The sequence below is a fragment of the Ahrensia marina genome (assembly GCF_001293565.1).
Lineage (GTDB): Bacteria > Pseudomonadota > Alphaproteobacteria > Rhizobiales > Rhizobiaceae > Ahrensia > Ahrensia marina.
Map to the genome: position 1 here is coordinate 1 of NZ_JXMU01000010.1, position 115,343 is coordinate 115,343.

The 115,343-nt window shown below is 49.9% G+C and carries 105 protein-coding genes and 5 tRNA genes (1 of these 110 running past the window's edge); 35 read left to right on the forward strand and 75 right to left on the reverse strand.

Annotation, left to right across the window (positions count from 1 at the left end; all coding sequences use genetic code 11):
- Nucleotides 1-233: 233 nt before the first annotated feature.
- From SU32_RS07480 to SU32_RS07490, 3 genes are all read right to left on the reverse strand, one after another.
- On the reverse strand, nt 234-1,232 hold the full coding sequence (locus SU32_RS07480) for a PAS domain-containing protein (protein WP_144421069.1): 999 nt from the start codon (nt 1,230-1,232) through the stop codon (nt 234-236).
- A gap of 235 nt (nt 1,233-1,467) precedes the next feature.
- Nucleotides 1,468-1,541, reverse strand: a tRNA-Gly gene (locus tag SU32_RS07485).
- A gap of 35 nt (nt 1,542-1,576) precedes the next feature.
- Nucleotides 1,577-1,661 (reverse strand) — tRNA-Tyr (locus SU32_RS07490).
- Nucleotides 1,662-1,826: 165 nt separating this feature from the next.
- Here SU32_RS07490 and SU32_RS07495 point away from each other — a divergent pair.
- Complete coding sequence (locus SU32_RS07495) at nt 1,827-2,684, forward strand: TrmH family RNA methyltransferase (protein WP_053998740.1); 858 nt, start codon at nt 1,827-1,829, stop codon at nt 2,682-2,684.
- Between the two features lie 147 nt (nt 2,685-2,831).
- Nucleotides 2,832-3,488: a YiaD family glycine zipper/OmpA-like lipoprotein gene (locus tag SU32_RS07500; protein ID WP_053998741.1), complete on the forward strand. Its 657-nt coding sequence runs from the start codon at nt 2,832-2,834 to the stop codon at nt 3,486-3,488.
- Nucleotides 3,489-3,549: 61 nt separating this feature from the next.
- Here the strand turns inward: SU32_RS07500 and SU32_RS07505 are convergent, their stop codons facing one another.
- The 4 genes from SU32_RS07505 to SU32_RS07520 all read right to left on the reverse strand — a co-directional run bounded on the left by SU32_RS07505 (nt 3,550) and on the right by SU32_RS07520 (nt 8,837).
- Entirely contained in the window at nt 3,550-3,843 is a 294-nt protein-coding gene (locus tag SU32_RS07505) for a hypothetical protein (RefSeq protein ID WP_053998742.1), read from the reverse strand.
- Between the two features lie 199 nt (nt 3,844-4,042).
- On the reverse strand, nt 4,043-5,224 hold the full coding sequence (locus SU32_RS07510) for an OpgC family protein (RefSeq protein WP_160316299.1): 1,182 nt from the start codon (nt 5,222-5,224) through the stop codon (nt 4,043-4,045).
- Nucleotides 5,217-7,028, reverse strand: coding sequence for a glucans biosynthesis glucosyltransferase MdoH (gene mdoH / locus SU32_RS07515; RefSeq protein WP_082376548.1), 1,812 nt, complete (start codon nt 7,026-7,028; stop codon nt 5,217-5,219). The genes SU32_RS07510 and mdoH overlap by 8 nt, the downstream gene beginning before the upstream one ends.
- Before the next feature lie 180 nt (nt 7,029-7,208).
- Nucleotides 7,209-8,837: an OpgD/OpgG family glucan biosynthesis protein gene (locus SU32_RS07520; RefSeq protein WP_053998744.1), complete on the reverse strand. Its 1,629-nt coding sequence runs from the start codon at nt 8,835-8,837 to the stop codon at nt 7,209-7,211.
- 200 nt (nt 8,838-9,037) lie between these two features.
- Here SU32_RS07520 and SU32_RS07525 point away from each other — a divergent pair, with 200 nt between their 5' ends.
- A complete protein-coding gene (locus tag SU32_RS07525) occupies nt 9,038-10,690 on the forward strand; it encodes a thiamine pyrophosphate-dependent enzyme (protein ID WP_053998745.1) in 1,653 nt (550 codons plus the stop codon).
- Nucleotides 10,691-10,694: 4 nt separating this feature from the next.
- Here SU32_RS07525 and SU32_RS07530 read toward each other — a convergent pair whose 3' ends face one another.
- The 5 genes from SU32_RS07530 to SU32_RS07550 are packed head-to-tail and all read right to left on the reverse strand — an operon-like array spanning nt 10,695 to nt 16,758.
- Nucleotides 10,695-11,459 (reverse strand): hydroxypyruvate isomerase family protein, encoded by a 765-nt coding sequence (locus SU32_RS07530; RefSeq protein ID WP_053998746.1) that lies wholly within the window; start codon nt 11,457-11,459, stop codon nt 10,695-10,697.
- A complete protein-coding gene (locus SU32_RS07535; protein WP_053998747.1) occupies nt 11,460-13,283 on the reverse strand; it encodes an ABC transporter ATP-binding protein in 1,824 nt (607 codons plus the stop codon). It lies immediately after the preceding gene.
- A 6-nt stretch (nt 13,284-13,289) separates the two neighbouring features.
- Entirely contained in the window at nt 13,290-14,195 is a 906-nt protein-coding gene (locus SU32_RS07540; protein WP_053998748.1) for an ABC transporter permease subunit, read from the reverse strand.
- Entirely contained in the window at nt 14,192-15,115 is a 924-nt protein-coding gene (gene oppB / locus SU32_RS07545) for an oligopeptide ABC transporter permease OppB (protein ID WP_053998884.1), read from the reverse strand. Before oppB ends, SU32_RS07540 begins: the two co-directional genes overlap by 4 nt.
- 59 nt (nt 15,116-15,174) lie before the next feature.
- Nucleotides 15,175-16,758 carry a peptide ABC transporter substrate-binding protein gene (locus tag SU32_RS07550; protein ID WP_053998749.1) on the reverse strand — a complete coding sequence of 528 codons (1,584 nt, stop codon included), beginning with the start codon at nt 16,756-16,758 and terminating at the stop codon, nt 15,175-15,177.
- 250 nt (nt 16,759-17,008) lie between these two features.
- Between SU32_RS07550 and SU32_RS07555 the strand changes: the two genes are divergently transcribed.
- Nucleotides 17,009-18,262: an Hsp70 family protein gene (locus SU32_RS07555; protein ID WP_053998750.1), complete on the forward strand. Its 1,254-nt coding sequence runs from the start codon at nt 17,009-17,011 to the stop codon at nt 18,260-18,262.
- A gap of 22 nt (nt 18,263-18,284) precedes the next feature.
- Here the strand turns inward: SU32_RS07555 and SU32_RS07560 are convergent, their stop codons facing one another.
- The 7 genes from SU32_RS07560 to SU32_RS07590 form a co-directional block, all read right to left on the reverse strand.
- On the reverse strand, nt 18,285-19,337 hold the full coding sequence (locus tag SU32_RS07560; protein ID WP_160316300.1) for an AbrB family transcriptional regulator: 1,053 nt from the start codon (nt 19,335-19,337) through the stop codon (nt 18,285-18,287).
- Nucleotides 19,338-19,403: 66 nt separating this feature from the next.
- Nucleotides 19,404-20,159, reverse strand: coding sequence for a citryl-CoA lyase (locus SU32_RS07565; protein WP_053998885.1), 756 nt, complete (start codon nt 20,157-20,159; stop codon nt 19,404-19,406).
- Nucleotides 20,160-20,209: 50 nt separating this feature from the next.
- Entirely contained in the window at nt 20,210-21,403 is a 1,194-nt protein-coding gene (locus tag SU32_RS07570) for a CaiB/BaiF CoA transferase family protein (protein WP_053998752.1), read from the reverse strand.
- A 9-nt stretch (nt 21,404-21,412) separates the two neighbouring features.
- The gene (locus SU32_RS07575; RefSeq protein ID WP_053998753.1) at nt 21,413-22,948 is read right to left on the reverse strand and encodes a tripartite tricarboxylate transporter permease; all 1,536 of its coding nucleotides are present in this window, start codon (nt 22,946-22,948) and stop codon (nt 21,413-21,415) included.
- Between the two features lie 3 nt (nt 22,949-22,951).
- Nucleotides 22,952-23,410, reverse strand: a complete 459-nt coding sequence (locus tag SU32_RS07580; RefSeq protein WP_053998754.1) for a tripartite tricarboxylate transporter TctB family protein — start codon at nt 23,408-23,410, stop codon at nt 22,952-22,954.
- Between the two features lie 133 nt (nt 23,411-23,543).
- Complete coding sequence (locus SU32_RS07585; RefSeq protein WP_053998755.1) at nt 23,544-24,518, reverse strand: tripartite tricarboxylate transporter substrate binding protein; 975 nt, start codon at nt 24,516-24,518, stop codon at nt 23,544-23,546.
- A 101-nt stretch (nt 24,519-24,619) separates the two neighbouring features.
- Nucleotides 24,620-25,618 (reverse strand): ABC transporter substrate-binding protein, encoded by a 999-nt coding sequence (locus tag SU32_RS07590; protein WP_053998886.1) that lies wholly within the window; start codon nt 25,616-25,618, stop codon nt 24,620-24,622.
- Between the two features lie 138 nt (nt 25,619-25,756).
- Between SU32_RS07590 and SU32_RS07595 the strand changes: the two genes are divergently transcribed.
- The 3 genes from SU32_RS07595 (at nt 25,757) to SU32_RS07605 (ending at nt 28,668) form a co-directional block, all read left to right on the forward strand.
- Entirely contained in the window at nt 25,757-26,422 is a 666-nt protein-coding gene (locus SU32_RS07595) for a response regulator transcription factor (RefSeq protein ID WP_053998756.1), read from the forward strand.
- Nucleotides 26,419-27,828, forward strand: coding sequence for a sensor histidine kinase (locus SU32_RS07600; RefSeq protein ID WP_053998757.1), 1,410 nt, complete (start codon nt 26,419-26,421; stop codon nt 27,826-27,828). The genes SU32_RS07595 and SU32_RS07600 overlap by 4 nt, the downstream gene beginning before the upstream one ends.
- Nucleotides 27,829-27,921: 93 nt before the next feature.
- Nucleotides 27,922-28,668, forward strand: a complete 747-nt coding sequence (locus tag SU32_RS07605; RefSeq protein ID WP_053998758.1) for a sulfite exporter TauE/SafE family protein — start codon at nt 27,922-27,924, stop codon at nt 28,666-28,668.
- A 243-nt stretch (nt 28,669-28,911) separates the two neighbouring features.
- On the opposite strand, the gene SU32_RS17575 is transcribed toward SU32_RS07605, so the two are convergent.
- From SU32_RS17575 to SU32_RS07620, 3 genes are all read right to left on the reverse strand, one after another.
- Complete coding sequence (locus tag SU32_RS17575; protein ID WP_053998759.1) at nt 28,912-30,477, reverse strand: acyltransferase family protein; 1,566 nt, start codon at nt 30,475-30,477, stop codon at nt 28,912-28,914.
- Entirely contained in the window at nt 30,474-30,893 is a 420-nt protein-coding gene (locus SU32_RS17580) for an acyltransferase family protein (RefSeq protein ID WP_053998760.1), read from the reverse strand. Before SU32_RS17580 ends, SU32_RS17575 begins: the two co-directional genes overlap by 4 nt.
- 368 nt (nt 30,894-31,261) lie before the next feature.
- Nucleotides 31,262-31,337 (reverse strand) — tRNA-Thr (locus SU32_RS07620).
- A gap of 127 nt (nt 31,338-31,464) precedes the next feature.
- Here SU32_RS07620 and SU32_RS07625 point away from each other — a divergent pair.
- Together SU32_RS07625 and SU32_RS07630 are read left to right on the forward strand one after the other, a co-directional pair.
- On the forward strand, nt 31,465-32,253 hold the full coding sequence (locus tag SU32_RS07625) for an NAD kinase (protein ID WP_053998761.1): 789 nt from the start codon (nt 31,465-31,467) through the stop codon (nt 32,251-32,253).
- A 138-nt stretch (nt 32,254-32,391) separates the two neighbouring features.
- Entirely contained in the window at nt 32,392-33,861 is a 1,470-nt protein-coding gene (locus SU32_RS07630; protein ID WP_201454897.1) for a DEAD/DEAH box helicase, read from the forward strand.
- Here the strand turns inward: SU32_RS07630 and SU32_RS07635 are convergent.
- The 10 genes from SU32_RS07635 to SU32_RS07680 all read right to left on the reverse strand — a co-directional run bounded on the left by SU32_RS07635 (nt 33,848) and on the right by SU32_RS07680 (nt 42,283).
- A complete protein-coding gene (locus SU32_RS07635; protein ID WP_053998762.1) occupies nt 33,848-34,198 on the reverse strand; it encodes a TfoX/Sxy family protein in 351 nt (116 codons plus the stop codon). The genes SU32_RS07630 and SU32_RS07635 overlap by 14 nt on opposite strands.
- Before the next feature lie 3 nt (nt 34,199-34,201).
- Nucleotides 34,202-34,585: a Fe-S cluster assembly scaffold SufA gene (sufA, locus tag SU32_RS07640; protein ID WP_053998763.1), complete on the reverse strand. Its 384-nt coding sequence runs from the start codon at nt 34,583-34,585 to the stop codon at nt 34,202-34,204.
- A 66-nt stretch (nt 34,586-34,651) separates the two neighbouring features.
- On the reverse strand, nt 34,652-35,011 hold the full coding sequence (locus tag SU32_RS07645; RefSeq protein WP_053998888.1) for an SUF system Fe-S cluster assembly protein: 360 nt from the start codon (nt 35,009-35,011) through the stop codon (nt 34,652-34,654).
- Between the two features lie 11 nt (nt 35,012-35,022).
- A complete protein-coding gene (locus SU32_RS07650; protein ID WP_053998764.1) occupies nt 35,023-36,243 on the reverse strand; it encodes a cysteine desulfurase in 1,221 nt (406 codons plus the stop codon).
- Nucleotides 36,244-36,250: 7 nt separating this feature from the next.
- Nucleotides 36,251-36,907: a hypothetical protein gene (locus SU32_RS07655; RefSeq protein ID WP_053998765.1), complete on the reverse strand. Its 657-nt coding sequence runs from the start codon at nt 36,905-36,907 to the stop codon at nt 36,251-36,253.
- Nucleotides 36,900-38,105, reverse strand: coding sequence for a Fe-S cluster assembly protein SufD (gene sufD / locus SU32_RS07660; RefSeq protein WP_053998766.1), 1,206 nt, complete (start codon nt 38,103-38,105; stop codon nt 36,900-36,902). Before sufD ends, SU32_RS07655 begins: the two co-directional genes overlap by 8 nt.
- A 71-nt stretch (nt 38,106-38,176) precedes the next feature.
- The gene (gene sufC / locus SU32_RS07665) at nt 38,177-38,935 is read right to left on the reverse strand and encodes a Fe-S cluster assembly ATPase SufC (RefSeq protein WP_053998767.1); all 759 of its coding nucleotides are present in this window, start codon (nt 38,933-38,935) and stop codon (nt 38,177-38,179) included.
- Nucleotides 38,936-39,023: 88 nt separating this feature from the next.
- The gene (locus SU32_RS07670; protein WP_053998889.1) at nt 39,024-39,347 is read right to left on the reverse strand and encodes a GIY-YIG nuclease family protein; all 324 of its coding nucleotides are present in this window, start codon (nt 39,345-39,347) and stop codon (nt 39,024-39,026) included.
- A 138-nt stretch (nt 39,348-39,485) separates the two neighbouring features.
- The gene (gene sufB, locus SU32_RS07675) at nt 39,486-40,955 is read right to left on the reverse strand and encodes a Fe-S cluster assembly protein SufB (RefSeq protein ID WP_053998768.1); all 1,470 of its coding nucleotides are present in this window, start codon (nt 40,953-40,955) and stop codon (nt 39,486-39,488) included.
- A 167-nt stretch (nt 40,956-41,122) separates the two neighbouring features.
- Nucleotides 41,123-42,283: a cysteine desulfurase family protein gene (locus SU32_RS07680; RefSeq protein WP_053998890.1), complete on the reverse strand. Its 1,161-nt coding sequence runs from the start codon at nt 42,281-42,283 to the stop codon at nt 41,123-41,125.
- Nucleotides 42,284-42,451: 168 nt separating this feature from the next.
- Between SU32_RS07680 and SU32_RS07685 the strand changes: the two genes are divergently transcribed.
- On the forward strand, nt 42,452-43,126 hold the full coding sequence (locus SU32_RS07685) for an alpha/beta hydrolase (protein WP_053998769.1): 675 nt from the start codon (nt 42,452-42,454) through the stop codon (nt 43,124-43,126).
- Here the strand turns inward: SU32_RS07685 and SU32_RS07690 are convergent.
- A complete protein-coding gene (locus SU32_RS07690; RefSeq protein ID WP_053998770.1) occupies nt 43,119-44,222 on the reverse strand; it encodes an anhydro-N-acetylmuramic acid kinase in 1,104 nt (367 codons plus the stop codon). The genes SU32_RS07685 and SU32_RS07690 overlap by 8 nt on opposite strands.
- An 83-nt stretch (nt 44,223-44,305) precedes the next feature.
- Between SU32_RS07690 and tyrS the strand changes: the two genes are divergently transcribed.
- Nucleotides 44,306-45,559: a tyrosine--tRNA ligase gene (tyrS, locus tag SU32_RS07695; protein ID WP_053998771.1), complete on the forward strand. Its 1,254-nt coding sequence runs from the start codon at nt 44,306-44,308 to the stop codon at nt 45,557-45,559.
- A gap of 98 nt (nt 45,560-45,657) precedes the next feature.
- Here the strand turns inward: tyrS and SU32_RS07700 are convergent, their stop codons facing one another.
- Nucleotides 45,658-49,083 (reverse strand): YhdP family protein, encoded by a 3,426-nt coding sequence (locus tag SU32_RS07700; protein WP_082376553.1) that lies wholly within the window; start codon nt 49,081-49,083, stop codon nt 45,658-45,660.
- A gap of 111 nt (nt 49,084-49,194) precedes the next feature.
- Here SU32_RS07700 and bcp point away from each other — a divergent pair, with 111 nt between their 5' ends.
- Both bcp and SU32_RS07710 read left to right on the forward strand, forming a co-directional pair.
- On the forward strand, nt 49,195-49,668 hold the full coding sequence (gene bcp, locus SU32_RS07705) for a thioredoxin-dependent thiol peroxidase (protein ID WP_053998773.1): 474 nt from the start codon (nt 49,195-49,197) through the stop codon (nt 49,666-49,668).
- Between the two features lie 130 nt (nt 49,669-49,798).
- Nucleotides 49,799-51,052 carry a M23 family metallopeptidase gene (locus SU32_RS07710; protein WP_053998774.1) on the forward strand — a complete coding sequence of 418 codons (1,254 nt, stop codon included), beginning with the start codon at nt 49,799-49,801 and terminating at the stop codon, nt 51,050-51,052.
- 3 nt (nt 51,053-51,055) lie between these two features.
- Here SU32_RS07710 and recJ read toward each other — a convergent pair whose 3' ends face one another.
- The 5 genes from recJ to SU32_RS07735 form a co-directional block, all read right to left on the reverse strand.
- Nucleotides 51,056-52,834, reverse strand: a complete 1,779-nt coding sequence (recJ, locus tag SU32_RS07715; protein ID WP_053998775.1) for a single-stranded-DNA-specific exonuclease RecJ — start codon at nt 52,832-52,834, stop codon at nt 51,056-51,058.
- 52 nt (nt 52,835-52,886) lie between these two features.
- A complete protein-coding gene (gene glpX, locus SU32_RS07720; protein ID WP_053998891.1) occupies nt 52,887-53,873 on the reverse strand; it encodes a class II fructose-bisphosphatase in 987 nt (328 codons plus the stop codon).
- Nucleotides 53,874-54,008: 135 nt separating this feature from the next.
- Complete coding sequence (locus tag SU32_RS07725; protein WP_053998776.1) at nt 54,009-55,325, reverse strand: homoserine dehydrogenase; 1,317 nt, start codon at nt 55,323-55,325, stop codon at nt 54,009-54,011.
- A 44-nt stretch (nt 55,326-55,369) separates the two neighbouring features.
- A complete protein-coding gene (locus SU32_RS07730) occupies nt 55,370-56,587 on the reverse strand; it encodes an LL-diaminopimelate aminotransferase (protein WP_053998777.1) in 1,218 nt (405 codons plus the stop codon).
- Between the two features lie 48 nt (nt 56,588-56,635).
- Entirely contained in the window at nt 56,636-57,040 is a 405-nt protein-coding gene (locus SU32_RS07735) for a hypothetical protein (RefSeq protein ID WP_053998778.1), read from the reverse strand.
- A 150-nt stretch (nt 57,041-57,190) separates the two neighbouring features.
- On the opposite strand from SU32_RS07735, the gene SU32_RS07740 reads away from it, so the two are divergent.
- Genes SU32_RS07740 through radC form a run of 4 tightly spaced genes read left to right on the forward strand, consistent with a single transcriptional unit; the run spans nt 57,191 to nt 61,433 of the window.
- A complete protein-coding gene (locus SU32_RS07740; protein ID WP_053998779.1) occupies nt 57,191-59,026 on the forward strand; it encodes a PHA/PHB synthase family protein in 1,836 nt (611 codons plus the stop codon).
- A gap of 12 nt (nt 59,027-59,038) precedes the next feature.
- Nucleotides 59,039-59,767 (forward strand): DNA/RNA nuclease SfsA, encoded by a 729-nt coding sequence (gene sfsA / locus SU32_RS07745; RefSeq protein ID WP_053998780.1) that lies wholly within the window; start codon nt 59,039-59,041, stop codon nt 59,765-59,767.
- 16 nt (nt 59,768-59,783) lie between these two features.
- Nucleotides 59,784-60,611: a type I methionyl aminopeptidase gene (map, locus tag SU32_RS07750; RefSeq protein ID WP_053998892.1), complete on the forward strand. Its 828-nt coding sequence runs from the start codon at nt 59,784-59,786 to the stop codon at nt 60,609-60,611.
- Nucleotides 60,612-60,641: 30 nt separating this feature from the next.
- Complete coding sequence (gene radC / locus SU32_RS07755; protein ID WP_144421070.1) at nt 60,642-61,433, forward strand: RadC family protein; 792 nt, start codon at nt 60,642-60,644, stop codon at nt 61,431-61,433.
- 54 nt (nt 61,434-61,487) lie between these two features.
- Here the strand turns inward: radC and SU32_RS07760 are convergent, their stop codons facing one another.
- Nucleotides 61,488-62,276 carry an ATP12 family chaperone protein gene (locus tag SU32_RS07760; RefSeq protein ID WP_053998781.1) on the reverse strand — a complete coding sequence of 263 codons (789 nt, stop codon included), beginning with the start codon at nt 62,274-62,276 and terminating at the stop codon, nt 61,488-61,490.
- Between the two features lie 168 nt (nt 62,277-62,444).
- Between SU32_RS07760 and parE the strand changes: the two genes are divergently transcribed.
- Nucleotides 62,445-64,493: a DNA topoisomerase IV subunit B gene (gene parE, locus SU32_RS07765; protein WP_053998782.1), complete on the forward strand. Its 2,049-nt coding sequence runs from the start codon at nt 62,445-62,447 to the stop codon at nt 64,491-64,493.
- A 3-nt stretch (nt 64,494-64,496) separates the two neighbouring features.
- Here the strand turns inward: parE and SU32_RS07770 are convergent, their stop codons facing one another.
- The 3 genes from SU32_RS07770 to SU32_RS07780 form a co-directional block, all read right to left on the reverse strand.
- On the reverse strand, nt 64,497-65,642 hold the full coding sequence (locus tag SU32_RS07770; protein WP_053998783.1) for a DUF2336 domain-containing protein: 1,146 nt from the start codon (nt 65,640-65,642) through the stop codon (nt 64,497-64,499).
- 85 nt (nt 65,643-65,727) lie between these two features.
- On the reverse strand, nt 65,728-66,330 hold the full coding sequence (locus SU32_RS07775) for a flavin reductase family protein (RefSeq protein ID WP_053998784.1): 603 nt from the start codon (nt 66,328-66,330) through the stop codon (nt 65,728-65,730).
- 9 nt (nt 66,331-66,339) lie between these two features.
- Nucleotides 66,340-66,933, reverse strand: coding sequence for a nitroreductase family protein (locus tag SU32_RS07780; protein WP_053998785.1), 594 nt, complete (start codon nt 66,931-66,933; stop codon nt 66,340-66,342).
- 121 nt (nt 66,934-67,054) lie between these two features.
- On the opposite strand from SU32_RS07780, the gene SU32_RS07785 reads away from it, so the two are divergent.
- A complete protein-coding gene (locus tag SU32_RS07785; protein ID WP_053998786.1) occupies nt 67,055-67,996 on the forward strand; it encodes a hypothetical protein in 942 nt (313 codons plus the stop codon).
- Here the strand turns inward: SU32_RS07785 and SU32_RS07790 are convergent.
- Both SU32_RS07790 and thrS read right to left on the reverse strand, forming a co-directional pair.
- Nucleotides 67,986-68,828 carry a lysophospholipid acyltransferase family protein gene (locus SU32_RS07790; protein ID WP_053998787.1) on the reverse strand — a complete coding sequence of 281 codons (843 nt, stop codon included), beginning with the start codon at nt 68,826-68,828 and terminating at the stop codon, nt 67,986-67,988. The genes SU32_RS07785 and SU32_RS07790 overlap by 11 nt on opposite strands.
- Before the next feature lie 89 nt (nt 68,829-68,917).
- Nucleotides 68,918-70,897 carry a threonine--tRNA ligase gene (gene thrS / locus SU32_RS07795; protein WP_053998788.1) on the reverse strand — a complete coding sequence of 660 codons (1,980 nt, stop codon included), beginning with the start codon at nt 70,895-70,897 and terminating at the stop codon, nt 68,918-68,920.
- Nucleotides 70,898-71,118: 221 nt separating this feature from the next.
- Here thrS and SU32_RS07800 point away from each other — a divergent pair.
- The 4 genes from SU32_RS07800 (at nt 71,119) to lipB (ending at nt 74,133) form a co-directional block, all read left to right on the forward strand.
- Nucleotides 71,119-71,205: transfer RNA gene (locus SU32_RS07800), tRNA-Leu, on the forward strand.
- A gap of 141 nt (nt 71,206-71,346) precedes the next feature.
- A complete protein-coding gene (locus SU32_RS07805) occupies nt 71,347-72,291 on the forward strand; it encodes a hypothetical protein (protein WP_053998789.1) in 945 nt (314 codons plus the stop codon).
- A gap of 20 nt (nt 72,292-72,311) precedes the next feature.
- Nucleotides 72,312-73,340 carry a polysaccharide deacetylase family protein gene (locus SU32_RS07810; protein ID WP_053998790.1) on the forward strand — a complete coding sequence of 343 codons (1,029 nt, stop codon included), beginning with the start codon at nt 72,312-72,314 and terminating at the stop codon, nt 73,338-73,340.
- 55 nt (nt 73,341-73,395) lie between these two features.
- Nucleotides 73,396-74,133: a lipoyl(octanoyl) transferase LipB gene (gene lipB / locus SU32_RS07815; RefSeq protein ID WP_053998791.1), complete on the forward strand. Its 738-nt coding sequence runs from the start codon at nt 73,396-73,398 to the stop codon at nt 74,131-74,133.
- On the opposite strand, the gene SU32_RS07820 is transcribed toward lipB, so the two are convergent.
- Both SU32_RS07820 and SU32_RS07825 read right to left on the reverse strand, forming a co-directional pair.
- On the reverse strand, nt 74,130-75,323 hold the full coding sequence (locus SU32_RS07820; RefSeq protein WP_144421071.1) for a zinc metalloprotease: 1,194 nt from the start codon (nt 75,321-75,323) through the stop codon (nt 74,130-74,132). The genes lipB and SU32_RS07820 overlap by 4 nt on opposite strands.
- Before the next feature lie 104 nt (nt 75,324-75,427).
- Nucleotides 75,428-76,429, reverse strand: coding sequence for a hypothetical protein (locus tag SU32_RS07825; RefSeq protein ID WP_053998793.1), 1,002 nt, complete (start codon nt 76,427-76,429; stop codon nt 75,428-75,430).
- 139 nt (nt 76,430-76,568) lie between these two features.
- Here SU32_RS07825 and SU32_RS07830 point away from each other — a divergent pair, with 139 nt between their 5' ends.
- Entirely contained in the window at nt 76,569-77,399 is an 831-nt protein-coding gene (locus SU32_RS07830; protein ID WP_053998794.1) for a class I SAM-dependent DNA methyltransferase, read from the forward strand.
- On the opposite strand, the gene mnmC2 is transcribed toward SU32_RS07830, so the two are convergent.
- Nucleotides 77,362-78,090, reverse strand: a complete 729-nt coding sequence (gene mnmC2, locus SU32_RS07835) for a tRNA (5-methylaminomethyl-2-thiouridine)(34)-methyltransferase MnmC2 (protein ID WP_053998795.1) — start codon at nt 78,088-78,090, stop codon at nt 77,362-77,364. The two genes, SU32_RS07830 and mnmC2, sit on opposite strands and share 38 nt — an antisense overlap.
- Between mnmC2 and SU32_RS07840 the strand changes: the two genes are divergently transcribed.
- Nucleotides 78,089-79,243 (forward strand): NAD(P)/FAD-dependent oxidoreductase, encoded by a 1,155-nt coding sequence (locus tag SU32_RS07840; RefSeq protein ID WP_053998796.1) that lies wholly within the window; start codon nt 78,089-78,091, stop codon nt 79,241-79,243. The two genes, mnmC2 and SU32_RS07840, sit on opposite strands and share 2 nt — an antisense overlap.
- A 27-nt stretch (nt 79,244-79,270) precedes the next feature.
- On the opposite strand, the gene SU32_RS07845 is transcribed toward SU32_RS07840, so the two are convergent.
- From SU32_RS07845 to SU32_RS07865, 5 genes are all read right to left on the reverse strand, one after another.
- A complete protein-coding gene (locus SU32_RS07845) occupies nt 79,271-80,797 on the reverse strand; it encodes a cryptochrome/photolyase family protein (RefSeq protein ID WP_053998797.1) in 1,527 nt (508 codons plus the stop codon).
- Between the two features lie 257 nt (nt 80,798-81,054).
- A complete protein-coding gene (gene tig / locus SU32_RS07850; RefSeq protein WP_053998894.1) occupies nt 81,055-82,470 on the reverse strand; it encodes a trigger factor in 1,416 nt (471 codons plus the stop codon).
- Nucleotides 82,471-82,581: 111 nt separating this feature from the next.
- Nucleotides 82,582-82,666, reverse strand: a tRNA-Leu gene (locus tag SU32_RS07855).
- Between the two features lie 88 nt (nt 82,667-82,754).
- Nucleotides 82,755-83,348 (reverse strand): GDYXXLXY domain-containing protein, encoded by a 594-nt coding sequence (locus SU32_RS07860; RefSeq protein WP_053998798.1) that lies wholly within the window; start codon nt 83,346-83,348, stop codon nt 82,755-82,757.
- Nucleotides 83,345-84,556 carry a DUF2157 domain-containing protein gene (locus tag SU32_RS07865; protein WP_160316301.1) on the reverse strand — a complete coding sequence of 404 codons (1,212 nt, stop codon included), beginning with the start codon at nt 84,554-84,556 and terminating at the stop codon, nt 83,345-83,347. Before SU32_RS07865 ends, SU32_RS07860 begins: the two co-directional genes overlap by 4 nt.
- 210 nt (nt 84,557-84,766) lie before the next feature.
- Between SU32_RS07865 and SU32_RS17080 the strand changes: the two genes are divergently transcribed.
- The 4 genes from SU32_RS17080 (at nt 84,767) to SU32_RS07880 (ending at nt 87,199) form a co-directional block, all read left to right on the forward strand.
- Nucleotides 84,767-84,919, forward strand: a complete 153-nt coding sequence (locus SU32_RS17080; RefSeq protein ID WP_082376556.1) for a DUF1127 domain-containing protein — start codon at nt 84,767-84,769, stop codon at nt 84,917-84,919.
- Nucleotides 84,920-85,176: 257 nt separating this feature from the next.
- Entirely contained in the window at nt 85,177-85,332 is a 156-nt protein-coding gene (locus SU32_RS07870) for a DUF1127 domain-containing protein (protein WP_082376578.1), read from the forward strand.
- Nucleotides 85,333-85,479: 147 nt separating this feature from the next.
- A complete protein-coding gene (trmFO, locus tag SU32_RS07875; RefSeq protein ID WP_053998801.1) occupies nt 85,480-86,901 on the forward strand; it encodes a methylenetetrahydrofolate--tRNA-(uracil(54)-C(5))-methyltransferase (FADH(2)-oxidizing) TrmFO in 1,422 nt (473 codons plus the stop codon).
- A 4-nt stretch (nt 86,902-86,905) separates the two neighbouring features.
- Entirely contained in the window at nt 86,906-87,199 is a 294-nt protein-coding gene (locus tag SU32_RS07880; protein WP_053998802.1) for a DUF6958 family protein, read from the forward strand.
- Nucleotides 87,200-87,215: 16 nt separating this feature from the next.
- Here SU32_RS07880 and SU32_RS07885 read toward each other — a convergent pair whose 3' ends face one another.
- From SU32_RS07885 to yajC, 4 genes are all read right to left on the reverse strand, one after another.
- Nucleotides 87,216-88,046 carry a phytoene/squalene synthase family protein gene (locus tag SU32_RS07885; protein WP_053998803.1) on the reverse strand — a complete coding sequence of 277 codons (831 nt, stop codon included), beginning with the start codon at nt 88,044-88,046 and terminating at the stop codon, nt 87,216-87,218.
- 19 nt (nt 88,047-88,065) lie between these two features.
- On the reverse strand, nt 88,066-88,461 hold the full coding sequence (locus SU32_RS07890; RefSeq protein ID WP_053998804.1) for an Mth938-like domain-containing protein: 396 nt from the start codon (nt 88,459-88,461) through the stop codon (nt 88,066-88,068).
- Between the two features lie 9 nt (nt 88,462-88,470).
- Nucleotides 88,471-91,044: a protein translocase subunit SecDF gene (secDF, locus tag SU32_RS07895; RefSeq protein ID WP_053998805.1), complete on the reverse strand. Its 2,574-nt coding sequence runs from the start codon at nt 91,042-91,044 to the stop codon at nt 88,471-88,473.
- 62 nt (nt 91,045-91,106) lie between these two features.
- Nucleotides 91,107-91,466, reverse strand: coding sequence for a preprotein translocase subunit YajC (gene yajC, locus SU32_RS07900; RefSeq protein WP_053998806.1), 360 nt, complete (start codon nt 91,464-91,466; stop codon nt 91,107-91,109).
- A gap of 129 nt (nt 91,467-91,595) precedes the next feature.
- Between yajC and SU32_RS07905 the strand changes: the two genes are divergently transcribed.
- The gene (locus SU32_RS07905; RefSeq protein ID WP_053998895.1) at nt 91,596-92,477 is read left to right on the forward strand and encodes an ATP-binding protein; all 882 of its coding nucleotides are present in this window, start codon (nt 91,596-91,598) and stop codon (nt 92,475-92,477) included.
- A 49-nt stretch (nt 92,478-92,526) separates the two neighbouring features.
- On the opposite strand, the gene SU32_RS07910 is transcribed toward SU32_RS07905, so the two are convergent.
- From SU32_RS07910 to SU32_RS07975, 14 genes are all read right to left on the reverse strand, one after another.
- Nucleotides 92,527-93,894, reverse strand: coding sequence for a M23 family metallopeptidase (locus SU32_RS07910; protein ID WP_053998807.1), 1,368 nt, complete (start codon nt 93,892-93,894; stop codon nt 92,527-92,529).
- A 94-nt stretch (nt 93,895-93,988) separates the two neighbouring features.
- Complete coding sequence (locus tag SU32_RS07915; RefSeq protein WP_053998808.1) at nt 93,989-94,639, reverse strand: protein-L-isoaspartate(D-aspartate) O-methyltransferase; 651 nt, start codon at nt 94,637-94,639, stop codon at nt 93,989-93,991.
- A gap of 9 nt (nt 94,640-94,648) precedes the next feature.
- Nucleotides 94,649-95,413 carry a 5'/3'-nucleotidase SurE gene (gene surE / locus SU32_RS07920; protein ID WP_053998809.1) on the reverse strand — a complete coding sequence of 255 codons (765 nt, stop codon included), beginning with the start codon at nt 95,411-95,413 and terminating at the stop codon, nt 94,649-94,651.
- Nucleotides 95,410-96,687 carry a serine--tRNA ligase gene (serS, locus tag SU32_RS07925; protein ID WP_053998810.1) on the reverse strand — a complete coding sequence of 426 codons (1,278 nt, stop codon included), beginning with the start codon at nt 96,685-96,687 and terminating at the stop codon, nt 95,410-95,412. Before serS ends, surE begins: the two co-directional genes overlap by 4 nt.
- A gap of 113 nt (nt 96,688-96,800) precedes the next feature.
- A complete protein-coding gene (tatC, locus tag SU32_RS07930) occupies nt 96,801-97,652 on the reverse strand; it encodes a twin-arginine translocase subunit TatC (protein ID WP_082376559.1) in 852 nt (283 codons plus the stop codon).
- Nucleotides 97,649-98,275: a Sec-independent protein translocase protein TatB gene (gene tatB, locus SU32_RS07935; RefSeq protein WP_082376560.1), complete on the reverse strand. Its 627-nt coding sequence runs from the start codon at nt 98,273-98,275 to the stop codon at nt 97,649-97,651. The genes tatC and tatB overlap by 4 nt, the downstream gene beginning before the upstream one ends.
- 33 nt (nt 98,276-98,308) lie before the next feature.
- On the reverse strand, nt 98,309-98,548 hold the full coding sequence (locus tag SU32_RS07940) for a twin-arginine translocase TatA/TatE family subunit (RefSeq protein WP_053998811.1): 240 nt from the start codon (nt 98,546-98,548) through the stop codon (nt 98,309-98,311).
- 63 nt (nt 98,549-98,611) lie between these two features.
- Nucleotides 98,612-99,718, reverse strand: a complete 1,107-nt coding sequence (locus tag SU32_RS07945; protein WP_053998812.1) for an ABC transporter ATP-binding protein — start codon at nt 99,716-99,718, stop codon at nt 98,612-98,614.
- 92 nt (nt 99,719-99,810) lie between these two features.
- Complete coding sequence (gene scpB / locus SU32_RS07950; RefSeq protein WP_053998813.1) at nt 99,811-100,554, reverse strand: SMC-Scp complex subunit ScpB; 744 nt, start codon at nt 100,552-100,554, stop codon at nt 99,811-99,813.
- Nucleotides 100,551-101,426, reverse strand: a complete 876-nt coding sequence (locus SU32_RS07955) for a segregation and condensation protein A (protein ID WP_144421072.1) — start codon at nt 101,424-101,426, stop codon at nt 100,551-100,553. Before SU32_RS07955 ends, scpB begins: the two co-directional genes overlap by 4 nt.
- A gap of 54 nt (nt 101,427-101,480) precedes the next feature.
- A complete protein-coding gene (gene nagZ / locus SU32_RS07960) occupies nt 101,481-102,506 on the reverse strand; it encodes a beta-N-acetylhexosaminidase (RefSeq protein ID WP_053998814.1) in 1,026 nt (341 codons plus the stop codon).
- Nucleotides 102,507-102,570: 64 nt separating this feature from the next.
- Nucleotides 102,571-104,934 (reverse strand): SPOR domain-containing protein, encoded by a 2,364-nt coding sequence (locus SU32_RS07965; protein ID WP_053998815.1) that lies wholly within the window; start codon nt 104,932-104,934, stop codon nt 102,571-102,573.
- 84 nt (nt 104,935-105,018) lie between these two features.
- A complete protein-coding gene (argS, locus tag SU32_RS07970) occupies nt 105,019-106,764 on the reverse strand; it encodes an arginine--tRNA ligase (RefSeq protein ID WP_053998816.1) in 1,746 nt (581 codons plus the stop codon).
- A gap of 54 nt (nt 106,765-106,818) precedes the next feature.
- On the reverse strand, nt 106,819-108,030 hold the full coding sequence (locus tag SU32_RS07975) for a deoxyguanosinetriphosphate triphosphohydrolase (protein ID WP_201454901.1): 1,212 nt from the start codon (nt 108,028-108,030) through the stop codon (nt 106,819-106,821).
- A 100-nt stretch (nt 108,031-108,130) separates the two neighbouring features.
- Between SU32_RS07975 and erpA the strand changes: the two genes are divergently transcribed.
- The 5 genes from erpA (at nt 108,131) to SU32_RS08000 (ending at nt 111,052) form a co-directional block, all read left to right on the forward strand.
- Nucleotides 108,131-108,475 carry an iron-sulfur cluster insertion protein ErpA gene (erpA, locus tag SU32_RS07980; protein WP_053998818.1) on the forward strand — a complete coding sequence of 115 codons (345 nt, stop codon included), beginning with the start codon at nt 108,131-108,133 and terminating at the stop codon, nt 108,473-108,475.
- Nucleotides 108,475-109,263, forward strand: a complete 789-nt coding sequence (gene xth / locus SU32_RS07985; RefSeq protein WP_053998819.1) for an exodeoxyribonuclease III — start codon at nt 108,475-108,477, stop codon at nt 109,261-109,263. The genes erpA and xth overlap by 1 nt, the downstream gene beginning before the upstream one ends.
- Nucleotides 109,202-109,618, forward strand: a complete 417-nt coding sequence (locus SU32_RS07990) for a DNA cytosine methyltransferase (protein WP_144421073.1) — start codon at nt 109,202-109,204, stop codon at nt 109,616-109,618. Before xth ends, SU32_RS07990 begins: the two co-directional genes overlap by 62 nt.
- A gap of 79 nt (nt 109,619-109,697) precedes the next feature.
- Nucleotides 109,698-110,687 carry an SPFH domain-containing protein gene (locus SU32_RS07995; RefSeq protein ID WP_053998821.1) on the forward strand — a complete coding sequence of 330 codons (990 nt, stop codon included), beginning with the start codon at nt 109,698-109,700 and terminating at the stop codon, nt 110,685-110,687.
- An 86-nt stretch (nt 110,688-110,773) separates the two neighbouring features.
- Nucleotides 110,774-111,052: a hypothetical protein gene (locus SU32_RS08000; RefSeq protein WP_053998822.1), complete on the forward strand. Its 279-nt coding sequence runs from the start codon at nt 110,774-110,776 to the stop codon at nt 111,050-111,052.
- On the opposite strand, the gene SU32_RS08005 is transcribed toward SU32_RS08000, so the two are convergent.
- The 4 genes from SU32_RS08005 to SU32_RS08020 all read right to left on the reverse strand — a co-directional run.
- Nucleotides 111,045-111,509 carry a hypothetical protein gene (locus SU32_RS08005; protein ID WP_144421074.1) on the reverse strand — a complete coding sequence of 155 codons (465 nt, stop codon included), beginning with the start codon at nt 111,507-111,509 and terminating at the stop codon, nt 111,045-111,047. The genes SU32_RS08000 and SU32_RS08005 overlap by 8 nt on opposite strands.
- 37 nt (nt 111,510-111,546) lie before the next feature.
- Entirely contained in the window at nt 111,547-112,308 is a 762-nt protein-coding gene (locus tag SU32_RS08010) for a tetratricopeptide repeat protein (protein WP_211097714.1), read from the reverse strand.
- Between the two features lie 366 nt (nt 112,309-112,674).
- Nucleotides 112,675-113,916, reverse strand: coding sequence for an OmpP1/FadL family transporter (locus SU32_RS08015; RefSeq protein WP_053998825.1), 1,242 nt, complete (start codon nt 113,914-113,916; stop codon nt 112,675-112,677).
- Between the two features lie 348 nt (nt 113,917-114,264).
- Nucleotides 114,265-115,343, reverse strand: partial view of a valine--tRNA ligase gene (locus tag SU32_RS08020; protein ID WP_053998826.1) — the 3' end only. 1,891 nt of this gene lie beyond the right edge of the window; only the last 1,079 of its 2,970 coding nucleotides appear in the window; its start codon lies beyond the right edge, outside the window — the gene reads right to left on this strand; the stop codon is at nt 114,265-114,267.

Consider the following 115,343-nt stretch of genomic DNA (forward strand, 5'->3'; position numbering starts at 1 on the left):
GCTTATTGCGCTCAAACTTTTCCTTGGCCATGTCAAATCCTATTGTTCTTGGCTCAAACTTTGGGGTAAGCCCCGGCTATCGCCGCGATTTAAGGTGTTACCATAACTTTCGCAAGGGGAAAGTTGCGAAAGACACACTATGCTACGCCATTTAATGTACGAAGGAGCATTCAAGCCCGTCTGTCACGCCAGAATTATGTAAGACCTATGAGCCTTGATTGATAAGTTCTTGTCTAAATTGGAAATTCTACTGTGACAATCAGACCAGCGAACTGCCAGTCAAAAGTGATTTGTCCGTCAACGGCTCTGATAAGCTTGAGAATAATGTCAGAACCGCTGGTACGGCTTGGCTTAGTCACCGCAGGGCCACCGGTTTCTGTCCAAACGAATACCAGCTTTTCACCATCAGCATCGCCAACTTTGCGCCACTCCAGTTTCACAGAACCATCAAGATTGCCCAAGGCGCCGTGCTTTACTGAGTTTGTTGCAAGTTCATGCAAAGTCAGCACAGTACATGACACCAGTCCTACCGGAAGCACAATGTCGGTACCGTCTAATTCGAACTGCCTGTCGCCATCGGGCGCATAAGCTGAGAGAATCGAAAGCGCGAGATCTTCAAACGTTGCACTTTCTTCTTCAGAACCGGTGATCGTATCAATATGCGCATCACTTAGCGCGTGCAGCCGCTCAATAACGAGGGCGCTGAAATCTTTAACGCTGAGCTCTTCTTTTCCGGTAAGCCGAATGATCACAGCCATAACATTGATAATATTACGCAGCCGGTGAACAAGCTCACGGTCAGCAAGATTCTTTAACCGCTTTTCCTCAGCCTTTTTCTCCGTGATATCCAACTGAGAACCGAAGAAGAAAGCCAGCTTGCCATCATCATTATAAATTGGACCAATCTGCAACGCGTTGATGAAAGTAGAACCGTCTTTTCTATAATTCAAAATCTCGATTGTGTCTGAACGCTCAGCATCAATAGCATTTCTAATATGCGCCACACTTTCCGGCGTGGTTTCTTCGCCTTGAAGCATACGGCAATTATTACCTATGACATCGCTCTCGCTGTAACCGGTTAAGTCAAAAAAGGCTGTGTTAGCGAAAACGATGGGATTATCCGACTGATTCGGATCTGAAATACAAAGCGGAATTCGCGCATTACGAACAGCGGTCAACATAGCTTCATTGCTGTTAAGCGTGACACCGCTGAAATGTTCAATTATATTCAAGCCGACTCCTTCGGATTATTCACCAAGTAGGAATGTCGGCCTTCTGACACCGAAATTGACACTGGCTAGCGCTGATAAATGTTTTGATCCAGTAATGGATGCCTCAGCTTTATAACTATTTGTTTGGACTATGACATTGTTCGATAAATCAAACAACAAATATAAAGGTACCTACCCGAAGGTGGCAATGTAAACTGGAAAGCAAGACAAGCGGTAAAGTACAAAGGCTCAAGCTTGGAGCGGGTAGCGGGAATCGAACCCGCATATTCAGCTTGGAAGGCTGCTGCTCTACCATTGAGCTATACCCGCGGGAAGCTTAATCAAAAGCCGGACTGACACGCCGATGGTGGAGGAGGCTGGATTCGAACCAGCGTACGCTAAGCGAACGGATTTACAGTCCGTCTCCTTTAACCACTCGGACACTCCTCCATCTGGCGGTGCCAAGTCGTTGCGATATGATGCAACGGCCGCCTTATGAAACCGGTCGCGGTCGCTGTCAACATGGAGTTGCACTCAAAGCAGCGATTTATCATCTTTTTTTGCGAAACAGTGCAATTGTCTGGCGATAAAAAGTAAAGGCACTATAAGGACGCAATGACAAACAGTAAAAAAACAAAAAGTTCAAAAGACAGCCATTACGCAAAACTGCGGCGTCAGTTTCGTGATAAAAAAGCTGGCGTTGACCCGAACGACCCGAAAACCTTTCGCCCGCGCCCGCATCAGGAAGCAGAGCGCGTTCCCGAAGGGCGAATCTATTTATTCGGGTTGCACACCGTGCGCGCAGCATTGGAAAACTCCGAGCGCAAGATTCATACGATGTTTGCAACCGACAATGCGCTCACCCGCCTTGACATCACAAACCCTTCCGATCTGCCTTTTACGGTAGAAATCACGACACCAAAAATATTGGATTCCAAAGTCGGTAGCGATGCCGTGCATCAAGGTGTCGTGCTGGAAGCCGATCCCCTCGCCCCTAAACATCTCAATGACCTCGACCGGTCAGATCTATTGCTTGTATTGGATCAGGTCACAGACCCGCACAATGTTGGCGCGATCATGCGTTCGGCCGTCGCGCTTAATGCTGGCGCACTGATCACAACCAGCAGACACAGCCCGCAAGAATCAGGAACACTGGCAAAGTCGGCCTCCGGCGCTTTGGAACTGATTCCCCATATTGAAGTCCGTAACTTGGCCAATGCGCTTGGTGAACTGAACAAAATGGGGTTTCAAACTGTCGGCCTTGATTCGGAAGGACCGAATATTATTGAAGAATCACTTCAGGGAAAAAAACTGGCTATTGTTTTGGGTGCGGAAGGCAAAGGCCTGCGCCAGAAAACAAGAGAAACAGTCACAACTCTTGCAAGACTCGATATGCCGGGTGCAATAAAATCACTCAACGTTTCAAATGCCGCAGCCTTGGCGCTCTATGTTGCCCGAAAAAAACTCGGTTAGCTGTTAACGTATCACTAACAAGCGTATCGCAAGTTGAACGGATTAGGACTGAACGAAGCAATATTATGCGATGGTTTCGCAATTTTGCCTTTTTTGTTACTATTGCCTAACCTTAGAATTCCTACCTATTGCCACGAGGGGCACATAATGAACAAATCCACTATCTTAACTGCGTCTCTAACGGCATTGCTGTTCACAGCAGCTTGTACAACAGATCCGTTTACTGGCGAGCAGCAGATTTCCCGTACTGCGGGCGGCGCAGGCATTGGCGCAGTCGCCGGCGCGGCACTTGGCACACTGGCAGGCGGTGATGACCGTCGCAACGCATTGATCGGCGCAGGTATTGGCGCTCTGGCTGGCGGCGGCATCGGTGCCTATATGGATCGTCAGCAAGCTGAGCTTCGCGCTCAACTGCAAGGAACAGGCGTTTCCGTTACCCGGGTTGGCAACAATATTGTTTTGAACATGCCATCGAACATTACTTTCGCAACCGATCAGGATTCTATCAGTTCAGGATTCTTCCCGACACTTAACTCTGTTGTTCTCGTGCTGAAAAAATACAATCAGACATTGATCGACGTTTATGGACACACAGATTCAACAGGTGATGACGGTTATAACCTCGGCCTTTCACAGCGCCGCGCGCAATCAGTGGCGAGTTACTTGTCGAGCCAAGGTGTTAACGGTCAGCGTTTCGCCGTTCAAGGCTTTGGTGAAACCCGCCCTATTGCTGACAACAGCACTGACGCAGGCCGTGCACAGAACCGCCGCGTTGAAATTCAGCTGGTTCCATTGTCACAGTAATTAAGACGATAATTCCTATTAGAGCCGCGCTTTTTAAGCGCGGCTTTTTTTGTTCGGGGCTTTAAACTTCTTTGTCGGCTTCCAGCTCACCGGCCTCACGCGCCCGCATTTCTTCAATATCATCAGCAATCAGCGCCAGATGCTGCTCAATCAGCGATAGATTCGCAATCAAGCCGCAGATCAGCGCGGCGGCAATCAATCCTGCAACTACACCCAAACCTGCACCAAATGTGAGATTTTCTCCGGCCCAATAGGCTGTCCGGTATCCGAAATATCCACCTAGAACGACAATAAGAACACCTATTGCAAGATTAAGTGCTTCCAGTGCTTCAGCAAGTACCCGTGAAAACCACATGCTAAAATCTCCAATTATTTTGACTTTTGATAGCGAGAATTCAAATCCGCAACAAGCATGTTTAATTATCGCATTTGGCTGAAGGCATTAAAACGCAATGAAAGCAATTGGTTTTAACTTTAGGATCAAGTACTTGCTGCCATCTTCAACCCGTTAAAGGCCATTACGAGCACCAGCATCAATGTACCTACACGATGCCTTACTTCGGGCGCGCCACTAATGCATTTTTGGTGAAGGCGATCAAATACAAGACAATAAACCCGCCGCCGATCAAAACGGTATCCAGCACAAAGTCCACCTCGCCGCCATTTTTGATAACCTGCAAAGCGATATCAATCACTGTGCCGCTGGCAAAAATAGCAAGCCCATACTGACCAAACAGAACGAGGGGCGCGGCGAACTTTGTTTCACACATCGCCGTAACTTGCGGAATTACTGATATCACATAGGCAAGCGATAATATGTGCAAAAGCCGTGGCATCGAGAGAAATGTCTTATCGAAACTTGTGATCCAGTAAGGCAAGCCCAATTCGTATAAACCCCTGAGCGTACTGTTGCCGAGTTTGGATAGAAAACTCCATTCTTTCCAGACCAGTGAAAAAAGCAGATAGCCGCCGCAGACTATCACCAAGGGCCAGCTAAACGGAATAAACCGCTTGCCTTCACGCAAATGCAATCCGGTCAGAAGGCCCAGCACAAAAAGCAACTGCCAGCAAAACGGATTGAAGAACCAGCCACCCTCATTGGGATAGGCTGGCAAATTGATGCGGAAATGCGCGCTTAAAGCCCAACCAAGAACAGCGAACAAAGCGAGAGCGTAAGGATGCTTTCGCCCCACCAGAATGAAAAACGGTGTCGCCAATAGTAGAACCATATACATCGGCAAAATATTCACGTAGCCCATCTGGTGCCCGAGCGTGACAAATCCCACGATCGTTTTTAGGGGTGTGCCCCACAGCGCTTTCAAATTATTTTTGAATAGCGGATCCACAATCCCGAAAAGAACAGCGCCTGCTGCAACAATACCAATGGCTAAAACCGTAATAACCAGATGCGTTTGGTACAATTGCCACGCCCTGCCCCAAACTTTCGCAACTGCCCGCCAGAGCGAAACCCGCGCAAAGACAGCCCCATAGGCAATGCCTGCCGCCATGCCCGACATAAGCACAAAACCTTCGGCTGAATCAGAGAAACCGAAATTCCGGTTCGTGAAACGCTCATAAAAATTATTGGGCAGATGATTGATAAAAATCATGCAAAGCGCGAGACCCCGAAAAAAATCGAGCCGGAGATCGCGCTTTGATTTTGTTTTAGCCACGATTCCGGCTTCCAAACCGGCTTTAAGCTTTTCGCTTTGCGGCAAATTTGACGGGCTATGCAAATGCGTTACCCTTATCGGCACCATCAGCAGGCAACACTTCGTCTAGACCGGCACCTTCAGACCCTGCTTTCTCCCATGATGACAAAATACGCTTATGCCTGGCAACAACTTCAGGCAATTCTGCCTCGGTGGGAACATGGAAAGTCGATGATTGAAAGCTTTGACCTGTTTTCCAGATCACCAACGGTGCCAGCACGAGCGGAGTTCCTACCGGGCTAAGCCACCAGATCAAAGATGGTGAGAAATAATAAACAGCAACAAATAGTCCGATACCTATGAGTGAAATCCAGTAACTGGCATCGTAAGCTTCACGGAAAGTTATGGCCTCTTGGTCGCGGCTGGTGGCGGGCCAGCCACCATCAATACCGGAGAGAACCTGAAAAACGGAGCGCGTCTGGTAAGCAAGCAAAATAGGCGCGTTGAAGCTTGATGTTAGAAGTTCGACAAATGTCGACCATGTAGCATCAACCCCGCCGCCGAAATATTTCGCCCGTTGTTCGCGCACCGCGCCGACAACAATAAGCACTTTTGGCAGGACAAGAAGTCCCACAATGCCGAATGCCAGAGCGAGTGCATTATTGGTATAGTCGCTCGGAATGACTGGAAAGAACAATGTTTCCGGCGGGAAATAATCAATTTCAGGCTGCGTTGCTGTTGCCTGAATATTCGCGATGAGAAACGCCACCCAAAGCACGGGCGCGATATAACTCATGATACCTTGCAGAAACACAAACCGGCTCCATGCCTTTAATTTTGGTGCGCCAAGAAGGGCCGCATGTTGCAAATTACCCTGACACCAGCGCCGGTCGCGTTTTGCATATTCAATGATATTTTCCGGCCCCTCTTCGAACGACCCTTCAAGATCGCAGTCAAGCCTTACGCGCCATCCGGCACGGGCTAGAAGCGCTGCTTCAACATAGTCATGGCTTAAAATGGTCCCGCCGAACGGTGCTTTTCCCGGTAGCTCTGGCAAGCCGCATGAATTGGCAAAAGCCGATACGCGCACCATTGCATTATGGCCCCAGAATGGCCCTTCATCACCCTGTAAAGTTTCTTGGCCCCGTGCAAAGATCGGCGAAAAAAAACTGGCCGAAAACTGCATTGCGCGGCCGAAAAAAGACTTCGCATTAATGATCTTGGGAAGCGTTTGTAAAAGGCCAAGCTGCGGATCGGCCTCCATGCGGCGCACCATCTCAACGATCGTGCCTGCATCCATCAGACTGTCAGCGTCAAGAATAAGCGCAAAATCATAGGCACCGCCGGAACGCTCGATGAAATCTTTTACATTGCCAGCTTTGCGTCCCTTGTTCTGCAATCGGCGCCGGTAGAAAATACGGCCCGTTGCATCACGTGTTTCAATCAGCTTTGCGAACCAAAGTTTCTCCTGCTCGCCAACATCATCATTGGTTGTGTCGGATAAAATAGCAAAGTGAAACCGGCTTGAAAGCCCTGTCTCGGCAAGCTCTGCATCCATGGCGGCAACCCGCGCAAATGATGTTGCCGGATCTTCATTATAGACCGGCATCAAAATAGCGGTTTTGCTATTGATTGGTGCCGACGAAAAAGGAACGGACTTAACAGTTAAGGCACGAACAAGCCCGACCATGCCAAGCACAGCTCCCCAACAAAGCCACATCGTCGTCAGAAAGACCAGAAAAGAAAGAACCAGATCAATCAGGCGCAAGCCATCAGCCGCACTGAATTGCAACAAAAGAAATGCGGCAATTGCACCTGAAATAACACTGATCAGTGCGGCGACAACACGGAATTTGCGCGTTGTCGCACGCGAATAATGCGCAGCCATTTATTCAGCCATTTGCTGTTTTGCGGCCAACAATTCCGAACCAGTTAAAGCGCGGCAATAGTGAACGTCGACGCTCCAAATTCTGGATTGGCATCATAAGGGGGGCGTCAGGTAGAGCACCTTGGTCAAGAATATCAGAAACTGAATTCATTGTGCTCACGTTACGATTAACTTGGGAGGTCATTGGTCTCGAGTCCATTGGAAATGCCAAACTTCGCTTAGCTTGCTGTCGTAACCTGCAATATGGGCGGTTAGTTCCAGCAGCAACTCACTTTTTGAATCAAGATCAAAGACAAGTCGCCACAAATCTTTACCGGAGACTTTGAACAGCACGACGTTTTTGATCTCACCGGCTGACGACGTTACAATAGGCTTGATAGGCAGCTCTTTGTCGGGGTCATATGGCAGGCTGGCGATGCTGCCACCGGCAAAATCAATGACAAATTTGCGCACATTGGTATCAGGGTCAGACACACCGGAAAAACCGCCGACCCCGCTGCGTGTGGCATCGACAAAGGCCAGCTCTGATGTTGACTTCGGCGGTAATCCGCCCCAATGCAAACGGTATGCAAACGTCAATTCATCACCAGCTTTCGGTGATTTATCGGGCGACCAAAAAGCACCGATATTATCATCGGCTTCAATGTCGGCCGGTATTTCTAACAGCCTGACCGAACCAATTGGCCAGTCGCCGATGAGTTCGACACGTACAGACGGGCGCTCGTGATAGCGCGCACCAACATCTTGGAAATCATCAAATTCGCGGGCTCTTTGATAAAGTCCGAACGCCTTCAAATTGTGTTCAGAAAAATAAGAAAGGCTCAACCGCTTGGGGTTTGAAAGCGCCCGCCATGCTTTATCACCGTTCTTGCGCTCAATAAGCAGGCCGTCACTGTCATGAACCTGCGGACGGTAATCATCAAAGTCCGAACGATTTACATGCGAATACAGGAACATTGAAGTCAGCGGCGCAATACCAAGCTGTTTCACATCTTCTCGGAAGAACAGCTTACATTCGACATCCATAACAGTATCTTCGCCCGGATCGACGACGAACTTGTACGCACCGGTAACCGACGGACTGTCCAAAGCCGCATAAAGTGTGATCACGCCAGAATTCGGCGCCGGACGCTCAACCCAAAAGCCGGTAAAGCGCGGAAATTCTTCTCCGGTCGATAGACCGGTATCAATACTCAAGCCCCGCGCGGACATGCCATAAGCATTTCCGCGGCCAAGCGCTCTGAAATAGCTGGCACCGACAAATGCCATCAGTTCATCGAACTTATCCAAGCGGTTTAGCGGGTTATTGATCCTGAATCCGGCAATGCCGGGCAGCTGCATATGCGGATCAATTTTTGTTTTCATGCCTTCATAATATTTGAAGTCATCGGCGCTGAAACTGATCGGACGGGCAGCCCCTTCATTGACTTCATAAAGCGCTACCGTCTCTCGGTAGAGCCATCCAGGGTGGAAGCCATGCAATTGGAATTGACTATCCTTGTCATTCCAGCGCGCGCGCTGGGGATTAAACTGAATCTTACGATAGTCATCATAATTAAGTTCACTGAAAGGCTCACCTAACTGAGCAGGTTTTACATAGTCCTGCTTTGCCAGCGCCCTCATTTGATCAGTTAAAATCTCAAACGAGAAAGGTTCCTGGGCTGTAATTGAAGCTTCGTTTTCATCATCTTCAGCAATCGCTTTTGATGAAAATGCCAGAGTGGTAGAGGCAGCAAGGGCAGCAATAAAACCGCGCCGCGACAAAGTCGACTGGCGCAAAGAATTACGGTCAAACGTATTAGAATGCATGAGAGTCCTGAAAGTTAGGGCAACCAAATGTGCGAACGCACAATGGGAAGTTTGGTTCCCGCGCCTATCTAATCTTCTATCAACAGTTTGAATAGATAGAATTTGCTAGCCGCGAAACTTTATTCACTATTGTTCTTGTTTCGAATTCGCATCAAACTTTGTAAGAAGTGAGGCAAACGGACATAAAGATTGTGAATTATATGAACGAAACAGCCACAAAGATTCGTGCAGCAGATCATTTAGTTGACCAACTGATTGCGCAGGGAAGCTCACACATCTTCGGCGTCCCCGGTGAAAGCTATCTGCCCGTTCTGGATGCACTGTATGACCGAAGCGATTCGATACATTTTGTCACCTGCCGACAGGAAGGCGGCGCGGCCATGGCGGCCGATGCCCATGGAAAATTAACAGGCCGCCCGGGCATATGTATGGTCACGCGCGGCCCGGGTGCAACAAACGCAAGCGCCGGTATTCATGTCGCCTATCAAGATTCCACACCGATGATTGTTTTTATCGGACAGGTTGCCCGTAATATGCGTGAACGCGAAGCCTTTCAGGAAATCGATTTCCGGCGCATGTTCGGCCAAATGGCAAAGTGGATTGCTGAGATCGATGATGCTTCGCGTATTCAGGAATTTGTCTCACGCGCTTACCGCATAGCGCTTTCGGGCCGCCCTGGCCCTGTGATTTTATCACTACCCGAGGACATGCTCTATGACATGGTTCAAGCGCCAACAGCGCCGAGGCGCGTCGAGACAGCCAGATTCGGGCCAAGCAAAAGTACAATGGGCGAATTAAAAGCACAAATTGCCCAAGCGAACCATCCGCTAATAATGGCTGGCGGTGGCGGCTGGACTTCCGCTGGAATTGCAGCTTTGAGCGAATTTTCTTCTAAACAAAGCCTTCCGGTAGCAGTGTCACTGCGCTGCCAATCGCTTATAAATAGCAATCACGCAAATTATATTGGTCATTACGGTGTCGGCACACCTGCCTATCTGCAGGATGTAATGGCAAAAACCGATCTTCTTATTGCGATTGGCCCGCGCTTGGGAGAAATGACAACCAATGGCTACACCCTGCTGGATAGCCCTGTGCCGCAGCACAAGCTTGCGCATGTGTTCCCGCAGGCCGAAGAAATCGGTAGGGTTTATGAACCTGAGATTTCCATTGTGTCCGACTTGGAAAGTTTTTGTGTTGAAGCCGCTGAATGGTCACCGATAGCGCCTGAAAAATTCGGCAGGCTAGTCGCGGAGCTTCGTTCACAATATGAGGAGTTCAGCAGACTGACCTCTGTTCCCGATGATCCGCTCGCCCCCTATTTCGCGCATATGACCGAGGTCCTACCTGAAGATGCTATTTTATGTAACGGCGCGGGTAATTATGCCGGTTGGCTGCATCGTTTTTACCGCTATCGTGCAAAAGGTTCGCAGCTCGCTCCGACGTCCGGCTCGATGGGCTACGGCCTGCCAGCGGCGGTAGCCGCCGCCATTACAGAACCGGAACGTGAAGTATTTGCCATCGCAGGCGATGGCTGTTTCATGATGACCTGTCAGGAACTGGCAACGGCTGTCCAGCACAATCTAAGGCTTACAATACTGGTTATCGACAATGGCCGTTATGGAACAATTCGCGCACATCAGGAACGCGAATATCCGGGGCGAAAGTCAGGAACCGATCTTACAAATCCCGATTTTTGCGCGTTTGCAAAATCATTCGGAGCAAATGCTGAAAAGGCGTGCAATCTTGATGAATTTGCCGGTGCACTTGCAAAAGCGCGCAGCAGAGGCGGCGTTAATCTGATTGAGATACCGATGGACCGGTCTTATCTGTCACCCGGCAAAAAGCTGGACTGACGCGTTATAAATAGCGTTTTAGCCAATCAAGACTCTGCTCGGTTGAACCATTCGGCTTATACTCGGCACCGAGCGGTCTGTTATAGCCTAGCCCGTCAATCAACTTAAAAAGCGGGTCAAAATCAATATCGCCGCTGTCGGGCGGGCCACGGTCAGGCACACCCGCAAATTGTATATGACCAATGTAAGGCATCAGGTTTCTGATTTTATCCTCGAGCGCACCTTCCATTAACTGGACATGATAAAGATCGAGCATGATTTTGATATTTGCAGCGCTCACCGCTTCGAGAATGCCCACAGCCTGCCCTGTTGTTGAAAGAAAATATCCAGGCGCATCTTTGGTATTGAGCGGTTCGATCAATATAGTGATGTTGTGTTGAGACGCGCGTATGCAAGCATAACGAAGGTTTTCGACAAAGGTTCGCTCTGCCAGCGCCCCGGCTGCACAGCCGGCCATTACATGTACCGTGGGGCAATCAATGGCAGCTGCATAGTCGATCGCCTGGTCGATTACGCTTCTTGCTTCATCAACACGGTCAGGCAACGCACAAAGGCCATTATCGCCATTATCAACGTTCCCTCTGCGTGTGTTGATACCGATCATTTCGATATCATTTTCAGCAAGCGTTCTTTGAACAAGGCTAGTAGGCACATCATACGGAAAGTGACACTCGACCGCATGAAAGCCAGCCAGCTTCGCCGCTCTGATAGCATCAGGCAGCGGAAGCTCGGTCCATAGAAACCCTAAATTTGCAGAAAATCGCGGCACTTACTCATTCACCAGCAAGGTTTCAATCGGATCATGTTCCGCAACGAAATGATTGTCTCCATGATCAATCAAGCGCGGACGGTAATCCGATTTTTGCGCATTGTTCAGGACTTCCGATTTTGACGGCATGAAACGAAGACGCGCCGCTGAATCAAGCGGAGAGGATAATTCACCTTTCAATTTAAGGCGCTTACGTGTTCGCTCCACTTCAGGGTCCGGAATAGGCACAGCCGATATTAGCTGCTTGGTGTAAGGATGCTGCGGATTATCAAACAGCGCGTCACTTGTCGCCAGTTCAACAACATTGCCCAGATACATAACAAGAATACGGTCTGAAATATTGCGCACAACAGATAGGTCATGGCTGATAAAGATCAGCGACAGGCCCATGTCTTTTTGCAGTTCACGAAGCAAATCAATGATCTGGGCCTGAATAGAAACATCGAGCGCCGATACAGCTTCGTCACAGATCACCAGCTTCGGGTTCATGATAACCGCACGCGCAATGCCCACCCGCTGGTTTTGGCCGCCCGACAGTTCATGCGGATAACGGTTGATCATGGATTTAGGCAGACCGACACGGTCCATGATCGCCTCAACCTTTGCACGACGCTCCTCGCGCGATAGTTCGGGGGCAAAAATACGCAGCGGCTCCATGATGGACGAACCGATAGTCATCGACGGGTTAAGGCTTGCCATCGGGTCCTGAAACACAATTTGCAGGTCTTGGCGGGCTTTTTTCATCTGGTCAGCGTTCATACCGATCAGGTCAGAACCAAGCCAGGAAACCTCACCCTCCGAGGTTGACAATAACCGCAAAATCGCCCGCGCCAGCGTTGATTTTCCGGAACCGGATTCACCGACAATTCCGAGTGTTTCGCCTTTTGCCAGATCAAAGCTAACGCCATCGACTGCCTTCAAAACGCTTTTACGCGCAAAAAGGCCGTTGAAGATGTTGAACTCAACTTTCAGATTATCGACATTTAAAAAGTGGTCTTTGGCCGGCTCTTTTACCGGTTTGGTTTCACTGTCTCTGGGTGCGTCAATGCGGGGCATCGCATCCAGCAACATGCGCGTATATTCGGTCTGCGGGTTGGAGAAGATATCGTCCACCGCTCCCTCTTCCACATATTCGCCGTGGCGCATCACCTGAATGCGGTCACACATGCGGGCAACAACACCCATATCATGGGTGATCATCACGATTGCCGTTCCCTGCTCGCGGCGTAGTTCATCCATAATATCCAGAATTTCAGCCTGAATAGTCACGTCCAAAGCAGTTGTCGGTTCATCCGCGATCAATAGATCGGGATTACACAACATCGCCATCGCAATCATGACGCGCTGGCGCATACCGCCCGAAAGTTCAAACGGATACTGCCTCAAGCGACGCTTGGCTTCGGGAATATGGACCCGCTCCAGCCATTCCAAACATTTTTTATCTGCTTCAGTGCCACTCAGCTTCTGGTGAAATTTTAAAACTTCACGCATCTGGTCAACGACCCGCATATGCGGGGTTAGTGACGTCAGCGGATCCTGAAATATCATTGAGATTGAAGAGCCACGGATTTTATTCAACTCTTTCAAGGGCAAATCGAGAAGGTTTTGTCCCTTAAAATTTATTTCTCCGCGCGCCTTACCATTCTTGGAGAGCAGATTCATTGCCGCCAAAAATGTCTGACTTTTTCCTGAACCGGATTCACCGACCACACCAAGACATTCACCCGGATTAATGTGGCAATTAATACCGCGAACCGCGTTCACGGTCCCGTCTTCGGTGGCAAAATCAACATGAAGGTCTTTTACAGATAATAATTTTGTCATGGCTGATTACCGATCTTTAGGGTCAAACGCGTCACGTAACCCATCCCCGATGAACAATAGGCTCATAAGCAATAAAACAAGAAAGGCGGCCGGAAACCAAAGCAACCACGGAAGAACTTCCATTGCGTCACTGCCTTCTGCGATAAGAGTGCCAAGCGAAGTGAGCGGCTCCTGAACGCCAAAGCCCAAATATGAAAGGAAGCTTTCTGTCGCGACAATTTCCGGCACGGTGAGAGCGGCATAAATCACCACAGGGCCAACCAGATTCGGCACAATATGCCGGAAGATAATGGCGGCAGAACTGCGTCCTGACGCACGGGCGGCCTCAATAAACTCGCGATTTTTAATGGCCAGTGTCTGGCCGCGTACAATACGCGCCATCGTCAACCATTCCAGCATACCGATTGCGGCGAATAGTAAATAGACATTCCGGCCGAAAATGACCATGAGTAGGATAACGAACAAAATATAGGGCAGCGCATACATAATATCGACAAAGCGCATCATCGCTTGGTCAATCCGCCCGCCCATATAGCCAGCAATCGCACCATAGGACACGCCGATCACAATCGACACGAAAGTCGCAACCAACGCCACGAGCAGCGACACCCGTGTGCCATAGAGCGTACGCGCCAGCAGATCACGCCCGTTTTGGTCGGTGCCGAAATAATGGCCGGACTCGATTGAAGGCGGCGCGCGAAAAGCGTTCCAGTCCGGATCTTCATAGCCATAGGGCAAGAAGGCCGGTAAAAAAAGCGCCGCGATAATAAGCAAAGCAAGGATTGCAGAAGCGATCATTGCCGCCTTGTTGCGGCGCAGGCGCAGCATCGCCTCCTGCCACAAAGAGCGGCCGGACACTTCACCTTCTGCAACATCGTTGAAGAGATTGCATTTGAAAGATTGTAAAATCATTGCGCCCTCACCCGTGGATCAAGCCACGCATATAAAAGATCGACAATTAGGTTGAGGATTAGGATCACGATCATATAGAAAATAACGGTGCCAAGCACCATGCCATAGTCGCGGTTGAGCGCAGCATTGATGAAATAGCGTCCGATGCCGGGCAGTCCGAAAATTTGCTCCACAACCAGCGATCCGGTTAGCAAATATCCCGCGGCAGGCCCAAGATAGGACATCACCGGCATCAGCGCTGGTCGCAGCGCATGGCGCATAACGATAGGCGTTGAGCTCAATCCTTTTGATCGCGCAGTTCTAATAAAGTTAGAATTTAAAACCTCAATCATGGTACCGCGCATAAGACGCGAAATTCGGGCGATGTGAGGAAAAGATAAAACGGCGACAGGCAAAACAAGATAGCGCAAAGAGCCATCTCCCCATCCACCGACCGGCAGCCAATCCAGCTCAATACCAAATATGAGCTGTAGAATAGGTGCCATTAAGAAATTCGGTATGACCAGCCCCAGCAAAACGAGCGCTGCCAAGGTGTGATCGGACCAAGAATTACGCTTTAACGCGCCAATAATACCTGCAAGCACGCCCAGTAAGATCGATACGACAAAGGCCGCAGCGCCAAGAATGAGCGTGTAAGGCAGGCCGATCGAAATCTGTTCTGCAACAGAGAAGTCTTCAGTTGTAAATGAAGGCCCAAGGTCACCCTTCAACACATTACCGATATATATTGCATATTGCTGAATGAGGGGCTTATCGAGATTGTAGTGGGCATCAAGATTGGCCTTGATACCGGGAGGCATTGGCCGCTCCCCGTCGAAAGGCCCGCCGGGAGCAAGGCGAAGAACAAAGAAACAGACAGTGATCGCAATCCACAATACGGGCAAAGCGGTCAATGTGCGCTTAAAAGCATAAGTGAGCATATATAAAACCATGTCCGGTCATCGAAATGACCGAACATGCCTAAGTTTAAGAATGAAACTTATTCTTCGATTGAAAGCCAACGTGTACGGTGAATATCAAAAGCATTGTCTACAAAGCCTTTGACCTTCGGTGAAACCACGTTACGGGACAGATAGTAATAAATCGGGATCGCCGCTGAATCATCAAGGGCAATCTGCTCTGCCTCTTTAAGAAGTGCAGCGCGTTCTTCCGGATTTGTATTGGCATTTGCTTCTGTCAATAGTTTATCAAACTCAGGGTTTTGGTAACGGCCATAGTTGTAATCAATGCCGCCCTTAAGAAGGTTCAGGAAATTGTCCGCATCATTGTAGTCGGCAAGCCAACCAGCGCGGGCAACGTCAAGTTGACCTTCCTGAAGTTCAGCATAGTGAACTTTTGTCTCAGTGTTAAACAGTTCAACTTCCACACCAATTGCTTTCCACATAGACGCAATTGCGACAGCAATACGCTTGTGGTTTTCATTTGTGTTATAGCGAAGCTGAAGCTTCAGCGGATTATCAGTGCTGTAGCCAGCGCCTTCCAATAGTTTTTTGGCTTCCGCATTTTTCTCTTCCTGAGGCAGGTCTTTCCAGTCAACTGTGGCTGGCTCTGCGTAGTTCGCCATGCCCGGTGGAACCCAAGAATAAGCAGCGATCTCGCCGGTACCCAAAATTTGCGGACCGATTGCTTCACGTACAATGCTCATGGACAGCGCTTTACGCACATCTGCATTGTCGAACGGCTCTTTTGTGTTGTTGATTGCGTAGTAATAAAGACCCGCAAACGGTGCAACGCGTGCTTGACCTGGGAGATTTTCCTGCATCCACTCAAACTGGTCTGTCGGAAACTCTGTCAGAATATCAAACTCACCGGCACGGTAGCGTTTCAACGCAGCCGATTCATCTTCAAGTGTGAAGAATTTAACACCATCAATAGCCAGTTTGTCCGCATCATAATATTTGTCGTTGATTTCTGTGAGAACGTGCGAACCAGGCACCCATTCTACAGGCTTGTAAGGCCCGTTCGTAACGATGTTTTCGATCTGAACCCAATCGCCGGCTTTCTCTTCAACAACATGTTTTGGCACCGGATAAGCTGTATAGTGTGTGAGCGCACCAAGGAAATAAGGTGTTGGCTGCTCAAGCGTGATTTCCAATGTCTTGTCGTCAATCGCCTTTACGCCAAGCTCATCAAAGTCAGTGATTTCACCGCTGTTGATTTTCTCAGAATTTTTGATCGGATACTGAAGATATGCGTAGTTTGCCGCAGTCTCAGGATTCATCAGACGCTGGAAAGAGTATACAAAATCTTCCGCTGTTACCGGCTCGCCATCGGACCACTGAATGCCGTCGCGTAGCTTGAATGTGTATACAAGGCCATCATCCGAGATTTCCCAGCTTTCAGCTTGTCCTGGAATAGGTTCAGCGTTTGCATCCTCGGTTGTCAGACCTTCAAAGATGTCTCCGACAATACGATTCTCCCAATCGCCGGACACTTTTTGTGGATCAAGTGAGCTAGCATCACCGCCATTGTGTACATTCAACGTAGCAGCGAACACGCTACCCGTCATCATGCACCCTAGCGTCATGCCAGTCAGCACCTTTTTGAAATTTAAAATTTGCATAGGGAACTTTCTCAATTTGTTGATCTCAAATGCGAGTTTCGCGACTATTTTGAACTCAAAACATGCCGCAGAAAATTGGAGCATAGACACTTAGTTTCAGGCATATCAAGTGGGTATGTATACATTTACCCAGATGAAGGGCTTTTCTTTATTCGAATGACCTACCCCATTTCTCGGAATTATGGCTTGAGATGCTGGCTCTAAAACGATATCGACCGTGGTTCTTATCGAGCCCACACAAGTGAAATTCATGAACAATCTCAAACATAACACTTCGCTTGGCATAGACTTTGGCACATCGAATTCCGCTGTTGGCGTAGCCGTTAACGGCAAGCCCTTTTTGTTCGATATTGAAGATGGTGAAAAAACGCTGCCGACTTCACTTTTCTTCGATAATAAAAGCAAACAGGCGCTCTATGGCCGCAAGGCGAATAATGCATTGGTCAACCGGGATGAAGGCCGTTATCTGCGCGCTTTGAAAAGTGTGCTTGGCACAAGCCTGATGCATGAGCGCCGCTATCTGATGGGTAAAAGCGTTACATTCGTCGATGTGATCGCTCAATTTCTAACTGAAATAAAAGAGCGTGCTGAAAATGCGGCCGATCGCTCATTTGATCACGCACTTTCCGGACGCCCTGTCTTTTTCCATTCAGATAACGATAAGAAGAACGCTCAGGCACATGCGGATCTGGAAGCTTGCTATCTGAAAGCGGGCTTTAAGAGTGTCAGCTTTATGGCCGAGCCCGAAGCCGCCGCGATAGCCAATGGCGGCATTGAAGTGGGACAGAAAGCACTGATTGTTGACATTGGCGGCGGCACATCGGATTTCTGTCTGTTTGAAGGCACGGCCAATGGCATCAATGTATTAGCCAATAACGGCACGCGCATTGGCGGAACAGATTTCGATAAAACATTAAGTATCGATCATGTGATGCCGCTTATGGGGTTTGGCAGTGACATCAAAAAAGACATGGGTTCAGGCACACTAACGGCCCCCAACCACATATTTCATGACCTAGCGACGTGGGAAAAAATACCAGCCCTTTATAGCAATGATAGCTTACGTTTCGCAGATGGCTTGCGTAATAAAGCCGTCAACAGACAACTCTTTGACCGGCTGATGGACGTGCTTGAACTGGAATACGGCCACGATATTGCCTTTGCTGTCGAGCGTGCAAAAATCAAAACCAATGAAGCGGCAGAAGCAGCGATCGCGCTTGATTTTATCGAGCCGGAATTGGGCGTGCCTTTAAACATCGATAAGCTGGACACTTCACTTTCTGACTATGCTTCAACGATTAGTGCCGCCGCAGCCGAAACCGTAAAATCAGCCGAACTCGGCAGCGCCAATATCGACAAAATTATTTTTGTCGGCGGTTCAAGCCTTATGCGCATTGTCAAAAGCAGTATCGCAAAGCAATTCCCCAATACACCTATTCTCCATGCGGACGCATTTACGGCGATCATAGACGGGCTGGCAATAGCTGCAGAGAGCAGAAACTAACGCCAAGCGACGCGCCTGCCGTTTAATCTCTGATAAAACGCAAAGCGATCGGAATAATTGCGGTCAGAAACATGATGCGCAGAACATGATGCGCGGCAATAAAGGCAGGGTTTGCATCCAGCATAATCCCCATTGCCGCCATGGTCTCCAGTCCGCCAGGCGCAAATGCAATCAGCAAATGCGCTGGCGGCACATCAATAAACATGCCAACGATTAACGCGCTTGCACCCGAAACAATAAGAGCCACACCGGTGACGACAAGTGAAGCAGTCAGCGCACCGCGCAGAAGCGACCATGTGGCCCCGTTAAATCTTGTGCCGATTAAAATACCCATAAGAATAAATGCAGGTGACGTGAGCCATGACGGTATGGTTCCCGGCAGTATTTCCGTCACGTGGAAGAATGCTGAAACAATCAACCCGCCCATCAGAAGCGCCGCAGGCATTTTCAGCTTCATCAAAATCAGCCCGACACAAAGCGCTACAGATGAGACTATAATCAATCCAGACAATGTTATAGACTCGCCTTCGAGCGCGAACCGGGGCTCAAGGTCGGGATAAACCAAAGCAACAATGAACGGCACTGCGAGTGTTAAGGTCAACACCCGCATGGTTTGAACGATCGACAGAACAGGAATATCGGCCTTTGTTTCGGTCGACAGACTAAGCACATAACTTAAATGACCAGGTGTCGCTGATAGTAATGCCGTATATTTGTCGTAGCCGAACATGGTGCGCAAGAATCGCGCACTGACAATCATGATGACAATCAACCCGGCAAAAAGCATCAAAATTGACAACGGCCATTTTGCGGCTGTCGCCACTGTCTCTGGCGTAACACCCGCACCCATCGTCATACCGATCACAACAAAGACGCCATTGCGAAGAAAATTGGGCATAAACAAAGGTACGCCGACGACACCTGCGAGCGAGACAACCAAAGCAGGACCGGTCAAAAATGGTGCCGGAAATCCAATAGCCAAAGCGGCCATTGCCGATCCAAACCCAAGAACCAGCGCATACAGTACCGGCTTTAACTGGGATGGAGGTAATTGTATCCGAAAATACTTAGCCAATGGATTTATCATTTTAGTCAACAAACCGGTCTATTGAGTCAAAATTGGTAGCACCAATGCCCTTTACTACGGATTTTTAGGTCCGGTGTAAGTCCAAAAATAATGTGGTGGCGTTGGCCCCTTATTGCGTCCTCCCTGGTTCATCTGCTCCCACGCATGGGAAAGAATACCAACCGAGCGCGACAAGCAAAAAAGGCCGCGGGCAAGCGGTCCTGCAAAACCAAGTTCAGCATAAATGATAGCGGTCGCACCATCTATGTTCATGGGAACAGGTCTGCCTTTCTCTTCATTCAGATGTTTTTGCACCAAGCGCCCGATGGATGCGTAATCGCCGTCAACAATTCCATCCTTCACGGCTTGATCTACGAGGCTTAAAAGCCGCGGCGCCCGCGGGTCTTCCGGCTTATGGAAACGATGTCCGAATCCGGGAATGAATTTTGAACGCTCCGTGCGCCAGCGCTCAACCGCATCGGCAACAGCTCGTTCTATTGGCACATGGTTTTTCACCGCGTCATATGCCCATCCATAAAGCTCAACCGCCTGCTCACCGGCACCGCCATGAACATCATCCAGCATATTAACGGCAGACGCCATCGCGCCGTTCAATCCCAAGCCACATGTCACAGCCATACGCGCTGTCGCGATCGACGGGGCTTGTGGCCCGTGATCAACAGCGGAAACCAATGCGCACTCGAAAAGTCTGGCCTGTTCGTCGCTTGGCAATTCGCCGCGAGTCATAAGCCAGATCATCTGGGGAAACGTCACATTGCCGATAAGGTCTTGAACTGGGTGACCGCGTAAATTGATTTTACCCGGCTCCATATCAATGATTGATGTCGACCACCAATCAGAAACATCACTATCGATCTTTTTCAAATCACCGCCTCACTTTTGAGTTGGGCCAGCTCATCACGCGATACGCCTATATCAAGCCAGATGGAATCATTATCCTGACCAAGTTGCGGTGGCGGCGCATCCACACTTGGCGCAGAGCCATCAAGTTTAATCCCTGTTGTCACCAATGTAACATCACGTCCGACGCCCGGAACATTCTTATAGTCTTTGCAAAAACCGCGATCCGCAATTTGCGGCATCTGCAAAACTTCCGGCACAGTCAACACGGCCCCTGCGGGTACACCGAGCGCATTAAGCTCTTTTGCCCAATCGCGCGCCGGACGAAGCAGCAGCGCAGTCTCCAGTTCGACTTTCAAGGCAAGCCTGTTTTTCTTGCGTGCTTCGCGCGTTGCATATTCAGGCCGGTCGATAAGTTCCGGCAAGCCCAGATGATTGGCTAGCATGATCCATTGCTCGTCCTTGTTGGCAGCGATATTCAGCAGTCCGCCTTTCGCCTCAAAAGCGCCTGACGGGGCTGACGTCATATTTTCATTACCGTTGGGCGTTGGCTCAACACCTGCAACGAGATAATTGGAAACCGCCCACCCCATTGTCGCCAACACAGATTCGAGCATTGACACATCTATAAAACTGCCGCGCGGCGAAGCATTAAGTGCGGCTGATACCGCAAATGCCGCTGTCATACCGCCAACTGTATCGGCAACCGGATAGCCCACACGCAAGGGCGCGCTGTCGGCATCGCCGGTAATTGACATAATGCCTGACGCACCTTGAATAATCTGGTCGTATGCAGGGCGCCCAACCCATGGACCGTCCTGCCCGAAACCTGATATCGCACAATAAATCAGCGTAGGCTTAATGACTTTAAGCGCTTCATAATCAACGCCCAGACGTTTCATAACGCCGGGACGGAAATTTTCGACAAGCACATCCGCCGTTTCGACAAGCCGCTCAAATAAAGCGCGTCCTTTGTCAGATTTCAGATTGAGCGTAACAGATTTTTTACCCGCATTTTGCGCAAGAAAAGAAACCCCCATATTCTTTTCGTTAAGCAACGGGTCGGCACCCAATTGTCGTGCAAGGTCGCCGCGCCCGATAGCCTCTACTTTAATGACCTCGGCCCCTAAATGTGCCAGTTGATGGCAACAAAAGGGGCCGGCAAGCACATTGGTAAGATCAAGAACGCGAATGCCTGCGAGTGGTTTGTTCATTGTATAGTCCTAGTCCGCACTTGCTGTACCTTTGGTCTTTCTGCGCATCTTTTCAAAAACAGGAGAAAGCATCGGCACGAATAGACAAAGCACGGCAATGATCAAGATTGCCAGTGTCAAAGGGCGTTCCCATAGAAATGCCCAACTATCATTATTGATAAGCAATGCACGGCGCAGATTTTCTTCCATCATGCCGCCAAGGATAAAGCCCAAAATCATTGGTGCGAGCGAGAAGGACAATAAGCGCAATATTGTCGCTACAAGCCCGAACAACACCATCAATTGAATATCGAACGTGTTGAACGATACGAAATAAACGCCGATCAGTGAGAAGAACAAAATCAATGGCAGCAGGAAACGCGCCGGAACAGCAAGCACGCGTGCAATATATGGAATAAGCGGCAGGTTCAAAACAAGTAGAATAATATTACCCAGCCACATGGACACGATCACAGACCAGAACACGTCCGGTTGATCAATATAGAGACGCGGGCCGGGTTGAATACCATAGCCGATAAGCGCGCCGAGCATGATCGCCGTTGTTCCCGAGCCCGGAATACCCAATGTTAAAAGCGGAACAAATGAACCGGTTGCAGCAGCATTGTTTGCTGTTTCAGGTGCAGAAAGTCCACGCACGGAACCTTTGCCAAAGAGCTTACCCTTTTTCGCACCGGCAATGCGCTGTTCTGTACCATAGGCAAGGAAGCTGGCGATTGTCGCCCCTGCTCCGGGCAACACGCCAATGATGAAGCCGAGAATAGACGAACGCCCGATAACCGGAGCCATCTCTTTGACTTCCTCTTTTGTAACCGCCATCGATCCCAGTTCAGCAGCAGCTTTACGTTCTTCTTCACGCTTGCTTTCATCAACCTTTTTCAAGATCGCCATCAACGCTTCAGATAACGCAAATGTCGCCATCACAAGCAGCAGGAATGAAATGCCATCGACAAGATCAATCATGCCGAGCGTGAAGCGCGGCACGCCAATTGTCTGGTCCGTTCCAACTGTTGATAACATAAGACCGAAGACGGTCATAAGCAGCGCTTTGATCACCTCTCCCTTACCGGCAAACGCGGCAACAGCGGAAAGACCAAGCACCATCAGGGCGAAATAGTCAGTTGATTGAAAGGATAAAGAAACAGAAGCCAGATATGGCGCTGTGAGAATGAGCAGGAATGCAGCAACGACTCCGCCCGAAAATGATGAATAGGCTGCGATCGCAAGCGCTTTACCGGCCTTACCGGATTTGGCCATAGGGTAACCGTCAAAAGACGTGGCGACAGTTGAAGCAACCCCCGGTGCATTGATAAGAATTGACGATGTCGAGCCGCCAAAAATCGCGCCGTAATAAACCGCTGCCATCAAAATGATGCCCGCAGACGGATCAAGGCTGGCAGCAATGGGAATCATAAGGGCAATCGCTGACATCGGACCAAGGCCCGGCAACATGCCGATAAATGTACCGACCAGACAGCCCATGATAACAAACATAATGTTTTGCATCGAAAAGGCTGTTGTCAGACCGATGAGAATACCGTCAAGCATGGTCTAGCTCCTCAAAAAAGATGGCAATGGCTGGACGGTAACGTCTAGACCGTAATTCATAAGCGCCCAGAAAAGGACGACCAGAGGCACAGCGACAAGAACAAGCTTGATCGGGCTGCGCTCGCCGAGCATTGCAAATCCTGCAATCAGGAATGCGGATGTTGCCAATAAAAAGCCCAGCGGCCGTACCGTGAAACCATAAAGAGACATCAGCAATAAAAATGCCAATCCCAACGGCCAGTTAAATTCCTTGATCGAAAACCGTTCGCGGTTCGTCGGAAAGATAATCAAAGCCATAGATAAAATTATGCCCATAACCGCCAATGCTTCCGGCATCGTTCGTGCGGTGAAAGCTTGATCTGCCTGAAATGGCAACAGTCTGATATTTCCAATTTTAAGCGCATAAATGCAGCAGAAAATTAGCAGTAGAATACCGCCGATACGGTCTTTGGTAAAAAACATGGCGCCCTCCCCAAGCGTGGTGCCTCTCGTTTCGTTTATGCTCGCCAAGAGCACAACATAGAGTAGTTTGAGGCCGCACTATTGCAGCGCAGCCTCACGGATCATTCAAATGATGATCATTGAAAGCCTTGGCTTACAGGAAGCCGAGCTCTTTCATCAGGCTGCCGATTTGCTCTTCTTGAGCTTCGAGGAACTTCACGAAGTCCGCATCCGGATTGTAAATATCAACCCAACCGTTGCGATCGCGCACAGTGGCCCATTCAGGCGTGTCATACATTTTCTCGAAGGCCTCAATATAGGTAGCCTTTTTCTCTTCAGACATGCCTGGAGCGCCGAAGAAACCGCGCCAGTTAACAAACTCAGTTCCTTTTGATCCGGCCTCATCACATGTCGGCACTTCTGACATTGCATCATTGCGCTCGGTAGATGTTACACAAAGAATGCGCACTTCATCCTGGCGTGCAAGAGCAACCGCTTCACCAAATCCGGTCGCCAGACCTCTGATCTCACCGGAAAGCAAGCCGGCCATCGCCTTACCGCCTGCATCATAAGGAATGTACTTAACTTTCGTTGGATCCGCGCCTGCGTTTTTCATAACCAGAGCAGCAATTAAATGGTCCATACCACCGGCAACAGAACCGCCGCCTACGGCAACTTTTGACGGATCAGCTTCATAAGCAGCAACAAGACCGGCAAGGTCCTGAATGTCTGAGTCTTTATTGACAACAATTGCGCCATAGTCACCAATTGTGCCTGCAATCGGTGTCAAATCACGGAACGATTGCGGGAAAACACCTGTCAACGAACGAATGACGATCGGTGTTGAATTCACCATCAAGGTGCTTTCATCTTTTGTTTCGATAATGTGCGCGATAGCTTTGCCGCCACCGCCGCCGGACATATTTTCATATGATGCTGCGCCAACAAGGCCAGCTTTGGTCAGGGCTTCGCCTGTACCGCGCGCTGTACCGTCCCAGCCGCCGCCAGCACCACCAGGAACAAGAAACTTGATTTCTTCAACAACCTGATGACCAGCAGCTTGAAGCGCAGTATGCGCACCAAAAAGAACAGCACCAGCGGCCAGAGCCACTTTCAACGATTTAATCATTTGATTCCTCCCAAGGATCTGTCATCCGCAAAGTGTTGTGCGGAAGTGGGAGCAATCAAGCAGACAAAGCTGACATGAACCTGACAGATTATGCTTTCGTCTTATTCGCCCAACAGAGCTCTGTTCCATTGCTTGATAAAGCGCGCTCGCTTTACCTGATCCAGATAGGCAACCAATCCCGGCCCAATTGAAATGGGACGAAGCCGTGCACCGTATTTCTTTTTAAAGGCAGAAGCTGTGTTATCGCCCAGAACAAGCGGGTTAATGGATGGCAGCTCCAATTCCTCAGCCATAATCGTTTGCCCTTGTACAGACATGAGAAACTGAAGTGCTTTGCGGCCTAAATCAGGTTGCGCAGCAGCTTCCGGCACCAGTGCAATGCGTGACAAGACAACTGTATAATCCTGTGGGTTTACAATACCTATGCTCGGTGAGTCAGAAGCCCATTGCTGCGCATAAGAGCCCAAAACATTGTATCCGAGAACCAAGCGCCCGTCTTTAACCCGCTCCAGCACAGATGAAGAATTGGAGTATAATTTCACACCCGCAGCCCCCATGGCACGAACAAGTTTCCAGATATCGCGGTCATGTTCACCGTCACGAGCCAAAAACAGATATCCCAGCCCTGAACTCTCGATATCATAGGTACCAATCTTGCCGTGAAGGCTGCCGCTCGGCTGTTCCAACAATGCCCGTAACTCCGCGCGGTTTTGCGGGACAGGCTTATCTTGAAAATAATCTTTATTATAAACGATAACTGACGGCTCGAACGTTATACCAAATGCACTGTTACGCCAGGATGCCCATTTGGGCCAAGGCGTGACGGTATTGTTGATTCGTGCCGCATATCCATCATTTGCCAGCTTCACCTGAAGATCCATGGCCGACGAAATCAATAGGTCCGCGGTCGGCGTTCCTGAATCTGATTCTTCAATCGTACGTGTGTAAATTTCGATTGTTTGCAGATCGAAATAATGGATCTCGACATTTGGCTCCGTTAGTTGAAAAGCGTTCAATAAGGGCCGTGAAACCTCCGCATCTAATGATGAATAGATCGTCAGAATGCGCTTGTTCTGCTCACTCTTCGCTGGAAGAACCATTTGTGCGTGGGCGATCTGGAGCGAAGCGAAAATTATAATGAAAGAAAATATTGATTTTAAAAACATAGCCCATTTTGACGGCAATATTTCAAGTTCACAATCCCCCATCCATGCAATAGATTGCCGGTGGGAGGCGACATGCGCATTTTACTGGTCGAAGACAATGAACAATTGGGCGAAGGCATAAAGACATTGCTTGAGCAGTCCTATGCTGTTGACCACGTACTGAATGGCGAAGACGCAATATTGGCCGTCAAATCCCACACTTATGATCTGGCGATACTCGATTTAAGCCTGCCGGATATGGACGGCCTGGATATATTAAGGGAAATACGCGGCAATAGATTGTCCTTGCCGGTGCTGATTCTAACCGCACGTGGCAAGCTCGATGATCGTATTGCCGGTCTTGATCGCGGCGCCGATGATTATATGGCCAAACCTTTTGAATTCTCGGAATTGGAGGCGCGGATTCGCGCCCTGCTCCGGCGTTTATCCATGGAAAAAACTTCGCAGTTAAAACTCGGCGCCGTACAGTTTGATTTGCGTAACAACCGCGTAACCGCCGCAGATACTGTCATCGAATTATCCGCTCGTGAAACAATGGTATTGCGTGCATTGATGATGGCCAATGGACGCGTTTTGTCGAAACCCCAGCTACTGGACACAATCACAAATCTGGAAGCTGACGTGAGTGAAAACGCTATAGAGCAATATGTATCCCGTTTGCGTAAAAAGCTCCATCAGCATGGCATTGCGATTAATGCGGCAAGAGGTCTTGGCTATCACTTAAGCGAGACATCGTGACCAATCGCCTGAAAACCCTATCGCCGAACTCCATTAAAAGCCAGCTGCTCCTCTGGTTACTCGGCCCGCTCCTCATATTGGGCTTGGTTGCCATTCTCGACGGTTACCGCGCGGCCAGGTCAACCGCCGATGCGGTGTCTGACCGTGTTCTGTCAGGGTCTGCGCTTGCAATTGCCGAACGTGTTTTTGTCAATGGAGAGAACGGTCTGGAAGTTGATATTCCCTATGTTGCGCTTCAAATGCTGACATCGCTTGAAGATGACCGTGTATTCTACAAAATTGAAAATAATGATGGCGGTTTCATTACTGGGTATCGGGATTTGGCGCTGCCTGAAACCACTGCGAGCCTTAATGAAGTAACATTTGCCGACGGCGTGTTTCGCGGTGCAAAAGTGCGTATCGCGACTTTTCACGGCGCAGCCTCTTCCACAACAAGATCATTCAGCTTTCGGGTCGCTGTTGCCGAAACCACGAATGCGCGCGCAGCCGTAGCACGCTCAATCCTCATACGCTCGCTGTTGCGTCAAGGCATTTTACTCGTGAGCGCGGCAATACTCATTTGGCTGGTCGTCAGCCATGCCCTCAAACCGCTGCAACGTCTCGAATTGGCTGTCAGTCGCAGAAGCCCCGATGATGTGCGCCCGATTGAGCACTCTGTGCCGCAAGAAGTTGAAGGCCTGGTTTTTACCATCAACGGGCTTGTCGAGCGTTTTTCTTCAGCGATTAAAGCGCTGCAGAATTTTACGTCCAATGCCAGCCATCAATTTCGAACGCCGCTTTCTCTCATCAAAACCCATTTGGAGGTGGCAATCCGCGAAAACGATCCAGACAAGCAAAAACAAGCCATCACCCGCGCCGGAAAAGCGGTCAATGACGCCGAGCGCCTCATGTATCAAATGTTGTTGCTTGCCCAGCTCGATTCTGCATCAAAGCAGAAATTACAACAGCAGAATTGCGACCTCACATCGGTCACGCGCGATGCCTGCAATGATTTTATCCTGCAATTATCTCACAATAAAAGAAGCGATGTCGACTTGGGTTTTCATGCCAAGGAAGATGTTAACGTGCGCGGTGACAAAACACTTATTCAGGAAATCATACGCAATCTGATTGACAACGCCATCAAACACAGTGGATCACCTACCCAGATTGATGTGGAAATATCCGCAACCGATAAATATGGCGTCTTGAAAGTTCGCGATCAGGGACACGGATTTGACGAAAACCTCATTACAAAAGCAAGACATCGACAAGCTGGAAATTCGACAGGAACCGGCAAGACAAATTACGGATTGGGACTTTCTATCGTGAACGATATTGTCAGCCTTCATAATGGAGAAATCACGGCAAAACGCGTGAGTGATCCGGCCGGCATGGTTGTTATTGTCAAACTGCCTTTGACCTGAACAATAAACAGCGACGAAATGTTCAAACCGTTCTACACAAAGTCACTTCAAACAAACGCACCTTACCCGAATATGACTCTCTGAAAGCGGAACATGGACTTAACAATTATTCTTTTAGCCGCTTTCTTTGCAGGCGTTCTCAACACCATTGCCGGCGGCGGCACGTTTCTCACCTTCCCCGCTTTGGTTTTCATCGGCGTGCCGCCGGTAGTAGCTAATGCGACAAGTGCCGTTGCAGTCTTTCCAGGCTATTTGGGCGGCGCGTTAGGCTTTCGCAACGAGTTGGGACAATTCGAAACAAGGAAGATAATCAGACTGGTACTTATAACACTTGCTGGTGGCTTAATCGGCTCGCTTCTCTTGCTCATCTCTTCCAACAAAGCGTTTTCGCTTATTGTGCCGTTCCTGCTATTCGCGGCAACACTAGCATTTTTGTTTGGTGACAGGATCCGTGACTGGGCAGCCCATAAAAACCGCGCTGTCACACCGTTTGGTGGCATCGGCCTGTTATTGGTCAGCATATATGGCGGTTATTTTAACGGCGGTCTCGGCATCGTATTATTGGCCCTGTTCGCACTGTGGGGAATGACAAATATTCACGAAATGAACGGCTTGAAAAACGGTCTTTCCTTCGTCTTGTCTGCAATCTCTGTCGCCGTATTCGCTATAGGCGGGCTTGTTGAATGGCCTTATGCTCTGGCTATGATGTTTGCTTCCACGCTCGGCGGCTATGTCGGCGCGCCTATTGCACGCGCATTGCCGAAAACTATGGTTCGCTTGATCATAGCATTGGTCGGCTTTTCCATGAGCGCTATATTCTTTGCGCGGTTATTTAACTAGATAACAGACCGGAAGACGCAAGCTCCGCCACCAGAACTCTCAAACGATTGAATTCTGTGCTAACGGCGGCACCCCTTTTGAACCCCCTGATCACAAAGGGCGATCAACCGTTTTGTATCTGTTTCACTCCAGTTTTCTGGCGCTTTAACGGCAACCTATGACCTGACATAATCAGGACCGTAATACGCGTGACCATGGCCTGGTGCCGCAGAATTTGCCAATGCCATATCCACAGCAATATGGTCAGATATCACTTGCAACCTTAATTCGATTTTTAATTGCACGAATGATTGCGATTGACGTATCCACGGTCAAATGGTGCTTATCTCTGAAGAGAGGTCTGCTATTCTTTACCCAGCTACAACTCGTACTTGATTCACCTAAACAAAATTGGGGAATGATATCGATATAAACATCTTGAAATAAAGCGGCTCTTACCGAGTTTAGTTCTACAATCTTATTAAAAGCAGTCTTGTTTCCAGTGCATCGCCGCCTGAGCATCTCATCAGAATATATTGCGGGCACTGTAACACAATCAGCTAACAACCGATCAGGGTACGGAACACCGCCAACCCAAGTTACAGTATGTCCAAACCCTTCAAGAAGATCGACCAACTTTCTTGACGCATCAAGAAAAGTTGCACCATCGTCGTCTTCGTATCCAACATACTGATGTAATATTATTGTTGTTGGCGACATTTTCTCAAACATCACAAGTGCTTCGCGATTTCGCTTAACGCAAGTCTCAGCAAGCGCCTGACGCCCCTCGTAATTATAAACATACTCGCCTATGCCGCTCTGCGGCAGACATGAGGTAAAATATAAAATGTCTATCGTCACAGCAGGGAACGCTTCCGCAATGCCTGGCAATAAATGGCGTGCATGACTGTCCCCCCAAATATAAATATGTTCCTCACCCGCTATTCTCGAACACGTTATAAGGGGCGAATCTGGCGTTGAACCCAATTCAACATCGCCCAATATGTGGGTATCGCCACAATAGGCACTCTCTGCTTCACGCATCTGAATGGATGATAGCGATTGTCGATCCGGCGGTATGCGGAAGGGAGCACCATCTGTTGCCAAAACGAATGTTTGCATGCTGACGCAAGCAAAAACAGCAACACCTAGTGTCGTTACAAATTGCCTTACCTGTTTGGAAGCAAACGGTGTCTTTGTAACAAACCGCTCCAGCGCCCATCCACCCCAGATCGATAGTATGCCAATCGCAAACATATCGAACACCCCTAGTTCGCGAAAAGTCCAATATCGCCAGAACACAATAAGTGGCCAATGCACGAGATAGATTTGAAAACTGATCCTAGCTATCCAACGAACGAAACGAATTTCGCCAACTCTGTCCGTTGCTGAATTTGGAAAGAGCAATCCAGTATAGGGTATCAATATGATAGCTGCCGACCATGCCTCGAGAGAAGAAAAGGCACTTACTGAAAAAAGAGCACCCGCGGTTGAAGTTATTGTTAGTAATGGGAAAATTTTCCATCGCGGCTTCAGATCATGCCACATAGCCCAACCACACACTGCCCCCGCTGCAAAAAGTATAATTCGGTATGGCAATAAGAAGAATATCGCATCATTGGCCTTATCCGTTGAACCAAATGGCATCAGTGGTAGGGATGGCGAGACCATGGTTATATATCCAACCGCCGCGAACAGGACGCCTATACCAAAAAGAACTGCTAACAAAACGCCGAAACGTAAATAGTTACCAAGGAATAATATCAGTCCAAAAAGCAAATAGAACTGTTCTTCGACTGATAAAGACCAAGTATGTAATAGCGCGCTCACCTCACTTTCTGGGGCAAAGTAACCAGCTTGATAGTAGAAAAAATGTTAGAATAAAAAAATAATGCTGCTTGAGCTTGCCGAGCCGTATCGATCAGATGAGCAGGTGACATCATCAAATACGCAATAACGAGCGTCATGAGGATGGTCAGTACTAAAGACGGAACAATTCGCTGGATGCGCCTAGCATAAAATGCCCGTACTCTAAAACGGCCAAATTGGGCTTTATCGCGTAGCATGGTCCACGTCATCAAAAAGCCGCTAAGCATAAAAAATAAATCGACACCAAGATATCCAGCGCTGAAACCGGGTACCTTTAGATGGAATAGTACGACAATCGTTACTGCCAAGGCTCGCAAAGCATCAAGATGGGGCAAGCGCTGTTTTTCGACACGAGTGTCAGTTAGTAAATTGTTCATAAAACTTTAGTGGAAATTATGTTGCTACATGTAAATTTGTGAAAACAGTATTAGCTCCTACTCAGTACCCATAATTGTGTAAAGCGAACATCATTTATGGAAATAATGTCATTAGAGGTCGCGCTGTGATAGACGTTGTATAGTTTTATAAAGCAATGGCCGCTTCTATTGCCGATCAAGCCAAAAGGTATGCATTGGAAAACATATAATCGGCTGGCAAGACAATGGGACAGACATCAATCTCAGGTCGAAAGTAATCTTGCAGGATTGATTCTCAGGCTGGGCGATAAATGGTAGCCAAAAAAGACCGCGCTGCTTACTTCTAATTTCGAAGGAACATTATAAAACAGCTAAGTCATTGAAAAGAATGGTGCCCCCACACGGACTCGAACCGCGGACCTACTGATTACAAATCAGTTGCTCTACCAACTGAGCTATAGGGGCAACGAGATGCGAAATAGCATAATTTCGCCTGCTGTAAAGGCCTTATCTGCACCTTTGCTAAATCATTGTGTTTGAATTACAAAAAACTACATTATTTTTGCAGACTCTGGATAGAAATAGGCACTAAATGCGCGACGAAGACCCGAACCACACCATCCACGCGCTTCATTTTGTCTCTTCAGGCACAGAATCAGCCGATGAAGCCGCCCATTTGCTGGCTTCCATCTATGGACAGAGCAGTTCAGAGGATGCCGACGTTATTGTAGCGCTGGGCGGCGATGGCTTCATGTTGTCCACAATTCACAAATTTATGAATCAGGAAATTCCAATTTACGGCATGAATCGCGGTTCGGTCGGTTTTTTGATGAACGAATACAGTGAGACCAATTTAAGAGAACGCGTCAGCGAAGCGACATCGGAAACAATTTGCCCGCTCCGCATGAAAGCGGAAGACGAAGACGGCAATATTTCGGAAGCATTGGCGATTAATGAGGTCTCTCTGTTTCGCCAGTCGTATCAGGCAGCAAAAATACAAATCACTGTCGACGGCAAAACCCGTCTGGAAGAATTGACCTGTGACGGACTAATGCTGGCCACTCCCGCCGGCTCAACCGCTTATAATCTTTCTGCTCAAGGCCCGATCATACCGATTGATGCGCCCCTTTTGGCGCTCACACCGGTCAGTCCGTTCCGGCCACGGCGCTGGCGCGGCGCATTATTGCCCAATCAGGTCACTGTCCAGTTTGACGTTCTGGAAAGCGAAAAAAGGCCGGTTAACGCGGTTGCCGATCATTGTGAAGTAAAGTCCGTCCGGCGCGTGACCGTGTCCGAAGCACGTGATTTAAGAAGCACAATTCTGTTTGATGCGTCCCATTCCTGGGACGAGCGCATCCTTGCCGAACAATTTAAATATTAATTCAACTTTTATGCATCCCGTTAAATTTGTGCTTTAAATGTCATTCTAGCCGTTCAAATCGCCGGAAGTACCGCAAATTACTATAGTTTCATTGACATTGCAGGCGATACTGCCTATCGGCAAGCATGAGCTGCGCCCATGCGGGGAGTAGCGGTTTTTGTTAAACAAAACGGAATTCCATTGGTCTCATTTGCTGACCTCGGCCTATCACAAAAAGTATTGCAGGCCGTTGAGGATGCTGGTTACAGCCAGCCCACCCCAATTCAAGAAGGTGCGATACCGCACGCGCTTCAAGGCAAAGATGTTTGTGGCATTGCCCAAACCGGAACAGGAAAGACTGCTTCTTTCGTTCTGCCTATGATTACGCGGCTGGAACGCGGCCGCGCACGTGCGCGTATGCCCCGCACATTGATTCTGGAGCCGACACGCGAGCTGGCCGCACAGGTCGGTGAGAACTTTCAAAAATACGGCAAATATCACAAGCTCAATGTTGCCCTGCTCATTGGCGGCGTATCCTTTGGCGATCAGGAAAAAAAGCTGGAGCGCGGTGCTGATGTTTTGATCGCGACGCCGGGCCGCCTGCTCGACCATTCAGAGCGTGGCAAACTGCTTTTGACCGGTGTTGATATTCTTGTGATTGATGAAGCGGACCGGATGCTGGATATGGGATTTATTCCTGATATCGAGCGTATTGTTTCGCTAATTCCGTTTACGCGGCAAACATTGTTTTTCTCCGCGACGATGCCGCCTGAAATTCAGCGCCTAGCTGATAAATTCCTGCAAGGCCCTGTGCGTGTTGAAACAGCCAGACCCTCAACCACCGCAACCACGGTTGAACAACGTCTTATCAAGACCGGCGGAAAAGATTACGAAAAACGCGCAACTTTGCGCGATGCGCTGAAAAGCCAGGATAATATCAAGAACGCTATAATCTTCTGCAATCGCAAGCGTGATGTTTCGACAGTTTGGAAATCACTGGAAAAACACGGCTTTTCCGTTGGCGCTTTGCACGGTGATATGGATCAAAGATCACGGTCGCAAATGCTTCAGGGTTTCAAAGACAATGAAATCCAAATTCTTGTGGCATCTGATGTTGCTGCGCGCGGCCTCGATATTCCGGATGTCAGCCATGTCTTTAACTACGATATTCCAATTCACGCTGAAGATTATGTTCATCGGATTGGCCGCACCGGACGTGCCGGACGTGAAGGACAGGCTTTTTCTCTTGTTGAAAAATCAGCGACGAAATATTTGGACGCTATTGAAAAGCTCATCGAAAAGAAAATCGACTGGATAGAGCTGCCAGGCAGCGCTGCTGATAACAACGATGCCAAGGAAACGGCTGAGCCAAAACGCAAGAAGCGTGGAAATAACCGTAAGCGCGGCGAAAAATCGGATGAAAAAGTCGAACAGTCGGCTTCGGAAAACGTAACAGACAACGCGAAAGACGAGCGCAAAGCGAAAATCAAAGAAAACAATGCCAAGAAGAAATCAGGTAAGGACGATGATCGCCAGCGCAATAAGAAGAAGGTTGATAACGACAACAATCAACCAACGGGCTTTGGCGATGAAGATTCCATACCGGCATTTATGTTTAACGGCCGCTAAGGACGTTAGCGCAGGCCTTTCTTGCACGTAATGCAGCGTTAAATGCCTGTCTGGCAAACGGCGCCATTTCTTCGGCGCTTTCCGTTGCCTGTTCAGGCGCAGACCAGTAAGGCATCAAAACTTTCTTGCCGGACTTGCTGTTATTGTAGGTCCAGCGCGTCATGCCAGCAGCTTCGTAATATTCACTGCAATGCTCATCACCTTTGAGCATTAGTTCGTCTTTGAGAATAACGGCGAAAATCATACCATCAGCATATATGCCCAGGCCGCCAAACATTTTTCGGAAAGAGAGCGAACCGGCCCCTGCAAACAAGTCTCGCAGGAAGTCCTCGTCCAACGCTTAAACCTGCCCGCGCGCTTCTGCGAGTTCTTTTAAATCTGCCGGTTTAAGCTCGACAGATTCACCGCAGCCACAGGCTGATGATTGGTTAGGATTGTTGAACACGAAGCCGGTACGTAGCTTTGTCACTTCAAAGTCCATCTGTGTGCCCAACAGATATAACATTGCAGCCGGATCAACCCAGACATCGGCTCCGTCATGGGAGATGTGGTCGTCTGCACTGTCCGGTTCTGTAACCAGATCAACAGTATATTCCATTCCCGCGCAGCCGCCTTTTTTAATGCCGACACGAACACCTTTGGCGCCCTCGCCAGCTCTATTGGCAACGATCTCGCGAACACGGGTCGCTGCAGCATCAGTCATAGTCATTATGGCAAAAGCCATGGGATTTCTCCATATTCAACTAAACTAAATGTAAGCGCAACCTTTGCAATCTACAAGGCGTAACCGTCAGTACATACCTACGGCGATTTGCGCTTCTTCACTCATACGGTCAGGTGTCCAGGGTGGGTCGAAAACCATTTCGACCTCAACATCCATCACACCTTCAACACCGCGCACGGCATTTTCCACCCATCCCGGCATTTCACCGGCAACAGGGCAGCCCGGCGCGGTCAATGTCATTTCGACTTTAACTGTGCGGTCATCCTCAATATCAACTTTGTAAATCAGACCAAGTTCATAAATGTCAGACGGAATTTCCGGATCATACACGGTTTTGAGCGCCGCAACGATGTCATCCGTCAGGCGCGCCAACTCCTCTTTGGGAATGGCGCTTGTTTCGGCTTCTGTTTTTGCTTCTTCAGTCATAAGCCACAATCCTACTCAAAAAATGTCCGCGCTTTATCCAAAGCGGTCACCAGCGCATCAACTTCTTCGCGCGTGTTATACATACCAAAGGATGCTCTACATGTGGAGGTTACACCGAAGCGTTGCAAGAGCGGCTGTGCACAATGTGTGCCTGCCCGAACAGCGACACCGGATCTGTCTATCAACATGGAAACATCGTGTGCGTGAACACCCTCCATTTCAAATGAAATGATAGCACCTTTATCCGGCGCATTGCCAATAATTCTCAGCGAGTTCAAATGTCCCAATTGTTCGTTGGCATATTTAAGCAAATCATGCTCATGCGCAGCTATCTGCTCCCGCCCGATACTTTCTACATAATCAAGCGCCGCGCCCAGTCCAATGGCCTGCGCAATCGGGGGCGTTCCTGCCTCAAAACGGTGAAATCCGCTGTTATAAGTAACATTGTCTTGTGTCACTTCCGCGATCATGTCCCCGCCCCCCATAAAGGGCTGCATCTCATCTAAAAGCGCGCGTTTGGCATAAAGAACGCCGATGCCGGACGGACCATAAACCTTGTGACCTGTGAATACGAAAAAGTCGCAATCCAGATCCTGCACGTCCACCGGCATGTGCACCGCGCTTTGGCTGCCATCGACAAGCACTTTAATACCGCGCTCATGCGCTAAACGGCATATCTCTTTGATCGGAACAACAGTGCCTAAAACGTTGGACATATGAGTAATGGCGACAAGTTTCGTCTTGTCAGTCAGCCGTTTTTCAAATTCGGTAATATCAAACGCGCCATCATCGTCGACAGGTACCCAAACCAGCTTGGCACCATGGCGCTCCCGCAAGAAATGCCACGGCACAATATTGGAATGATGCTCCATGATTGAAACAATGATTTCATCACCTTCGCCAATGTTGGGAACGCCATAACCATAGGCGACAGTATTGATCGCTTCTGTTGCTGATTTGGTAAAAACAATTTCCTCAACAGAAGGTGCATTCAAAAATCTTCGTACTTTCTCGCGTGCGCCTTCATAGGCGTCCGTGGCCGCATTGGACATAAAATGCAGGCCGCGATGCACATTGGCATATTCATGCTTATAGGTGTGATTGAGCGCGTCAATAACCTGAAGCGGCTTTTGCGCCGATGCACCATTATCCAGATAGACCAGAGGCTTGCCATAAACCTGGCTGGCTAAAATCGGAAAATCTTCGCGAATTTTATTGACGTCATAAGCCATATAAATCTCAAATCTGCAGTGCGGGTTGAATGCCAAGCAAATTACTATCCGGCAAAATCACGCCGTAAGCGGTCGCAATTGCAAGCATTAAAAGGAAATGAACAACGGTGACGACAATTGCTATCGGCCACGATATTTCACCGCCAAAACGGGCAACGATAATCGTATAAAAGGCAGCAATCAGACCGATTGCCATCATGCCAAATTGTTCACCAAGCACGATTATGCCGCCGGCAACACCATCTTGAGCACCCAAGAACAGCAAGCCAATCAGTAATTTGCCAAGCAGGCCAATTACAAAAGCGCCCACAACCGTCGATGCAAGGCTAAGCTTGGCAGCGAACAGACGTGTAAATCGCGCTTTGCCGCCAAAGCTAACAATCAGCCCAAACAAAAGCCCAAGTGCAATTGTAAAAAATATAATATAGGCAATGGTTTGCGAGACAACGTCAACAAAGCTCGCAGGCTCACCAAGCCCGCCCGGCATTTGGCTTAAGATGAGTTGAAGCCCGCCTGCCACAACCGCCAACAAAATCAGTACAATAAAGGCGGAGCCAAACGACAATTGACGTTCAGCCGCATTTCGAATTGTACTTACCGGCAGCAGGAAAACTTTCAAACTGTCGGCAAGGTAATTGCCGAAGGCTGCAATCGGATTAGCCATTGGCTTCTAACCAGGCACCAATCCGTGTTTCAAGCGCTTCAACCAATGGCTCATTGTCGATTTCCTCAATGGCTTCATCAACGAAAGCTTCAACCAGCAGCGCACGTGCCGTACGTTCTGTAATGCCGCGCGCACGCAAGTAGAACAGATGATCTTCATCCAGTTCCGCCACTGTTGCACCATGGGCACAGATCACGTCGTCGGCGAAAATTTCCAGTTCCGGCTTTGCTGAAAAACCGGCATCGTCTGACAAAAGCAAAGTGTTACATGCCATCTGCGCATCGGTCTTCTGCGCAATTTGATGCACTTTGATTTGCCCCTGAAATACGCCCTGACCTTTTCCGGTCGAGATATTGCGGAACAATTGTTCGGAAACCGTATGAGGTACGGTATGGCTTAGAACAGTTGTCACATCGATATGGCTGTCACCGCCGATCAGATTAACGCCCTTAATGTCAAGGTTGGAGCCTTCGCCCTCAACCAGCACAACGACCTCACGGCGGATAAGCTTGCCACCGGCGTTAAATATCACGACATCGAGTTCGGCGTCTTTGCCAAGCACAACACGCAACTGACCAAGCTGTACCGCATCAGGGCCTTTTTCGCATGTAGAGACATAGGTTGCCTTGGCACCTTCAGCCAATGAAATCAGGGTAACGTCGGATGAAAACCCGTCTTTCCCGCACACTGACTCGACAATAGTAGCTGATGCGCCTTCGCCTAAAGAGACAACATTGCGCGCATGGGCACCGCGGTTTTCAATTGATAAAGGCACATCGACCGTTTGGCCCGCCTTAACTGCTGCGATTGAACCGCAGGTGGCCAATGCCGTATTGATCTGGCCAATGGCATCGTCGCTCTCAACCGGAGCGAACTGCGCCTTGTCAGCGCTCCAAGGCGAAATAGTAACGCCGGCGACAGAAGTATCGGCAGATAACACTTTGGAGCCAGCCAGCAAAGGAGCAGGCACACGCGAGTCCGTTGGCGCACTTAGATGCTTCATCGCCGCACGCAAATCCGTATAGTGCCAGCTTTCTATACGGCGCGTTGGAAGACCTTGCGCACGCAATTGTTCAATCGCCGCATCGCGCTGTTCTGACGCGTCTTTAGAACCCGATACCGCGCCACGTGCTGCTTCGCACAACTGGAACAGATCCTCTTCAGCAGCAGTATGTTTTATTGGAGCCTGAATATTCATGGCCTATCCTTTAAAATTCTAATTCACTGTTTCCAGCCCACGCATCGCAAGGCTGGCAAACTGCGCATTCATCAAGCAGCAGCTTCGGCGATGATGTCTGTGTAACCATTGGCTTCCAGCTCTTTGGCCAGTTCTTTATCACCGGTTTTGACAATCTTGCCTTTTGAAAGAACATGCACGCTGTCAGGCACAATATAATCAAGCAGGCGCTGATAGTGCGTAATAACGATGGTTGCACGATCCGGAGAGCGCAATGAATTGACGCCGTCAGAAACAATTTTCAGCGCATCAATATCAAGGCCGGAATCGGTTTCATCGAGAACACAAAGCTGCGGCGCGAGCAGTTTCATCTGCAAGATTTCCGCGCGCTTTTTCTCACCGCCGGAAAAGCCGACATTGAGCGGACGTTTCAGCATATCCATGGAAATATCCAGATCGCCCGCTGCTTCTCTCACCAGCTTGATAAAGTCAGGTGTTTTCAGTTCTTCCTCGCCGCGTGCTTTGCGCTGCTCGTTCATGGCAACTTTCAAAAATTGCATGGTGGCGACACCCGGAATTTCCATCGGGTATTGGAATGCGAGAAACAGACCCGCAGCTGCACGTTCCGACGGGTCCATTTCAAGAATGCTCTCACCATTGAAAAGAATGTCGCCGGAAGTGACTTCGTAATCATCGCGGCCCGCAAGAATATAAGACAAAGTGGACTTGCCGGAACCGTTCGGTCCCATGATCGCAGCAACTTCACCTGCTTTCACAGTCAGGCTCAAACCTTTGATGATCTCTGTGTCCGTATCCGCAATTTTCGCGTGTAAGTCTTTAATTTCTAGCATTTTTTATCCTTTCGTCATTCCCGGGCAAGACAAGCAAAGCGCAGTCGAAGAACCGGGAATCCAGAGCCGCAAGGCCCTGCTATTTAATTTAAACTCTAGCGCGAATTTCATCACTAGGATTATCGCGCACATAACAATTCTCGTACAAATCTTCCCAATCAGGATTAAAACCCTCAATTAATTCCAGTTTCCAGGCCCGTTTGAACTTCTTCAATTTCTTTTCCCGCTCAATTGCTAAGACAATGTTGTCATGCCGCTCGTACCAAACCAGATCTTTGCAATTATACCGCGCTGTAAAACCCTTACTCTGTGCCGTCCGGTGTTCGTGTGCTCGACCTTGCAAGTCGCTTGTAACACCGATGTATATCGTCCCATTCCGTTTAGATGCCATTATGTAAACCCAGCCGGACATCGCATAATTCCCTTTTAGCGCATCGTCCTCGGACACCCACTCCGGGTGTAGAGAACCCAATTAACGGAACCCGCAAAACTGTATCCCCGGTTCTGCGAGTTCGCTATGCTCGTCTTGCCCGGGGATGACGACAAAGGATCATCCCACGCTGCCTTCCAGGCTGATGCCAATCAGTTTTTGGGCTTCAACGGCAAATTCCATCGGCAGTTCCTGAATAACTTCCTTCACAAAGCCGTTGACGATAAGCGCAATGGCTTCTTCTTCCGGAATGCCGCGCTGCATACAATAGAACAGCTGGTCTTCAGAAATTTTCGACGTTGTCGCCTCGTGTTCAAACTGCGCCGTCGCATTATTGGCCTCAATATAAGGCACTGTATGCGCTCCGCACTGATCACCGATCAGCAGCGAGTCACACTGGGTGAAGTTGCGTGCATCAGTTGCTTTGCGGTGAGCCGAAACACGGCCGCGATAGGTGTTTTGCGAACGACCTGCAGAAATACCTTTTGAGATAATACGGCTCTTTGTGCGTTTGCCCAGATGGATCATCTTGGTACCGCTGTCGATTTGCTGCGCACCATTGGAGACCGCGATGGAGTAGAACTCGCCCTGGCTGTCATCACCGCGCAAAATGCACGAAGGATATTTCCATGTAATGGCTGAACCGGTCTCAACCTGCGTCCATGAAATTTTAGAGCGGTCGCCACGGCAATCGCCGCGTTTTGTCACGAAGTTGTAAATGCCGCCCTTGCCTTCAGAATCGCCCGGATACCAGTTCTGCACCGTAGAATATTTGATTTCCGCGTCTTCCAGCGCAACCAGTTCGACAACGGCTGCATGAAGCTGGTTTTCATCGCGCTGCGGTGCTGTACATCCTTCAAGATACGAAACATACGCGCCCTTCTCGGCAACGATCAGCGTGCGCTCGAACTGGCCCGTATTTTCCGCATTGATACGGAAATAGGTGGAAAGCTCCATCGGGCAGCGCACACCTTCCGGCACATAGACAAACGAACCGTCGGTAAATACCGCGCAGTTGAGCGCTGAATAATAATTATCCGATACCGGTACAACAGACGCCAGATATTTCTTGACCAGTTCCGGATGCTCACGAATGGCTTCCGAAATAGACATGAAGATCACGCCGGCCTTTGCCAGCTCTTCCTTAAAGGTTGTGACAACCGATACGGAATCAAAAACCGCATCCACCGCAACGCGGCGTTCCTGCACACCGGCCAGAATTTCCTGTTCAGCTAGCGGAATGCCCAGCTTTTCGTATGTTGCCCGAATTTCAGGATCAACATCATCCAGCGTTTTCGGGCCAGACTGGCCTTTTGGCGCCGCATAATAGTAAATGTCGTTAAAGTCGATTTTTGGATAGCTGACCCGCGCCCAATCCGGCTCTTCCATCGTCAGCCACCGACGATAGGCATCAAGACGCCACTCCAGCATCCACTCCGGCTCTTCCTTCTTGGCCGAGATAAAACGGATGACATCCTCAGAAAGGCCTTTAGGCGCCATATCCATTTCAAGAATGGTCTCGAAGCCATATTTGTACTGGTCTACGTCTATCTGTGCGACCTGATCGATGGTTTCCTGAACCGCTGGCATAAAATGCTCCCTCAAAGAGTATGGGTAAGCGCGCATATGGCATTATCCATCCGCGCAAAAAGTTCCTAACGTTGAAATAGTCATTTTTCTACATTTGAAAAGTTCTAAAGTAGAAAAAGTTGAGTAAAACCGTAAGTTTTTTGTCACCAACACAAAAAAAACTCCGTTTAGCGCTTCATTCGGGCCATAATTTGCGCAAATGCCTCCAAAAAAGCATCAATCTCGTTTTTAGTCGTTTGCAAGCCAAATGAGACTCTAATCGCCCCCTCTTCGCCCTCAACGCCCATCGCTGTCAACACATGACTGCGCCCGACTTTACCTGACGAGCAGGCCGATCCGGCAGAAACTGCGAATCCGGCCAAATCAAAATTGATCTGTAATGTTTCCGCTTTGGCGTTCGGGACGGTGAAAAAACTTGTATTGGGCAAACGGTCGGCAACTTTATTCTCATCCTGACCATGGATGACAATATCGGGAAGTATCTTCCGCAATCCGGTCTCTAAATGGTTTTGCATATCAGCGAGTGTATTAAAGCGGTCACTTGAAAACTGCGCGGCCTCCGCAGCCGCCCCGAAACCGGCAATATTCATAACAGCTTCGGTGCCGCCACGATGGCCACGTTCCTGCCCGCCGCCTCTTATCAGTGGCAACGGCATGACCAGATCGGAAGCGGCAACAACGGCACCTGCGCCCTTGGGACCACCGATCTTGTGCGACGACAAGATGAGATAGTCTGCGCAAGTATCTGTTATATCAAATTTAATACGTCCGACCGCCTGAACGGCATCCAGCACAAACATGCCACCTGCCGCTTTGATGATTTTGCCGATCTCGGCAAATGGCTGGATAACGCCCGTTTCATTATTGGCTGCATGGCACACAACAAGCGGCAAACCGCCCGATTTGTCATGCGCGTTCAGCATTTCTTTCAGCGCATCTATATCCATAACGCCGCTAGCGAGCACCGGAATGAGACTGATACGCTCTTTGTCAAACTGCCCACCGGCAAGCGTACACGGATGATCTGCCGCACAAACGTAAAGATGGCTTATCTTCAAGGGCGACCGTCCCATCGAATAATGGGGGGTAAGAAGCATTTGCGCAGCTTCTGTCGCGCCTGACGTGAAGATGACATGGTCAGGTTTGGCACCCACCAGCGCGGCCACCTGCCTGCGTGCTTTTGCAACAATTGCTTTGGCCGCCCGTCCGCTCGCATGCACAGAAGAGGGATTCGCATTGATGTCCAATGCGTCGATAATGGCCGCACGTGCTTCATCTAAAAGCGGCGCAGCAGCATTATAATCCAGATAAGTGGATGTTTTTGCCATCGTTTGCTTAATCCATGTCGGATTTTCTTGTAATTTGCACCCCAAACCCATTAAGAGTGCGTTCAATTCTTTCTATTTGGAACAATCAACGCGCGCCATCAAGAACAGCTAAAGCAAATAAATGATTTGCCACAGCATGATATGCGTCCGTGACGATGTGGAGACTATATGCCTGAGGTAATTTTCAACGGACCTGCCGGACGTCTGGAAGGCCGTTATCAACCAGCCGCCGATAAACACGCACCGATTGCAATGATTTTGCATCCGCATCCGCAATTTGGCGGAACGATGAACAACAAAATCATCTATGACCTGTTTTACATGTTCCAGCAGCGCGGTTTTACAACACTGCGCTTCAATTTTCGTTCGATAGGCCGAAGCCAGGGTGAATTTGACCACGGTGTCGGTGAACTCTCCGATGCAGCGAGCGCACTGGACTGGGTACAATCGCTACACCCTGAAGCACGTGCGTGCTGGGTTGCAGGCTATTCCTTCGGTGCCTGGATCGGCATGCAACTATTGATGCGCCGCCCGGAGATTGAAGGATTTATGTCAATTGCGCCACAGCCAAACACATATGACTTTGCCTTTTTGGCGCCCTGCCCGTCATCTGGCCTGATTATTCACGGTTCAGAAGACCGTGTTGCGCCGCCAACCGCTGTGCAGGGACTTGTTGAAAAATTGCACCTGCAAAAAGGCATTCTCATCACGCAGAAAACCATGGAAGGTGCAAACCACTTCTTCCAGGGGCAGGAAGACGCTCTGATTGAAAACTGTTCGGAATATCTTGATGCGCGTCTGCGCGGTGAATTGGTACCGGACGTTATCAAAAAGCTTAAATAGCTTTTGCAAAAACACCGCCCGTCACCGGCTTGTCACAGCCGGTGGTGGACGGAAAAGTAAGCGGCAGTCCTTTTAAAGACCGCACAGCGAGATAGGCCCACGCTTCCGCTTCCATCATATCGGCATTAAAGCCATAACTTTCCGATGCAGCGACCGTAACATCATCGCCGGCCACTTCATTTAAATAGCGCATGATAGAGGCATTGCGCGCGCCACCGCCTGAAATAATCAGCATCTTCGGCATACGCGTTAGGTCCGCTGCCGATTTTGCAATGGCGTTCGCTGTCAGCTTTGCAAGCGTCGCCGCGCCGTCAGAAAGCTCCATTCCTTTGACATAGTCTAAAGTGAAATCACCCCGATCAAGTGATTTCGGCCCTTGGCGCTCAAAGAAAGGCAATTGCAAATAGCGCTCAACAATTGTGTTATCAGCGATGCCTTCACCGGCAATGTGGCCGCCATCGTCATATGGAATACCAGCTTCGCTTTGCACCCATTGATCAAGCAGTGCATTACCCGGCCCGCAATCAAGCGCAATCGGATCTTCGCCTTTAAATACAAATGTTGCATTGGAAATGCCGCCAATATTGACAAATCCTACTCCGCCATTTTGTGTGTCTTCATCAAGCTGCGCAGCAAGCGCCTGATGATAGACCGGAACCAAAGGTGCTCCCTGCCCGCCATGGACCATATCATTGGCACGCATATCAAACACAACATCCATACCGCTTTCACGCGCAAGCGCAGCCCCGTCGCCCAGTTGCACGCTATAACCTTCGCCCGGCCGATGAAGCACAGTTTGACCATGAAAACCGACCACATCTGCAATCTCGCCAAGCTGTGCAACAGCATAGATATGCCAAGCGGTAATGGCGCGTTCCACGTCTGCCAAACAGCCCGGCCGCCCCTGCCGGTTAGTCATGCTTTGCGCGTCAACTAACGCTCGTTCAATCTGCTTTTTGAAGTCAGGATTGTAGTCCAGAGCGGTACTTTTCAGCGGCTTAACGTAATCAATGCCATCGGTTTCAATTAGCGCCACATCAATACCATCCATTGATGTTCCGCTCATAAGACCGATGGCACGCATGATTTGTTTCATTGAACTACTTCCAAAGCCGACATAAACGGTGCTAAACGCCCCGCAGAACTAACAAATAACGAAACACTACGGAATACAAAACCATGTCCGCTTACAAGTCCGACTTTCTCAATGTCATGCATGATCGCGGTCTGATCCACCAAATTTCAGATCCTGACGACTTGGATAAACAATTGATGACTGGTGAGCCGCTAACCGCCTATGTGGGCTATGATGCGACGGCAACAAGCCTTCATATCGGCAATCTGATTTCCGTAACAATGCTCTACTGGTTACAGCAAACGGGCCACCGTCCCATCACATTGATGGGAGGCGGAACTTCCATGGTCGGTGATCCGTCTTTCCGTGATGATCAACGTCAATTGCTGACGACCGATAAAATCGAAGAAAACATTGCAGGCATCAAGAAAATCTTCAGCCGTATTTTGAAATATGGTGACGGTCCAACCGATGCGATCATGGTTAACAATGCTGACTGGTTGTTGGAGTTCAAATATGTGGACTTCCTGCGCGATGTAGGCCGCTTCTTTTCGGTCAACCGGATGCTATCCTTTGATTCAGTCAAAACCCGACTTGACCGCGAACAAAGCCTCTCATTCCTGGAATTCAACTACATGATCATGCAGGGCTATGATTTTGTAGAACTCAACCGCCGTTATGGTTGTGTGATGCAGATGGGCGGCTCCGACCAATGGGGCAATATCGTCAATGGTATCGACCTTGGCCACCGCATGGAGCAGAAACAGTTTTATGCGCTAACCACGCCGCTGCTGACAAAATCCTCCGGCGAGAAAATGGGTAAATCCGCCTCCGGCGCAGTTTGGCTGAATGGCGATTTATTTTCGCCTTATGATTTCTGGCAATATTTCAGAAACACTGAAGACGCCGATGTCGCGCGTTTTCTAAAAGTGTTCACACGCCTGCCCCTTGACGAGATCGCGAAAATCGCAGCTCTTGGCGGTGCGGAAATCAATGAAGCCAAGAAAATTCTGGCGACAGAAGCGACAGCCGTTGTGCATGGCCGTGATGAAGCTGACAAAGCGGCGGAAACAGCGCGTTTGACCTTTGAAGAAGGCGCGGCGGCAGCAACATTGCCAACCATTGAAGTCGAAAAAGCCGAACTTCATGACGGCATTGGCGTCCTTTCAGCTTTCGTCAAAGCCGGACTCGCAGGCTCCAACGGTGAGGCACGGCGTAACATCAAAGGCGGCGCGTTCAAAATAAACGACAAGCCGGTCACCGATGACAAAATGACAGTCAATGACAGCCACCTCGTCGATGGTGCGATCAAACTTTCAATGGGTAAAAAACGTCACGTTCTCGTCAAGCCGGTATAATGCTGGCTTAGAGCATGTCAGGAAAAGTGGGAGCCGTTTTTCCGCCCATACTCAAAAGGTTAGAGCGTGGATGCGATTTAGTGAAAAGCAGACACGCTCTAGCGGAACTCGAAAATCGAGCGGAATATACCGGGAGCAATCACCGATAGTGGGTTCACGGTCACTTGAGGACTGTCAAAACTACCAGACAGTTTGAAAGTAACACCGATCAACCCGCGATCGCGTCCATTACCCAAAAACAGACCCAAAATCGGGATTTCACCGAATAGCCGGTTTAAGCCGTAAGCAGGTAGAAACGTACCTGTCAGCCGCGTCTGGTTCTTACTGTCAAAAACCTTCCCGTCGATTACAAAACCGGCCAGCGGGCCGCGTGCAACAGCATCTGAAATATCCAAACTACCAGGGCTGAAAGCCAGATTGCCGGAGGCGCGCTCAAATTTAATTTCCCGCGTATCAATTCTGCGGTTAACCGCCTGTTCCAAGCTCTGCGATCCACTCGATTTGGAGGAAACAAGTTGCGCAAGCTTCGGCTCGTTAAACACGCGAAAATCATACAAATCGGCTTTTCCGCTTAGTATTTGCGGTCCAGCTCCGCTCAACGCCAGATTAAGCGTACCGCCGCGTACATTGGTATAAATATCCGCAAACCGTAAGAACTCACCGGCACCAAGCGCTTCCAATTTTACTTGGCGGTTGGAACCGGTGCCTTCTATGGTCAGAAAAACCGGAAAACCGGATTTGGTGGTACCCTGAATTGATAGTTGTGTCAGTGCGCCGCCACGTAATTGCATCTTTAGTTTAACATTTGTCAGGTGTTCGCCATGGAAGCCGGTAACGCGCCCGATATCGGCTGTGACATCTACAGCTATTGAACCGTCAGTTCCTTCGGTGCGCCGCGCTTCTGCGCGCACATGGCGCATAATACCGCGCGCATCAAAGGACTTGCCATTCATACTGACGCTGTAACCCTTACCGTTACGCTTCACATCAAGCGCAATATTGTCCGCTTTGTTTAAACGCACAAAACCAAACCGCGCCCGCTGCAGTCCATTTTTATCGACATTTATGTCGCCTTCAGCACCAAAGCTATCGCCTTTCAGCTCAAAGTTCTTCAGTGTTGTCGCGCCATTATTCTCGATAAAATCAAAACCGGCATTTGCCTTGATTCCCGCCCCTTTGGCCCAACCGATCCACGGCAATGACAGTTTGGACGATGATAAATCAATGCTTACACGTGAGGCATCGCTGCCGCCGCCGAACTTGACCGGTGTCGTTCCGGTTAAGAGTGTGTCCAACCCCGGCGCAATCTTTTTTCGGTCGGCATCTTTCAGCACTAAAGATATATCGCGCTTGGGTGTTACGCCGGAATTATTGAACGGCAAAACCATGGCAATATCAGCAGGCAGCCCATCAATGTCACCTTTCAGGTCGAAATTCCCTTTTTCCGGATCAAGCTGTATGCGCCCGTTCAGCCCGCGCAGGTTCCGCCCTTCAATTTTTGCTTCACTACCGGCGTTAGCAACTTTTAAATCCACCGCCCAATCAGGCGGCGCCGAGTTAGGGCCGTCGCCAAGCACAAAATCCACAGTCACATTGGCATCAACATCACCTAGCAAATCAACAGGTTCGAATTGATAAAATCGTGTCGCCTCAATGGGTTTGAGCGCAACAAGCTCACCAATAGCGCGCGATTCACCCGTCATATTCATTTTCAAATTCGCATCGATTTTACCGTCCGTGCCATCAGGCAAAATCAGGGTCAGCGTCGCATCTTTTACATTTGTTTTAAGGCCGCTCGGCAAAAGCAGAGAGCCTTGATCAATATTGACGATTGTTACGCCGTTAGCACTGGATAGATGGCCGCTAGCATTTTGAACCGGCGGAATATTGCCAACCACGCTAAACTCAATGTCCTCAACATCCAGTTCGACAGTGGTTTCATCCGAATGTTCGCGCAGAGTGCCGGCAATCCTTCGTTTTAACGGTTCAACGATATCAAAGCGTGCCTTAACAACCCTTCCGCCACCGGCAAGATTTTCCAACGCCCAGCGCCGAGCACCTCTTGCAACAGGGGCTGGCCAAAGCTGCTTAACCCCGGCAACAGACATATCATTGGCAAATACTGTAAAGATCGCCGTCGGATATTCCCCTTTCAGCGCAAGTTCGCCCTCGCCATTCATCGTCCCGCTATCGGAATTGATGTCCAACCGTGTAAAGCTGATAATTTCCTCCGACAAAAGAAACGAGCCTTGCGCTCTGGCGGCAAACTTGACCGGCTCTTCATTGGCGTCACTGGCATAAGCCACGCCATTATTGGCCAGCACTTCAAATTGATAGACATTCTTGTCAGTCACATCAGGCTGGTCACGAAAACGGCCACTTAGATCCAGCGTTGTGCGGCCCACCCGCCACGGCGTTGTATGCAGCGTAATCGCCTCGGTGGCAAAATCAGCACTCAATCTTAAGGCGCCATCAATTGGGACAAAGTCGTCCTGATCCAGCTTGAATGCAATATCTTCGGGATAAGCTTCAATCGTAGCCATATCGGACGCATCTTGATTTGCATTGACGAAATGTAGGGACGCCCTGCCGCGCATCGGTTCATGGCGTTTTTCAGGGTCGCGGTCTTCATCCAATTTGGAAAACATCGTCTGGAACCGGCGCCACGGCAGCGGCATATTGGTTGCCTCCACACTCAGTTCCTGAACATCGCCTGCTTTGGCATCGCCATTGATAATATTAGCAAATTTCGGCAGCACCAGTTTTCCGGTCACAGGCACGTCATAGCCGTCTATGACAAATTGCCCATCGAAATTTGCTTGGCCTTTTTCCGCCCTCATTGCCAAAGTTACAACTTCAATAGCATTGGAATAGACATTGTCGCGCAGAAGCACCTTCACATCTTCTGCATTCAGACGCATACCGCCTTCCTGCGAAACTAGCCCGCCCACACTATTGTCTAAAGTGGCAAAAACAGCCTCGAACCTATCGTGGGCATCACTGATTTTAACGCGCGGCGTTTCACCTAGTTCGGACTTTCGCATATCCAGTGTAGCACCGCGCAGCCGCACCGATGAAAATTCCGGATTTCCGCTTATCAGCGATCGCGTGCGAATACCTACAATCAATTCATCAGCAGAAAGCATTTGTTGCTGGTCGCTCTTCCGCGTCAGCTTGACATCTTTAAAGGTGATGCCCAAACCGCTTGACCAGACAATAGCGACATTAGTGTCACCCACTTCGGCATTCATCGTTGGCGGTACAACACGACGCAATGCATCAGCCGCGGCATTTCCGACAACCGGCATAACCACACCGCTGCGCACAACAAAGAACAAAGTGGCGAGTGCAAAAACAAGAAACAGGCAGATACCGATAATACAACGGCGCAGAACAAGATGTCTGGGCGGTATGAGCGGGGCATGAACCGGCCCTTTACCCCCACGATAAGACGGCAATGTATGCAGAGAACTATGAGCTTTCCTTCTCACTTTCCGCATTTTATCGTCGGTTTTCTGGTTCAAATTGATCCCGAATTGAATTTTGTTTTATAAATTACCGAATCGCCATTAAATTATGGCTTAGTCACCATATATCGAACACACCGAAATTCACGCGAAAATGAAAGAATCCACATGAGCGAACTGACGGAAGGCTCTAGCGCACCGAACATTTCATTGCCAGCAGACAACGGCAATATCGTGTCGATCGATGATTTTAATGGGCAACAGGTCGTGCTTTATTTCTACCCGAAAGATGATACGCCCGGATGCACCAAGGAAGCCATTGCCTTTACCGAATTTCTGGATTCTTTTGCAGAGCAGAACACCGTCATTCTGGGCGTGTCGCCAGACACCGTCGCCAAGCATGAGAAATTCAAAGCCAAACACGATTTACGCGTAACATTGCTCGCCGATGAAGACCACGAACTCGCCGAAGCATTTGGTGTCTGGCTAGAGAAAAATATGTATGGCCGGAAGTATATGGGCGTGGAACGGTCCACCTTTCTGATTGATAAAACAGGAAAAATCGCGAAAATCTGGCGCAAAGTAAAAGTCCCCGGCCATGCCGAAGCTGTTTTGGAAGAAGCTGCCGCCTTAAACAATTGAATTGAAAATAGGTTTTGAGAGCATATTCAATGCTCCTCGAACGTATCAATTTGGCGGCCTCAAAACGGTTTATTAACCCTAATAAAGTGTAATCAAGTCATCCGTATTTATCGCATGACAGGGTTTACACGTGAAAAAGGTCCAAGAGTTCGGCAAAAGAAAAGAACCGCACACTGTAATCATTGCACAGGGTCAAGACATCCGTCATTTCACTGTAAGGCCTTGGGCCGTTGGCATTGCTGCAACGGTGTTTATGGCAATGGCTGTAGGCTACCTGCTCTCAACAAGCTATCTTATTTTACGCGATGACCTGCTCAACACAGCCGTTGCACGTCAGGCAAAGCTGCAACACGCCTATGAGGACCGTATTGCATCATTGCGTGGACAAGTTGACCGCATCACGTCGCACCGCCTTCTCGACCAGCAGTTTATGGAAGGCAAAATTGCCGAACTTGCCAGCCGCCAGAATATTTTAGCCAGCCGTTCAAACCGGATCGAGCCTCTGCTCGAGCGCGCCAAAGAGCTTGGTCTTTCCTCGACACCGGCTTCCGCAATGCCGGTACCTAAATTACGCCCCGGATCAAACAACAAGCAAGCAAGGCTAGGCTTTAGCGCGCCTCGTCCAGATGTTGATACAATGACAACCGGATCAATTGCGACAGAGCATGTAGATGAATTACCGAGCCTGACAAAACTCGCCGATGTTAGAAGTGATCTTTATGACATTGAGCGTACACAGATTGAGCAAATCGCCGCCCTATCTGATGCCGCTGCAGAACAGAGGATGAAGATCGTCAATACAGCGCGCAAAGCAGGCTTGCCAATACGTGCAATAGAGGAAACAACAGGGACCGGCGGTCCTTTCATTCCCACTGATGCAAAAGATTTAAACGCCGTTTTTGACAGCGAGATCGCCTCTTTCAACAATGCCATGCAAGAGCTTGAAAAAACAAAGAAAGCCGTGCGCTCTTTCCCGATTGTCAATCCAGCCCCGGGCAAAAGTATTTCCAGCAAATTCGGACGTCGCAAAGATCCGATCATTGGCCGCAGCGCATTTCACGGCGGCATTGATTTTAGAGCGCCCACAGGCACACGAATAAATGCTGCCGCCGATGGAAAAGTTGTTAAAGCCGGACGCAATGGCGGCTACGGCAATCTGGTGGAAATCAAACATGCCAACGGTTTAACGACACGCTATGCCCATTTGAGCCGGATTTATGTCAAAGTCGGTCAGAAAGTTGTCGCCGGACAAAAAGTCGGCGCGGCTGGCAGCACAGGCCGTTCAACAGGCCCGCATCTTCATTATGAAGTACGTTCCGGCGGTAAACCTATTAATCCGATCGGCTATCTCAACGCCGGTTCTCGCCTAAGCGATTATCTCTAAGTTCTAGACAGGAACCGCAGCGTCGATAATGCGAAGTTGCGGCGTAACGCGGCCATTCCAGTGGTTGGCACTTAAAGTGCCCGCAACATGAATGGGATTGTCTTGACCTTGCCGTAAAACATTGCCCAACTCGCTTTCAACTGCTCTGAATGCAATTGCATCGATTTGTGCGCCGTCTTGCGCTCGTAGCGCTACTTTTAAATGGCCCTGCCCGACCGGCTTTGAAAAAGCCACCATATGATTGGGTAGCACAAAGACAGGCTCGGGGTTGCCAGCGCCGTACGGTCCGGCTTTGCTCAGCAATTCAATGAGAGCGATATTGCAACCACGCGCTGAAAGTGCGCCGTCAATTTTCTGCTCCGAGGTGTTCACCAAATCCTGCACAGCGGCTGCGGCTTGCTCGTCAAAAAAGGCTCGCAGTGCGCCAAGCTTCGCTTTCTCAACTGTGATGCCCGCGGCCATAGCATGCCCGCCGCCCTTGATAAGCAAACCTGCATCAACCGCCATGCGCACGACTTTACCAAGGTCGAAACCTGGAATTGAGCGTCCGGAACCAGTTCCTTTTCCATCGCGCCCAAGCGCTATGGCGAAGGACGGACGCCGCGTTGAATCTTTAAGCCGCGAAGCAATCAAGCCCGCAATTCCCGGATGCCAGTCTTCGCTGGCTGTAATAATGATTGCCGGCGGTGAAGACGATTGTAATTCGCGTTCGGCCTCAGCCTTCGCCTCCGCAACCATCTGCACTTCAATCGCTTGACGCTGCGCGTTGAGTTCATCCAGTTCTTTTGCCACCTCGGCAGCCCGATTGGCATCGGTTTCTGTAAGCAGTTTGGCACCAAGCGAGGCATCACCAATACGCCCGCCAGCATTGATGCGCGGGCCAATGGCAAAACCAAAATGAAATGGATTAATCGGCTCGCCAATTCGGGCAGCCGATGCCAGTGCCGCAATACCCAAATTCGTCTGATGCCGCGCTGTCACAAGTCCTTTAGCCACAAATGCGCGATTAAGCCCGATCAACGGAACAACATCGCAGACCGTTGTCAGCGCCACCAGATCAAGCAAACGCATCAGGTCAGGCAAGTCGCTCTTCCCGGACGCGCGCAATTGACGTGACACTTCAACCAGACACATGAAAACGACACCGCCGGCACATAAGTGCCCAAGGCCGGAAATATCATCCTCACGGTTCGGGTTCACTACTGCGACCACTTCCGGCAGTGCACCGCCAACCTGATGGTGATCAAGAACAACAATCTCGATACCGGCGCCGTCAATGGCGGCAAATGCCTCGGCACTGTTTGTGCCGCAGTCGACGGTGACAATAAAATCATTGCGCTCTGCAAGTGCCTTCATGGCCGCAGCATTGGGTCCATATCCCTCATATATTCTGTCAGGAATATAGATCTCTACTTGCAGGCCAAAATGCCCGAGATAACGGGCCATCAAAGCAGACGAACCGGCACCATCCACATCATAATCACCAAAAACGGCCACTTTTTCTTGGGTGTTAATGGCCTTCGCAATGCGCGAGGCTGCAGCTTCCATATCGGTTATGGTGCGCGGATCAGGCATCAATGCCTTGATCGTTGGATCAAGAAACTCTTTGACTTCATCACGATGAACGCCGCGCGCTGCAAGAACCCGTGCCAGAATATCGGGAACACCATGTGTCTGCGCGATATCCAGCGCGATATTTTTCTGCGGTGCGGACAAACGCTCTACCCAGCGCCGACCGCCCGCAGAATTTTCAATACCAAGAAATGTCTGGCTTTTGCTCATGACTGCTTTTCAGCCTGTCACTCCATTACGTCAAGCGCAATGATTGCCGGTATCAGTTGAATTTCTCAACATCCTGGTGGCGCGCTGTAATTTCGCGCACTGTGCGTGATGATGAACGCATCACAATTGTCTCGGTCTGAATGTAATTTTTTGCAAACTTAACGCCTTTCAGCATATTGCCATCGGTAACGCCTGTAGCTGCGAAAAGAACATCGCCAGATGCCAGCTCGGTCATTTTATAGGAACGTGTTGGGTCAGAAACACCCATTTTAGCAGCACGCGCGACCTTTTCCGGTGTATCCAGAATAAGGCGTCCCTGCATTTGCCCGCCGACACAGCGCAGGGCAGACGCTGCCAAAACGCCTTCAGGCGCACCGCCACGTCCCATATAAATATCAACGCCCGTTACATCCGGATCTGTTGTGTCGATAATTCCGGCCACATCACCATCGCCAATAAGCCGGACGGCTGCGCCGGTGGAACGCACGGCAGCAAGAATTTCATCATGACGCGGCCGGTCAAGAATACATGCTGTAATTTCAGAGACAGGCACACCTTTTGCTTTTGCAAGCGCTTTAATGTTGTCTGCTGGATCAGCATCAATATCAACGATACCTTCTGGATAACCTGGTCCGATCGCTAGTTTGTCCATATATACGTCAGGCGCAAACAGCAGCGTGCCTTTCGACGCCATGGAAATAACCGCCAGAGAGTTCGGCATGTTTTTTGCGCAAATTGTTGTTCCTTCAAGAGGGTCAAGCGCAATATCAACTTCAGGACCATGACCAAGACCAACCTCTTCACCGATGTAAAGCATTGGCGCTTCATCGCGTTCGCCTTCACCGATCACCACTGTGCCGCGAATTGGCAGGCGGTTGAGCTCGGCGCGCATGGCATCAACAGCAACCTGGTCAGCAGCTTTTTCATCACCGCGGCCGCGCAATCGTGCCGCCGCAACCGCAGCAGCCTCCGTTACACGGGCCAATTCCATTGCAAGTTCACGTGTCAAACCAGAATCTGTTGAGCGGCGGTCATTCATATCAATATCCAATTATTGGCAGCACAAAACGCTGCTTTACCAAACTAGACTAGGGAAAAGCACACCTCGACGTGACTTGAAAGCACCGTTTGCAGACAAGGTTAAACTCAATCGATTTAGAATTAAGTTATTTGCCTATTCAGCTTTTTCGATGCGGATAACTTGCGGTGTCGAGACAAGATAGCCCTCTTCCGTAATCGACTTGATCGCTTTGCGAATGGCTGATTCGGTTGTCTCATGCGTGATGATGATGACCGTTTTCGCATTAGACGCCACTGTGTGGGCCGGATCGCGCTGAACGATTGATTCAAGCGAAATGTTATTTTCTGCAAAATCCGTTGCAATCGCAGCAAATGCGCCCGGTTTGTCGTGAACAACCATACGCACGAAGTAACCGCCTGCATGGGACTCAATTTCAGCGCGCTGATATGTTTTCAAGTCCGCGACTGAACGGCCGAAAACAGGCGCTTGTTGGTGTCCGGGGCGTGATTTCGCAATATCCGCCAAATCGCCCATGACAGCAGAAGCAGTCGCATCGCCGCCCGCTCCCGGGCCTGACATTAATAGTGAACCGACAATATCCGCTTCAACAGCAACGGCATTGGTCACGCCGTCAATCTGCGCAATCACTGATGTCAGCGGCACCATTGTCGGGTGAACACGCTGCTCGATACCCGTATCGGTTTTTTGGGCAACGCCAAGCAACTTGATACGGTATCCAAGATCGCGTGCGGCCTGAATATCGCCCAGCGAAATATTTGAAATACCTTCCAGATAAATCTCGTCAACGGCAACTTCAGTACCAAAGGCAATAGACGTTAAAATGGCGAGTTTATGCGCGGTATCATTGCCCTCAATATCAAAGGTCGGGTCGGCTTCGGCATAGCCAAGGCGCTGCGCATCAGCCAGACATTCTTCAAAGCTGATTTCATCGCGTTCCATACGTGTCAAAATGTAGTTCGCGGTACCATTCATAATGCCATACAGGCGATTGGTATCATTGCCTGAAATGGATTCGCGCATTGTTTTGACAATCGGAATACCGCCGGCAACCGCAGCTTCAAAATTTAGCACCACACCGCTGGCTTCCGCAGCACGTGCCAGTTCCAGACCATGCTTGGCCAAGAGCGCCTTATTGGCTGTAACGACATGTTTTCCGGCTTTAAGAGCTGCCAATACGCTGTCTCGTGCAGGCCCCTCATCGCCGCCGATCAATTCGACATAGACATCAACATCTGCTGATACAGCAAGTTCTTCTGCCTTATCGAACCATTGAAATCCGGAAATATCCACGCCGCGGTCGCGAGACTTGTCACGTGCAGAAACACTCGTCACCGTGATGGGTCGCCCGCACTGAGAAATGAGAAGTCCGGATTTTTCATTGAGCACCCGAACCAGTGAAGCACCGACTGTACCCAGGCCGGCAATGCCCACACGCAAACTATTATTCATTTTCAGACCTTTGACGCTCTTTGGAAGATTTCAGTGCCGCTTTATCAGCGACGCGTGTCCAGTGAAACCACATTATGCAAATTCTTTTCGGCCATTCCCATAAAACGCTTTATATTGCGGGCTGCCTGGCGAATACGGTGCTCATTTTCAACCAGCGCGATACGCACATGTTCATCGCCATGTTCCCCAAAACCAAGACCGGGCGCCACAGCGACATCGGCTTTTTCGATTAGCAGCTTGGAAAATTCAAGCGAGCCGAGATCTTTGAACTTTTCAGGAATAGGCACCCACGCAAACATGGTTGCCGGTGGTGGCGGCACATCAAAACCAGCCTTTCCAAAGCTGTCCACGAGAACATCGCGCCGCTTTTTATATGTCCGGCGAACCTCTTCGATATCAGAGCCGTCACCGTTCAGCGCCGCTGTTGCCGCAACCTGAATGGGCGTAAAAGCACCATAATCCAAATAGGACTTCACCCGCGTCAACGCACCGATAAGGCGCTCATTGCCGACCGCAAATCCCATACGCCAACCGGGCATAGAATATGTTTTTGACATGGAGGTAAACTCAACCGCGACATCCATTGCGCCGGGCACTTCCAGCACGGATGGCGGCGGCGTATCATCGAAATAGACCTCCGAATATGCCAGATCAGACAATATGATGATGTCGTGCTTTTTGGCAAACGCGACAACTTCTCTGTAAAAATCAAGACTGGCGAGCTTCGCTGTCGGATTGGAAGGATAGCTTAAAATGATGGCAAGCGGCTTCGGTATAGAATGACGGACAGCACGTTCAAGCGCTCTCATAAAGCCGTCATCTGGCTCAACCTGCATCGAGCGGATAACGCCGCCAGACATAATAAAGCCGAAAGCATGAATGGGATAACTCGGATCAGGACACAAAATCACATCGCCGGGCGCGGTAATCGCCTGCGCCATGTTGGCAAAGCCTTCCTTTGAACCAAGGGTCGCAACGATCTGCGTATCCGGATCAAGCTTCACGCCAAACCGGCGTTTATAATAATTGGCCTGCGCGCGCCGCAGTCCCGGAATACCCTTTGACGATGAATAGCGGTGCGTGCGCGGGTCTTGCACTGTTTCAACCAGCTTATCGACAATCGATTGCGGCGTTGGCAAATCAGGATTTCCCATACCCAAATCAATAATGTCGCGACCTTCACTTCGCGCATTGGCCTTAAGCCGGTTGACCTGTTCGAACACATAAGGAGGCAGGCGGCGGGTTTTATGAAAATCTTCCATGTTCGATCAGTGTCTTTCTATCGGAAATTAGGGTTCGCTAAATTGGTTTCAGTTCGAAGTCCGCGCATCAATTCGCGCAAGCATTTCAGGTGAGTGCTGTGCGGCCAGCCTGCGCAAGGCCAGCAATCGCTGCTGATATACTGCCGGAGACAACCGGCCGCTGCGCTGTGCGCTCTCCAGCGCCTCCATTTGAGACATAAGTGCTTCACTTTGTGAGCGTGAACTTGCCGCTATGCGTGCCTGAGGCTGATCGCCAAAATTCGGATACGTGTTCGTATTGACTGGTCCGTCCGGTAAAGACGAATAAAGAGAGTCATTTACCGGCAGATTAGCACGGCTTTGGTTTCTGGCTGTGAGCCCCAGATCCCCTGCACTGTCGATGTTACCCGTACCGGTGCAAGCCGTTATCAGTAACAGCAATATCAGAAACGGACTTCTGAGAATATTGATCATAATTACTATGGCCCGCCTACCAAAAAGAAAATGTCTGCAATCAAAGCGTTGACCACCCTATACGTCATCCCTTTAATTATGTCATGATTAGGGAACAATACGGTGCTAAACGTCTTTCCGATATTAACCAAGGTCAATCAAGGGTGATATATGTCCGAAAAAGGGCAAAAGTCAGAAAATACGTCAAATGAAACCAAGCAAGAGTTTTTGCTTGAGCCTTACGTTGTCAAAAATCCTGATGAGTTCAGCAAAAACCTTGCCCGAATGATTGAAGCTGCGGGACAAGCGGCATCCGAATGGCTCAAACCGCGCGAACAAGGCACTTTGGAAGAAACGCCAGACCCTGCGGCAGAGCTGACAAACACGCTCTCCAAAGTCTCTGAATATTGGCTTTCCGATCCGCAGCGCGCCTTGGAGGCACAAACCAAACTGTTCTCAGGTTTTATGGGCGTCTGGTCTAATTCAATACAGCGCCTTAATGACAGCAATGTACCGGAAGTCATTGATACATCGCGCGACAAACGTTTTGCCGATGAAGACTGGTCAAACCAGCCTTTCTTCAGCTTTCTCAAACAAACCTATTTGGTCACCTCACAATGGGCTGAAAATCTGGTTACAGATGCCGATTTGGAACCGCATACAAAACATAAGGCCGAATTTTACGTAAAACAGGTCACGGATGCCCTATCGCCATCTAATTTTATGATCTCCAACCCTGAGGTTTTTAAAGAAACCATCGCCACAAACGGTGCAAATCTTGTCGATGGCATGAAAATGCTTGCCGATGATATCCGCGACGGCAAAGGTGAGTTGAAACTGCGTCAGGTCGACGGATCAAAATTTGTTGTTGGTGAAAATCTGGCAACCACACCCGGAAAAGTTATTGCGCGCAGTGAGCTGATTGAACTTATTCAATATACGCCGACGACAGACAAAGTACTAAAGCGCCCTCTCCTGATCTGCCCGCCATGGATCAACAAATTTTATATTCTTGATCTTAATGCGGAGAAATCCTTCATCAAATGGGCTGTCGATCAGGGTCATACTGTTTTTGTGATGGCATGGGTTAATCCCGATGAGCGTCATAAAGATATGGATTGGACCGACTACATCCATGACGGTCTGTTTTTCGCGCTTGATAATATTCAGAAAGCCACCGGCGAGAAAAACGTCAATGCAATCGGCTACTGTGTCGGCGGCACGTTATTGGCCGCCGCACTCGGTTATATGGCCCAGATCGGTGATAAGCGCATTGCAACAGCAACCTTCTTTACCACTCAGGTAGATTTTACCCATGCCGGTGATTTGAAAGTCTTTGTGGATGAAGCGCAGCTTAGCAAGCTTGAAGAGCAAATGAAGAAAAAGGGCTATCTTGAAGGCTCCAAGATGGCGACAGCGTTTAACATGCTGCGTGCAGGCGATATGATTTGGCCTTATATGGTCAACAATTATATGCGCGGCAAAGCACCAACGCCATTTGACCTGCTTTACTGGAACTCGGATGCCACACGAATGGCATGCACGAACCACTTGTTTTACCTGCGTAATTGCTATCATGAAAACCGGCTTTCGCAAGGCACTATGCGCATTGGCGGAAAGCAGATCGACATGAGCAAGGTGACCATGCCGGTATATAACCTTGCCACCAAAGAGGACCACATTGCGCCTGCCCTATCGGTGTTTGAAGGGTCAAAATATTTTGGCGGCGATGTCACTTATGTCTTGGGCGGTTCGGGCCATATTGCGGGCGTCGTCAATCCGCCCGCCAAGAACAAATATCAATTCTGGACCGGCGGCAAAGTTGAAGGGGAATTTTCTGACTGGTTTGAAAAAGCCAAAGAAAACACAGGCTCATGGTGGAACCATTGGAACACATGGATCCGTAGCCATGACGATACCGAAGTAAAAGCGCGCAAAAAGCACGGCGGCAGCAAGCTTAAACCGCTATGCGACGCACCGGGCACTTTTGTCAAAGTGCGCTCGTAAAGGCTTTCTGTCGTGCAGTTTGACCCGCCGCTTGTGCCTGGAAAGCTCATAAGACGCTATAAGCGTTTTTTAGCAGATATTGTGCTGGATAACGGCGATGAAATCACCGCGTCCGTGCCCAATACCGGTTCCATGCTGGGCCTTACGGAACCGGGCAGCAATGTGTGGCTATCTGTGAATAACGACGGAAAACGCAAATACGCCCATGCACTTCAATTGGTTGAAGCAGATGGAACCATTGTCGGCATCAATACTGGCCTGCCCAACAAGCTTGCCGAAGATGCAATCCGAAACGGTTTGATCAGTAATCTGGATCAATACGCCGACCTTAAGCGTGAGCAAAAATATGGCAAAAATTCATGTATCGACATGTTACTTGAAGATACCGGGTTGGGCCGCGCTTATGTAGAGGTCAAGAATGTCCACCTGATGCGAACTGCCGGTTTGGCGGAATTTCCAGACAGCATAACATCGCGTGGCGCAAAGCATCTCGACGAATTATCCAATGTGGCTAATCAGGGCCACCGAGCAATAATGGTATATCTTATTCAACGCGGCGATTGCGAACGGTTCAATCTCTGCCGTGATCTGGACAAAAACTATTGTGCCGCTTTTGATGAAGCAATGCGCAATGGGGTTGAAGCTTACGCCATTCGGTGCCAAATCAGCCCACAGGCTATAGTGCCAGAAAAATTGATCCCGATTGACGAACCATTATCGGCCAATCAGGCAAAAATATAAGAAAAGTGACATGCAGATGGTCAATTATCTTGATGCGGCAACCGCACCGTTGAAAAATACCGGACAGATACGCCTTCATGGTGAAGAAGGCTTCGAAGGCATGCGTAAAGCCTGTGCACTGACAGCCAATGCGCTCGATCTGGTTGCACCAATGGTTAAAAGCGGCACAACCACCAATGCGATTGATCAGATGCTGTATGAATATGGCATGGATCATAACGCGGTACCGGCAACGCTAAATTATCGCGGCTACACCAAATCCTGCTGCACATCAATCAATCATGTTGTCTGTCACGGTATACCCAATGACAAGCCTTTGCGTGAAGGTGACATTGTCAATGTCGATGTGACTTATGTGCTGGACGGCTGGCACGGCGATTCCTCGCGCATGTATCCGGTAGGCGAAATCAAACGCTCTGCGGAACGATTGATGGAAGTCACCCATGAAAGCCTGATGCGCGGCATTGCGGCTGTAAAACCCGGTGTAAAACTCGGTGCGGTAGGCGCAGCTATTCAACAATATGCTGAAGGCGAACGCTGCTCCGTTGTCCGTGATTTTTGCGGCCACGGCATCGGCCAATTATTCCATGATGCACCGAATGTCTTGCACTACGGCCATGTCGATGAGGGTCCGGAACTGCGCAAAGGCATGATTTTTACCATCGAACCCATGATCAATCTTGGACGCCCTCACGTGAAGGTTCTCGGCGACGGCTGGACTGCTGTAACGCGCGACCGTAGCCTTTCGGCGCAATATGAGCATACAATTGGCGTAACCGACGACGGATGTGAAATTTTCACATTGTCGCCAAATGGCCTCGACCGGCCGGGATTATCATCTTAGGCTACCGCAAAACTTTGGTGCGGAGCAGGAATGACAATATCACACGATGAAGATGGTGACGAACGAAGCCTCTTTTTCAATGAGGCCTCCACACCGCAAGCGTCCAGCCATTCCAAGCCTGTGACTGAAAACCCAAGGCCTGCCACCAAAATCAACCCCAATGCCGGCCATCGGGACCGTTTGCGCCAACGTTTTGCCAATGCGGGCGAAGGCGCTCTCGCAGACTATGAACTCTTGGAAATGCTATTATTCCGGTCACTGCCGCGCATTGACACGAAACCGATTGCGAAAGCATTGATCACAAGATTTGGCTCATTTGGCGAGGTTTTAGGCGCTGATCCGTCACTTTTGATGGAGGTCAAAGGGGTAAAAGAAGCAACGGCGCTTGATTTGAAAATTGTTGCCGCCGCAGCGCGCACAATGATCCGAACCGGCGTTTTAAACCGCGAAGTACTTTCATCCTGGAATGCTGTTCTAGATTATTGCACCGCCGCAATGGCTTACGAAAACAAGGAACAGTTTCGAATTTTGTTTCTTGATAAAAAGAACGCGCTTATTGCCGATGAGGTTCAACAGACAGGCACGGTGGATCACACACCGGTTTATCCGCGCGAAGTGCTAAAACGTGCATTGGAGCTGTCGGCAACGGCAATCATTTTAGTCCATAACCACCCGTCGGGCGACCCAACACCTTCGCGCGCTGACATTGCCATGACCAAACAGATTATCGACGCAATCAAACCGCTTGGGATCGCGGTTCATGATCACATCATTATCGGCAAGTCAGGCCATGCAAGTATGCGCGGTATGCAGTTGATATAACGAGATTTTTCTAAAAAAATTGATGCGGCGCTAAACCGGAAATTACAGTAAAAACTACTGCAACGCTTTCATCATACGGTCCGCCGCATCCATCTCGGCCCAGCGGTAAGCACGGCGCTCTTTTGCTTCGTCATCCTCGCCCCATTGCTCAATCGTGTAATCATCATCCACATAAGACGCTGTCCATGCTTCGGCTGCTGTCATATGGCCTTTGTAAATAGCCATCGCCAGAATAGCTGAACCGGTGAGCGTCATCATTGAGTGAAATGCAGACAATGTCAGCGGGTCTTCGATTGATTTTAACTGAGCGCCATAGGCCGCGATCGTTTCACGTGGCTGCGCAACATGAATGACCCCTTCCACAAGCGTGAACTGTGCCGACAGCAAATTTTCAGCCCAGTCCAAAGGTCCGTCCCAAACCTCGCGTTGACGCTTTACAAGCTCTTCCGGCGCATCAGCGCGATAACAAAGCAGGTCCGTCCCACAAAATCGTAAAATATCTTCTTTGACCGCCTGCATATCCTGCGCCACACCGTCGGCCGCTGTGTTGGACAAACGAAAACAAGGCATCAATTTGGGGTCAAGCACATCACGCTGCGATGAAAATTCCTTCGCGACATGATCGGCAGCCGCTTTCGTCAAGAACACAAGTGTTTTCTTGCTTGGCGTCTTTACCGTCCGCTCATCCAGATTGATGATAAAACCTTCATCTGTTTCAGCGACAGCTACCTCTTTATAGAAGCGTTTTGGCAAATGCGGCCGCATCGAGCGCTGCGCGGAGCCCATTGGATCCGGCGCTGGCAATTCAAAGCTGTCTTGCAGTTCGCTCAAGATATCACGCATGACAATTTTCCTTATCTTACTTAAAATGCGGTAGAACACCTCAGCCAAGGTTCTGCAAGCATTTTGGTCGATTTTTTCATGGATAAACAGCTATCCGGTTTCGCAAACTAGACTGCGCCGTGCCATAGTAACAAACGATTCGCGACATGTAACAGGTAAGCTTCCGAAATGGATGATCTCTTCGGTTCAGAACCACCAAAACCAGCGCCGGCACCGGCAAAAGAAAAGCCGTCAGAACCCAAGGCGCAAAAGGCACCTATAGCCAAGCCATCAACCGACGACTCCGGAGGCTATGGTGCGGATGCGATTGAGGTTCTTGAAGGGCTGGAGCCTGTGCGTCGGCGCCCCGGCATGTATATTGGCGGCACGGACGAAAAAGCCCTGCATCATTTGTTTGCTGAAATCATCGATAACTCGATGGATGAAGCTGTGGCAGGTCACGCCACATTCATTGACGTTCATCTGGGTGCAGATGGCTATTTGACCATTACCGACAACGGCCGTGGTATTCCGGTTGATAACCATCCGAAATTCAAGAACAAATCCACGCTTGAGGTCGTCATGACCATCCTGCACGCCGGTGGTAAATTTGACGGTAAAGCCTATGAAACGTCCGGCGGGCTGCACGGCGTTGGCGTATCCGTCGTCAATGCCCTGTCCGATGATTTGATCGTCGAGGTTGCCCGCAATAAACAACTTTACCGCCAAACCTTCTCAAAAGGTATACCGCAAGGCGGGCTGGAGCATTTGGGTCCGGTTAACAACCGGCGCGGCACAAAAGTTCGCTTTCATCCCGATCCGGAAATTTTTGGCGAGAAAATCAAATTTTCCCCTGCCCGTCTTTGTAAAATGGCGCGCTCGAAAGCCTATTTGTTTGGCGGTGTTGAAATTCGCTGGGAATGTGATGAAAGCCTCGTTGCCGAAAAAGACCGTGAAAAAACACCGGTCAAAGCCACTTTCCATTTTCCGGGCGGACTGAAAGATTATCTCGAAGCAACGCTCACCGGCGACCAGCGTATTACATCGACAGTTTTTGCTGGAAAAACAGAAAAATCCGGTGGCCACGGCGCTGTGGAATGGGCTGTGACTTGGCACACAGGCGACGGTTTCGTTAATTCTTATTGTAACACAATTCCAACACCGGAAGGCGGCACGCACGAAGCCGGCCTGCGGCAAACCATTGCGCGCGGCTTAAAAGCTTATGGCGAGCTGTCCGGCGTCAAACGCGCCTCGATCATTACAACCGATGATGTCATGATTTCCTGCGCAACCATGCTGTCTGTCTTCGTGCGTGAGCCGGAATTCGTTGGCCAGACCAAGGACAAGCTTGCAACGGTAGAAGCCCAGAAAATCGTCGAGAATGCACTGCGTGATCCTTTCGACCATTGGCTAACCGCCTCTCCACAGGAAGCGACGCGCTTGCTGGAATGGGTTCTTGACCGTGCTGACGAGCGTCTCAAACGGCGACAGGAAAAAGAGGTCAACCGCAAAAGCGCGGTACGCAAATTACGCCTGCCCGGAAAGCTGGCGGATTGTTCGCAAAATGCGGCGGCAGGTGCTGAACTCTTCATCGTTGAGGGTGACTCAGCGGGCGGCTCAGCCAAACAGGCACGTAACCGCGCCAATCAGGCAATCCTGCCCCTGCGCGGTAAAATCCTCAATGTTGCTTCGGCGGGACGTGAAAAACTGACAGCCAACCAGCAGATTGCCGATATTATTCAGGCTTTAGGTTGCGGCACCGGCACAAAGTATCGCGAGGAAGATTTACGTTACGAACGCATAATCATCATGACCGACGCCGATGTGGACGGCGCGCATATTGCTTCGCTGCTCATTACCTTCTTCTATCAGGAAATGCCCGAGCTGATCCGCAATGGCCATTTATACATGGCTGTTCCGCCGCTCTTCAAATTGAGCGGTGGCGGTAAATCGCTCTATGCACGTGATGAAGCACATCGTACAGAACTGATGGAGACAGAATTCAAAGGAAAAAAAGTAGAAGTGAGTCGCTTTAAAGGACTTGGCGAAATGCTTGCCAAACAGCTTAAAGAGACAACAATGGATCCGAAGGTACGCACACTTCTGCGCGTTGATATTTTTGAAGGCAATGCGGAATCAACCAGACAATCGATTGATGATCTGATGGGAACAAAGCCCGAAGCCCGCTTTCGCTTCATTCAGGAACACGCTGAATACGCACGAAATCTGGATATTTAATAGTTACGCCGCTTTGGTCAGCGCGACAGCATGTTTGCGTGCATTATCACGCATTGCGTCCAGATATATGGATCGCAGCAGTGACATAATATCGTCATTGGCAGCCATATGTGCGGATCCGGCGGCGCTCTCTTCAAAGCGCTCCATGATTTCGCGTGTTATTTCCTGCGCACCGGCAACAAGCTTGCCTTGTGCCACATCGCGCCAAAGTGAAATGGCATATTCAAAGACCGGCTGAACCGCCTCTGAAAAGCCTGCTCCCGCGAGCAGAGCGCGTAGCTGGTTTTTACGTTCTTTCACCAAAATAGATGTTACACGGCTTGGTGTTTCGCCTGACAGGGATGATAACACGCGTGCAAGAAAGTCCATTTTGCCATAGCAGGCTGTCCGGATAAGTAGCTGCGTCGTCAGATCGCCGCTCTCACGAAGGCTATCAATCAGGCTATCAACATTGGTGTCACGGCTGCTGCCAACCATATGAACCAGAGCGCGCTGTTGGGCTTCATGCACAATATGGTTGGAAACTTCGGCTTTCCGGCGCATGCCGAACAGGCCGGATGATGCCATGGCATTTGCCGCTGCCTTCATGATCTTCAGCCGGATGTCAGCCTCTAAATCCTTCTGTTTCAGCAAAGCGCCACGCACATTGGCCGTTGAGCAATGCCGGTTTGCAATTAGCGAGCGGCATTCACCGCAAACATCCGCATTGAAATTGTTAAGCAAGGCAACACAGGCCTCAGCGCCGCCAAGTGTGGCAATCGCTTTTGCCAGAACATTGGAAACATGCGGCCTGTTGGCGATAACAACCTGCAAGCGCTCTTCTGCTGTGCGGACACGGGCGACCAGATCGCGGTCCAGCAATATCGGAGAACGCGCAATAACAAGGCTTGCAATGTCGAACTGATCATCAACAAATGCATTGATAACCTGCATCGGCGCATTGGCACTGGTGCAAAGCGCGTCAGCCAATGCGTAGCGGACCTTTTCGGAAGGATCATCCAACAACAGAGTAATGGCCGCTTCTGCTGCACAGCGGTCTTCAAAACTCAAATCGGACTGTAAATATGCTCTACCAAGCGCTGAAGCTGCAGATTGGCGACGCAATACATTGGCCGAATCTTTCCACTGAAGAAAATGCTGAATAATCAATGACGCGACTCCATACTCGGTAGAGTCGTTAAAGTAACCGGCAATAGTTTATGTTTGGTTTACCATGTCTATTAAGACCATTTTGTCAGGCTTGGCCCGGTCTCTTTAACTCAAATATGTCCCGAACAACGGCGTAATCCCGATAGCCAAGGCGCGCAGCCGGTTTGGCTTTTTCTAAATCAAACCGCCCTTCTGTCATGACTTCATCAGCAATGTGCGCGCCGACAACCTGACCAAAAACAGTCCAAGCATTGGTCGGCTCGTCGCGCAAATCCTTCAGATTGATAATTTTGATGACTTTGCATTCAAGACACGCATAAGCGGCCTTTACGCGCGGCGGCGCAATCTCGTTACATTCCGCCTGTTCAATTTTTGCAAAATCAAACTCGCTTTCTCCATGCGGCAAGGCGGCGGAAGTATCACTCATTTCTTTCAGAAATGGTTCTCCGACAAAATTACACGCAAACTCACGGGTTTCTTCGACATTTTCCAACGTATTTTTTCTTAACTCAGATGAGAACATGACAATGGGCGGCTTGCCGCTGACAGCGTTGAAAAAAGAATAAGGCGCAAGATTAACCGAGCCGTCCCGGGCGATGGATGAAATCCAGCCAATGGGCCTTGGCGCAACAATGGCTTTGAACGGATCGTGCGGCAATCCATGACCATCTTCGAGACGGTAAAACATAATTCTATCCTAAGATGCTTGATACGGGCCGGTATATTCAGATGTGAGCGCTTTCACATCCGGACGCGGCCGGTCCGGAATAGCCCGGTCATAACTACCGATATGGACTATACCGGCCATTCTTTCATGCGGTGCCAAACCTAGAACTTTTCGCCCTTCCGCATCGCTGCTATACCAGCCTGTCACCCAATTGGCACCAAACCCCATCGCGGTGGTGGCTGTTACAAGGTTCATGGCTGCTGCACCCGCGGATAAGAACTGCTCCCATTCAGGAATGTTGCTATCATCAACAACATTGGAGACAACGCCGACGGCGACCGGTGCACGGTTAATCCGGTTATGCTCGCGCTCAAGTTCTTCGTCGCTCAGCTGCCCATTTTTTTTCAAGGCAATTTCTGCCAGCGCTTCACCGGCCTTAATAACGGCTGAACCGCGATAGAGAATAAAACGCCAAGGCTCCATGCGTCCGTGATCAGGAACCCGCGCTGCAATTTCCAGTAAATCGCTTAGCTGCGCTTCGCTTGGACCGGGTGCCATAAGCTGGGTCAACGGAACGGACTTCCTGATTTTAAGAAACTCAAGCGCCTCGTGACTTTCCAACATTCCCGGTTTCCTCGTATTATATTATTAACTTCCCGTCCTTTAGCGCGATTTGCCTTGAAATTGCCACCGCAATAGGGTCGAAAAGGACCTGAAAATCAACAAGCAAAGTGAAACAGCACCATTGAGAGTTTTTGGAAGATCATTTGCCACTGCATTTTTCTGTTCCGCTTTGGTCAGCGCTGCTACGGCCTATGCGCAATCTGATGAATCACTTGGCAACATCTCCCTGCCCGGCATAACCAATTATGCGCCTGCCGACCGAAGGGTTCCGCTCGAAGGGACCGATAGCGGTGTCCTGTTTCTTGAAGCACGTTTGACAGATGATGGCGTTCCGCTCTCTGACGGCATGGTCTGGCGTGTTTTTGGTGCCAATGCCGCAGAGGATGGCAAACTGCCGCTTATCGCTGTTGCCAAAGGCGGCGGTGCGCGTATTCAGCTTGAGCCGGGAAACTATCTTGTTCACGCAGCCTTTGGCCGCGCCGGTGCAACCTCACGCGTCACATTGAACAAAGAAACCAGACGCGAATCGCTGGTTCTCAATGCCGGTGGTTTGAAGCTTGAAGCTGTTTTGCCCGATGGCAGTCAGGTACGCCGAAACAAGCTGACATTTGATATTTTCAGCCGTACCGGTAATCCTGATGACGACCAATTGATATTACCGGATGTACCGGCAGGTAAAGTAATCCGCCTTAACGCCGGCACATATCATGTCGTTTCCAAATATGGCTCCATCAATGCCGTAACGCGGGCGGACCTGCGTGTTGAAGCGGGACGCACCACCGAAGCGTCACTGGAACATCGTGCAGCACAAGTAACGCTCAATCTGGTTCGCGGCGAAAATGGTTTTCCTCTGGCAGACACTGCTTGGTCCGTTGTCGCTCCGTCAGGCGATGTTATTCGCGAGGATGTTAACGCCATCTCCACGATGATACTTTTGGCGGGCGAATATACGATCATTGCGCAAAACAAAGACAATATTTATCAGAAAAATATTGAAATCCGTTCAGGGCGCGATCAGACAATCCGTGTGGAAGCTTCCGAAGAAAACCGGATCAAGAACTAAACTTCCTGCGCTTTTTGGGCGCAAGAGCAAAAACAGCATCATAGAGATGCGCAAGAAGCGCTTTACGGTCCGCTATTGTCTCCAAGCTTGACCATTCCATTGTCTCACCAATGACCGCTGAAATGGGCTTGCCGCAACGTTTGGAAAATTCGCGCACCAGCAAGGATGTTCGTAATGTCATCGAAAACTGGCTTGCGATGTGGAACAGGCGCCCGTTTTGCCCCGAAAAATAAACGGGGATAACGGATGCTTTTGCGCTTTGCACCAAGCGGGCGGTAAACATCTTCCAAGGCAGGTCAACAGCACGCCCAATCCCTTTGGGCGCGGTTGCAACACCGCCGGACGGGAAAATAATAATCGTAACGCCTTCTTTTAAAAGCCGGACTGCTTCTTTTCGTGTTTGAAGGTTAAGCGCGACCGCTTCCTTTGTTTCCTCAAACGAAATCGGCAATGAATAAGGCTGGATTTCAGGCACTTTCATCAAATCATTATTGATGACAACCCGAAACGGACGCCCAAGCTGCTCGGCCAACGCCAGAAAAGCAATGCCGTCACCGATGCCATAAGGATGATTGGCAATCATCACGAGCGGTGTCGCAGGAAGGTTCTTTGGCGGCCAGTTTCCTTCCGGCACAAAGTCGACATCAATGAGCGACAGCATTGCATTAAAAGCACGGTCATCTTTACCGAAAACCTCATCGCGCCAATAACGGTACAATGCAGCAAGCCGGTTACGACCGGAAGCATTTTCAATCGTATGGATAAACCATCGTTTCAGCACAGAATCTGTTGGTCGCGCATAGGATAGTTCCGCAAACTCTACGCTTTTCATCTGCATAAGCCCCGTCGTGAATTACGGGCCGGCAAAGCGGCCCGTAACAAATTGATTTATCATCTTAACAGCAAAATATGACAGCTAGATTATGACTTCCTTGCCAAGCGTTTACGCATGACATCAGGCGGTGTGGCCTCTTCAACCAGGGAAGCAATCGCTTCATCCAGTTGCATCGGTGTCTGGTTACGTGAACCAAGCCTGCGGATATTGACCATGTTTTGGTCCGCTTCGCGCTGCCCGATTACGATAATGACAGGCACTTTGGCGACAGAATGTTCGCGCACCTTGTAGTTGATCTTCTCGTTGCGGAAATCAGTTTCCACTTGCAATCCGGCATCCCGCAATTGTTCCGCGACATCTTCCGCATATGAATCAGCTTCCGATGTGATGGTCGCCACCACAATTTGTGTAGGCGCGAGCCATAGCGGGAAATGCCCTGCATAGTTTTCCAGGATAATGCCAAGAAAACGCTCCATTGAACCACAAATGGCGCGGTGAATCATCACCGGCTGCTTTTTCTCAGAATCACTATCGATATAGAAAGCGCCAAAACGTTCCGGCAGGTTGAAGTCGACCTGCGTTGTACCACACTGCCATGTGCGCCCGATCGCATCTTTCAATGTGTATTCAAATTTCGGCCCGTAGAATGCACCCTCGCCCGGATTAATACCGGTTTTGATACGCCCGCCGGATTTGGCTTCAATCTCTTTGAGCACATTGGTCATGACCTCTTCGGCATGATCCCAATTTGCATCGGAGCCGACACGTTTTTCAGGACGTGTTGAAAGAAGAACTGTAATTTCCTCAAAGCCGAAATCTTCATAAACCGACAGGATCAGATCGTTGATCCGCATACATTCGGCAGCCAGTTGCTCCTCGGTACAGAACACATGCGCATCATCTTGCGTAAAGCCGCGCACGCGCATCAAACCATGCAGTGCGCCCGATGGTTCATAGCGGTGTACAACACCGAATTCCGCCATGCGGATCGGCAAATCACGGTAAGATTTCAAACCATGCTTAAAAATCTGCACGTGCCCCGGACAGTTCATCGGCTTGAGTGCAAATGTGCGCTGGTCTTCGGCTTCAGGATCAGCCGATTTAACACCGAACATGTTCTCTTTGTACCACTGCCAGTGACCGGAAGTTTCCCAAAGGTCCGAGACAAGCACCTGCGGTGCGTTGACCTCTTCATAGGTACCGGCCAAACGGCGGCGCATATAGGAAACAAGTTCCTGAAAAATGCGCCAGCCCTTACCGTGCCAAAACACGGTTCCCGGCCCTTCTTCTTGGAAGTGGAATAGATCCATTTCGCGTCCAAGGCGGCGGTGGTCGCGCTTCTCGGCTTCCTCAAGCATATGAAGATATTGGTCGAGCTCTTTTTGCTCGGCCCATGCTGTGCCGTAAATACGTGTCAGCATTTCATTGTCAGAATCGCCGCGCCAGTAAGCGCCAGCCACCTTCATCAGTTTAAAGGCAGTGCCGATTTGGCCGGTCGACGCCATGTGCGGACCGCGGCAAAGGTCGAACCAGTCGCCCTGATAATAGATTTTCAGGTCTTCATCACCCGGAATCGCGTCAATAAGTTCAATCTTGTAGGTTTCACCTTTATCGGCAAAAACCTGCTTGGCCTTTTCGCGGGACCATATTTCCTTTGTAAACGGCTGATTGCGCTGGATAATCTCGCGCATTTTCTTTTCAATCAGCGGCAGTTCTTCTTCGGTAAAAGGCTTGTCGCGTTTGAAATCATAGAAGAAGCCATTCTCGATCACAGGGCCGATAGTCACTTGCGTGCCGGGAAAAAGCTCCTGCACGGCTTCCGCCATCACATGCGCGGCATCATGGCGAATAAGCTCCAATGCACGTTCATCACTGCGTGTTATAATCTCAACAGAGCCTGTGACGATTTCATCGGTAAGGTCGCGCAAAACGCCGTCAATCGCGATAGCAACTGATTTTTTGGATAATGATTTGGATATTCCTTCAGCAACATCGCGACCAGTAGTGCCCGCAGAATATTCGCGGATCGAGCCATCGGGAAATGTGAGGGAAATTGAATCAGACATTTTCTTCTCCTGTCCAGTCCCGCCTACAATGCGGGTGGTTTATCAACGCCTGTCGTTTATTCGGTTGTGGCGAATGAGTAAACCCTCGGCAAATTAAGAAAAGTGCCCCTTTCGCGAAAAAAGAGAATTTGCTCTCTTGTGCAGTCAATCAGGCTTTGCTATTCGCCCTCCACCGATGTTTCATCGGTTCTACCAGGTTCAGTAGATTTACTGGCAAAAGTGCGGTCGTGGCGGAATTGGTAGACGCGCAGCGTTGAGGTCGCTGTGGGCTAACCCCCGTGGAAGTTCGAGTCTTCTCGACCGCACCATTTCTCCATCAAAGTCGCATAAAGCTCTATTACAGCTAGCCTATCTATCATCGGCCTAAATCGCTGGCGCTTTGCGGCCCCAATTAACGCAACTTAAAGATGTCTTGCCTAGTTTTGAAGCCTATGCGCTAGGAAACGAATATGATTGAAGCATCGGTTGAACAGAACCCTGATTATGCCCAAACGGCACTATTGGCGACCGAAGCGTTCGCATCCGCTAACAGCATATTCGACCCCACCCATTTGAAATGGCTTTATGAAGATTGCTTTCCGAACGGCACAACAATCATCAAATTGACGGATAGTGAGTCCAATCAGAAGATTGGGCAAATTGCGATGGTCAAGCAGACTGTTTTCGTCAAAGGAAAAGCGGAAAAAGCTGCCGAACTCGTTGATCTTTTTATATTGAAGAAATGGCGTGGAGGAGAAGCCGTCCAGATGCTTTATGATGAAGTGGGCAAGCAGTTTAAACTTCAAAATATACGCTTTGCTTTTGGCATGCCAAACATGAAAGCATTGCCGGTTAACGAACGTTTTTTCGATCTTAAAGGCTTTTTGCGTCTTGATTTGAAGGTTGGGATCACGATGCCGCGCCGCTCCAAAAAAGTGACGACCCATGAAATGTTTGATCGCGACCGGCTCGCTTATTTCACGAAACTATTCGACCAGTATGCGACAGTTGACGATGAGACAGGGTTGAGTTGGGACGGACCGTCGCTTTTCAACCGGCTATGTGGCTACAAATATAAATATGCTGTTCACGCCACAGAGAAATTGCTTCTTATTTCTTCACCGCGCACGAGAAACGGCATGCCCTATACGCTTCTGGCCGCTTTTTTGCGCCGCACGAACGTCTCGCCGGACAAAGCCGATGTTACCCGCCTAACCCGCGCTGCAACCGCGTTCTGGAAGCATCCGCTTTATATTTATGCCGGAATCAACAAGACCTTACCCTTGACCCCCGGCATTTCTTTGCCGCCCAAATTAAGACCGACCCCAATGCTACTTCAAATGAGGGATTTTTCACCGGAAAAAGGAAAACTGGACTTGGACCGCTTCCAACTCATCGACTTCGATTTTGCCTGATCTGAGATTAGAAAACCACCATGAAGCCAATGATCAAAAGAGTGATTATCACCGCCGGCTTGGAGGCCATCGCCTTGAGCCGTATAGGCCGATTGCTGCCCAAAGCAGCCGGACGAGCTGTCATATTCACGCTTCATCATGTGCGTCGCTATATAGACAGACCATTTGACCCCAACGCATTGCTTTCAATTACACCGGATTTTCTTGAAGCCGCAATTCAAGAAGCAATGTCACAAGGATATACACCCGTCGCCCTAACGGATCTGCCGGAATTGCTTGCCCGCCAAGATGACGGGAAGCGCTATGTTGCCTTCACGCTTGATGACGGTTGCCGCGACAACGCCGAACATGCAGCGCCGGTTTTTAGAAAATATGATGTTCCCTATACACTGTTTATAACCAAGGGGTTCGTTGAACGGACGCACACGATGTGGTGGGAAACGGCAGAAGCACTTTTACGTGAGGTCGATCAGTTCCAGTTCGACTTTGGTGAAGGCACCGAAATTGTTGCTTGCACGAGTATAAAGCAAAAAAATGCAACATTCCTGCGCATAGCCCGCTTCATTGAATCAATTGACGAAGATATCGCCGTAAACCGTTTAAACCAAACGGCAATTAGCCATTATATTGACCCGGTAAAGATTATCGAAAATGAAATCCTGAATGCTGCGGAGCTAAAAAGGCTCGCGAGTGATCCACTTGCTCATTTTGGTGCGCATACAGTGTCGCATTGCTGCCTGACGCGAATTGAGGCTGCACGTTTAGAACGGGAAATGACAGATTGCATTGAGGCGATCAAAAACTGGACCGGAAAAACGCCGACATCATTGGCATATCCTTATGGCTGGAAACGGGCTTGCGGCGCGCGCGAGGCAAATGCTGCTTTAAAGGCGGGATTGACGATCGGCGTTACCACACAGCCCGGCATTCTCGACAAACCAGCCCGGGATGAGTGGATGCTGCTGCCAAGGATATCCCTCAACGGGCATTATCAAAAGCGCCGCTATGTTGCGGCACTCATGAGCGGAATTCCCTTTCACCTAATGTAAATGGCGTAGTATCAAAGCTCTTGCAAATCGCTGCCTGCTGCGCCATCTGAAAAGCATGAACATAGAGCCTCAAAAAAATCGTGGCGCCCTTTTAGCCAATCAGTTTTTCTTTCCGCAGGACAGCGATGGAAAACCCGTTGAATGGCGCGTAGCGGAGGAACTGACACCCTATGATGAAGCCGTTGCTTTTATGGAGCAACGTGTGGCCGAAATCCGAGAGGGCACAGCCCCCGAACTTGTCTGGCTTGTTGAACATCCTCCGCTCTATACAGCAGGCACAAGCGCGAAAGATGAGGATCTTGTCGATGCCAACCGCTTTCCCGTGTTTGCAACCGGCCGCGGCGGTGAACACACCTATCATGGTCCCGGCCAGCGTGTGGCCTATGTGATGCTTGACCTTAAACGCCGCCGGCCTGATGTGCGTGCATTTGTTTCAGCGCTTGAGGCTTGGATTATCGGCACACTGGATAGTTTCAACATCAAAGGCGAACGCCGCGAGGATCGTGTCGGCGTATGGGTTCAAAGGCCGGAAAAGAAAAGCCCTGTCGCCGGCACAGTTGCTGAAGACAAAATTGCGGCAATAGGCATTCGTCTTCGCAAATGGGTTTCGTTTCACGGCATATCAATCAATGTCGAGCCGGATTTGAGCCATTATGAAGGAATTGTGCCTTGCGGCATTACAGTTCACGGGGTCACCAGTCTCGTAGACCTCGGCTTGCCTGTAACGATGGATGATCTAGATCAGGCATTAAAGGCAGAGTTTGAAAACCAGTTTGGCCCCACAGGGCCTTAAGCAAATAACAGACCCGCACTCCAGACAAGCACACTACAGTGAATGAAGAAAACGGCTGCAAAGGCGGCAAATATCGCTGTACGCTCATTGCCGCTCATTGGTGTTAAAGGCGTTTTCGGTTTGACACCGCCCTTCGAGGTCATAACGCTTAGCAGCGCGAAGATCGCACCTGAAACAATCAACATCTGCTTCGGCAGGCCAATAATGTGGCCGACGACCATAAAGCAGCCCAAAAGAAAAAACGTGCAAACCGCCTGCCCTATAGCCGAGCGGAACACCTGGCGCAGGACTTGCCCGCCATCGAATTTCCAAACCGGAATGAGATTACCGAGATTAAAAAGCGCAGCCATAAGCGCAAAAACGATTACGCCGTTGGCAATCATATTGGTGCTATTCTCGACAATCATAGAATGTGACCACATTAAAAATGCCGTCATAAACGCTGAAAATCCAGCACCCATCAAAGCAGAAAATCCGATTTCAAAATGCCGGTCATAGGGTCGTCCGCCCAAAGCAATGCCGCCAAGGATCGGGATAAAAATCATGCGCGCCTTCCGGTGCCCCATGATGCGAAAGGCTGCGATATGACCAAGCTCATGCAAACCTACAATCAAGGTCAATGCAGCCGATAAAAACAACCCTTGCATCGTCAGACCGAAGATAGGCCACAGCAGAAAGACAGAAAGCACAGCCATTGCAATCTGCGTCGATGGACGTTCGAATAACCCGCCAGCTTTGAAAGTGCCTTTTTCAGCCCATATTTTCAGCTTGAGCGCCATGCGCCGCAATGAAAAATGGCGAAAAATGTAAAAACCTAGCCCCCGATAACGATCGGTTTCACTTAACTCGACTTGCGTCTCATGAGGTGAGATTGCATGCAGTCTGGTCTCCATCCGGTGATGATGCCAGAAGCTCTGATCAAGCGATGTGTCGCTGGTAAACCATAACATCCACTCTAGACCGCTTGCGCTTTCATAAACTTCAAAATCGCGCTCGATAAAACTGTCTTTACGATCATTATGGGTCGTCACCATCCTGCCGCGGTTGGCAGAATATTTTTCAACAGCGCTCACCGCGCCGTTCCACGTATAATCATCACCGAATGGATGAAGCGCGGCACGCACTTTCTGAACGGGTGCTTTGACCCGAAAAGAACGCTTTATCGTGCGGACGCCAAAAGGCGCCGACATGGCAAGCCACATCAAGAGCAGAATGCCGATTAACAGGAAAGCAATATGCAAACGGGTGACACTTTCTGCGCATTAACGCTATAATGCGTTGCTGGAGAACGCGCTTAGGCAACCTTGTCCAGAAGCGGTTTTAGTGATGGATGCAAATGATCCGATTCCGCTTTTAGAAAAGCGATAAGAGCCAGTTCGTTTTCATGCAGCTTTCCATCGCGCCCGATACGGTCGATCAGCCAGGCAGCTTCTTCCGCGTCGATTTTCTCCGCAATGTTGTTTTTACGCTCAAAAGTCTCATTGCGCTCTTTGTAAACCGCTTCAACACTATCGGGCGCAGCCATTGCGTCACGCACACCACTTAGGCCATTGGCAAACATCCTTGAGAAAAAGTCGGCAATATTCACGCTGTCATCAGCAAGCCATTCTTCACGCGCCAAAGCTTTTTCGCGTGATTGCGGCGCATGGCCGCCAGCGGCCATCAGCGAAAAGCCAATTGCCTTTGAAAACAGCTCGCTCCAGCTTGCATCATTATCAGCATCGGCCGTTGCATCATTGATATCAAATAGGACTTTTGCTTCTTCGCGGCTGACGCCGAGCGCGCCGCCACCTGAAAAGGAGTAGAGAATACGGCGTAGCATTGCCACATCATTCGCTGTTACAACGCCTTTTACACATGTGCGCCCTTTTGCCAGCGGCCCCTCGCCCTCAACCACGGCATATTTGACTTGCGCTAAGGCAAATCCGGACAATGAAGCCGGCATCGATTCAGCTTTCTCCATTGCGCGCAGCAACACTTCCAGCTCTGTCACCGTATCAACCACACCGTTGGAAGAAATCGTACGGATCAGCCATTGTGCATTGTCTTTGGAAATATATCCCTTGGGCGCTTCGACATTCACCAGATAGTCCGTGACGGCCTCCACGAAAAAAGACACCCAGCTGTCAGATTTATCCGCAACAGATCGGTCAAGCGCAAAAAGTGCTTCAGCTTCACGCCGCTGAACAACGCCATCGGCAAAAACGGTCTGCCTCAATTGAAGAACATCAGCATCCACAAGCGTTGCTTTATTTGCCATTGCAGACATTGTTCTGTTCAAAAGTAATTCACCCATAACCATTCCCCGATTGATACAGTGCCTCCAGTTAAAGTGGCACTTGCACATATGACTTGAACGGAACATACACGGTCGAATTTGCGATTTGGCTAACCACGATGGTTAAATTCTTGCGCTCAAAAACGGTTAAAAATTCATGTCCAAAAACGATCAAATACTCGCTGAAACCTACAATAAAGCACTGGAATTTGAAAAAAGCGGGCAGCGCGAAAAAGCTGCTGAACTTTATGCCAAATGTCTTTCCATGGACCCGTCCGACATGTGCGGCGCCTCGGTTCGCATCGCATCTTTGGGTCTTGGTGAAACACCGCTGAAAGCGCCCGATGCTTATGTCGCAACCCTGTTTGATCAGCATGCCGAAGACTTTGACGATATCCTGACTGGACAGCTTCAATATGCCGTCCCCATGCAGGTTGCCGAATATTTAGCCGAAAATGCACCCGGGCCATACCAGCGTATGCTTGACCTTGGCTGCGGGACTGGGCTTTCAGGCATGATGTTATTGGATATGTGCGTCCACGCGACAGGCGTCGACCTTTCGGAAAACATGATAGACAAAGCAGATGAACGCGCCTGTTATGATGAACTGTTCATCAATGAGGCCGTTCATTTTCTGCAGGAATGGTCTAAAGGCCAAGCCCCTGAACATCAGCCGTTTGATCTTCTCGTTGCCACAGATGTCCTGCCTTATATTGGCACGCTTGAGAATTTGTTTGACGGGCTGAAGGCCAACGCAACACCGGATGCAAAGCTCGTTTTTTCTGCCGAAACTCTTCCCAAAGATATGATGGAAGGCAAAGACTGGCACATCACGCCAAACCAGCGCTTTGCCCATTCAAAAGCCTATTTGCAGACCATGTGCGAACGTGCCGGATTTTCGCAGATCACGCATTTTCAGGACATTACGGTCCGGCTTGAACAGGGCTCGCCTATTCCAGGTTACCTTGTGGTTGCGCAGACGCCTTAACACCTTTGATCATATCGCGTTTACCGGCAAAACCGCTCGTTTTCTCTACGGCAAAGCCGGCCGCAGCCAAATTGCGGCGCACCCAACCTGCGGCTGTATAGCTCGCAAATGTTCCGCCCTCATTAGTACGCCGGTGCATTTCCTGCATGAGTTCCAGCGACCACATATCCGGATTTCGCGCGGGCGCAAAACCATCCAGAAACCATGCATCCGCTCTACCCGACCATGCATGCATCCCGTCCAGAACATCTGCGACAATGACGGTAAGCGTTGTCTGATCGTCCATATGCCACACGCCAGGTACATCTGTGAGCGTAGGCCAATGGGCGGCAAGCGCTGCCTGTTCAGTGGCAACTTCCGGCCAGGCCGCAACCGAACGCGCCATGATATCGCTCGTCATAGGAAAGGCTTCAAATGAGACGAAATTCAAAAGCGCACCTTCTTTGCGGTGCTCTTTCCACTGCCGCCATGTTTCAAGAAAATTAAGCCCTGTACCAAAGCCAAGTTCCGCAATTGTACAAGCGCCGCCGCTTTCCCATCTTTGTGGAAAGCTGTTTCCGCCCAAAAAAACATGAGAACATTCAGCGCGACCATCAGATTTACAATAAAAATGGTCGCCAAACTGCGTCGAAAAAGGCATATCACCTTCACGGAACTCTAAAACATCTCTGGGCAAATTGTTTTCCATCATGACCTCTTATCAAAATGCATCCGATTTGCCAGCCTCAAGTTTGAAACCGGACATTGCTATCATCGGTGGCGGCATTGTGGGCCTTTGGACTGCATATTATGCGGGCCTGTCAGGCCAAAGTGTTTTACTGATCAACAAGGAAGAACTTGGACGTGGTGCCAGCTATGGCCTGCTTGGTGCGCTCATGCCGCATCAGCCGATAAACTGGAACGATAAAAAACAGTTCCAGCTTGATGGCCTGACCACCCTGCCCGACCAGATAGCCAATCTGCAAATGCGCTCCGAAGTCGATTGCGGCTATTTTCGGTGCGGGCGCACTATGCCGATCGCCAATGAGGAAAAACGCAAGCAAAGCGCCACTTGGGCGCGCGGCGCAAAGGAACATTGGGTGTCGCCTTTTGACTGGTCTGTGCAAGACAAAAACCCCGCAGAAGGCTGGCTGAGCGATACCGGTTCGCACGGGTATAATACCGACGATCTGTCGGCCCGTATCAACCCGCGCGGTATCATCAAGGCTTTAACCGTGATGATGGCTACATTCGACAATGTTACAATACTGGCCCGAACTAGCGTTGATTCAATCGAGAACACCGCTGCCATCACTCTGGAAGACGGCACTAAAATACAGCCCGGCAAAACAATTATCACAGCGGGGTTTGAGAGTTTTGGCCTGATCAAAGCTATAACAAACAGGTCTCTTGGTTGGGGCGTCAAGGGCCAAGCAGCCCTTCTTAAACCAGAACAGGAAATTAATGTCTCAGCGCCAATTTTATATGATGGCGGCACTTATGTGATCGCGCACGAGGACGGCAACATCGCCGTTGGCTCGACGTCAGAGCGCGAATTTACAAATGGCACACAAACAGATGAGAAGTTGGATCAGATAATCGCCAGTGCAACAGCTTTATGCCCTGCACTGGAAGGCGCTAAAGTTATCGAACGATGGGCAGGTATTAGACCACGTGCCGCCGGCCGTGATCCATTGATCGGTATGTTGCCGGACGCGCCGGACGTTATAGTCGCGACTGGTGGTTTTAAAATCACGTTCGCGATAGCGCACATTATGGCCCGCTGCGCCTTGAGCGCGACTGCCGGCCAGATCGACGCAATACCCGAAAGCTTTCTAGTCGAAAGCCATTTGTCTGAGGCCTGACCGTAATACTAATGAGGTTGCGCTCGCCTAGGCTTCGTCAAGTGCTTTTAAAAAGCGTTTACTATCGTCCCTGATGGCATCTTTCTTGTCATCGCTCATACGGTCCAGACTGCTATACATCATTCCCATGCGCTGGTTTTTGGAAAGCAGCTCCCGGTTTTCGACGAGAAAATTCCAGTAAAGATAATTATATGGGCAGGCTTTCGGGCCATTTTTCTTTGTCACACTGTAGCTGCACTGTCCGCAATAGTCCGACATTTTGTTGATGTAAGATCCAGAAGACGCATAGGGTTTGGATGCAAAGACGCCGCCGTCCGCATAGAGCGCCATGCCCACAACATTCGGCATTTCCACCCACTCATAAGCGTCGTGATAAACCAGTAGAAACCATTCCTGCACCTGTTTCGGGTCCAACCCCGCCAGCAGTGAGAAATTACCGATCACCATCAACCTTTGAATGTGATGGGCATAAGCGTTTTGCTTCGTTTCACTGATTGCCTGATTAAGGCAGTTCATGTGCGTCTTTCCAGACCAAAACCATTCAGGCAAATCACGCTTTGCGTTGAACTCATTGGAAGATTCATAATCAGGCATTTTCATCCAGTAAATACCGCGAATAAACTCCCGCCAGCCGATGATTTGGCGAATAAAGCCTTCGACAGCATTTAAAGGCGCATTGCCCTCCTGATAAGCTTTTTCTGCCGCCTCGCAACACTCCAGCGCGCCAAGCAGACCGACATTGATCAAGGCTGATAAGTGAGAGTGATACATCAGCGCTTCATCCTGCACCATCGCATCCTGATGGGTGCCGAAATCCTCCAGTGCATTTTCGATGAACCAGTTTAAGTAATGCGTGGCCTGTCTGCGCGTCACTGGATATTCAAACGGCTTTAAATCGCCGAAATGGCTGTCGAAACGCTTTTCAACCAGCTTCAACACGTCACGTGTTATGGAATCGACAGACCAGTCCGGCCGATCAGGAAAACGCAAACCGTCCTTGGGAGGCTCCCTATTTTCCTTATCATAATTCCACTTGCCGCCCTCCGGCTCCTCACCGTTCATTAAAAGTCCGGTTTTCTTGCGCATCTCCCGGTAGAAATACTCCATACGCAATTCTTTTCGGCCATCCGCCCATTTTTCAAAATCTTGTTTGGTACTTAGAAAACGGTCATCGCCACGCAGTTCAACATCAATATCGAACTTGTCAGACCACGACTTCTGCATTTCCAAAACACGGTATTCGCTGGCTTCGGTCGCAATAAGTTTTTCAATCGAATGGTGCTGAATTACTCTTTTCAACGCGGTGGTAAAATCAGCATCATCATGTTCATCCAGCCGCTTATAGACAACACTGTAGCCTTTGCTTTTCAAATCTTCGGCAAAGTGCCTCATCGCCGAGAAAATAAATGCGATCTTTTTCTTATGGTGCCGCACATACGTGGCTTCGCCCCACACTTCGCACATAAGCACGATGTCGTTTTTCTTATCCGCATCATTGAGTGCCGAGAGGTCTGTCGATAATTGGTCACCCAATATGAAACGAAGTGTCGTCATGCTGTCGGCCTTTGAACTGAACAACCAAACTACCAACAAACATAGCGGTCATTCATGCAGTTCAAGAGCATAAAGCGCAGCGAATAGCCGTAACAACAGCGCTTAACTTGCAAACTGCTTTAACTTTTCCCCTTAAGCGATTCTTTAAAAATACTTTTCAAACCCAATCAACAAACTGATTTATGTTTCAGCGCCCAAACAAAAACGCCCGCTGAGATAAACTCAACGGGCGATTAAAATACTTGAATGAAAAGTGCTTATTCAGCGTCTTTTTTCTTTGCAGCAGCTTTTTTCTTAGGTGCCGCTTTTTTCTTTGCAGGCTTTTCTTCGGCTTCAGCTTCATCATCAGCCATCAGCTCTTCTTTGGAGACTGTTTTGTCAGTCACATCAACCTGAGTGAGCAGGTGATCAACTGTCTTCTCTTCAAAGATAGGCGCGCGAAGGTTGGCAACAGCATCCGGATTCTTCTGGAAGAATTCATAGATCTGCTTTTCCTGACCAGGATACTGGCGAACTTGTGCCATAAGCGCTTGTTGCATTTCCTGTTCGCTAACCTGAATTTCGGCCTTCTCGCCAATTTCAGAAAGAACAAGACCCAGACGAACACGGCGCTCTGCAAGAGCAAGATATTCGGCGCGCGCCTCTTCTTCTGTTGTGTCTTCATCCGCAAATGTACGGCCGGCTTCTTCAAGCTCGGAAGTGATTTGCGTCCAGATATTGTTGAACTCGGTATCAACCAGTTTTTGCGGTGATTCCAGCTCATACATTTTATCAAGCGCATCGAGAAGCTGACGCTTAACTTTCTGGCGGGTCATGCCGCCATACTGGCTTTCGATCTGTTCACGCACGACTTCGCGAAGACGGTCAGCAGTTTCAAGACCAAGCTTGGCTGCAAGATCATCGTTGATTTCAACCTTTTCGGCCTTTTCGACGAGCTTCACTTCAACATCAAACTCAGCATCTTTACCCGCAAGATGCGCAGCCTGATATTCTTCAGGGAATGTCACTTTAACAACTGTTTTATCGCCGGCTTTTTTGCCGATAAGCTGGTCTTCAAAGCCAGGAATAAATTGGCCTGAGCCAAGTACAAGCTGACCATTATCGTCAGCACCGCCTTCAAAAAGCTCGCCGTCAACTTTGCCTGCATAAGACATAGTGATGCGATCGCCTTCTTCAGCCTTGCCTTTTTTCTCGGAATATTCAGCTGCTGACTGCGCAATTTTCAATACCTGCTCGTCAACTTCAGAGTCAGGAATATCAACAACTTCGCGTGTTACCTTAATACCGGAATAATCTTTGATTTCGATGTCAGGAATAACTTCATATGAAAGCGAGAATTCGAAGTCGGCTTTGCCGTCGAGCACTTTTTGTGCTTCGGCTTCGTCTTCTGTCATTTGAACTTCTGGCTGCGTCGCAGAACGCTCTTTGCGGTCGGCAAGAACTGTGCGCGGTGTTTCGTTCAGAATTTCGTTTACAGTCTCAGCCATAAATGACTTGCCGTACATTTTACGCAAATGCGAAGCAGGCACTTTACCAGGGCGGAAACCGTTTAGTTTAACCTTGCCCTTTGCGTCTTCGAGCTTTTCGGTCAGCTTAGCTTCAAGATCGGCCTGAGGCACCACAATCTTGATTTCGCGTTTCAGGCCCTCATTAAGGGTTTCAGTGACCTGCATATCATAACCTTCTTTTTTCGCATGGCATTGCACGAGGTCTATAACCACCTCCATGCGCCGGGTAAATCGCATTGGTAGAACCTGCCCTAACGCAGGCAGACCGACCCCGGCTGGTGCGGATAGAGGGAGTCGAACCCCCACGCCTTGCGGCGCTGGAACCTAAATCCAGTGCGTCTACCAGTTCCGCCATATCCGCAAACCAGCACGCCGAGGCGTATGGTCAGTCGCGGCTCCTATACCACCGCATTCGCAGTGATCAAATAGAAAATGATCAAAAAAGTGTCTTAATAGAGAACTTCTGTTAAAAAGTTTCGTTCTCCCTGCCTTAAAGCCTTAATTTGCGGGCTTCCGTCGGCCGAAACTGCGACAACAATGTCGGTAACTTCTCCATCCCGCATACGTTTTTCCAGGTCAGGAGCCACTGTTTCGGATGCATAAAAGCGCTCAATCCCGAATTTTATGGACACATGTCCCTCATTTTCTTTGTCAATGAGCCGGTAAACAGTGCTCAAAGTCCCTTTAATGAACAGACCTGATTCCGGCGTTTGCAATTGCAGACGAGCATATTCATGTCTGCCCTCGTCATTTTCCTGAACAATCACATAGATTGGCCGCCCCTCGTAAATCGTATTTTTGTAATCGGGAAACAGCTCGGCGAAATCTTTCACAACAATTTGGCTAATACCGAAATTGAGCCGCACATAACGTCCGCGCAAAAAATCCCGCGGGTCTATCGGTTGCGTTTTTAAAACGATCTCCTGCCCGTCCCGCAGAATAGATGCCCTGCTCTCAATCATCCACAGAACGGATACCCACATCAAAGCAATGGTGAATAGTGCTCCGGCAAGGTGATACGTTTTTTTTGCCTGTTTATTCATGATGCCGCTGCCTCATCTTTATTCTTTGTTGAAGCAAACCGCTTTTCCATCCGGTAAACAAAGCTTGCCACAACAACTAGGAAAACCGCCAAAAGCATCAAGAAGCCTGATGTCGAAACCATTGAAGAGATTGTCTCCGCATAAAGGTAGAAAACTTCAATAAGGAAAATCGCGTAGCACAGGTAGCGAACAGGGACATGTTCTTTGCCGTGCCGATACAGTGTCAGCAAAATAAATCCGATCACCAAACCCGCAAGCACAAAGGAAAACAGACCTTCATCACCAAACTCGTGCAATGCAAGAAGCGCGAAACATCCTGCAATAAAACTGAACTCTACCCTGTTGCGGGTGAAAAAGCCTGATTTACGTGCCGCGTCAGGAGACGGCAACATAATAAAATAGGTTGCTGCCAGAAGCATGCTTCCCCAGATGACTTGGCGCACAATATCCGGCAGATCAAAAAACCATTCTAGCCCGTCAATAATCTCTTCCAAAATCCACCAGGCAATATCAGCCGCAAGCGGCAGTAGACCCGCCGCAGCAGCGATGAGCACCATCGTCTTGGCCCATTTCGAGTTGAGCAGCAAAGAAACAAGCAGCGCAGCGCCCAGCGCGGCATAAAAAACCCAGACCGGCAGACTTAGAAGATTGGCCGGATCCGGTCCTACAAAATGCCACTGGGTCCAGAAAAATAGTGCGCCGCCCGTCAGCACCAGCGAACGCACAGCAATGGCACCGGCTCCCAAACCGACAGCATACAATAAAGCAGCGCCGCGTTCGTCGCCTGAAATATGATACATTTGCGCCACAAGAGCGACAGCGCTCAAAAAAGCACCGCCCGCGATCAAATAGCAAGCCTCTTCCACATATCGGGATTTGGTGCCATAGCGCCCATGAACGAATACACCGCCCAAAAGTCCGGCTGCCACAATACACAAAATACCGATCGTGCGCACCAATCGCGGTATCGCCTCCCAGTTTGAGGCGATCAACAATGCTACACTTGCGGCAAAGCAGATGGCTGCAAAGACTACCAACACCTGAAAGAACGAGAATCGTCTCGTTACTCTTTTGGTCGTCGAAGGACTACCGAATGCTTTTTTCGCTGCGGATGCGTTGATATCTGCCAGCAATGATACGGCAACTTGGTCATCGATCACGCCACGTTTTTGCCAATCTTGAATTTGGCGCTCTATCAAACTGGACAAGTTAACTCCAAAACTGATATTTTTCAGACATTTAGCGCCTTATACCACACCCGCATCCAGTTAATAAACAGGGCAAAATTGTGCAATGCACAATTGCATGGGGCCTATGCATAAATAGCTCTGGTCAAATGCGCTGCCGGGGCATACATGGCGGCCAACAGAATTAAAAACACAAGAAAATACTTGTGATGATCACGATAGGATAATGAAATGAACATCAAACGCTCTTTTACAGCGTGGCGTCAAGCTCGCCGCACATTCAACGAACTTTCACGCCTTTCTGCACGTGAATTGAATGACTTAGGCATTAACCGCGGCGATATCGCTTCAATCGCGCGTCAGTCTTACCAAATCGAACGTTAAGTATAGAAGCCGCTTTCTCTCCTCCCAATTAATAGCGGCTTCCGAGGGTCGGTTCCTCCCGCCAACCCTCATACATAAAGCACCTGCTGGTCCTTCCACCGGCAGGTGTTTTTTGTTTTGGATCACTAAAAAGCTTCGAAATATATTGCACTGCAAAAATGCATGAGTGCTATGCAGCATTACGTCTACTAAAATCGATTTAAATGTCCATATTGGGGCAGTTAGACGGTTCAAACGAACACAGAAAGAAATTAAAGATGTCAATTGCACGTTCATTCAACACATGGCGCACAGCGCGTCGCACAGCACATCAGTTGTCTCGCCTCTCCAATCGCGAGTTGGCCGATGTAGGTATCAAGCGCGAAGCAATTTACGAAATTGCATTGAAATCAGCGCGTGGAAACACAATCTAAGCTGTATCAAAAAATTCAGAGTTTATTGGGTGGCTCGCATTCTTTCCTCCCAGAAAAGCGAACCACGATAAAAACACCCGTCGGATCCTCCCCCCGGCGGGTGTTTTGTATTGTTGAACCATAATCACATTCACGCTATTTGAGCGCATGACAAAAAAAACCATTCACATTATCGGCGGCGGACTTGCCGGATCAGAAGCTGCCTGGCAAATCGCTCAAAATGGCGGCAAAGCCATACTTCATGAAATGCGCGGTGTGCGTGGCACCGAAGCGCATAAGACAGACGGTCTGGCCGAACTGGTTTGCTCCAATTCGTTTCGCTCGGATGATTCCGATCTGAACGCAGTCGGCCTCATTCACCACGAAATGCGTCTGGCTGGATCTTTGATTATTGCCTGTGCCGATCAGGTTCAGGTACCGGCAGGTTCTGCGCTTGCGGTGGACCGTGACGGCTTTTCTGACCTTGTCACCGAGAAAATTGCGAAGCATCCTGACATTGAAGTCGTACGTGAAGAGATTACGGGCCTGCCGCCGCGTGAATGGGAGCAGACTATCATTGCGACCGGCCCGTTGACAGCACCGGCACTTGCCGAAGCCATTCAGCAGGAAACCGGTGCGGAAGCATTGGCATTTTTTGACGCCATCGCACCGATTATCCATTTTGATTCGCTCGACATGGACACATGCTGGTTCCAGTCACGCTACGACAAGGTCGGCCCCGGCGGTAACGGCAAGGACTATATCAACTGCCCGATGAATGAAGCAGAATATAATGCTTTTATTGATGCGTTGATTGCCGGCGATACAACCGACTTTAAAGAGTGGGAAGGCACACCCTATTTTGACGGCTGTCTGCCGATTGAAGTCATGGCGGAACGTGGCCGCGAAACCTTGCGCCATGGCCCGATGAAGCCAATGGGCCTTACAAACGCGCATAAACGTGACGAAAAGCCTTATGCGGTTGTTCAGCTTCGACAGGACAACGCTCTGGGCACGCTCTATAATATGGTCGGCTTCCAAACCAAGCTTCGGTACGGCGCTCAAACCGATATTCTGCGCATGATACCCGGCCTGCAAAATGCCGAATTTGCACGTCTGGGTGGCCTGCACCGCAATACCTACCTTAACTCGCCAACTTTGTTGGCAGAGGATTTGACGCTTAAATCACGTCCGGGATTGCGCTTTGCAGGACAAATTACCGGCTGTGAAGGTTATGTGGAATCAGCAGCAATGGGCTTGCTTGCAGGACGTTTTGCGCTTGCAGAGGCGTCCGGTGAAAAGCCCCATTTACCGCCCGTGACAACAGCCTTTGGCGCACTGCTGAACCACATTACCGTTGGCCATCTTGCTCACGAAGAAGAAAGCGGCAAGCGCTCGTTCCAGCCGATGAATGTCAATTTCGGCCTGTTCCCGCCGCTTGAAGCTGGTGCCATTCAAAAACCGGAGGGCCATGTCGGCCGTTTTCGTGGTAAGGATAAGGCACAGGCCAAGAAACGGGCTTACACGGCACGTGCTAAAATAGCTGTTCGTGAATGGTTGGGCATCGCCTCGCAACAAGCTGCGGAGTAAGATCATGGGTGACGACAAAGTCATTGTCGAAAATGTCAATATTCCAGGACAAACCTCCCGCGTTGACGCGTCTAAATATGATGCGATGAAGAAAGCTTTACTTGCCGTTCTGCCGGATACGACACCGGGCATGACCGCAGCAGAAATGAAAAAAGCACTTTTGCCCCATTTACCCGATGATCTGTTTCCGCAGGGAAAAACATCCGGCTGGTGGATGAAATGTGTCCAGCTTGACCTTGAAGCTAAAAAACTGGTGGCGCGTGAAAATTCAAAACCACTGCGTTTTTACAAACTCTGATTAGAGCCAAGCTCTTTTAAAGCTTTGTCGCATAGCGGGTAAGATACCACTGCGCCGTAAAAGGTGAAATGCCGAACGGTTCAAAAGCAATGTCGCCGCCACGCTTTTCCGCACGCTTGAATATCGGTTGGCAAATTCCGAGAAGAATAAAGGCGCTGCGCTGCTCTTTTGGCAATGCGCCAATGGCAGTCTCGGCCTTCTGCAAGTGATCGCGCCCAAGTGCGGTGAGCGCAGAAACCGTGCCATTAGCTGATGATGGATCGTCCAAAGATAGAAATTGCGCATCGGACAGGCCACTAATCTGCAACAATTCCTTAGGTACAAAAATCTGACCGCGCACACGATGCTGCGCCATGCGCCGTAATAGTTGCGCAATGCCATAAGCAATACCGGCATGACCGGCAGCATCGCCGTTTTCCGGTGCTTGGCCGGTCAGGATTTGCGCCAGCATCTGAAAGAGAACCGACCGCGTTTCACCCAGATAGCCCTCAAAATCGGCCAGACCTGGCATTGGATCATTATAAAGGTCAAAAATGCGCGCTTCACAAAGCGCGTCAAATGCATGGCCTGGCAAATTATATTGCTCGATTGTTGAGAGCAGAGCCTCGCCGACCGGATGTTGCCTGCCCTCTTCGGGACGCAGACCCGTCGCAACATCGCGCCACCACTGCAGCCGTATTTCACCCGGCAAAGCTTCGGAAACAAGATCACGTATGCGGTTAATCTCGGCATTGAAAGCCCATAAGGCTGCCGCCGCTTCCCGCTTGTCCTCGCTCAGGAAAAGGCTCGCAATGTAAGCTTCGCGATCAACATCGCGCAAATGATTGAGGATCGGCGTTTTGCTCATAGAGTATAACTAACGCAAACTATGCTTTTTCAACAGCAATGAGCGCTGCGGCAACACTGCGCTCCTCTGCCAATAAAACGTTGAACGTGCGCACGGCAGCGCCAGTGCTCATACTGTCGCAGCTAATGCCTTTCTCGCGCATCGCTTCGCGCACATCTGAAGGTACGCGCAGCAAATCAGCACCGCATCCAAGCAGTAATACGTCAATATTATCGGCCTCATCCAGTACCGGCTGTAAAGCCTCAAGCGTAACATCGCTCATGGATGCTGCTTTCCAGCCATAAATACCCGATGGCAGCAGCAAAACCGAGCCGCGATGGGACATATCCGCAAAGCGAAACCCGCCATTGCCATAGGCATCTATCTGCGCACGGCCCGGAAAATGTGCTTCGTGGATTTCAATGCCTTTAGCCATGTAGCAGCGTTACCCGAGATCGATTGGCATTGTATTTGCCGTCGCCGCTTTTTCTTCATCAACGGATTTGTCCTTTTCAGACAGCGCACCCGGGCGCAGTCTGAACAGGATCAGCAATGGTGCTGCGACAAATATCGACGAGAATGTACCGATAACAACACCGAAAATCATAGCCGCAACGAAGCTTTGCAGAACTTCACCGCCAAAGAAGTACAGTGCGATCAGCGCGAGCAATGTCGTTACAGATGTGAGTGTTGTACGCGGCAAGGTCTCGTTCATTGATTTGTCGAGCAATTGCGGCAAGGTCATCTTCTTATAGCGCCGCAAATTCTCGCGGACGCGGTCATAAACAACAACAGTATCGTTGAGCGAGTAACCGACAATCGTCAAAATAGCGGCAATGGAGGACAGGTTGAACTCCAAGCCCGTAATCACATACATGCCGATTGTCAAAATCACGTCATGCGACGTGGCAATGATCGCACCAAGCGCAAACTGCCACTCGAACCGCAGCCAGATATAGACCAGAATTGCAGCAAGAGCCGCCAAAACGGCGATCGTACCGGCCTGTGCAAGTTCGCCCGACACAGTTGGCCCAACAACCTCAACACGTCTTATGTTATAGTCCGCTTCCAGCTCCGAACGTACGAGGTTTAATGCGCTTTGTTCGGCGTTATCGCCGCCGCCCTGACTTTCAATGCGGATCAGAATGTCTTGCGGCGAACCGAACCCCTGCACCTGAACTTCACCAAGGTTAAGATCGGACAAACGCGAACGGATATCACCGGCGTCAGCAGTTTCAGCCTTGGACTGCACCTCGACAAGCGATCCGCCTTTAAAATCAATACCAAGGTTCATGTTTACCGTTGCAAACAAAACCATTGAGGCAACGACCGCGATAGCAGACCCAGTAAAGGTAAAGCGGCGCAGCCACATAAAGCCGATATTTGTACCATCAGGAACAAGTTTGATAAATCCGGACGGAAGCTCTTTCGGCTTACGGTTACGGATCCACCACGCCACCATCCAGCGTGTTAGAACGAAGGCTGTAAATACCGTTGTCACGATACCGATAGCCAGCGTCACCGCAAATCCGCGAATTGGACCTGAACCTAAGTAGAACAGGATACAGGCAGCGATCAGTGTGGTCACGTTGGCATCAACAATCGTTGTCAACGCACGCTGGAAACCGGCGTCAACCGCTTGAATAAGCGATCGTCCCGCCAGCTTTTCTTCGCGTATACGCTCGAAAATCAACACGTTTGAGTCAACCGCCATACCAACGGTCAAAACAATACCGGCAATGCCGGGCAGCGTTAGCGTCGCTCCCAGCATGGATAGGCCGGCAATCAGCAAAACAATGTTGATGATCAGAGCCAAATTGGCAATCAAGCCCAGCAGTCCATAGGCTGCAAACATAAATGCCAGAACAAGCAATCCGCCAACGATACCGGCGATCTCACCGGCCGCGACAGAGTCCGCACCAAGGCTAGGTCCAACGGTACGTTCTTCCACAAAGGTTGGTTTTAGCGGCAAAGCACCTGCACGAAGCAAAATCGCGAGATTGTTCGCGCCTTCAACGCTGAAACTGCCGGAAATCTGTCCCGAACCACCTAAAATAGGCTCATTGATTACGGGAGCTGAAACAACCTGATCATCAAGAACAATGGCAAACGGACGGCCAACATTCTGTGTGGTGGCACGGCCAAAACGCTGCGCACCGGTTCCGTCAAACCGGAAGGTAACAACCGGCTCATTGGTGTTTTGATCAAATGAAACACCTGCATCATCAAGATTTTCGCCTGTGACCAGTTCGCGTGTTTCAACGAGATACGGTATTGGCGGATCATCCTGACTGTAAAGAACTTCAGTGCCCACCGGCGGACGGCCTGAAATTGCGTCCTCAACCGAATTTTGAACATCAACCATCTGGAATGTCAGACGCGCAGTCGTACCGATTAGTTCTTTTACACGCTCCGGATCATCAGCGCCGGGAACCTGAACAATAATACGATCATCACCCTGCCGCTGAATGATCGGCTCGGTTGTGCCAAGTTCGTCAATACGGCCGCGGATAACTTCAACAGTTTGCGCCAACGCCTGCTGCATCCGGTAATCAAGTCCGGAATCAGTCAGGATAAGTTCAAGACTGCCATCTTCACGTGGTGCGATATCGACTTCGGTAACCGCCGTGCCCGTAAATGTGTTGCCGACAACCGGTGCCGCCAGTTCCGACAGCAATTCCATTGCCATTTCAACATCGGCTTCATTGCGAATACGAACAGACACAGTTTGGCCTTTTCCGGACAGGCCGGTATAGCCAATACCGTCCTCACGCAGCAATTGGCGAACCTGATCGCGTACAGATTCAAGCCGGTTTTCAACCAGCTCATTGCGGTCAAGCTTCAATTGAAGGTGTACACCGCCTTGAAGGTCGAGCCCGAGTGTCATTGCCTTGGAGGGCACAACATCCGGTAAATTATTCGAAACAGACGCCGGATAAAGATTTGGTAACGCGAACATCACCCCCACAAAGACGGTCAGCCAAATGAGAACAGTTTTCCAGGGAGAAAAATATAGCATGTATCAATGTTCGCGCTTGTTGAATCAAAATGCGCACTTAAGCGTGCAGATTTTTGATTTTGTTACTTTTTATCAGTTTTCGCAGGTGCGTCATTTGCGGCAACAGGCTCGCCTTTAACGCGCACATCTGAAAGCATCGAACGCAGCACACGAATTTTCGTGTTCGCGGCAATTTCAACTTCCAACTCGTTATCATCGATAACTTTAGTCACCTTACCCACAATGCCGCCGCCTGTGATAACCGTATCATTACGGCGAACTGCCTGAAGCATCGCAGCGCGGTCCTTCATTGCTTTACGCTGTGGACGGATGATCAGGAAATACATGATCACAAAGATCAGAACGAATGGCAAAAGTGACGTCAGAATATCCGGACCACCAACGGAAGTCGCACCCTGCGCAAATGCTGGGGTAATAAACATAAAATAGCTCCTCAAGACTAACCAAGGCACATTGGACCTTGAAATGTGTCGCGAATATAGTCACGAACCCTTCTAATGCAACCAAAACCGGCGTGTTTTCCCGCGACAAAACAACTGAAAGTCCCGAAAATGGCAAATGATGCTCAATCTTTAAGCTCAGAATTATCTGCTAAGCTTGATCTGCTAATCCAAGCCGTCGAGAAGCTGGCGCCTCAAACCGTCGCAAAGTCCGATCTTGATGCCTCTGACTGCTTTGTTTTTGATGCCGGTAAAAACGCACTGACGCCTGTCTTAAAAGTAAATCGCGTTGATGTCAGCCTGATAAAAAGCGTGGACCGTGTGCGCGATATTCTTCTGGATAACACACAGCGTTTCGCCAATGGTCTGCCTGCAAACAATGTCCTGCTTTGGGGCGCGCGCGGCATGGGTAAATCCTCATTGGTCAAAGCGGCGCACGCTGCCGTCAACGCAAAAACAAAAGACACGCAAATCAAACTTATCGAGATTCACCGCGAAGACATTGATGCGCTCCCTGCTCTGCTTGTCGAAATCCGTGACAGCAAGCACCGCTTCATTTTGTTCTGCGATGATTTGTCGTTCGACCATGACGACACCTCGTATAAATCACTGAAAGCAGCGCTTGATGGCGGTGTTGAAGGCAGGCCCGACAATGTCATATTCTACGCGACATCCAACCGGCGCCATCTTTTGCCGCGCGATATGATTGAGAACGAGCGCTCGACAGCCATCAATCCGTCGGAAGCCGTGGAAGAAAAAGTATCTTTGTCAGACCGCTTCGGCCTGTGGCTCGGTTTTCACAAATGCAGTCAGGACGAATATCTCGACATGGTCAAAAGCTATGCGGCCTATCATGACTTGAAAATTGATGCGGATGAATTGCAGCGCGCGGCGCTGGAGTGGGCGACAACGCGCGGCAGCCGTTCCGGCCGTGTCGCCTGGCAGTTCATAAACGATCTTGCCGGAGAACTCGGGCAAAAACTCAAGGACTAAACAATAAAGCCGCCCTAAAAAAGCGGCTTTTTCTTGAATTTTGAAAGTCTTATCGCAGATAGGTCATCGGGTTAACCGGTGTTGTGTTCTTGCGAACCTCAAAATGCAATTGAGGCTGTTTTGCACTACCGGTCATGCCTGATGCACCGACGTTTTGGCCGCGGCTGACATTATCACCGCGCTGAACACTGATTTTATCCAAATGCCCGTACACGGTGACAAGGCCGTTATCGTGACGCACGAGCACAGTCTTGCCAAACTCTTTCAGCCCTTCACCGGCGTAGATCACCACGCCGTTTTCAGCCGCTTTTACAGTCGAGCCGCGCGGTACGGATATATCGATACCGTCATTGCCTTTTCCGCCCACATTCGAGCCATAGCTGGACACAACGCGCCCGCGAACCGGCCAGCGCAATGCTTCAACACCGGTATTTGCCGGCGCATTTGCTGTGCTTGAAGAATCAATCGTTGAAATCGAACTTTTGTCAGTCGTTTTCGGCTTCACAACTGTTTCAGCTTGCGGCGTGGAAGCTTGCGGCACCGAAGGTGAAAGGGATGCAACCTGAACGCCCTGCGGGCGTTTTTGAGGAACCGGTGCAATTGACATCGGAAACTCTGAGCGGCCACCTATATTTGAGCTTGCAGAGCGCACAGCCACATTGTTATCCGGCGTCGAAATCGGTGCGGTTCTGGAATAGACATAGGTCGGAATAATGACTTGTGTTCCGGCATTTACACCTTTTGGATCGGAAATATTGTTGGCTTCCATGATGGCATTTGCTGGAACGCCATAACGCTTGGCCAGATTATAAACCGTCTCGCCTTGGCGCATCGTCACATAGGTTCCACCGGCAGCGGTCCATCCTTCCTGCTTCGTTGCAGCCGCACTCGCAGTTTGCTGCGATGAAGGAACCTCTGCCTTTGCTACAGTTCGTGGCTCAGGCTTTGCAGGCATCGGCTGCGGCGCGGAAAGCGACTGTCGCTGCACAGTGCTCTGGCGCGGGATCGAGTTTGTATAAGTTGTATCAACGGGCTGCGTATGCGCGCTTTGCGGCTGTGTATAAACCGGCTGGCGTTGGCCAAAAAGCGATCGCTGCACGGGCGCGCTCGGCACATGTACGCGCGAACGGATGCGTGGTCCTGTCCGGTTAACCGATGCAGTATAAGTGTTATCAATGCCGTCACCGCCCGGTGCGCTATAATCTTGCGCCGGATCCTGATACGCCTGCTGCTGCGCTTCTTGAGGATATGGGGTATTTACCGCGCCAACACTCTGCTTTGGAACAGCACCGGTATAAAAACCATCACTGAAACGAACCGTATCTCCGGCGCACGATGCGAGAGAGACACCGACCGCCAAGATTGATACGGACTTGAAGAAATTTGCCGAAATGCGGCTGGCAGATTTTTTACTCATAACACGTCCTGCAACCTTTAACATGAGAGGCTATTAGACTCTGTTAATGTTACTCGACGGTTAAATTTTCGAAATTGTGTCTAAAAATAGAGCGCTATAATTTTTTCGGCATGCGCGGATTCAACATTTGCATCCGCACATTGCCCAAATCCTGACGCTCATACCGGCTGCCGACTTTTGTCATATGAACGAGTTCCTGTGGTTCATCCGCAGCACCTATGGCGCATATCAGAACGCCCGATGACACAAGCTGCTCAATAAACTGCCTTGGTATGGCATCAAATGCAGCCCAGACAACAATGCGGTCAAACGGCCCATCGGACACTCCGCGGGAGCCGTCGCCATGCAAAGCTACAACATTGGCAAGCTGTTGAGCGGTAAGTTGGGCAAGTGCGGCATCGTGTAAAGTCTTATAGCGCTCAATCGTGTAGACACGTTTGGCAAGCCTTGCCATCACCGCCGCCGTGTAACCGGAACCTGTTCCAATCTCTAAAACGCGGCTGTCGGCCTGAATATCGAGGGCATTGATTACACGTGCCTGAAAATCCACGCTCTCGATCGTTTCGCCGCAATCAATCGGAATTGACCCTTTTGACCACGCAGCACCGTGAAATTCACTGCGCAAAAAATTGCGCCTTGGTGTTGCTTCAAATGCACTGATCAACTTGCGGTTATCCAGTCCGGTCGCACGCATGCGCAAAAGAAAAGCGGCAAAACCTTCGCGGTCAATCGGGCTGGTATTCATCGTTTAAAGTCAACTTTCACTCAGCAAATTTTCAAGTGACTGTTTTACTTCACGCGCGGTTAAATCAAGTTTAAGCGGCGTAACCGAAATATAGCCATCATTGATAGCACTAAAATCTGAGTTCGGGTTGATTTCGGCATCGGTCGGGAAAAAACCCAACCAGAAATATTGCTTGCCGCGCGCATCATTGCGCTCGGTCATGGTCAGACCGTGTTCAATCCGCCCCTGCTCTGTAATGCGCGTGCCTTTAACATCACCGACATTGCAGCTTGGAAAGTTCAGATTGAGCAAAGTATCTTTCGGCATGTCCGCCTGAATAAGCTTTTTCAACACCGCTGGCGCATGCGCTTCAACCACATCCCAGGGCACCGTTCGTGTGTCCTGCTCGTAATTATAGTGCTGGCTGAGCGCGATGGAGCGGATCCCCATGATTGTGCCTTCCAGCGCCCCGCCGACCGTGCCGGAATAAGTCACATATTGCGCAATATTGTGACCCGCATTCACACCGGACAAAATCAGGTCCGGTGCTTTATCCAACACATGACGAACGCCCATAATGATACAGTCAGCCGGCGTGCCATTAATCGTATAATGCTTGTTAGAAATTTTGCGCAGGCGAAAAGGCTCGCTCATTGACACGCTGTGCCCAACACCGGATTGATCGGTTTCCGGTGCAACGATCCAGACATCATCGCTTAGCTGGCGTGCAATGCGCTCGAGAACCGCAATTCCCGGCGCATTCACACCATCATCATTGGTGATCAGAATTCTCATGCGCTGATGACATCCAAGCCACCCATATAAGGCTTGAGCACATCAGGCACACGAATGGAGCCATCTTCATTTTGATAGTTTTCCATCACTGCAATCAATGCGCGGCCAAGCGCAACGCCGGACCCGTTAAGACTGTGAACGAACTTCGTCTGCTTTTCATCTTTCGCGCGATAACGTGCATTCATGCGGCGGCCCTGAAAATCACCGCAAGTCGAACAGGACGAGATTTCACGGTAAGTGTTCTGCCCCGGCAACCAGACTTCAATGTCATGCGTTTTACGCGCACCAAAACCCATATCGCCGGTACAAAGCACCATTGTGCGAAACGGCAGACCGAGTTTTTCAAGCACAGTCTCGGCGCACTTGGTCATGCGGTCCAGTTCAGCATTTGAGCTGTCTTCATCGGTAATCGACACCATTTCAACTTTATAAAACTGGTGCTGGCGCAGATAGCCCTTTGTATCACGGCCCGCCGAACCCGCTTCAGAACGAAAACACGGCGTCAACGCCGTATAGCGGCGTGGCAGCGTTTCAGCATCAACAATATCACCGCTGACGATATTGGTCAGCGACACTTCAGCGGTTGGAATAAGCCAATGTCCCTCTGTGGTCTGATACAAATCTTCGGTAAATTTCGGCAACTGACCGGTACCATACATCGCTTCGTCGCGCACCATGAGCGGCGGATTGACTTCCGTATATCCGTGTTCGCCTGTATGCATGTCCAACATGAACTGGCCAAGTGCCCGTTCCAGACGCGCCAAACCGCCGGAAAGCAAGGTGAACCTTGACCCGGACAGTTTGGCCGCCGTTTCAAAGTCCATCATGCCAAGTGCTTCACCAAGTTCGAAATGCTCTTTCGGCGTGAATGAAAAATCCGGCAAGCCGCCGACTTTGCGAAGCTCTACATTATCGTTTTCATCTTCCCCGAGCGGCACATCATCAAGCGGTATGTTTGGCAGCACAGAAAGCGCGTCATTGAGCTTTGCATTGAGCTCACGCTCAACATCTTCAGCATTTTGCAAAAAGCCTTTTAGCTCACCGACTTCTGCTTTCAGCGCTTCGGCCTTTTCCGTATCGCCCTGCCCCATGGCCGCTCCGATTTCCTTGGAAGCTGAATTGCGCCGTGATTGCGCCTCCTGCACTTTGGCAATATGCGTGCGGCGTTCTTCATCCAGAGCAATCAAAGCCGCAGATTGCGGCTCCACACCGCGTTTGCCAAGTCCAGCGTCCAGCGCTTCGGGGTTTTCACGAATCCAACGAATATCAAGCATAATCTTACCTTTATTGCGCGAAAGAGAACGCGCCAGAATTTGCCTCGTCAATCGCGTAAATAGACGAAAGGGTCAAGTGGTCAGAGCAATTCCACTGGTGATTGCTTAGGCAGTTAGGATTTTTCTTCCAGCGAAGCCGGAGTATCGCCAAGCCCGTCTTCTTCATCATCATCGTCATAGGAAGGGCGATCACGCTCCACTCTTTTGACAAGATAGATGGACAACTCATAAAGCAGCAAGGTCGGGATAGCCAAGCCCAACTGGGTTAGCGGGTCCGGCGGCGTTAAAATTGCAGCCGCGATAAATGCCAGCACAATCGCATATTTGCGTTTATCGATAAGAGCTGCCGACGAGATAATGCCTGCCTTGCCAAGAAGCGTCATGGCCACCGGCAACTGGAACACCAAGCCAAAGGCAAAAATCAGTGTCATAATCAATGACAGATATTCTGACACTTTCGGCAGGTTCTCAATCGCCACCTGCCCCGCGCTTGCCGGTTGTTCCAGCGAAAGGAAGAACCACATCGCCATCGGGATAATCAGGAAATAAACCAGCGCAGCACCGATCAGAAACAAAACAGGCGTTGCGATGAGAAATGGCAGAAATGCCGATTTTTCATTCGAATAGAGCCCCGGTGCGACAAAACGATAAATTTGCGTTGCGATAACCGGAAACGCCAGAACCAGCGAGCCAAAGGCTGCGATCTTGATTTGTGTAAAGAAGAACTCTTGCGGCGCTGTGTAAACGAAGCGGATTTTATCCATATCCATATCAAGCCAGCTTGCGGCGATCGTATACGGCACAACGAGAAAATTAAAAATTTGCGTGGCAAAAGAGAAGCAAAGAATAAAGCCAACAAAAAATGCGGCAATGGCATAAAGCAGCCGTGTTCGAAGCTCTTTTAAATGCTCGATAAGCGGCGCGGCGGACTCATCAATCTGATCTTTCAAAGATTTATCGCTCACGCTTCACCCTTCGGCGTAGATGGTTTGGCTGCTGTCTTCTTGGCTGTGGTTTTGCGTTTTGCCGTTTTCGTAGGCGCACTTTTCGCTGCTGTTGCAGCTTTTGGCTTGGCAACCGGTTTCTTAGCGGCCGTCGACTTTGCAACAGTCGATTTTTTTGCCGGAGCCTTTTTGGCGGGCGCTTTTTTGGCTGATGCTTTTTTAGCCGGAGCCTCTACTTCAGCAGCAGCATTTTCAGTCACCTTTGTATCAGCACGGTTAATCTGCGCATTGACAGCTTTTGTGCCTTCAATATCTGCCTGTGCGGCGTCATCGACTGATTTTGCCACACCTTTAAGCTCATCATTGATATCACGCCCAACCTCGCTGAGCGGGTTCAGCGCATCTTTGATCTTGCTGCGTGGGTCCATGCCGCGCACATCACTGGCGAGCGTTTTAAGCTCATCAAGTTCCGCTTCCGATAAAGCATCATCGAATTGCTTGCGAAAATCACCGGCCATTTTGCGCGCGCTGCCTAATGTTTTTGAAAAGCCGCGCAATACACGCGGCAAATCCTTCGGTCCAACCACAACGATCAGAACGATGGCAATAAGCAGTAATTCGGTCCAGCCAAAATCAGGCAGCATATCTTAAGCTTTGCAGATTTAAGGTTGAAGCAATTAGCTTTTTTTCGAAGTCGTTTTAACGGCTTCGACGCCGTCTTCAGCTTTATGCTCAACGGTTTTCGCAGAATCTTCAGCGGCGTTTTTCGCATCATCCGCTTCATCGGCCATGCCTTTTTTGAAGCTTTTAATGCCTTTCGCAACATCACCCATCAATTCAGGGATTTTGCCGCGGCCGAACAGCAACAACACAATCACCAAAACGATGACCCACTGCCACCAACCTGTAATACCCATGACTTAATCTCCCAAAATTTTCTATACTGGCATTAAACTGCCAGACGTAATCTTACAAATTATTTAAGCGTTATCGTCGGTAGTTTCAAACAGCATAATGTCGTTATTTCGCACTTTTATAACTACGTCTTTAGCATCATATGGCAATTCGTCTGCACGAATGCGCGCGCGTAGCGGTTCATCAACCCCTGACACCGCTAGACTAAGCTGTTCGAAATCACCTAAAAAGCGTCTGGCCGTCACGCGGCCCAGCACACCTGTGTCTTCTTTTTTAGCGGCGCTGACCTCAATACCTGTCGTCCGCACGGCAATTTTCACATTCCGCGCCGGCCCATTATCGGCAACGGGTAGAACACCAAGCGGGGTGTCAGCCACGCCATTATTGACCACGCCATCAAATACATTCAGTTCTGCAAAAAAACTCGCCACAAACAAATCACGCGGCGCACGGTACATTTCGCCCGATGTTCCCACCTGAACGATCTTGCCGTCATTGAGCAGTGCGATACGGTCCCCCATCCGCATCGCTTCTTCCGCATCATGGGTCACAACGATGGTTGTCGCCCGTGTTTCACGCAAAATTGCGAGTGTTTCTGCGCGTATGGAATCTTTCAGCCGTGTATCCAGACCGGAAAACGGTTCATCCATCAGCATAACCGACGGGCGCGGCGCCAAAGCACGGGCCAGCGCAGCCCGCTGCTGTTCGCCGCCGGATAGTACATCAGGGTAAGAATTTACATGGTGTTCAAGCCCGACACGCCGGATCGCGTTCAGCGCTTCCTGTTTGGACATCACTTTCGACATCGTCGTCAGACCAAAGCGGACATTGTCCAATATGGTCATATGCGGAAAAAGCGCAAAATCCTGAAACATCAATCCGATGGAACGCTTCTCAGGCGGCAGAAAAACCTTCTCGCTGGCAATTTCGCGCCCGTTCATAAATACAATGCCAGATGTTTGAGGTTCAAGACCGGCTGCAACGCGAAGCAGCGACGTTTTGCCGGAACCGGACGGTCCCAGGAGGCAGATCACCTCTCCAGGCTGAATATGCAGATCAATGCCTTGCAAAATATGCTTGTCGCCATAATGCAGATGCAAATCGCGAAACATAAGCTCGGCAGCAAATGATACACCCGTACGGGCAGCATTTTGAGAAGTCGCCGGAGCCATTATTTGCCGTTCATTATCTTGCAGGTTGGAGAAGTTGAGGCTTAAGGTCAGCTTATAGCCTTAAAAAGCCCTGCCATGTCAATCAAACTTGATCAATCATCTTGCGCCATCGGCGTTAACAGCCCGAGTTCTTCTAGGTCAATATCACCCAGTTCCTCTTCCTCATCAGTCAAGGCATCAGGATCAATGCTTGGCATAGGCACAGAGAAGCCCGCAGGCATACGCGCAGACAAAAGCCCTGCCGCCTTTAGCTCTTCCATGCCCGGCAAATCACGTATTTCGCCAAGTCCGAAATGATCCATAAACTCAAGGGTTGTACCATATGTTACAGGGCGACCCGGCGTTTTGCGCCTTCCGCGCAATTTGATCCAGCCTGTCTCCAAAAGCACATCAAGTGTGCCTTTTGAGGTTTCCACACCGCGAATTTCTTCCATTTCGGCCCGTGTAACCGGCTGATGATAAGCAATAATCGCCAAAACTTCGAGCGCAGCACGCGACAATTTGCGTTGCTGCACCTGTTCGCGTTGCATAAGAAACGAAAGATCTCCGGCCGTGCGGAATGCCCATGCATTGTCGACACGCACCAGATTAACGCCCCGTGTTTCATAAGACTCGGCAAGCGCTTTCATGACATTTGGCACATTCACACCATCTGGCAACCGGTCTGATAAAGCTTTTTCAGTGACAGGTTGCGCCGATGCAAAAACCAAAGCTTCGGCCATGCGCATCGCTTCTTTGGTTGCGAAATCAGTTACATGTCCCTCAGCCGAATCTTCATCGGCGTTTTGATCTTCCATGATGTACGGTTTTGAGCTCTCGTTCATATTATCCATCATATGGCAGCCTCGGCAGTGCTATCCTTGGCAGCAGTCGTATCACGCAGATAAATCGGCGCAAAATGCTTGTCCTGACGTATGTCCAGAACACCTTCGCGCGCAAGTTCCAGGCTGGCGGCAAATCCGCTCGCAATCGCCGTGCGCCGCTCTTTTGCGGTCGGAATATAGGCAATAAAGAAGCTGTCCAGCGCGGTCCAATCGCTCATATTCCCGATTAAACGCTGCAATATTGTGCGCGCATCCTTCAGCGACCATACAGGGCGGCGTTCGATGGCATAATCGTCATTCATGGCGTGGCGCTGGCGACCGCCGGCATAAGCGGCAAGTAGATCATAAAGAGACGCGGAAAATTCCGTACGCTTTTCCAGAACGACTGTCTCCGGCATACCGCGGGCAAACACATCGCGGCCAAGCCTGTTGCGATTGACCAGCTTGGAAGCCGCGTCACGCATCGCCTCAAGGCGCTGCAACCGGTATTGCAAGATTGCAGCCATTTCTTCACCGGTCGGTTCGTCATCGCTGGCCGGCTTGGGAATAAGCAGCTTTGATTTCAGGAAAGCGAGCCATGCCGCCATAACCAGATAGTCTGCGGCAAGTTCGATGCGTATTTTCTTGGCCCGCTCGATAAAGTTCAGATATTGCCGCACCAGTTCAAGCACAGAAATCTGCGTCAAATCCACTTTCTGATTGCGCGCAAGATGCAGCAAAAGGTCCATCGGACCTTCAAACCCGTCAACATCGACCACCAAAGCTTCTTCATTGGTAAGGCGTTCTGGGCCATTATCCTGCCAAACAGCATCCATCGGCACCGCTTTGCCGTTCTTGGCATTACGCGAACCTTCAGCCGTTTTTTTTGCACCTTGCTGTGCCATGCAGCCACTTTCCTTCAACGCTTCGTAAAAAGCGCATCAAGCCAGTGAGCATGATTAGGCGTAAGCGCTCACCAGCGCATTGAATTCTTCACGCAGAACTACCGTTTCTTCAGCAGCTTTTTGTGACGCTTTCAGCAAATCTGTTGCGGCATTGGCCCGTTCCAAAGACCTACCTGATAATGTAGGCGCGACCTCGTAAACCGGCAACATCTCGTGCATAGCGCCATTGCAATGTAGTACAACATCGCAGCCCGCTGCAAAGGATGCTTGCGCTCTATCACAGAAATCCCCAGAAAGTGCATGCATAGACAGATCATCGGTCATCAAAAGGCCGTCAAATCCAATTTCACCGCGAATTATAGTGTCTATCACATGTTTTGATGTCGTTGCCGGTGCTTTGGCGTCCAGCGCTGTGTAAATAACATGCGCGGTCATGGCCATTGGCATATCTTTAAGCTGCTTAAACGGCTCGAAATCATGTGCGCTAAGATCTTCAAGGCTCGTATCGACAACCGGCAGATCTTTATGACTGTCAACCAGTGCGCGGCCATGGCCAGGAATATGTTTGATTACAGGCAGAACACCGCCTCCAAGCAATCCTTTTGCCGCAGCCAGCCCCATATCCGCAACAGCCTGCGGCGTATGGCCATAAGCGCGGTTTCCAATGACATCATGCGCGCCTTCGATCGGTACATCCAGAACAGGCAAACAGTCCGCATTGATGCCAAGCGGCAAAAGGTCAGCGGCATGTAGTTTGGACATCATATGTGCCACGCGCATGCCTTCGTCTTTGTCTTTTTTGTATATTTCGCCCAAGACCGCACCGGAAGGGTAGTTTTGCGTGATCGGCGCCTTGATGCGCTGAACCCTTCCACCTTCCTGATCAATGAATACCGGTGCATTGTCGCGGCCAACAATCTGTCTGAAATGTGCAGTTATTGCGCGTATCTCGTCAGCAGTACCGATATTGCGCGCAAACAGGATAAGCCCCCAAGGCTTATGCTCTTTCATCATTGCAATTTCTTCATCGGTAAATGCAGTTGTTGCACAACCAACAATCATGGCCTTTGCATCGGTCATGGTAATCCCTTCGATTTTACAAAATATATGGGCGGCACATTGGCCGCCCGAAAAAGTGTGATGATCAGCGTGTTACGAAACAACTTCCGCCAGCAGATTTGATTTGCCCGCAAAGCGTATTGGCCTCTGCGCGGCTGTCTGCGCCAACGCGAACGCGGTAATAAGTACCTTTGCCTTCAATCTCGGCTCTGCGGATCACAAGGCTGCGCCCGCCAAGGACATTGCCGAACCGGTTTGTAAGCGCGCGCGCAGACTGCTGTGCATCCGCTTCTGACGGCAGTGATGCCATTTGCACTGAAAATGGCGTCGATGGCGCTTCCGTGGCAACAGTCGGTGCAGGCGCGGAGGCAACCTGGGTTTGCTCCTGATTGACGATATTAACCGGCTGGTCCTTTGGCCGTTCAGCAATTTGCGTCGGCGAAATCGTTTTTGTTTGAACCGTGCGCGTTGGTAAGGCTGGAGTAGCTTCAGAAGCTTCCGGCGCTGACGTTTCATCAGATGTCGCGGCAGCTGTTGCAACCGGCTCGCTGGCCGTTTCACTGCTTTCAACATTTACTGTTTCAGCAACAGGCACACCGCCAAGCTGTTCCGGCTCTACAGACGCAACCTCTTCGGCAGCGCTCGTTGATTGCGGCTCAATCGGCTCCGGTGTTGGCACAGCCTCGCGCTCGACCAGCGTACCATCCGGCCGGACAACGAGAGTGCGTACTTTTCGCGGCGCAACCACAAATGGCGCAGCCTCGTTAGAAGAAGAATCTGTTGCAGAGGGCGCAAGTCTGTCTTCACCTTTTTGCAAGTCTTCACCATTCAAACTGCTTGGCAGTGCATTTTCCGGTACGGCGGCAATATCAACTGGCTCTTCAGACGTGGAGACCAGCTCTTCCTGCGCAGGCACACCGGCTGATTCACTGAACACAGCACGGTCCTGATTAGGTACTTCCTTGCCGCCCGGATTTTCCGGCGCAACTTTAACAGGCTCGGAACTGGCTTTTACCAATACTGGCCCGTCAGAAGTGCCTGCTCCACCACCTGAAAGCGCAAAAATGCCGATGGCGCCAACAATGGCGACACAGCCAAGAATAGCGGCAACCACAAGACCGCGCTTAACGGTTCTCGGCTGATCATAACCGGCACCGCCTACAGCTTCATTGTTATAGCCTTCATTGTCTTCGCTCAAGGAAACATTGGCATCACCTGAACTACTGATATCATGGCTCACGAATTCGATATCTCGTGCGAGTTCGGCCTCAAAGCGCGTTTCATCGAATGCTTCATCATCGTTCGCCATGGCAGTTTCGCCGGCGCGGCGCGACAAAGCTGATGTCGCAGTTGCCGCAGCCGTGGTTGCAGCGGTCGCAGCAACAGGTGCGGCAGCGCCGGACCAGCTATCATCATCTTCAAGAGAGACCTCATCAAAATCGATATTCAGCTCGTCTTCGAAATTATCAGAAAATTCCGCGTCGACATCCGGCAAATCCGGCACATCTATGGCGACAGGACCATTATCATTGAACGCGGACATATCTGTGGTTTCCAGCACAGGCATTCCTGTCGAAGCAGACGCCTCTACCGGCTCATCAGCCTGTTCTGAAAAGATATTTTTGATTTCATTGTCAAACTGTTCGATATCCTGATCGACTGAAGACGACAGCGGCAAGGGCTGTTCGTAATCTTCTTCTGTTTGCTCTGGTTGTTGATCGGCTGCGGCTTCTGCAGAAGAATCCGACACAGCCAAATCATCCTCAAAGAACGCCGAAAACTCATCTTCAAGCGCATTGTCTTCCATCAAAGCAGCGCTTTCCGGCGCAGCATAATCTTGTGAAGGAACTTCCTCTTCAGGATATTGGTCGGCAACTTCACCTGATGGCTCAACATTTTCAGCACGATTTTCATAGATAGCAGGCTCTTCAGGCTGAATAGCTGTATGAAGCTGAACCGCCTCCAGTTCATCATCCATATTTTCAGAATAGTTGACGTCCGGCGTTGCATTTTCAAATTCGTGCGTTGCCAGAACAGGTTTTTCTGACGTGGCAGCAAGTTCTTCAGACACTTGTTCCGCATAGTCCGGCAGTTCCGTACCGACAGAAACATCGCCGCCCAACATCGCTGTCAGCTCATCTTCAAGCGACATGGCCGTTGGCGCAGCGTGAGCAGCTTCAACCGGCTCAGGCGCAACAGGCTCGTGCGCAGCCTCAGGGCTTTCTTCAACCTGCGCTTCTTCCGCATTATCTTCGTAGTGTTCGACGCTTAATTCAGCCAGTAGCGCGTCTTCAAGGTCAATCTGTGGATCGATCTGAGCAGAATCCGGTTGAGGCTGCTCATCATCAATCCCCATAATGCGCGACAATTCAAAGAGCGGATCATCGCTCCTGATATCCGCTTCGTTCGTTTCATCCTGTGAAACGCTTCGCGTTGCTGCATCTGTCATTGCGGTCACCCAAACTCTTTACCCGTGGAAGTTTCCACTTAAATTGCGCAATACCAGCGTAATATGGGCAAAAAGTGGCCTAAATCACCGCATTTCTTCCGGTGCGTCCACGCCCAATATTTCAAGACCAGAGCGCAGCACGTTCAAAACGCCCTGCACCAAGCCAAGTCTGGCAGAGGTCAATTGTGGATTGTTAACCTTAACAAACCGTAAGTGCTCATTATCGTTACCTTTGTTCCAATGTCCATGGAAACTATTGGCAAGCTCGTAAAGATAGAAAGCAATACGGTGGGGTTCCTGTGCCATAGCCGCAGCTTCAACGATACGCGGGAACTCGGCCAGTTTGCGAACAAGCGCAATTTCGCTCTCGTCATCCAGCATATGCAGCAATTCCAGGTCAGCGGAAATGCCCGGAATCTGCTCTTGCGCCTGCCTGAATACCGAATAACACCGTGCTGAAGCATATTGCACATAAAACACCGGATTATCTTTTGACTGCTCTGTCACTTTGGCAAAGTCAAAATCAAGCGGCTCGGAACTTTTGCGGTAAACCATCATAAACCGCACGGGATCGCGGCCAACCTCATCGACGACATCACGCAAAGTGACAAACTGCCCTGCCCGTTTGGACATTTTCACAGGCTCGCCATTGCGCAGCAGCTTCACAAGCTGGCAAAGCAGTACGGTAAGCTCGACACTGTCATCAGAAACAGCGCGCGCCAATGCTTCCATCCGCTTGACATAGCCGCCATGATCAGCGCCAAGCACGAAGATCATTTCTTCAAAGCCGCGCTCGAACTTATCAACGAAATAAGCAACATCAGCGGCAAAGTAGGTATAAGACCCGTCCGACTTCACAAGCGGCCGGTCAATATCATCACCCACTTCAGTTGATCTGAACAATACCTGCTCGCGGTCTTCCCAATCTTCCGGTAGCTGCCCCTTCGGCGGCGGCAGTGTGCCGCGATAAACATGACCCTTCAGCGTCAAATCGTTCAATGCAGCTTTGATTTTTGTCGCATTATCTTCATGAACGGTGCGCTCGGAGAAGAACACATCATGATGCACATTCAGCGCCGCCAGATCCTCACGGATCAACTTCATCATGGCATCGATGGCTGCATCCTTGATAATGGCAAGCGCATCTTCTTCGCTTTTTTCTTTAAGCGTTTCGCCATATTGTTCGGCCAAAGCCTCGCCCAGCGGTACAAGATAATCGCCAGGATACAGCCCCTCAGGCATATCGCCAATCGCTTCGCCCAAAGCCTCGCGGTAGCGTAACATGACAGAACGGGCCAGCACATCAATCTGCACGCCGGCATCATTGATGTAATATTCTTTTACAACATCAAACCCGGCAAATTTCATCAAATTGGCAAGCGTGTCACCGATAACCGCGCCGCGGCAATGTCCCACATGCATCGGGCCTGTCGGGTTGGCAGATACGAACTCGACATTGACTTTTTTGCCGCCGCCAACATTGGAGCGGCCATATTGCGCGCTTTCATCGGCCATCAATTTAAGCTGATTCAGCCAGAATTCGTTGGAAATGCGCAAATTCACAAAGCCGGGACCGGCAATCGATGTTTCAACGATATCAGCATCTTGATCTAAAATGCTCACAATTTTTTCCGCAAGCGCGCGCGGGTTTTCACCAACCTGCTTGGCAATAACCATTGCCGCATTGGTGGCAATATCGCCGTGAGAAGGATCGCGCGGCGGCTCTACATTGACACGTGCTGTTTCAAGCGGTCCGCCATCTCGGGTCTCCAACTGGAGGCCTTCAACAGCAGCAATCACCCGGTCGCGAAACGCGGAAAAGATATTCATGTCAACATTCCTGAAATTGTGAGACGCATATGCGTTTACTGTGTGTGGGCGCTGCTACCGCAATTCGGGCGTTTGGTCAAACAAGCGGCAATGTTCTGCATGGGCAAAATTGTCTGTCATACCCGCCAGAAAGTCCGATACGCGGTATGCAAGTGATTGCCGATCAAGTTTTGTTACGCGGTCAGCCCATTCCCCCCGCATTTCAGAAGGCGTTTGCATATAGCGGTCAAAAAGATCGCGAATAATGTCTTCGGCTTGAGCGCGAACCCGCAAAACATTCTCATGGCGGTACATATTGGCGAACATAAAGCGCTTGAGCTCTTTTTCGCGTGTGTTCATCACAGACGAGAAAGACACGATGGTTTGTCCGACATTATAGATATCATCCACCGATTGAGGGTTGAGCAATCGGAGATTTTCTCCCGTCATGTGGATCACATCCTCAACCATTGCCGTCATGACGCGGCGTGTGGTTTCGTGGCCCCGGCGTGTTTGATCAAGATCGGGATAGAGCCTATCGACAATGGCAAGCTGTTCGCCAACCAATTCAACTTCTTTTAAAAGATCAAAGGAAAGCAGTCCGGCACGCAAACCATCGTCAATATCATGCGTGTTATAGGCTATGTCATCGGCAATCGCCGCGACTTGCGCTTCCAGACTGGCATAATTTGCCAGTTTTAGATCATTTTTTTGATTGTATGTTTCTATCGCCCGCGGCAACGGCTTGTCACCGAAAGGTTTTCCGCTTTCGTCAAGCAATGGGCCATTATGCTTCACAAGCCCTTCCAGACTTTCCCAAGTCAGGTTCAGGCCGTCGAATTCCGCATAACGGTGCTCTAATTCTGTCACAACCTTGAGCGCGTGGGCATTGTGATCAAACCCGCCATACTCGGCCATGAGTTCGCCCAAGACATCCTCGCCGGTATGCCCGAAAGGCGTATGACCGAAATCATGAACCAGCGCGATTGCTTCGGCCAGATCTTCATCCAGGCGGAACGCCCGCGCCAAAGCCCGTGCAATTTGAGCTACCTCGATCGTATGCGTCAGCCGCGTTCTGTAATGGTCGTCTTCATGGCTAAAAAACACCTGTGTCTTGTGCTTCAACCGGCGAAATGCGGTTGAGTGGACAATTCTGTCACGGTCGCGCTGAAAGGCAGTACGTGTCGGGCTTTCGCGTTCGGCGACCAGTCTTCCTTTGGATTTTTCAGGATTGCTTGCAAAAGACGCACGCGAACCGCCGCCAAAACCTATATCGTCGAACTGCACCACCGGAACCTGTCCTTATTCATGCCCCACACATGTTTAGTCTTACATATTGACCACAGCCCTCCGCGTCCATACCTATAGGATAAGAATGGAGCAAATCATGACCGCCCACGAGCCATCAAAACAAGTTCAAATAACCGATGCCGCGTTCGCGCGCGTTGCCAAGGTGCTTAAAGATGAAACCGAAAACAATGCGCTACGCGTTTCTGTTGAGGGCGGCGGCTGTTCGGGGTTCTCATACAAGTTTGACCTGACTTCAGAGCGCAATGACGATGATATTGCCTATGAAAAAGACGGCACAACCATCCTCATCGATGAGCTGTCGCTGGTCTATATGGGCGGGTCAGTCATTGATTTTGTTGATGATCTTGTCGGACAAAGTTTCCAGATAAAGAACCCGAATGCTGTCGCCTCCTGCGGTTGCGGAACGAGCTTTAGTGTCTGATGAAAATCGCGACATGGAATATCAACGGCGTTAAAGCACGGCTGCAAACAGCCAAAGACTGGCTTGAGCAGTCAAAGCCCGACATTGCCTGCCTTCAGGAAATCAAATCGGTAGACGAAAACTTCCCGCGCGAAGAATTCGAATCGCTTGGATATAATCTCGTGACCCACGGCCAAAAAGGCTTCAATGGCGTCGCGATCCTGTCACGCCTTCCATTCGATGAAGTCAATCGCGGCCTGCCCGGCGATGACGCTGACGAACAGGCACGCTTTATAGAATGTGTCGTTTCAACAAAGCATGGCGCGTTGAGGGTTGTTTCACTTTATTTGCCAAACGGTAATCCTGTTTCCGCTGACTCGGTTAAATTTCCGTACAAACTTGGCTGGATGGAGCGCCTGGAAGCATGGGCACAAGAACGCTTGGAACTGGAAGAACCGCTTATTCTGGCCGGTGATTATAATGTCATACCTATGCCTGTTGACTGCCATGATCCAAAGGTTTGGGAGGGCGATGCACTCTTTAGGCCCGAAAGCCGCTCTGCATTTCGCCGTTTGGCCAATTTAGGCTTTACGGATGCGCTGCGCGCAGTGACCGACGCTTCTGAAACCTATACTTTCTGGGATTATCAGGCCGGCGCCTGGCAAAAAAACAATGGGATACGTATCGACCACTTAATGTTGTCGCCGGAAGCGGCAAACAAGCTGGTCAGTGTGGATGTCGAAAAATATGTCCGCGCTTGGGAAAAACCTTCCGATCACGTGCCAGTCGCGGCCGAACTCAATTTCTAATGAACGGCTGGCGCAAGCAGGACCGCCTTGCCAGCGTTATTCGGTTGTGATTTTTCTGGCCGGACTTCTCGACGGCTATAGACCGCAGCTTATCGAGCAATATTTGTTGCTCTACACCATTATTATGTCCGTTCTGGTCATTTACTGGCTCTATCTGGATGCTGCCAGCTTTCCTCAAAAGCGCCCGAGAGGCTTTGCAATCATTGCCTCGCTCTTCTTTTTTCCTATCGGTATCTGGCTTCATTTAATGCAAACACGCAGCCCTTCGCGTGGTACACTTCTCACGGTCATTGTCATTGCAGTCTATCTATCCGCCTATATCGGCGGGTATTTTACCGGCGAGGCACTGGCTTGATGTAAAACATTGTCAAAGTTGAAACTTATACAGCCTATCACCACTTCAATAGGAAGGGTTACTTCTTGAGGATAAAGATATGAGCGAACTGACACTGTTTTTAATGCCTGCCGGCCTGATATTCTTGGTTCTGCTCATCTGGAGCATTATCGTTATCACGCCCGGTAAGCGTGCCAGCATTATTGAGCGCTTCGGCCGCCCCCTTGCACGCGCCAAAATGTCCGGCCTGACTTTCAAACTGCCTTGGCCGATTGATATAATCGTATCTCAGGTCAATTTGCAGCTTCAGGAAATTTCGGCGGATGTGTCCGTCAAAACGTCCGACAACGCCTTTATGTTGCTTCCCGTCAAAGCGCAGTACCGCGCCAGTTCGGAGCCTGAAGGCGCCGTGCGCGCCTATTATGAATTGGAAGACCCTGAACAGCAGATCACAAGCTACGTCCTTAACAATGTCCGCCAGTCAGCGTCCGGCATGACAATGATTGACCTTTATCAAAACCGCGATGCTATCGAAGCGCAGGTGCAGGAAGCTTTGCAGGAGCGTTTCATCCGATACGGCTACTCCATTGAAAATGTATTGATTGACGAACCCCAGCCAAGTGTTGAGGTGCGCGATGCTTTTAACCGTGTGATTGCGTCCGAGCGGGAAAAAGAGGCCGCGCAAAACATTGCCGATGCAAAGCGCATTGAGCTTGTCGGTGTTGCCCAAGCTGAAAGCGAATCCAAAAAGCTACAGGGTGAAGGCATAGCCAATATGCGAAAAGCAATCGCTGTCGGCATGGAAGCGGCGATGAAAACCCTCACAGATTCCGGCCTTAATGAGCAGGAAGCCCTGCATTTGCTGATGGATACCAACCGTCTTGATACGATCAGCACGGCAGCCGCACATGGCAATCTGGTTCTGGCCGATATGCAGGACAGCACCCATTTTATGAACACGATCGGCGCACTCAAAGCGGCGGAGCAAAATGATCGCAACAGGAAAAACGCTTCAAATACAGAGCGTTCACCGCGGCAAAATCGCTCGATACCGGCACTCAATCCGTTTGCCCGCAAGGACGAAGAATAAAGGTCTATATCAACCACTATTTGGTATTGCTTGCGCGATTTGGTTTTCTATGAGACCCTTCCACTATAAGGTGGGAGGGTATTTCAATGAAATACAGACTATCATCGACAAAAGCGCTGCTCATCGCAGCTGGTTTTACCGCTCTTTTTCCAGTCACATCATATGCAGGAAAAGAGTGCACCTGCCGGTTCAAAGAAATGTCCGTGCCGGAAGGAATAACGGTTTGCTTAAATCTGCCGACAGGCAATGTTCTTGCGACATGCAGCCGGGTTTTAAACAACACATCGTGGAAATTTTTAGAACAAGAATGTCCTTTGGGCTCTCTTGAAAAGCCGTCTACTTCGGCACCTGCCCGTCTTAGTTAGAAGTTTCGCCCTGTTGTGGCTCAATTTCAGTTGCTTTTGCATCATTCCGCTCGGCTTCTAAAGCCGCGTAATAGCTTGCCGTATGGCGCCGGAACCAGCGAACAATTGAAAATATGCCATAAGCACCAATCGTATAGATAATCGTAGCCCCTACGCCCAGACTATCCTTGATCAGCCAATAGGCAGCAGCCAGCATTGCGGTGATAAAAACACTTGATACGAGCATGGCGACTGCAAATAACCGCTCTTCCGGTTTGGCGACAAGCTTCCAGATCAAGTCTACAAAGAAGAATATAATGCCCGCCCACAAATAGGCGGCGAAAAACATAACAGGCACAATAAAGATAATGAATCCGGCATCGCCGATGGGATAGAAAACGCTAACAACAAGCGTGAATATCGCAGCCACGACAGCCTGTAGCACTTTTAATTTGGTGCCCGTACTCATCGTCGACATTGGCTTCATTGTTGAGAATAATCCAAATTCACCACGTTTAATTACGTGCCAAACTCTCTCCGTAAGAAATGCCGGTGCGTCGGTCCGCTTCAGACGAAACAGCAAAAGCTTCTTCCTGCATGGCGCGTATCCAGCCCCTATCGGCTTCTTCTGCATTATGCAGAGCAGTCGTCATTAATCCTAGGCCTTCAACGGTCTTGCCTGCATCAAACATCATTTTCCCAAGCATCGCTTGCGAACCTGCATGACCTTTGCTTGCGGAAAGATTGAACCAGCGACCGGCTTGACGGTGATCGACAGCGCCGCCTTCTCCGCTCAAAAACATTTTTCCAAGTTCGAACTGCGCATCGGCATCTTTAAAATTGGCTGCCGCCTGCCAGTAAATATCACGCGCTGCCGCAGGGTCCGCCTTAACAGGCGATCCTGCAATACCGCGCTGAACATATCCGCCGATTGATACTAAAGCATCCGCCACAAAGGAGGAATCACGGCTGCCCTGCTCGGCACCTTCTTTCACAATACCGCGCAATATCTGAAAGGCTTCAAAATCGTTTTCTTCAACACCGTCACCGGCTGCATACATTTTGGCGAGCTTCCAGCGTGCTCCAATGTGACCGTCTTTGGCTGCGTCACTATAGGCTTTGAAAGCTTCATCCTTGCGACCGCTTTTATAGGCAGAAAAACCAAATCTGAATGTCGTCCAGGCTTTTCGCTCACCGCTCGGCTCTGCGCTTTCCTGCGGATCAAATGCATGGGCCGGTGCGCTGAAAAAAAGGCTCGCACACACGCACACCAACATGGCAGGTCGACCGGCCAGCTTGGCATAATGGCTCAAATGCCTGATTACGTTCAGGTTATCTTCCAGATATCCACTTAACACTTCAATTCCTCTGCTCCGCCTTCATACAGGTGGGCAATATTACTCACAGTGTGCACGCGCACATTTATTATCTGATTAATGACATTAAATTGCGGTTTTCGCATGGCTTCGTAATTGCTTAATCTTTGTGGCGGGATCGCGGCAAAACGTCCTCACGTAATCTTACACCAAGAATTCTAACGAAACTGTTGCTGAATCGCCACAAAGTGAATTGAGCAGAATTAATCTCCAATTTCACATAAAAAACCCGCCACTTGGGCGGGTTTTTCTAACTATTTGAGTAACTTAGAATTTCACTTTAAAGGAAGCTGACACAGCAGAAACTACATCGCTACCGAAATCATAAGCAACATCTGTACCGAATGTACCGTTATCGGTTGTCACAGTACCGGATGATCCAGAGGTGAGAACACCAATCGCGCCACCCAAACGGAACTCGGCATTTTCAGTTGGCTTATAAGAACCGCCGAAACCGAATGTCCATGTGTCTGTCTGTGTTCCAACACCTGTGCCGGTGCCACGGTCCCAAGTAATAGACCCTGCAAGTGAAACCTTCTCTGTTAGCTGATGACCGACACCGGCTGATACAGTCCATCCGTCCTGATAAAGAAGATCAAGTGATGTTACGCGTGTGCCGCCATTGTAAGTACAGTTCGCGTTAAGCGCACGTGTAGCTTCCGGACAGAACGATACGTTTTGCAACTGGCTCCAATCAACCCATTTGACAGAACCGAACACAAGCCAACCTGGCGCAACACCGGATTGAACTTTAAGTTCGACAGCTTCCGGCATCGCGGTAGAGCCGAAGACAGGAATAATGGCACCATTGACCTCAGAAAGATCAAGTACGCCAGTCACATCATCAAGTTTGACTTCAGAATAGTACATCAAGCTCGCGCGCAGAGCGATTTCTGGCACCTCATAGGCAAGACCAGCACGCCAGCCATAACCGCTGTCGCTAAGCTCTAGGCGGCCAACACCGTTACCTAAGGCTAAAAGCGGTGGAGCAACCAAACGTTCCTTGAAGCCACTCATTTCAAGATAAGAAACGCCGCCGATAATACGCAGCTTGCCCGGGCCGGCATTAAACGAATACGAACAGGTTCCGGCAAAGCCGTCGCTATCAATTTTAGTTTCGATGTTTGAGTTTGCACCCATCCAGTCGGCGCCCGGCTTTGTGTGCGCACCATAAGGCTGCGAATAATCTGCCATACAGTTGAAATCTTCTGTAAAGCCAACTTTCAAGCCAACGCGTGGGACAAAATAAGATTCAGTCTCATCGGCAGTTGTTGTGCCGCCGCCGAAGCCGTCTGAACCGATACCGTCAGATGCATCGGTGTCGCGAACATTTTTAAGCTCACGCTGTGGCATAACATAGGCGCCGGTTGCATCAAAAGCTGCGCGTGAGTCATCAAAAAGCAGATCGATGTTGTAGCCACCGCGCTCAAGGCCACCCGCATTGGCTGCAGTCGCAAGAATTGTTGCGCCAGCAAAGCCGAAAATAATCTTTTTAATTGAGCTAGACATGTGTCCTCCCCTAGAAACGAACCTTCCCTATTTCACTCAAAGAAAGTTACCAGTTCAAGAAGATTTTCCAGAACGGCTTATTTCCGCTGATGGACGTTACGTAAAGTGGGCAAATTTTGCTTGCGTAAGCTTTAATCACAAAGCCTGAATTGTCACAAAATGGTGATTGAAGCGTGTAAAACCGTCGCAGTCTGATCAAAAACATCTAAAAATGCCTCTTTTCAGCAATTGTGGCGCATTTATGTTGCAATAGTGTCACAAATGGACATGTTTTACAGCGCTCACAAAAAATAGGGCCGTTAACGTAAGCGTCAACGGCCCTTGGTTAGACAAATTCGGCATTCCGAATCATTTTAGCGCCTGAATTCGCGCCAGTGCGGCTTCAAGATTTTCAAGTGTCGGCTTGAATTCTTCCAGCTTCTCGCGCTCGGCCTGAACGATCTCCGGCTTGGCATTTTGGACAAATTTTTCATTGTTCAACTTGCCTTCGATCTTGGCCATATCGCCGCGCACCTTGCCGATTGCTTTCTCAATACGCGCGCTTTCCGCATCCACATCAACCAGAGAGCCAAGCGGCAAACAGGCTGTGCTTTCGCCAACAACAATCTGTGCAGAGCCTTCCGGCGCACTATCAGCAACAGAAAGCGCTTCAACACGGGCAAGCCACTGAATCGCCGCAGCATTGCGTTCCATTCTGCCACGCGTAACGTCTCCGGCATCGACAAAAATAAGTGGCGCTTTGGCCGATGGCGGGACATTCATTTCGGCACGAACTGAACGAATGCCGGACACCAGCTCAATCAGCCAGTTGATCTCTTCAGCCGCTTCATCATCTTCAAATTCCGCTTTTGGCCAAGCGGCATGGCAGATAAGTGTATCGCGGACCTCTGACGTTAAACCCCAAAGCTCTTCGGTCATGAACGGCATGAACGGGTGCAGCATTTTATATGCCTGATCCAGCACATAAGCAGCACAGGCTTGTGCCTCTTTCTTTGCCGCCTCGTCTTCACCCTGGAAGACGGGTTTAAGCAATTCCAGATACCAGTCGCAGAAATTATTCCAGACAAATTTGTAGGCAGCCGATGCCGCATCGTTGAAACGATAAGTATCTATACCCGTCGAGACTTCTCTCACAGCACGCGAAAGTTCTGTCAAAATCCAGCGGTTTACCGGCAGCTTTGCATTTTCCGGTATGAATGATGGATCATGCGTCACACCGTTCATCTGCGCAAAGCGTGTCGCATTCCAGAGCTTGGTGCCAAAATTGCGGTAACCAGCGATACGGTCCGTATCAAGACGCACATCGCGGCCTTGGGCGGCCATAATCGCCAGCGTAAAGCGCAGCGCGTCAGTGCCGTACTCATCCATCAATTCCAAAGGATCAATAACATTGCCTTTGGATTTGGACATTTTCTGCCCGTCCTTAT

Bases quoted from the DNA above. Each gene is read 5' to 3' on its own strand.
- SU32_RS07495 (WP_053998740.1), top strand. From the start codon at position 1,827: ATGACAAACAGTAAAAAAACAAAAAGTTCAAAAGACAGCCATTACGCA.
- SU32_RS07500 (WP_053998741.1), top strand. From the start codon at position 2,832: ATGAACAAATCCACTATCTTAACTGCGTCTCTAACGGCATTGCTGTTC.
- SU32_RS07505 (WP_053998742.1), bottom strand. From the start codon at position 3,843: ATGTGGTTTTCACGGGTACTTGCTGAAGCACTGGAAGCACTTAATCTT.
- mdoH (WP_082376548.1), bottom strand. From the start codon at position 7,028: ATGGCTGCGCATTATTCGCGTGCGACAACGCGCAAATTCCGTGTTGTC.
- SU32_RS07520 (WP_053998744.1), bottom strand. From the start codon at position 8,837: ATGCATTCTAATACGTTTGACCGTAATTCTTTGCGCCAGTCGACTTTG.
- SU32_RS07525 (WP_053998745.1), top strand. From the start codon at position 9,038: ATGAACGAAACAGCCACAAAGATTCGTGCAGCAGATCATTTAGTTGAC.
- SU32_RS07535 (WP_053998747.1), bottom strand. From the start codon at position 13,283: ATGACAAAATTATTATCTGTAAAAGACCTTCATGTTGATTTTGCCACC.
- SU32_RS07540 (WP_053998748.1), bottom strand. From the start codon at position 14,195: ATGATTTTACAATCTTTCAAATGCAATCTCTTCAACGATGTTGCAGAA.
- oppB (WP_053998884.1), bottom strand. From the start codon at position 15,115: ATGCTCACTTATGCTTTTAAGCGCACATTGACCGCTTTGCCCGTATTG.
- SU32_RS07550 (WP_053998749.1), bottom strand. From the start codon at position 16,758: ATGCAAATTTTAAATTTCAAAAAGGTGCTGACTGGCATGACGCTAGGG.
- SU32_RS07555 (WP_053998750.1), top strand. From the start codon at position 17,009: ATGAACAATCTCAAACATAACACTTCGCTTGGCATAGACTTTGGCACA.
- SU32_RS07565 (WP_053998885.1), bottom strand. From the start codon at position 20,159: ATGGAGCCGGGTAAAATCAATTTACGCGGTCACCCAGTTCAAGACCTT.
- SU32_RS07570 (WP_053998752.1), bottom strand. From the start codon at position 21,403: ATGAACAAACCACTCGCAGGCATTCGCGTTCTTGATCTTACCAATGTG.
- SU32_RS07575 (WP_053998753.1), bottom strand. From the start codon at position 22,948: ATGCTTGACGGTATTCTCATCGGTCTGACAACAGCCTTTTCGATGCAA.
- SU32_RS07580 (WP_053998754.1), bottom strand. From the start codon at position 23,410: ATGTTTTTTACCAAAGACCGTATCGGCGGTATTCTACTGCTAATTTTC.
- SU32_RS07585 (WP_053998755.1), bottom strand. From the start codon at position 24,518: ATGATTAAATCGTTGAAAGTGGCTCTGGCCGCTGGTGCTGTTCTTTTT.
- SU32_RS07590 (WP_053998886.1), bottom strand. From the start codon at position 25,618: ATGGTTCTTCCAGCGAAGAGTGAGCAGAACAAGCGCATTCTGACGATC.
- SU32_RS07595 (WP_053998756.1), top strand. From the start codon at position 25,757: ATGCGCATTTTACTGGTCGAAGACAATGAACAATTGGGCGAAGGCATA.
- SU32_RS07605 (WP_053998758.1), top strand. From the start codon at position 27,922: ATGGACTTAACAATTATTCTTTTAGCCGCTTTCTTTGCAGGCGTTCTC.
- SU32_RS17580 (WP_053998760.1), bottom strand. From the start codon at position 30,893: ATGAACAATTTACTAACTGACACTCGTGTCGAAAAACAGCGCTTGCCC.
- SU32_RS07625 (WP_053998761.1), top strand. From the start codon at position 31,465: ATGCGCGACGAAGACCCGAACCACACCATCCACGCGCTTCATTTTGTC.
- SU32_RS07630 (WP_201454897.1), top strand. From the start codon at position 32,392: ATGCGGGGAGTAGCGGTTTTTGTTAAACAAAACGGAATTCCATTGGTC.
- sufA (WP_053998763.1), bottom strand. From the start codon at position 34,585: ATGGCTTTTGCCATAATGACTATGACTGATGCTGCAGCGACCCGTGTT.
- SU32_RS07645 (WP_053998888.1), bottom strand. From the start codon at position 35,011: ATGACTGAAGAAGCAAAAACAGAAGCCGAAACAAGCGCCATTCCCAAA.
- SU32_RS07650 (WP_053998764.1), bottom strand. From the start codon at position 36,243: ATGGCTTATGACGTCAATAAAATTCGCGAAGATTTTCCGATTTTAGCC.
- SU32_RS07655 (WP_053998765.1), bottom strand. From the start codon at position 36,907: ATGGCTAATCCGATTGCAGCCTTCGGCAATTACCTTGCCGACAGTTTG.
- sufD (WP_053998766.1), bottom strand. From the start codon at position 38,105: ATGAATATTCAGGCTCCAATAAAACATACTGCTGCTGAAGAGGATCTG.
- sufC (WP_053998767.1), bottom strand. From the start codon at position 38,935: ATGCTAGAAATTAAAGACTTACACGCGAAAATTGCGGATACGGACACA.
- SU32_RS07670 (WP_053998889.1), bottom strand. From the start codon at position 39,347: ATGTCCGGCTGGGTTTACATAATGGCATCTAAACGGAATGGGACGATA.
- sufB (WP_053998768.1), bottom strand. From the start codon at position 40,955: ATGCCAGCGGTTCAGGAAACCATCGATCAGGTCGCACAGATAGACGTA.
- SU32_RS07680 (WP_053998890.1), bottom strand. From the start codon at position 42,283: ATGGCAAAAACATCCACTTATCTGGATTATAATGCTGCTGCGCCGCTT.
- SU32_RS07685 (WP_053998769.1), top strand. From the start codon at position 42,452: ATGCCTGAGGTAATTTTCAACGGACCTGCCGGACGTCTGGAAGGCCGT.
- SU32_RS07690 (WP_053998770.1), bottom strand. From the start codon at position 44,222: ATGAAACAAATCATGCGTGCCATCGGTCTTATGAGCGGAACATCAATG.
- tyrS (WP_053998771.1), top strand. From the start codon at position 44,306: ATGTCCGCTTACAAGTCCGACTTTCTCAATGTCATGCATGATCGCGGT.
- bcp (WP_053998773.1), top strand. From the start codon at position 49,195: ATGAGCGAACTGACGGAAGGCTCTAGCGCACCGAACATTTCATTGCCA.
- recJ (WP_053998775.1), bottom strand. From the start codon at position 52,834: ATGAGCAAAAGCCAGACATTTCTTGGTATTGAAAATTCTGCGGGCGGT.
- glpX (WP_053998891.1), bottom strand. From the start codon at position 53,873: ATGAATGACCGCCGCTCAACAGATTCTGGTTTGACACGTGAACTTGCA.
- SU32_RS07725 (WP_053998776.1), bottom strand. From the start codon at position 55,325: ATGAATAATAGTTTGCGTGTGGGCATTGCCGGCCTGGGTACAGTCGGT.
- SU32_RS07730 (WP_053998777.1), bottom strand. From the start codon at position 56,587: ATGGAAGATTTTCATAAAACCCGCCGCCTGCCTCCTTATGTGTTCGAA.
- SU32_RS07735 (WP_053998778.1), bottom strand. From the start codon at position 57,040: ATGATCAATATTCTCAGAAGTCCGTTTCTGATATTGCTGTTACTGATA.
- SU32_RS07740 (WP_053998779.1), top strand. From the start codon at position 57,191: ATGTCCGAAAAAGGGCAAAAGTCAGAAAATACGTCAAATGAAACCAAG.
- map (WP_053998892.1), top strand. From the start codon at position 59,784: ATGGTCAATTATCTTGATGCGGCAACCGCACCGTTGAAAAATACCGGA.
- radC (WP_144421070.1), top strand. From the start codon at position 60,642: ATGACAATATCACACGATGAAGATGGTGACGAACGAAGCCTCTTTTTC.
- SU32_RS07760 (WP_053998781.1), bottom strand. From the start codon at position 62,276: ATGCGTGATATCTTGAGCGAACTGCAAGACAGCTTTGAATTGCCAGCG.
- parE (WP_053998782.1), top strand. From the start codon at position 62,445: ATGGATGATCTCTTCGGTTCAGAACCACCAAAACCAGCGCCGGCACCG.
- SU32_RS07775 (WP_053998784.1), bottom strand. From the start codon at position 66,330: ATGTTTTACCGTCTCGAAGATGGTCATGGATTGCCGCACGATCCGTTC.
- SU32_RS07780 (WP_053998785.1), bottom strand. From the start codon at position 66,933: ATGTTGGAAAGTCACGAGGCGCTTGAGTTTCTTAAAATCAGGAAGTCC.
- SU32_RS07790 (WP_053998787.1), bottom strand. From the start codon at position 68,828: ATGAAAAGCGTAGAGTTTGCGGAACTATCCTATGCGCGACCAACAGAT.
- thrS (WP_053998788.1), bottom strand. From the start codon at position 70,897: ATGTCTGATTCAATTTCCCTCACATTTCCCGATGGCTCGATCCGCGAA.
- SU32_RS07805 (WP_053998789.1), top strand. From the start codon at position 71,347: ATGATTGAAGCATCGGTTGAACAGAACCCTGATTATGCCCAAACGGCA.
- SU32_RS07810 (WP_053998790.1), top strand. From the start codon at position 72,312: ATGAAGCCAATGATCAAAAGAGTGATTATCACCGCCGGCTTGGAGGCC.
- lipB (WP_053998791.1), top strand. From the start codon at position 73,396: ATGAACATAGAGCCTCAAAAAAATCGTGGCGCCCTTTTAGCCAATCAG.
- SU32_RS07820 (WP_144421071.1), bottom strand. From the start codon at position 75,323: ATGTCGGCGCCTTTTGGCGTCCGCACGATAAAGCGTTCTTTTCGGGTC.
- SU32_RS07825 (WP_053998793.1), bottom strand. From the start codon at position 76,429: ATGGGTGAATTACTTTTGAACAGAACAATGTCTGCAATGGCAAATAAA.
- SU32_RS07830 (WP_053998794.1), top strand. From the start codon at position 76,569: ATGTCCAAAAACGATCAAATACTCGCTGAAACCTACAATAAAGCACTG.
- SU32_RS07840 (WP_053998796.1), top strand. From the start codon at position 78,089: ATGACCTCTTATCAAAATGCATCCGATTTGCCAGCCTCAAGTTTGAAA.
- mnmC2 (WP_053998795.1), bottom strand. From the start codon at position 78,090: ATGATGGAAAACAATTTGCCCAGAGATGTTTTAGAGTTCCGTGAAGGT.
- SU32_RS07845 (WP_053998797.1), bottom strand. From the start codon at position 80,797: ATGACGACACTTCGTTTCATATTGGGTGACCAATTATCGACAGACCTC.
- tig (WP_053998894.1), bottom strand. From the start codon at position 82,470: ATGCAGGTCACTGAAACCCTTAATGAGGGCCTGAAACGCGAAATCAAG.
- SU32_RS07860 (WP_053998798.1), bottom strand. From the start codon at position 83,348: ATGAATAAACAGGCAAAAAAAACGTATCACCTTGCCGGAGCACTATTC.
- SU32_RS17080 (WP_082376556.1), top strand. From the start codon at position 84,767: ATGAACATCAAACGCTCTTTTACAGCGTGGCGTCAAGCTCGCCGCACA.
- SU32_RS07870 (WP_082376578.1), top strand. From the start codon at position 85,177: ATGTCAATTGCACGTTCATTCAACACATGGCGCACAGCGCGTCGCACA.
- trmFO (WP_053998801.1), top strand. From the start codon at position 85,480: ATGACAAAAAAAACCATTCACATTATCGGCGGCGGACTTGCCGGATCA.
- SU32_RS07880 (WP_053998802.1), top strand. From the start codon at position 86,906: ATGGGTGACGACAAAGTCATTGTCGAAAATGTCAATATTCCAGGACAA.
- SU32_RS07885 (WP_053998803.1), bottom strand. From the start codon at position 88,046: ATGAGCAAAACGCCGATCCTCAATCATTTGCGCGATGTTGATCGCGAA.
- SU32_RS07890 (WP_053998804.1), bottom strand. From the start codon at position 88,461: ATGGCTAAAGGCATTGAAATCCACGAAGCACATTTTCCGGGCCGTGCG.
- secDF (WP_053998805.1), bottom strand. From the start codon at position 91,044: ATGCTATATTTTTCTCCCTGGAAAACTGTTCTCATTTGGCTGACCGTC.
- yajC (WP_053998806.1), bottom strand. From the start codon at position 91,466: ATGTTTATTACCCCAGCATTTGCGCAGGGTGCGACTTCCGTTGGTGGT.
- SU32_RS07905 (WP_053998895.1), top strand. From the start codon at position 91,596: ATGGCAAATGATGCTCAATCTTTAAGCTCAGAATTATCTGCTAAGCTT.
- SU32_RS07910 (WP_053998807.1), bottom strand. From the start codon at position 93,894: ATGAGTAAAAAATCTGCCAGCCGCATTTCGGCAAATTTCTTCAAGTCC.
- SU32_RS07915 (WP_053998808.1), bottom strand. From the start codon at position 94,639: ATGAATACCAGCCCGATTGACCGCGAAGGTTTTGCCGCTTTTCTTTTG.
- surE (WP_053998809.1), bottom strand. From the start codon at position 95,413: ATGAGAATTCTGATCACCAATGATGATGGTGTGAATGCGCCGGGAATT.
- serS (WP_053998810.1), bottom strand. From the start codon at position 96,687: ATGCTTGATATTCGTTGGATTCGTGAAAACCCCGAAGCGCTGGACGCT.
- tatB (WP_082376560.1), bottom strand. From the start codon at position 98,275: ATGCTGCCTGATTTTGGCTGGACCGAATTACTGCTTATTGCCATCGTT.
- SU32_RS07940 (WP_053998811.1), bottom strand. From the start codon at position 98,548: ATGGGTATTACAGGTTGGTGGCAGTGGGTCATCGTTTTGGTGATTGTG.
- SU32_RS07945 (WP_053998812.1), bottom strand. From the start codon at position 99,718: ATGGCTCCGGCGACTTCTCAAAATGCTGCCCGTACGGGTGTATCATTT.
- scpB (WP_053998813.1), bottom strand. From the start codon at position 100,554: ATGATGGATAATATGAACGAGAGCTCAAAACCGTACATCATGGAAGAT.
- SU32_RS07955 (WP_144421072.1), bottom strand. From the start codon at position 101,426: ATGGCACAGCAAGGTGCAAAAAAAACGGCTGAAGGTTCGCGTAATGCC.
- nagZ (WP_053998814.1), bottom strand. From the start codon at position 102,506: ATGACCGATGCAAAGGCCATGATTGTTGGTTGTGCAACAACTGCATTT.
- SU32_RS07965 (WP_053998815.1), bottom strand. From the start codon at position 104,934: ATGACAGATGCAGCAACGCGAAGCGTTTCACAGGATGAAACGAACGAA.
- argS (WP_053998816.1), bottom strand. From the start codon at position 106,764: ATGAATATCTTTTCCGCGTTTCGCGACCGGGTGATTGCTGCTGTTGAA.
- erpA (WP_053998818.1), top strand. From the start codon at position 108,131: ATGACCGCCCACGAGCCATCAAAACAAGTTCAAATAACCGATGCCGCG.
- xth (WP_053998819.1), top strand. From the start codon at position 108,475: ATGAAAATCGCGACATGGAATATCAACGGCGTTAAAGCACGGCTGCAA.
- SU32_RS07990 (WP_144421073.1), top strand. From the start codon at position 109,202: ATGTCCGCGCTTGGGAAAAACCTTCCGATCACGTGCCAGTCGCGGCCG.
- SU32_RS07995 (WP_053998821.1), top strand. From the start codon at position 109,698: ATGAGCGAACTGACACTGTTTTTAATGCCTGCCGGCCTGATATTCTTG.
- SU32_RS08000 (WP_053998822.1), top strand. From the start codon at position 110,774: ATGAAATACAGACTATCATCGACAAAAGCGCTGCTCATCGCAGCTGGT.
- SU32_RS08005 (WP_144421074.1), bottom strand. From the start codon at position 111,509: ATGTCGACGATGAGTACGGGCACCAAATTAAAAGTGCTACAGGCTGTC.
- SU32_RS08010 (WP_211097714.1), bottom strand. From the start codon at position 112,308: ATGTTGGTGTGCGTGTGTGCGAGCCTTTTTTTCAGCGCACCGGCCCAT.
- SU32_RS08015 (WP_053998825.1), bottom strand. From the start codon at position 113,916: ATGTCTAGCTCAATTAAAAAGATTATTTTCGGCTTTGCTGGCGCAACA.